At 60.6% G+C, this 115343-nt stretch carries 100 protein-coding genes, 1 tRNA gene and 2 other RNA genes (1 of these 103 running past the window's edge); 44 read left to right on the forward strand and 59 right to left on the reverse strand.

Annotated features, from left to right (window positions below; translation table 11 throughout):
* Positions 1-215: 215 nt before the first annotated feature.
* Positions 216-851, reverse strand: coding sequence for a molybdenum cofactor guanylyltransferase MobA (mobA, locus tag Q0106_RS02940; protein WP_297608601.1), 636 nt, complete (start codon positions 849-851; stop codon positions 216-218).
* Between the two features lie 87 nt (positions 852-938).
* On the opposite strand from mobA, the gene glp reads away from it, so the two are divergent.
* Positions 939-2183 (forward strand): gephyrin-like molybdotransferase Glp, encoded by a 1245-nt coding sequence (gene glp, locus Q0106_RS02945; RefSeq protein WP_297608604.1) that lies wholly within the window; start codon positions 939-941, stop codon positions 2181-2183.
* Positions 2184-2187: 4 nt separating this feature from the next.
* Here the strand turns inward: glp and Q0106_RS02950 are convergent, their stop codons facing one another.
* Positions 2188-3273, reverse strand: coding sequence for a metallophosphoesterase (locus tag Q0106_RS02950; protein WP_297608607.1), 1086 nt, complete (start codon positions 3271-3273; stop codon positions 2188-2190).
* The gene (locus tag Q0106_RS02955) at positions 3273-4364 is read right to left on the reverse strand and encodes a WYL domain-containing protein (protein WP_297608610.1); all 1092 of its coding nucleotides are present in this window, start codon (positions 4362-4364) and stop codon (positions 3273-3275) included. The genes Q0106_RS02950 and Q0106_RS02955 overlap by 1 nt, the downstream gene beginning before the upstream one ends.
* A 76-nt stretch (positions 4365-4440) precedes the next feature.
* Between Q0106_RS02955 and Q0106_RS02960 the strand changes: the two genes are divergently transcribed.
* The gene (locus tag Q0106_RS02960; protein ID WP_297608613.1) at positions 4441-4572 is read left to right on the forward strand and encodes a hypothetical protein; all 132 of its coding nucleotides are present in this window, start codon (positions 4441-4443) and stop codon (positions 4570-4572) included.
* Positions 4573-4649: 77 nt separating this feature from the next.
* On the opposite strand, the gene lolA is transcribed toward Q0106_RS02960, so the two are convergent.
* The gene (gene lolA / locus Q0106_RS02965) at positions 4650-5276 is read right to left on the reverse strand and encodes an outer membrane lipoprotein chaperone LolA (protein WP_297608616.1); all 627 of its coding nucleotides are present in this window, start codon (positions 5274-5276) and stop codon (positions 4650-4652) included.
* Between the two features lie 20 nt (positions 5277-5296).
* Positions 5297-7753, reverse strand: a complete 2457-nt coding sequence (locus Q0106_RS02970; protein ID WP_297608619.1) for a DNA translocase FtsK — start codon at positions 7751-7753, stop codon at positions 5297-5299.
* Between the two features lie 150 nt (positions 7754-7903).
* Here Q0106_RS02970 and trxB point away from each other — a divergent pair, with 150 nt between their 5' ends.
* Genes trxB through Q0106_RS02985 form a run of 3 tightly spaced genes read left to right on the forward strand, consistent with a single transcriptional unit; the run spans position 7904 to position 10492 of the window.
* Positions 7904-8872, forward strand: coding sequence for a thioredoxin-disulfide reductase (trxB, locus tag Q0106_RS02975; RefSeq protein ID WP_297608622.1), 969 nt, complete (start codon positions 7904-7906; stop codon positions 8870-8872).
* A 28-nt stretch (positions 8873-8900) separates the two neighbouring features.
* Positions 8901-9563 (forward strand): Smr/MutS family protein, encoded by a 663-nt coding sequence (locus Q0106_RS02980; RefSeq protein WP_297608625.1) that lies wholly within the window; start codon positions 8901-8903, stop codon positions 9561-9563.
* Positions 9564-9586: 23 nt separating this feature from the next.
* Entirely contained in the window at positions 9587-10492 is a 906-nt protein-coding gene (locus Q0106_RS02985; protein WP_297608628.1) for a trimeric intracellular cation channel family protein, read from the forward strand.
* A 42-nt stretch (positions 10493-10534) separates the two neighbouring features.
* On the opposite strand, the gene Q0106_RS02990 is transcribed toward Q0106_RS02985, so the two are convergent.
* The 6 genes from Q0106_RS02990 to Q0106_RS03015 all read right to left on the reverse strand — a co-directional run bounded on the left by Q0106_RS02990 (position 10535) and on the right by Q0106_RS03015 (position 16834).
* A complete protein-coding gene (locus Q0106_RS02990) occupies positions 10535-10873 on the reverse strand; it encodes a P-II family nitrogen regulator (protein WP_139688019.1) in 339 nt (112 codons plus the stop codon).
* 119 nt (positions 10874-10992) lie between these two features.
* Complete coding sequence (locus tag Q0106_RS02995) at positions 10993-11343, reverse strand: hypothetical protein (protein WP_297608631.1); 351 nt, start codon at positions 11341-11343, stop codon at positions 10993-10995.
* Positions 11344-11493: 150 nt separating this feature from the next.
* The gene (glmM, locus tag Q0106_RS03000) at positions 11494-12828 is read right to left on the reverse strand and encodes a phosphoglucosamine mutase (RefSeq protein ID WP_297608634.1); all 1335 of its coding nucleotides are present in this window, start codon (positions 12826-12828) and stop codon (positions 11494-11496) included.
* Between the two features lie 64 nt (positions 12829-12892).
* A complete protein-coding gene (gene folP, locus Q0106_RS03005; RefSeq protein ID WP_297608637.1) occupies positions 12893-13741 on the reverse strand; it encodes a dihydropteroate synthase in 849 nt (282 codons plus the stop codon).
* Between the two features lie 102 nt (positions 13742-13843).
* Positions 13844-15883 carry an ATP-dependent zinc metalloprotease FtsH gene (gene ftsH, locus Q0106_RS03010; protein ID WP_297608640.1) on the reverse strand — a complete coding sequence of 680 codons (2040 nt, stop codon included), beginning with the start codon at positions 15881-15883 and terminating at the stop codon, positions 13844-13846.
* A 288-nt stretch (positions 15884-16171) separates the two neighbouring features.
* Positions 16172-16834: an RlmE family RNA methyltransferase gene (locus Q0106_RS03015; RefSeq protein WP_297608642.1), complete on the reverse strand. Its 663-nt coding sequence runs from the start codon at positions 16832-16834 to the stop codon at positions 16172-16174.
* Between the two features lie 74 nt (positions 16835-16908).
* On the opposite strand from Q0106_RS03015, the gene yhbY reads away from it, so the two are divergent.
* Positions 16909-17388: a ribosome assembly RNA-binding protein YhbY gene (yhbY, locus tag Q0106_RS03020; protein WP_297608644.1), complete on the forward strand. Its 480-nt coding sequence runs from the start codon at positions 16909-16911 to the stop codon at positions 17386-17388.
* A gap of 156 nt (positions 17389-17544) precedes the next feature.
* On the opposite strand, the gene greA is transcribed toward yhbY, so the two are convergent.
* The 8 genes from greA to ffs form a co-directional block, all read right to left on the reverse strand.
* On the reverse strand, positions 17545-18021 hold the full coding sequence (gene greA / locus Q0106_RS03025; protein ID WP_152157321.1) for a transcription elongation factor GreA: 477 nt from the start codon (positions 18019-18021) through the stop codon (positions 17545-17547).
* A 225-nt stretch (positions 18022-18246) separates the two neighbouring features.
* On the reverse strand, positions 18247-18843 hold the full coding sequence (gene gmhA, locus Q0106_RS03030; RefSeq protein WP_297608646.1) for a D-sedoheptulose 7-phosphate isomerase: 597 nt from the start codon (positions 18841-18843) through the stop codon (positions 18247-18249).
* Positions 18844-18894: 51 nt separating this feature from the next.
* On the reverse strand, positions 18895-19515 hold the full coding sequence (gene recR / locus Q0106_RS03035) for a recombination mediator RecR (RefSeq protein ID WP_152157323.1): 621 nt from the start codon (positions 19513-19515) through the stop codon (positions 18895-18897).
* Positions 19516-19545: 30 nt separating this feature from the next.
* Positions 19546-20382, reverse strand: a complete 837-nt coding sequence (gene modD, locus Q0106_RS03040) for a ModD protein (RefSeq protein WP_297608648.1) — start codon at positions 20380-20382, stop codon at positions 19546-19548.
* 105 nt (positions 20383-20487) lie between these two features.
* Complete coding sequence (locus tag Q0106_RS03045; RefSeq protein ID WP_297608651.1) at positions 20488-20820, reverse strand: YbaB/EbfC family nucleoid-associated protein; 333 nt, start codon at positions 20818-20820, stop codon at positions 20488-20490.
* A gap of 57 nt (positions 20821-20877) precedes the next feature.
* Positions 20878-21258 carry a DNA polymerase III subunit gamma/tau C-terminal domain-containing protein gene (locus Q0106_RS11865; protein ID WP_152157402.1) on the reverse strand — a complete coding sequence of 127 codons (381 nt, stop codon included), beginning with the start codon at positions 21256-21258 and terminating at the stop codon, positions 20878-20880.
* A 46-nt stretch (positions 21259-21304) separates the two neighbouring features.
* Entirely contained in the window at positions 21305-22669 is a 1365-nt protein-coding gene (gene dnaX, locus Q0106_RS03050; RefSeq protein WP_366139470.1) for a DNA polymerase III subunit gamma/tau, read from the reverse strand.
* A gap of 99 nt (positions 22670-22768) precedes the next feature.
* Positions 22769-22867, reverse strand: an RNA gene (ffs, locus tag Q0106_RS03055) — signal recognition particle sRNA small type.
* Between the two features lie 415 nt (positions 22868-23282).
* Between ffs and trxA the strand changes: the two genes are divergently transcribed.
* Both trxA and rho read left to right on the forward strand, forming a co-directional pair.
* Positions 23283-23603 (forward strand): thioredoxin, encoded by a 321-nt coding sequence (gene trxA, locus Q0106_RS03060; RefSeq protein ID WP_297608654.1) that lies wholly within the window; start codon positions 23283-23285, stop codon positions 23601-23603.
* Positions 23604-23914: 311 nt separating this feature from the next.
* On the forward strand, positions 23915-25171 hold the full coding sequence (gene rho, locus Q0106_RS03065; protein WP_152157327.1) for a transcription termination factor Rho: 1257 nt from the start codon (positions 23915-23917) through the stop codon (positions 25169-25171).
* Positions 25172-25306: 135 nt separating this feature from the next.
* Here rho and Q0106_RS03070 read toward each other — a convergent pair whose 3' ends face one another.
* Positions 25307-26104 (reverse strand): uroporphyrinogen-III synthase, encoded by a 798-nt coding sequence (locus Q0106_RS03070; protein WP_297608658.1) that lies wholly within the window; start codon positions 26102-26104, stop codon positions 25307-25309.
* On the reverse strand, positions 26101-27030 hold the full coding sequence (gene hemC, locus Q0106_RS03075) for a hydroxymethylbilane synthase (protein ID WP_297608660.1): 930 nt from the start codon (positions 27028-27030) through the stop codon (positions 26101-26103). The genes Q0106_RS03070 and hemC overlap by 4 nt, the downstream gene beginning before the upstream one ends.
* A gap of 363 nt (positions 27031-27393) precedes the next feature.
* Here hemC and Q0106_RS03080 point away from each other — a divergent pair, with 363 nt between their 5' ends.
* The 4 genes from Q0106_RS03080 to Q0106_RS03095 all read left to right on the forward strand — a co-directional run bounded on the left by Q0106_RS03080 (position 27394) and on the right by Q0106_RS03095 (position 32075).
* Entirely contained in the window at positions 27394-27681 is a 288-nt protein-coding gene (locus Q0106_RS03080) for a type B 50S ribosomal protein L31 (RefSeq protein ID WP_139688035.1), read from the forward strand.
* Positions 27682-27958: 277 nt separating this feature from the next.
* Complete coding sequence (locus Q0106_RS03085) at positions 27959-29683, forward strand: hypothetical protein (RefSeq protein ID WP_297608663.1); 1725 nt, start codon at positions 27959-27961, stop codon at positions 29681-29683.
* A gap of 19 nt (positions 29684-29702) precedes the next feature.
* The gene (locus tag Q0106_RS03090) at positions 29703-31130 is read left to right on the forward strand and encodes an MATE family efflux transporter (protein ID WP_297608666.1); all 1428 of its coding nucleotides are present in this window, start codon (positions 29703-29705) and stop codon (positions 31128-31130) included.
* Positions 31131-31298: 168 nt separating this feature from the next.
* Positions 31299-32075: a radical SAM protein gene (locus tag Q0106_RS03095; RefSeq protein ID WP_297608669.1), complete on the forward strand. Its 777-nt coding sequence runs from the start codon at positions 31299-31301 to the stop codon at positions 32073-32075.
* Positions 32076-32201: 126 nt separating this feature from the next.
* On the opposite strand, the gene htpX is transcribed toward Q0106_RS03095, so the two are convergent.
* From htpX to gyrA, 8 genes are all read right to left on the reverse strand, one after another.
* Positions 32202-33107: a protease HtpX gene (gene htpX, locus Q0106_RS03100; RefSeq protein WP_139688039.1), complete on the reverse strand. Its 906-nt coding sequence runs from the start codon at positions 33105-33107 to the stop codon at positions 32202-32204.
* A gap of 216 nt (positions 33108-33323) precedes the next feature.
* Positions 33324-34493, reverse strand: coding sequence for a lipopolysaccharide assembly protein LapB (locus tag Q0106_RS03105; protein ID WP_297608674.1), 1170 nt, complete (start codon positions 34491-34493; stop codon positions 33324-33326).
* A gap of 256 nt (positions 34494-34749) precedes the next feature.
* A complete protein-coding gene (locus tag Q0106_RS03110; RefSeq protein ID WP_297608676.1) occupies positions 34750-35943 on the reverse strand; it encodes a porin in 1194 nt (397 codons plus the stop codon).
* 392 nt (positions 35944-36335) lie between these two features.
* Positions 36336-36644 carry an HU family DNA-binding protein gene (locus Q0106_RS03115; RefSeq protein ID WP_297608679.1) on the reverse strand — a complete coding sequence of 103 codons (309 nt, stop codon included), beginning with the start codon at positions 36642-36644 and terminating at the stop codon, positions 36336-36338.
* Between the two features lie 21 nt (positions 36645-36665).
* A complete protein-coding gene (rpsA, locus tag Q0106_RS03120; RefSeq protein ID WP_139689151.1) occupies positions 36666-38360 on the reverse strand; it encodes a 30S ribosomal protein S1 in 1695 nt (564 codons plus the stop codon).
* Between the two features lie 138 nt (positions 38361-38498).
* Positions 38499-39155: a (d)CMP kinase gene (cmk, locus tag Q0106_RS03125; RefSeq protein ID WP_297608682.1), complete on the reverse strand. Its 657-nt coding sequence runs from the start codon at positions 39153-39155 to the stop codon at positions 38499-38501.
* A gap of 38 nt (positions 39156-39193) precedes the next feature.
* Positions 39194-40306, reverse strand: a complete 1113-nt coding sequence (gene serC, locus Q0106_RS03130; RefSeq protein WP_297608685.1) for a 3-phosphoserine/phosphohydroxythreonine transaminase — start codon at positions 40304-40306, stop codon at positions 39194-39196.
* Positions 40307-40370: 64 nt separating this feature from the next.
* Complete coding sequence (gene gyrA / locus Q0106_RS03135) at positions 40371-43163, reverse strand: DNA gyrase subunit A (protein WP_297608688.1); 2793 nt, start codon at positions 43161-43163, stop codon at positions 40371-40373.
* 260 nt (positions 43164-43423) lie between these two features.
* Here gyrA and Q0106_RS03140 point away from each other — a divergent pair, with 260 nt between their 5' ends.
* From Q0106_RS03140 to Q0106_RS03160, 5 genes are all read left to right on the forward strand, one after another.
* Positions 43424-44743 carry a TRZ/ATZ family hydrolase gene (locus Q0106_RS03140; protein ID WP_297608691.1) on the forward strand — a complete coding sequence of 440 codons (1320 nt, stop codon included), beginning with the start codon at positions 43424-43426 and terminating at the stop codon, positions 44741-44743.
* Between the two features lie 288 nt (positions 44744-45031).
* Positions 45032-45703 carry an OmpA family protein gene (locus Q0106_RS03145; RefSeq protein ID WP_139688047.1) on the forward strand — a complete coding sequence of 224 codons (672 nt, stop codon included), beginning with the start codon at positions 45032-45034 and terminating at the stop codon, positions 45701-45703.
* 74 nt (positions 45704-45777) lie between these two features.
* Positions 45778-46452 carry an HAD-IA family hydrolase gene (locus Q0106_RS03150; RefSeq protein WP_297608696.1) on the forward strand — a complete coding sequence of 225 codons (675 nt, stop codon included), beginning with the start codon at positions 45778-45780 and terminating at the stop codon, positions 46450-46452.
* 113 nt (positions 46453-46565) lie between these two features.
* Positions 46566-46928: a transfer-messenger RNA gene (gene ssrA / locus Q0106_RS03155) on the forward strand.
* A gap of 224 nt (positions 46929-47152) precedes the next feature.
* Positions 47153-47731 (forward strand): molecular chaperone TorD family protein, encoded by a 579-nt coding sequence (locus Q0106_RS03160; protein ID WP_297608699.1) that lies wholly within the window; start codon positions 47153-47155, stop codon positions 47729-47731.
* 89 nt (positions 47732-47820) lie between these two features.
* On the opposite strand, the gene Q0106_RS03165 is transcribed toward Q0106_RS03160, so the two are convergent.
* Positions 47821-48456, reverse strand: coding sequence for a 4Fe-4S dicluster domain-containing protein (locus Q0106_RS03165; RefSeq protein WP_297608702.1), 636 nt, complete (start codon positions 48454-48456; stop codon positions 47821-47823).
* Positions 48457-48467: 11 nt separating this feature from the next.
* Positions 48468-50696, reverse strand: coding sequence for a molybdopterin-dependent oxidoreductase (locus Q0106_RS03170; RefSeq protein ID WP_297608705.1), 2229 nt, complete (start codon positions 50694-50696; stop codon positions 48468-48470).
* Between the two features lie 273 nt (positions 50697-50969).
* On the opposite strand from Q0106_RS03170, the gene Q0106_RS03175 reads away from it, so the two are divergent.
* Positions 50970-53498, forward strand: coding sequence for a DUF748 domain-containing protein (locus Q0106_RS03175; RefSeq protein ID WP_297608708.1), 2529 nt, complete (start codon positions 50970-50972; stop codon positions 53496-53498).
* A 233-nt stretch (positions 53499-53731) separates the two neighbouring features.
* On the opposite strand, the gene Q0106_RS03180 is transcribed toward Q0106_RS03175, so the two are convergent.
* A tRNA-Thr gene (locus Q0106_RS03180) sits at positions 53732-53807 on the reverse strand.
* 257 nt (positions 53808-54064) lie between these two features.
* On the opposite strand from Q0106_RS03180, the gene tsaE reads away from it, so the two are divergent.
* The 11 genes from tsaE to murI all read left to right on the forward strand — a co-directional run bounded on the left by tsaE (position 54065) and on the right by murI (position 63762).
* Entirely contained in the window at positions 54065-54577 is a 513-nt protein-coding gene (tsaE, locus tag Q0106_RS03185; protein ID WP_297608711.1) for a tRNA (adenosine(37)-N6)-threonylcarbamoyltransferase complex ATPase subunit type 1 TsaE, read from the forward strand.
* Positions 54553-55938 carry an N-acetylmuramoyl-L-alanine amidase gene (locus tag Q0106_RS03190; RefSeq protein ID WP_297608714.1) on the forward strand — a complete coding sequence of 462 codons (1386 nt, stop codon included), beginning with the start codon at positions 54553-54555 and terminating at the stop codon, positions 55936-55938. The genes tsaE and Q0106_RS03190 overlap by 25 nt, the downstream gene beginning before the upstream one ends.
* 198 nt (positions 55939-56136) lie before the next feature.
* The gene (gene fba, locus Q0106_RS03195) at positions 56137-57201 is read left to right on the forward strand and encodes a class II fructose-bisphosphate aldolase (RefSeq protein WP_297608717.1); all 1065 of its coding nucleotides are present in this window, start codon (positions 56137-56139) and stop codon (positions 57199-57201) included.
* Between the two features lie 84 nt (positions 57202-57285).
* Positions 57286-57693 carry a diacylglycerol kinase gene (locus Q0106_RS03200; protein WP_297608720.1) on the forward strand — a complete coding sequence of 136 codons (408 nt, stop codon included), beginning with the start codon at positions 57286-57288 and terminating at the stop codon, positions 57691-57693.
* 126 nt (positions 57694-57819) lie between these two features.
* Entirely contained in the window at positions 57820-58713 is an 894-nt protein-coding gene (locus tag Q0106_RS03205) for a phosphoribosylaminoimidazolesuccinocarboxamide synthase (RefSeq protein WP_295488493.1), read from the forward strand.
* A gap of 185 nt (positions 58714-58898) precedes the next feature.
* Positions 58899-59411 carry a 5-(carboxyamino)imidazole ribonucleotide mutase gene (gene purE, locus Q0106_RS03210; protein ID WP_297608723.1) on the forward strand — a complete coding sequence of 171 codons (513 nt, stop codon included), beginning with the start codon at positions 58899-58901 and terminating at the stop codon, positions 59409-59411.
* Positions 59412-59422: 11 nt separating this feature from the next.
* Positions 59423-60604: a 5-(carboxyamino)imidazole ribonucleotide synthase gene (locus Q0106_RS03215; RefSeq protein ID WP_297608726.1), complete on the forward strand. Its 1182-nt coding sequence runs from the start codon at positions 59423-59425 to the stop codon at positions 60602-60604.
* Complete coding sequence (locus Q0106_RS03220) at positions 60601-61593, forward strand: L-threonylcarbamoyladenylate synthase (protein ID WP_297608729.1); 993 nt, start codon at positions 60601-60603, stop codon at positions 61591-61593. The genes Q0106_RS03215 and Q0106_RS03220 overlap by 4 nt, the downstream gene beginning before the upstream one ends.
* A gap of 44 nt (positions 61594-61637) precedes the next feature.
* Positions 61638-61991 carry an ArsC/Spx/MgsR family protein gene (locus tag Q0106_RS03225; protein WP_297608732.1) on the forward strand — a complete coding sequence of 118 codons (354 nt, stop codon included), beginning with the start codon at positions 61638-61640 and terminating at the stop codon, positions 61989-61991.
* A 34-nt stretch (positions 61992-62025) separates the two neighbouring features.
* Positions 62026-62934, forward strand: a complete 909-nt coding sequence (locus tag Q0106_RS03230) for a DMT family transporter (RefSeq protein WP_297608734.1) — start codon at positions 62026-62028, stop codon at positions 62932-62934.
* Between the two features lie 3 nt (positions 62935-62937).
* On the forward strand, positions 62938-63762 hold the full coding sequence (gene murI, locus Q0106_RS03235) for a glutamate racemase (protein WP_297608737.1): 825 nt from the start codon (positions 62938-62940) through the stop codon (positions 63760-63762).
* A 1-nt stretch (position 63763) separates the two neighbouring features.
* Here murI and Q0106_RS03240 read toward each other — a convergent pair whose 3' ends face one another.
* The gene (locus Q0106_RS03240) at positions 63764-64219 is read right to left on the reverse strand and encodes a thioesterase family protein (RefSeq protein ID WP_297608740.1); all 456 of its coding nucleotides are present in this window, start codon (positions 64217-64219) and stop codon (positions 63764-63766) included.
* A gap of 39 nt (positions 64220-64258) precedes the next feature.
* Positions 64259-64900, reverse strand: a complete 642-nt coding sequence (locus Q0106_RS03245) for a cyclase family protein (RefSeq protein WP_297608744.1) — start codon at positions 64898-64900, stop codon at positions 64259-64261.
* Between the two features lie 181 nt (positions 64901-65081).
* Here Q0106_RS03245 and Q0106_RS03250 point away from each other — a divergent pair, with 181 nt between their 5' ends.
* Entirely contained in the window at positions 65082-65627 is a 546-nt protein-coding gene (locus Q0106_RS03250) for a nitroreductase family protein (RefSeq protein ID WP_297608747.1), read from the forward strand.
* Here Q0106_RS03250 and Q0106_RS03255 read toward each other — a convergent pair.
* Positions 65608-66675, reverse strand: coding sequence for a DUF72 domain-containing protein (locus Q0106_RS03255; protein WP_297608751.1), 1068 nt, complete (start codon positions 66673-66675; stop codon positions 65608-65610). The genes Q0106_RS03250 and Q0106_RS03255 overlap by 20 nt on opposite strands.
* A gap of 158 nt (positions 66676-66833) precedes the next feature.
* Between Q0106_RS03255 and Q0106_RS03260 the strand changes: the two genes are divergently transcribed.
* A complete protein-coding gene (locus Q0106_RS03260; protein WP_297608754.1) occupies positions 66834-67553 on the forward strand; it encodes a LuxR C-terminal-related transcriptional regulator in 720 nt (239 codons plus the stop codon).
* Positions 67554-67680: 127 nt separating this feature from the next.
* Here Q0106_RS03260 and Q0106_RS03265 read toward each other — a convergent pair whose 3' ends face one another.
* Together Q0106_RS03265 and Q0106_RS03270 are read right to left on the reverse strand one after the other, a co-directional pair.
* On the reverse strand, positions 67681-68256 hold the full coding sequence (locus Q0106_RS03265) for a Spy/CpxP family protein refolding chaperone (RefSeq protein ID WP_297608757.1): 576 nt from the start codon (positions 68254-68256) through the stop codon (positions 67681-67683).
* A gap of 298 nt (positions 68257-68554) precedes the next feature.
* Positions 68555-70363: an aryl-sulfate sulfotransferase gene (locus tag Q0106_RS03270; protein WP_297608760.1), complete on the reverse strand. Its 1809-nt coding sequence runs from the start codon at positions 70361-70363 to the stop codon at positions 68555-68557.
* A gap of 360 nt (positions 70364-70723) precedes the next feature.
* Between Q0106_RS03270 and purB the strand changes: the two genes are divergently transcribed.
* Positions 70724-72091 carry an adenylosuccinate lyase gene (purB, locus tag Q0106_RS03275; protein ID WP_297608763.1) on the forward strand — a complete coding sequence of 456 codons (1368 nt, stop codon included), beginning with the start codon at positions 70724-70726 and terminating at the stop codon, positions 72089-72091.
* Positions 72092-72213: 122 nt separating this feature from the next.
* Here the strand turns inward: purB and modC are convergent, their stop codons facing one another.
* The 3 genes from modC to modA all read right to left on the reverse strand — a co-directional run bounded on the left by modC (position 72214) and on the right by modA (position 74960).
* Complete coding sequence (modC, locus tag Q0106_RS03280; protein ID WP_297608766.1) at positions 72214-73314, reverse strand: molybdenum ABC transporter ATP-binding protein; 1101 nt, start codon at positions 73312-73314, stop codon at positions 72214-72216.
* Between the two features lie 17 nt (positions 73315-73331).
* Entirely contained in the window at positions 73332-74027 is a 696-nt protein-coding gene (gene modB, locus Q0106_RS03285; RefSeq protein WP_297609142.1) for a molybdate ABC transporter permease subunit, read from the reverse strand.
* 168 nt (positions 74028-74195) lie between these two features.
* Complete coding sequence (modA, locus tag Q0106_RS03290) at positions 74196-74960, reverse strand: molybdate ABC transporter substrate-binding protein (RefSeq protein WP_297608771.1); 765 nt, start codon at positions 74958-74960, stop codon at positions 74196-74198.
* Between the two features lie 211 nt (positions 74961-75171).
* On the opposite strand from modA, the gene Q0106_RS03295 reads away from it, so the two are divergent.
* From Q0106_RS03295 to Q0106_RS03310, 4 genes are all read left to right on the forward strand, one after another.
* Positions 75172-75975 (forward strand): TOBE domain-containing protein, encoded by an 804-nt coding sequence (locus Q0106_RS03295; RefSeq protein ID WP_297608774.1) that lies wholly within the window; start codon positions 75172-75174, stop codon positions 75973-75975.
* A gap of 247 nt (positions 75976-76222) precedes the next feature.
* Positions 76223-76810, forward strand: a complete 588-nt coding sequence (locus Q0106_RS03300) for a NapC/NirT family cytochrome c (protein WP_139688084.1) — start codon at positions 76223-76225, stop codon at positions 76808-76810.
* A 166-nt stretch (positions 76811-76976) separates the two neighbouring features.
* A complete protein-coding gene (pepN, locus tag Q0106_RS03305) occupies positions 76977-79649 on the forward strand; it encodes an aminopeptidase N (RefSeq protein ID WP_297608781.1) in 2673 nt (890 codons plus the stop codon).
* 38 nt (positions 79650-79687) lie between these two features.
* A complete protein-coding gene (locus Q0106_RS03310) occupies positions 79688-80686 on the forward strand; it encodes a class 1 fructose-bisphosphatase (protein ID WP_297608784.1) in 999 nt (332 codons plus the stop codon).
* 102 nt (positions 80687-80788) lie between these two features.
* Here Q0106_RS03310 and Q0106_RS03315 read toward each other — a convergent pair whose 3' ends face one another.
* On the reverse strand, positions 80789-81358 hold the full coding sequence (locus Q0106_RS03315; protein WP_297608787.1) for a LapA family protein: 570 nt from the start codon (positions 81356-81358) through the stop codon (positions 80789-80791).
* Positions 81359-81485: 127 nt separating this feature from the next.
* Here Q0106_RS03315 and upp point away from each other — a divergent pair, with 127 nt between their 5' ends.
* Together upp and Q0106_RS03325 are read left to right on the forward strand one after the other, a co-directional pair.
* Positions 81486-82136, forward strand: coding sequence for a uracil phosphoribosyltransferase (gene upp / locus Q0106_RS03320; RefSeq protein WP_297608790.1), 651 nt, complete (start codon positions 81486-81488; stop codon positions 82134-82136).
* Between the two features lie 341 nt (positions 82137-82477).
* Positions 82478-83314: a fumarate reductase subunit C gene (locus Q0106_RS03325; RefSeq protein ID WP_152157374.1), complete on the forward strand. Its 837-nt coding sequence runs from the start codon at positions 82478-82480 to the stop codon at positions 83312-83314.
* 131 nt (positions 83315-83445) lie between these two features.
* On the opposite strand, the gene Q0106_RS03330 is transcribed toward Q0106_RS03325, so the two are convergent.
* The 3 genes from Q0106_RS03330 to Q0106_RS03340 are packed head-to-tail and all read right to left on the reverse strand — an operon-like array spanning position 83446 to position 88904.
* On the reverse strand, positions 83446-85230 hold the full coding sequence (locus tag Q0106_RS03330) for a M24B family metallopeptidase (protein ID WP_297608793.1): 1785 nt from the start codon (positions 85228-85230) through the stop codon (positions 83446-83448).
* A gap of 31 nt (positions 85231-85261) precedes the next feature.
* Positions 85262-85633: a hypothetical protein gene (locus Q0106_RS03335; RefSeq protein WP_297608796.1), complete on the reverse strand. Its 372-nt coding sequence runs from the start codon at positions 85631-85633 to the stop codon at positions 85262-85264.
* Between the two features lie 46 nt (positions 85634-85679).
* On the reverse strand, positions 85680-88904 hold the full coding sequence (locus Q0106_RS03340; RefSeq protein WP_297608799.1) for a DEAD/DEAH box helicase family protein: 3225 nt from the start codon (positions 88902-88904) through the stop codon (positions 85680-85682).
* A 556-nt stretch (positions 88905-89460) separates the two neighbouring features.
* Here Q0106_RS03340 and Q0106_RS03345 point away from each other — a divergent pair.
* Complete coding sequence (locus Q0106_RS03345) at positions 89461-89790, forward strand: FKBP-type peptidyl-prolyl cis-trans isomerase (protein WP_297608801.1); 330 nt, start codon at positions 89461-89463, stop codon at positions 89788-89790.
* Here the strand turns inward: Q0106_RS03345 and Q0106_RS03350 are convergent.
* The 7 genes from Q0106_RS03350 to Q0106_RS03380 form a co-directional block, all read right to left on the reverse strand.
* A complete protein-coding gene (locus Q0106_RS03350; protein ID WP_297608806.1) occupies positions 89757-90416 on the reverse strand; it encodes a Maf family protein in 660 nt (219 codons plus the stop codon). The two genes, Q0106_RS03345 and Q0106_RS03350, sit on opposite strands and share 34 nt — an antisense overlap.
* A gap of 22 nt (positions 90417-90438) precedes the next feature.
* Complete coding sequence (rlmH, locus tag Q0106_RS03355) at positions 90439-90906, reverse strand: 23S rRNA (pseudouridine(1915)-N(3))-methyltransferase RlmH (protein WP_297608809.1); 468 nt, start codon at positions 90904-90906, stop codon at positions 90439-90441.
* A 6-nt stretch (positions 90907-90912) separates the two neighbouring features.
* Entirely contained in the window at positions 90913-91308 is a 396-nt protein-coding gene (gene rsfS / locus Q0106_RS03360; RefSeq protein WP_297608812.1) for a ribosome silencing factor, read from the reverse strand.
* Positions 91309-91375: 67 nt separating this feature from the next.
* Positions 91376-92035: a nicotinate (nicotinamide) nucleotide adenylyltransferase gene (gene nadD, locus Q0106_RS03365; RefSeq protein ID WP_297608814.1), complete on the reverse strand. Its 660-nt coding sequence runs from the start codon at positions 92033-92035 to the stop codon at positions 91376-91378.
* 14 nt (positions 92036-92049) lie between these two features.
* Positions 92050-92682 (reverse strand): hypothetical protein, encoded by a 633-nt coding sequence (locus tag Q0106_RS03370; protein ID WP_297608817.1) that lies wholly within the window; start codon positions 92680-92682, stop codon positions 92050-92052.
* Between the two features lie 76 nt (positions 92683-92758).
* Positions 92759-94042 carry a phosphoribosylamine--glycine ligase gene (purD, locus tag Q0106_RS03375; protein ID WP_297608820.1) on the reverse strand — a complete coding sequence of 428 codons (1284 nt, stop codon included), beginning with the start codon at positions 94040-94042 and terminating at the stop codon, positions 92759-92761.
* A 222-nt stretch (positions 94043-94264) separates the two neighbouring features.
* Positions 94265-95008 carry a YebC/PmpR family DNA-binding transcriptional regulator gene (locus tag Q0106_RS03380; protein ID WP_152157385.1) on the reverse strand — a complete coding sequence of 248 codons (744 nt, stop codon included), beginning with the start codon at positions 95006-95008 and terminating at the stop codon, positions 94265-94267.
* A 588-nt stretch (positions 95009-95596) separates the two neighbouring features.
* Here Q0106_RS03380 and Q0106_RS03385 point away from each other — a divergent pair.
* Positions 95597-96868 (forward strand): Zn-dependent hydrolase, encoded by a 1272-nt coding sequence (locus Q0106_RS03385; RefSeq protein WP_297608823.1) that lies wholly within the window; start codon positions 95597-95599, stop codon positions 96866-96868.
* A gap of 62 nt (positions 96869-96930) precedes the next feature.
* A complete protein-coding gene (locus Q0106_RS03390) occupies positions 96931-97647 on the forward strand; it encodes a LuxR C-terminal-related transcriptional regulator (RefSeq protein ID WP_152157386.1) in 717 nt (238 codons plus the stop codon).
* Between the two features lie 221 nt (positions 97648-97868).
* On the opposite strand, the gene Q0106_RS03395 is transcribed toward Q0106_RS03390, so the two are convergent.
* Positions 97869-99218: an anaerobic C4-dicarboxylate transporter gene (locus Q0106_RS03395; RefSeq protein WP_295488542.1), complete on the reverse strand. Its 1350-nt coding sequence runs from the start codon at positions 99216-99218 to the stop codon at positions 97869-97871.
* 454 nt (positions 99219-99672) lie between these two features.
* Here Q0106_RS03395 and Q0106_RS03400 point away from each other — a divergent pair, with 454 nt between their 5' ends.
* Complete coding sequence (locus Q0106_RS03400) at positions 99673-100779, forward strand: efflux RND transporter periplasmic adaptor subunit (protein ID WP_297608827.1); 1107 nt, start codon at positions 99673-99675, stop codon at positions 100777-100779.
* A gap of 9 nt (positions 100780-100788) precedes the next feature.
* The gene (locus tag Q0106_RS03405; protein WP_297608829.1) at positions 100789-103899 is read left to right on the forward strand and encodes a multidrug efflux RND transporter permease subunit; all 3111 of its coding nucleotides are present in this window, start codon (positions 100789-100791) and stop codon (positions 103897-103899) included.
* Positions 103900-103973: 74 nt separating this feature from the next.
* Here Q0106_RS03405 and dnaJ read toward each other — a convergent pair whose 3' ends face one another.
* From dnaJ to glnE, 7 genes are all read right to left on the reverse strand, one after another.
* Complete coding sequence (dnaJ, locus tag Q0106_RS03410; RefSeq protein WP_297608832.1) at positions 103974-105149, reverse strand: molecular chaperone DnaJ; 1176 nt, start codon at positions 105147-105149, stop codon at positions 103974-103976.
* Between the two features lie 155 nt (positions 105150-105304).
* The gene (dnaK, locus tag Q0106_RS03415) at positions 105305-107227 is read right to left on the reverse strand and encodes a molecular chaperone DnaK (RefSeq protein WP_297608835.1); all 1923 of its coding nucleotides are present in this window, start codon (positions 107225-107227) and stop codon (positions 105305-105307) included.
* Positions 107228-107519: 292 nt separating this feature from the next.
* Complete coding sequence (gene grpE / locus Q0106_RS03420; RefSeq protein WP_297608836.1) at positions 107520-108137, reverse strand: nucleotide exchange factor GrpE; 618 nt, start codon at positions 108135-108137, stop codon at positions 107520-107522.
* Positions 108138-108311: 174 nt separating this feature from the next.
* Positions 108312-109328 carry a ferrochelatase gene (gene hemH, locus Q0106_RS03425; protein ID WP_297608838.1) on the reverse strand — a complete coding sequence of 339 codons (1017 nt, stop codon included), beginning with the start codon at positions 109326-109328 and terminating at the stop codon, positions 108312-108314.
* A gap of 171 nt (positions 109329-109499) precedes the next feature.
* Positions 109500-110084 (reverse strand): VUT family protein, encoded by a 585-nt coding sequence (locus tag Q0106_RS03430; RefSeq protein ID WP_297608840.1) that lies wholly within the window; start codon positions 110082-110084, stop codon positions 109500-109502.
* Between the two features lie 88 nt (positions 110085-110172).
* Positions 110173-111153, reverse strand: a complete 981-nt coding sequence (locus Q0106_RS03435) for an alpha/beta fold hydrolase (RefSeq protein WP_297608842.1) — start codon at positions 111151-111153, stop codon at positions 110173-110175.
* A gap of 122 nt (positions 111154-111275) precedes the next feature.
* On the reverse strand, positions 111276-114116 hold the full coding sequence (gene glnE / locus Q0106_RS03440) for a bifunctional [glutamate--ammonia ligase]-adenylyl-L-tyrosine phosphorylase/[glutamate--ammonia-ligase] adenylyltransferase (RefSeq protein WP_297608845.1): 2841 nt from the start codon (positions 114114-114116) through the stop codon (positions 111276-111278).
* A 128-nt stretch (positions 114117-114244) separates the two neighbouring features.
* Here glnE and Q0106_RS03445 point away from each other — a divergent pair, with 128 nt between their 5' ends.
* Positions 114245-115343, forward strand: the 5' end (the start) of a protein-coding gene (locus Q0106_RS03445) for a YhdP family protein (RefSeq protein ID WP_297608848.1). It continues 2996 nt past the right edge of the window; 1099 of the gene's 4095 nt are visible here — the first part of the coding sequence; it begins with the start codon at positions 114245-114247; its stop codon lies off the right edge, out of view.

Below are 115343 nucleotides of genomic sequence, written 5' to 3' on the forward strand. Positions count from 1 at the left end.
CAAGCTTTCCGATGTTCACACTTATCGGTTCGTTGAATCTGATTTTTAAAGAACTGCGCTGCGTTTGAGCAGCGAAGGATTTGAATCATATAGAAGTCAGATCCTTTTGTCAAGAGCTCAGGAAGAAAATTTTTAAATTCACTTCAGAGCTGCTTGTTCTTTGCTGCCTCGTTTCCGAAGCAGGATGCGAATTATGAGGATGAAGAATCGATTTGTCAAGAGTGCGCGAAAAATATTTTTCCGTTCCTCGATGCCGCCTCGAGCTCCTCATGGGTATTGAGGTTGGCGAACGCCGAATCGTCCGGGAAGGAAACAACTTCAGCGCCGAGGGTTTTGTACCAGAAGCGGAGCCGTCGTTCATCAGCCTCAATCGAGGCTTTTGCAAGTCCCAGGCACTCCGTCCTCACGCAGGCAACCGCACTCTGATAGCGCCCTGATGTCTGCGCGACGAAGGCTTTCGGATTTCTGCCGTCGCGAAGAGCAAGCTCCTCGGCTTCGGAAAAGCGCTCTACGAGATTCCCCGGAAGCCAGGGCGCATCGCAGGGAGCGGTAAGCACCCACTCAGTCTGAATGAAGCCGGAGGCGTATGCGGCATCAAGCGCTGCGAGCGGCCCGGGGAAATTCTCCGTCCGGTCATGAACAACATAGGGCGAAAAAGCCCTGAAGGATTCCGGATCGCGGTTCGCGGAAATAACGATGCGGGAAGTCTGCGGTCCGAGGCAGTCGACCACCCAGGCAATGAGCGGGCGGCCATTCATCTGAAGGAGTGCCTTATTGGCGCCTCCCATCCGCGTGGCTCTTCCGCCCGCAAAGATGAGTCCGGTCACATTCTCCTTACGTATTGCACCCATTTCGATCCTTTTCGATGATTTCCTCAGTGCCGGTTCACAGGCTATCCTTCGCAAAAGCCAAAAGCCTTTTGATTAATGAGGCAGCGAATGACCGATTTCATCAGCATCGAGAAAGTCTACGGCATCCTTGAGGATGCAATCGCACCGGAAGCTTCGGTTGAAAGCTTTCCGCTTGAGAAGGCGCTCGGCCGCGTTCTGGCCGAAACGCTCACCTCTCCGGGCGACGTTCCGCCCTTCAATAATTCCGCCATGGACGGGTTCGCGTTTAACCGTGCAGAACTCGAAAAAGGCGCATCGGTTCGTCTTCTCGTAAAGGGCACTTCCTATGCAGGAACTCCCTGGATGGGAACGCTTGCTTCGGGTGAAGCCGTCCGCATCATGACGGGTGCGGCGACGCCTGAAGGCGCCGACACCGTCATTCCTTTCGAACGCACGGAAACAGTTGAAGAAAACGGGAATGCCTACGTCGTCTTTGAGACCAGCCGCGTGCGGCCTGCTGAAAATGTCCGCCTTCGCGGCGAAGAACTCCGCGCGGGAGACGCCGTCATGGAGCCAGGCATTGTGCTCACGCCCGCTTATCTGGGTCTCGCCGCATCACTCGGCCGCGCAGAATTAAGCTGCCGGAAGCTCCGCGTTGCCGTCTTCTCAACGGGCGACGAATTGGTGGAACCCGGCACGGACGGAACACTGCCTCCGGGAAAAATCTGGAATTCGAATTCTTCCGTCATCACGTCGCTCGTGCGCACCTGGGGAGCTGAAGCCGAAGACCTCGGCATTCTTCCCGATGACCCGGTGGTCATCAGGAAGGCGCTTTCAGAAGCCGCGGCCCGTTCGGACTTTCTGATTGCGAGCGGCGGCGTCGGCGAAGGCGAACACGACTACACCTCGCGGGTGCTCGCGGACATGGGGAGCGGAATCACTCACTATCACGTCAGCATGCGCCCGGGGAAGCCTTTCTCCTTCGGCCGCGTTGCCGGCGAACATGCCTGCTGGTTCATGGCGCTCCCGGGGAACCCCGTGGCGGCAGCCGTTTCGGCGCAGCTCTTCCTGAGGCGAGCGCTCCGGCTCGCCGCCGGCTCCACGGAACCCCTCGGACTGCCGGAGTTTCCGGCGATCGCCGCCAGGGACATCAAGGGACGCACCGGACGAACGGATCTTGTAAGAGGACGCGCAGACTTTGTTGACGGGGAAATGCGCTTCACGCCCGCGCATTCCCAGAGCTCCGGCATGCTGACGACGCTTGCCGGCATGAACGCCATGGCAGTCCTTGATGTGAATACGGACCGCATTCACGAAGGCGATGCGGTCCGCTGTCTCAGGCTTCTTTCCTGACCGGTCAGTTTTTCTGACTCTTTTTGCGCTGGAGGCTCATGCGCTTCCAGCGCCCGCCCGGAGCCCGCGCGGCAACTGCCTCGCCGAGCTCCCGGTCGCGGCGGCGTTCGTGCCTCGCTGCTTCAGCGAGCGCGAGGTTCCTGCGTTCCGCCGCTTCGGCAATCCTCACCTCCTGCGCATCCTGAGGATCCATGAGAGGCACCTGAAGCACCGCTTTTTCCGTCGGCGACGTCTCAGGCTCCTCCTTCGGTTCCTGTGGGCATGAAGGCGCCTTCATCGCCGATCCGTGTCCCTCCGCCCAGCTGATCGCATTTTCGAGCGCGGCGGCCTCCCGGGGATCAAGCTGCGCGGGAACAATCACTTCACCCGTCAGGCTTGTAATTCCGCGGTATCCCACGCCCATCATGAAAATGCCGTGATGGCGCCCGTAGGTGCGGTCTTCATGCTGATGGCCGTGAAAGGCCCAGCGCACGCCCAATGCTTCCGCAAGCCGGTCGATCGCGGCGAAGCCCTTCCTGTGGCAGGAAGGCGCCTCGTGCGTAACGAGAATATCCGCGCTCTGGCGCATCAGGTTCTGGTAGACCGACGGAAAAATCGTCGTTCGGTGACGACGCGGCAGGCCGCCCCGCCACATATTGCCGAGACCCACGCGCCGGATGAAGCTCGCCGGGCAGAAATAATTGGGCGCATCGTCCGGCATCCAGACCTGACCGCGAAAAACGCCGCCGAGTCCGGCAATTCTCAGGCCCGCCACATTGGCCACGCGCCCGTGGAGATTGTGAGCGGCAAGCGAGCTGCGCCAGATGTTGTCGTAGATCGCGTCCGTATCCGAATCGTGATTTCCCGGAATCCACCAGACGGGACAAACGCTCAGAGCCCCTGCGAGGACGACCTCGAGGGGTGCCGGCGGCTGCATGTCGCCCAGAATGACGATCGCATCAGGCTTATGCTGAAGCGCAGCTTCGTTGATGTGGTCAAAGGAACCGTGCGGATCGCCGCAGAAGAAAATCTTCGGCAGCGTTTTCGGAATGCCGGCTCTGCGATGACGACGGGGACGACGCCTTTTTCTTCTGATTTCTTCTGTTGCCATTAATCCCGCGAGCCTGCTTTCGTACTCTCCTTATAGAGAGCGGCGATGCGTTCGGCCTCGCTGCTGACCTGATCGCGCAGTTCCTGAGGTTCAAGAACCTCAACGCGCGACCCCCAGCGAAGGATTTCGCCGACGATTTCCGTCGGATCAGAATAGGGGACCAAAAGCATCAGAGAACCGTCATCGAGCTGCTGCACGCGCTGCTTCGGATGCCAGGCTTCGCGGAGAACGTAATGCGCGGCTCTGCCGTCAAAGTGCAGCCGTGCAGTCTTGATCTCCTTGCCGTGGAAGATACCGTAGCCCGCGTCGAGCTCTCTCGCTACGTCGTCAAGCACCATGCGCTTAACGCTCGTAGTCAGAATTTCGGCGCTTTCGATGTTTTCGATCTGGAAGGTTTTGAGCTGCTGCGTGAGATGGCAGAAGGCGTCGACATACCAGCGGTTGCGGTAGTGAACAAGCCTCATGGGCGAGATTTCACGCGTTGAATGTTCATCCGTACGCCACGAATAGTAGGAAATCCGCACGCGGCGCTTTTCGCAGAGCGCGCACCCGATCGTTTCGAAAGTGGCGGGCTCCTGGAAAACCACGCGGCGCTCAACAACGCGCACGCGGCGCATGAGCTCCCTCGGGGTCGTTCCGCCGAGCGTGAAGAGCCCGAGCACGCGCGACCTCAGGGGCGGCAGCTCCGTTGCGAGCGCAGAGGAGCGGTCCACCTCGAGCGCTCCGAGAAGGTCGTAGGTCGAGGTGAGAACGAAGAGCTCCTCGGACGAATACCACTGCTTTTTCGCAAGGCGCGAGGCAATGATGTTGGGCCGGGTGGTGTCGTTGCCCTTGGCGGGCATGGCCTTGCCGCCCTTCCCGATGCGGAGCTTTCTTTCCTCAGAGGTCTGCAGAGCGCCCGAGGCGTAGTAGTAGCCGTTGTGGGCGCGCGAATAGCGGATCGGAGCATGGAGCTCGTCGCGCATGTACTGCAGATCGCGCTTGATCGTGGGAGCGCTCACCTTGAGAAGAAGCTCGAATTCCTCGAAGGCAACATAACCCTTCTCGGTCAGCAACTTGTCGATGATCAAGCGGCGCATATTGCTCTTCATGAACGTAAGCTCCCTTTAGGTAGGCGTCAGATGAACTGTGCAGGGAAACATATCCTGCATTTTGAGAGGGCTTCCGATGGCGCTTCTTTCAAAGCGCCGCCCGGAAGGGATCTCCCGCAGGGAATTCCTCAAAGCCGGGGAGAACCCGGCCGAGAACATTCCGGTCGAAAACATGATGAAGCCGGATAAATCCGGCCTCAGGTGCTGATCATTCTACCGTATGACGAGAAGCTCCCGAGATCTGAAGGCTCCTCAAATGATCCTGAAAAACACCACATTGAAGCGTCAGGGGGTCTCGAGCACCTCAACGCCCTGAGGAACCCTGAACTGAAAGCGCGAGCTCTCCGGGTGCGCGCTCGCAAACCGCGTGAAGACGATCGTCGTCGTCTGGCCGAAGCTGTCGTAGAGGCTCAGAACCTCGGGGAATCCGGAACTGCCGAACTTCACCTCCACGCGCTCAAAGCCTCCCTGAGGCTCCTCGGGCGTCAGCGTGATCTGATCCCCGGAACTTTTTTCCGTCCAGCCGGCCGGGAGCTTTCCCGATCCGAAAAGGAGCGCCGCCGGCGTCTGAGCGAGCGCATCACCCGCAGGCTTCACGGTCACCTGCATCAGATCCTCGTCGTAGACCCAGATGGTTTTCCCGTCGCTCACGATTCTCTGGCGCCAGGGCTTTTCGTAAAGCCAGTCGAAAGCGCCCGGGCGCAGGAAGGCAAAGGTGCCTTCCGCGGCATTCGCAACCTTCCCTGTTCGATCCCGGGTTTCCTGGCGAAAGGCGCCTTCGGCTCCGGATACCTCGGCGAGGAACTTTTCGAGCACGGCGCTCCCCTCAGCCGCAAGGGAGACACCGGGGAGAAGCGACCCGAGCGCGGCGAGAAGAAGCGTGCGGCGCGGGAGAAAGAAGTGGTTCGTCATCAGAAGACGCCTCGAAGAAATCAATTGCGGTCGGGCACAAGAATCGTGCGCTTGCCCATGGATGAAGGCTTGCTCACAAGGCCAGCCGATTCCATGGCTTCAAGAAGATTAGCGGCTCTGTTGTAGCCGATCCCGAGGTGGCGCTGCACAAAGGAAATGGAGGCGCGCTTTTCCTCGAGGACGAGCGCCACCGCCTTGTCGTAAAGCGGATCGCTTTCGCCCGAACGCCGTCCGCCCGCATCTCCGGCATCTGCGCCTCCTGCGTCCTCTTCCGTTTCGGTAACGCCCGACACATAGGAGGGAGAACCCTGTTTTTTGAGTTCCTCAGCAACGCGCGCGACTTCGCCGTCCGCCACGAAGCACCCCTGGATGCGGGTGGCGCCTGGCGTGCCGGGGCGATGGAGCAGCATGTCGCCGTTGCCGAGAAGCTGCTCTGCGCCCGATTCGCCGAGAATCACGCGGCTGTCGGTCGCGGAAGCCACCTGGAAGGAAATGCGTGTGGGAACGTTCGCCTTGATGAGAGACGTCACCACATCAACCGACGGACGCTGCGTGGCGAGAATCAGGTGAATGCCCGCAGCGCGCGCCTTCTGCGTGAGGCGCGTGATCTCACCCTCGACTTCCTTCCGGTTCGTGAGCATCAGGTCGGCGAGTTCGTCGACCACGCAGACGATGTAGGGCCAGGGCTCGAGATTCTCCGCTAGCGGATCGTCCTTCGCCGCCATCGGGTCGCGAATGGGTTCGCCCCGGCGGTTCGCGTCCGACACCTTTTCATTGAAGCTCGAGAACTGCCTCACGCCCACGCGGCTCATGACGGCGTAGCGCCGGTCCATTTCGCCCGTGAGCCACTTGAGCGCGGCGCTCGCCTTATTCATGTCGGTGACGACAGGCGTCAAGAGATGCGGAATGCCGTTATAGAGCGAGAATTCGAGCATCTTCGGGTCGATCAGAACAAGGCGGAGCTGCGTGGGGTCGTTCCTGAAGAGCATCGAGAGGATCATCGCGTTGATGCCGACCGACTTGCCCGAGCCCGTCGTGCCGGCAACGAGGAGATGCGGCGTCTTCGCGAGATCCATGACGAAGGGCTTCCCGGCGATGTCCTTGCCGATTGCCAGGGTGAGCGCTGAACGGCTCTTTTCAAAGGCTTCGCTCTTGATGATTTCCTTGAGGCGCACCATTTCGCGCACGGGGTTCGGCACCTCCAGTCCCACGTAGCTCGTACCGGGAACGGAGAGCACGATGCGCACCGCCTGCACGCCGAGCGCGCGGCGCAGGTCGTCGCGAACGTTTTCGATCTGAGAGCCCTTCACGCCGGCGCCGGGCTCGAGCCAGTACTGCGTGATGACGGGCCCGGGCTGAGCGCCCATCACTTCCGAATCGATCCCGTAGCTCTTCAGCTTCGCGACGATGAGGCGGCTCGTCATCTGGATCGTTTCCTCATCGGTGCCGCGCCGCGCGGGATCAGCGTCGTCAAGAAGCATGAGGCTCGGCCGCTCGGAAGACGAGGAAGTCTCCTTCGGGCTTCTCGTCGTCAGCACTTCCTCGGGGAAGAGCGATGCCCCGGAATTCAACGCTTCGGACGTGGGCTTCACAATCTCGATTTCCTGGGAAAGCGCTGAAGGTTCATAAACCGGAATGTCGACCCGGGGACTTTCCGGCGCATTCTCTCCGGTCTCAAGGGTCATCTCTTCCCCGGGCTTCTTGCGGCTCAGACGGGAAAGAATCCGCTCATCAATAAAGCGTCCTATTTTCTCCGCCGCATCGGTCCAGGAAAAATCCATCAGGAGCGAAATGCCGATGGCGGAAAGAAGGAGAAAGACGACGAGCGCGACCCCCGCGCCGACATAGTGCATGACGGCGTATGCGAGGGTATTGCCGAGAATGCCGCCCGGATCTCCGGGAAGCGTCACGGGGGATCGGGCTATCCGCATGGCTTCGAATGCCGTCGACCCGATCATGAGGGCGCAGAGGCCGAAAAAAGCCGTGAATTTAGGGGGATTGATGCGCTCCGGGTTGGTCTCCCCGCGCTCGGCTCTCAATTTTGAGCGGAAGGCGAAGAAGGCAACCATCACAAGACCCAGCACGAACCACCAGGCGGAAAGCCCGAAAAGCCCCAGCAGAAAATCCGCGCACCAGGCGCCCCAGACGCCGCAGAAATTTGCAGGCGTCCGTGCGGTCGCAACCGAAAAGGCCGGATCGTCGGGAGAATACGTGCCGAGCGCGAGTGCGAGGAGAAGCGCCGCGGGTACGGAGAATGCCCAGCTTCTCTCCCAGAGAAAGCGCGCGAGTCCGATGAAGGCTTCTGCAAAGCGCTCTCTCATTTCGCGGCGCGCCTGCGCCCTGCGGGCCTTTCTTTCCGCATCGGCCTCAGCGCGCTCAAGCGCCTCCACGGCCCTCGCGGAATCGAATTTTTCTTCCTCCGCCACGCCGGACTTCGAATTTTTCGTGCCCTTTGCGCGGGCGTTCTTCTTCGCCATCGGTAAAAAGATCCTTTCTCAATCCGATCTTTGATTGTACTTTGGGCAACCGCAATTTCCCGCAACACCCGCGATAATGGGAGTACAACTATTTCATTTCCCGGACGGCTGAGAAGCGATGCCGTCCGAAGATCCCAGAAGGAAAAGAACATGTCGAACATTCAACACGCCCGCGTCATCATTCTCGGCTCCGGTCCGGCTGGCTGGACGGCTGCCGTCTACGCCGCCCGCGCCAATCTCGAACCGGTCCTCATCACCGGCATGGAAGCGGGCGGCCAGCTCATGACGACGACGGAGGTCGACAACTGGCCGGGCGCCGCCGAAGGCATTCAGGGGCCGGAGCTCATGGAGCGCCTCCAGAAGCAGGCCGAGCGCTTCGGCACCCGGGTGGTCTACGACCTCGTGAAGACGGCGGATCTTTCGAAGCGCCCCTTTACGCTCACGACCGATATGGGCGAAACGTGGACCGCGGACGCCCTCATTCTCGCGACGGGCGCCTCCGCCATGTACCTTGGTCTCCCGAGCGAAGAGGCTTATAAGGGCAAGGGCGTCTCCGCCTGCGCCACCTGCGACGGCTTCTTCTACCGCGGCAAGCCCGTGGCTGTTGTGGGCGGCGGCAATGCCGCCGTCGAGGAAGCGCTCTACCTCGCCAACATCGCGAGCCACGTGACGCTCGTTCACCGCAGAAAGACTTTCCGCGCCGAACCGATTCTCGTCGACCAGCTCATGAAGATGGTCGGGGACGGGAAAATCACGCTTGAACTCGATCGCGAGGTGGCTGAAGTGCTCGGAAACGGCAAGGCCGTCACGGGTCTGTCGCTTAAGAGCACTGCCGGCGAAGCGCCGAAGGAAGTCGCCGTTGAGGGCGTCTTCATCGCGATCGGCCACCGCCCCAATACGGACGTCTTTGCCGGGCAGCTGAAGCTCATGAACGGCTACATCGTGACGGCCGGAACCGGCAACTCCGCCGCCACCGCAACGAGCGTTACGGGGGTCTTTGCCGCCGGCGACGTACAGGATCCCTTCTACCGTCAGGCAGTAACCTCCGCCGCTGCGGGCTGCATGGCGGCGCTTGACGTTCAGCGCTTCCTTGAAGCCGAAGACGCCATGAAGCGCTGATCAATTCATTTTTCAGATCCATCAGAAAATGGCTCAGTATCACGATCTCTCTGATCTCAAGAAGCTCTCGCGCGACCTCAAGGCTCAGGCCAAGGCCGCCGAAGAGGCTAAAAAGAAGGCGCTTGCCGAATCAAGGAAACTGAATGAAGCGGGCGACGCCTTCCGCGCAGCGATGAAGGAACTCGGGGTGAGCCCGAAGGACGTCACGCGCGGACGCGTGGTGAAGCCCGTTCTGAAGCCCCAGCCCGTTGCCCGGCAGCACGAAGCCGAAAAGCAGGAAGTGCTCGAGGCTTCTCTTTCGGACGAATGCGATCCGGTGGTGTTTCTCGAGAGCGAGGACGGCCTCATGTTCCGCCGTCCCGACGTGCCGCCTGAAATTCCAAGAAGGCTCTACCGAGGCGAATGGACGGTACAGGCCCACATCGACCTTCACGGTCTCTTTGTCGACGAGGCGCGCGAAGCGGTCGCGAGGTTCCTGCGGAACGCGCAGATCCGCGGCGACCGGTGCCTGAGGATCGTCCACGGCAAGGGCTACAACTCCGAGGGCGGCCACAGCGTCCTGAAGGAAATGGTCCGCCGCTGGCTCAAGCAGCGCTCCGAGGTGATGGCATTCGTCCAGGCGCCGCCGCACGACGGCGATGCGGGCGCGGTCATCGTGCTTCTTGACCAGAAGCGGCGCTTCACGCCCTGATCAGCACTCAGAAGGAGATCCGCATGATTGGTGAACCCGTCTTTGCCGCACTCGCCCAGAACACGGCGCTTGTCGATGCGATCGGCATGCTCGGGTTCGCCCTTGCGGGCATCCTGGCCGCCCAGGGCCGCGGCGTCGACCCGGTGGGCGTCTTCATCCTCGCCTTCACGAGCGCCTTCGGCGGCCTCACGATCCGGGACCTGCTCCTTGATCTGAGACCCTTCTACTGGGTCGAGCACGAAGCGATCACGTGGCTCATTCTCGTCTTCACGATCTTTGCGCCGGCAATCGTGAAGCGCTTCTCGCGCTCCTTTGCGCACGAGCTCTTTATCTGGGCCGATGCTGTGGGCCTCGGAGTCTTTTGCGCCTCGGGGACCCTCCTTGCCTGGGAAAAAGGCATTCCGCCCTTGTCCTGCACCCTTGTAGGCGTGGGTACGGGCATTCTGGGCGGCGTCATGAGAGACGTCCTCCTCAACCGCATGCCGGCTGCGCTTTCCGACAGAAAGCCCTACGGGCTCGCCGGGTTCGTGGGCTGCTGGCTCTGCGTGATTCTTCTTTCCGACGGCGTGCGGCCCGAGGCGACGGTCTACGTGACCGCAGCCACGATCGTTCTCTTCAGGATGTTCACGCTCAAGGTGAACTGGGAAATCCGCTACCGGTCGGAACTCGCTAAAAAGATCTTCCCCGGGAACGGCCCGGTGTCGCTTGCGCGGATGCTGAAAGGGCGCAGGCGCACGGGAGAGAACGGAAATTCAGCCGCGTCCCGACCGAAGGAAGCCCGGCGCGAAAAGACCGTTCGACGCGAGGACGCTCCGCGCGAGACCCCGCCCCGCTATTCCGCCAATGTGCTCCCGCAGCGGCGCGACTACCCAAAGGAAAAGCCCGCCAACAAACCGTCGGCAGGCTCTTCGGAGAAGCCCCGCAAATAGAGCTCGCAGGCGCCCGGACCAACCGGGCGCTTTTTATTGGGATCAGACCGCGGCTTCGCCGGTTTCGCCCGTACGAATGCGGATCACCTGCTCCACGTCGAAGACGAAGATCTTGCCGTCGCCGATCTTGCCGGTATGCGCGGCGCGGCGAATGGCTTCAACCGCCGTTTCCGCGATATCGTCCGCCACAACCGTCTCAACCTTGAGCTTCGGCAGGAAGTCGACGATGTACTCCGCACCGCGGTAGAGCTCGGTATGACCTTTCTGGCGGCCGAACCCCTTCACTTCGGTGACGGTGAGGCCATGCACGCCGGCCTCGCCGAGCGCTTCCCGGACGTCGTCAAGCTTGAAGGGCTTGATTACGGCGACGATCTGCTTCATTTCTGATTTCTCCTTTCGCGAAACAAGCAAAGGCCGGGCTTTTTCGGTTTGCGAAAAAGATTCCGGCCTTTCCTGGTCCAATGAGCGCCTTTTAAAGACGGGTGCTCGTCATGGGACGATTACTTGTCAGCCTTCTTCGAGGCAGCCTTCTTCGTCGTGGTTTCGCCCTTGGCAGCCTTGGGAGCCTCGGCAGCAGCCTGCGGCTTCACTTCAGCGGGACGACCGACGCGGTACTCGTAGAGCGACACGTCCTTCACGCGCACGCCGAACTTCGGATCGTTGTTCGGGGAGTGCCACACGTCGCGCTTCTGGCGCCACGCATTGATGAAGGCGATGACGTTCTGCGGCATCTTGGGCGAGTCCGAGAGTTCATTGATCGTGAACTGCTGACCGCCAACAAGGAAAAGCTGCAGCTGATGGATGAACGGTCCTTTTTCTTCAACCTTTGCGGGTTCCTGATTCTCTGCCATTTGTCTGGATTCCTAATTCGGTCGTGCGATGGGTCAGGGAAAATTAGCCCGAACCAGAGGTCCGGAATGCGAACCGGCGCACGTGTGGGCGTGAACTTTATCACGCCTGATGCCCGCGCAAAGTCGCGCGCGGGCTAGAAACATAGAACTTTACAACGAAAGTGCCTCTGCTGTCTCGTTGGCGAGCCGTTCTGCTAACGCACTGTCGGAAGCTTCGACCATGATGCGAAGGAGCGGTTCGGTGCCCGAGGGGCGGATGAGCACGCGCCCGCGGCCTTCAAGCGTCTTTTCGGCATGCTCAACCGCAGCCATGAAAGCGTGATTCGACTTCCAGTCGTAGCCTTTTTCAATTCTTTTGTTTACGAGGCACTGCGGCAACAATTCAAGGTCTTCGGTCAATTCGGCAAGTGTTTTCCCGGTCCTTCGCATGGCGGCAAGAATCTGGAGCGCGCTCACAATGCCGTCGCCCGTAGTCTGTCTGTCGAGTGCAAGAATGTGGCCGGAGGTTTCGCCGCCGAAGCGCCAGCCGCGCTTCAGGAGCTCCTCGAGCACGTAGCGGTCGCCCACCTTGGCGCGCACGAATTCAAGGCCGAGCTCCTTCACGCGCTTCTCAAGACCATAGTTCGACATGAGGGTGCCCACGACGCCGAAGACTTTCCCGCGGCTCATGCGGTCCCTCACGAGAACGTAAAGGAGCTGATCTCCGTTATAAACATTCCCCTCAGCGTCGGCCATGATCAGTCGATCGGCATCGCCGTCGAGACTTACTGCAATCTGACACGAGGTTTTTTTACACCTAATGGATAGGTCTTCAGTATGTGTTGCGCCAACGCCACGATTGATGTTGAAGCCGTCCGGTGAAGCGCCTTCGGCGACGACATCTGCGCCAAGTTCATGGAAAACATCAGGCGCGACGTGGTAGGCCGCACCGTTGGCGCAGTCGACATAGATCCTCATGCCCTTGAGATCGATCTCCTCGCCGATCGTCGACTTGCAGAATTCGATGTAGCGGCCTGACGCGTCGTCAAGACGCCGGGCTTTGCCGAGGTCCTTCGATTCCACGCAGGAGAAGCCTTCGTCGATCTCCTTCTCGATCTCAAGTTCCCACTCGTCGGGAAGTTTCTGACCGGCGCCTGAAAAGAATTTGATGCCGTTGTCGTCGTACGGGTTGTGGCTCGCGGAAATGACGACGCCGGCCTCCAGCCTCAGAGCGCGCGTGAGGTAGGCGACGGCCGGGGTCGGAATCGGGCCGCAGAGGACGACGTCCGTCCCTGCAGCGGAGAAGCCCGCCTGAAGCGCGGCTTCAAGCATGTAGCCCGAAACGCGCGTGTCCTTGCCGATGAGAACTGTGGCTCGCCCTGTGGGGCTGTGGCGCTTCAACACTCTGCCCGCCGCCTGGCCGAGCTTCATCACAAAGTCGGGCGTGATGGGAAGCTTTCCCACCTTGCCGCGAACGCCGTCCGTACCGAAATAACGCCGGTTCATAACGAATCCTTTACTGACAAAAAAGTTGCCGGAATATTGAAGCCTGAAGTTGGAGAGAAGTCTCTCAGGAGCGTCCTCGCGCGTCAATGCGGATATCCGCTTGCCCGAAGGCTTTGAGAAGGGCCAGTGCATCCGCGGTCTCCCTCACGTCGTGAACGCGCAGGATCCGGGCGCCGCGCTCTGCGGCAAGAAGCGCTCCGGCAACGCTCGCCGCGGCGCGCTCATGCGGATTCCTTCTTCCGGTAATGCGCCCGAGGCTCCCCTTGCGCGAAAGCGCGGCAAGGAGCGGCCGTCCGGCAGAGAGAAACCGCCCGGATGCGGCGAGCACCTCGAAATTCTGCTCGAGCGTCTTTCCGAACCCGAAGCCCGGATCCCAGGCGATGCGCCCGGGTTCGACTCCCTGAGCCATCAGTGCCTCCTCGCGGCGCCCGAGGTATCGGAATGCGTCCTCAACCACGTCCTTCTCCGGATCAAACGGCCCCTGATGCATGATGACGAGCCCGAGCTTCGTGGAGGCAGCAGCCTCAAGAGCCCCCGGCATTTCAAACGAGCGCACGTCGTTGAGAATTGCCGCGCCGGCTTCTGCCGCCTCGAGCATGATTTCTGGCCTCGAGGTATCCACCGACACGCAGAAGCCTTCCTTAGCAAGTGCCTGCACCACGGGAATCACCCGGGCGCGCTCCTCTTCGAGCGGCACCTCCGCCGCGCCCGGACGGGTGGATTCGCCGCCCACGTCGATGATCCGGGCGCCGTCGCTGCGCATCTTTTCCGCCCAGGCGAGAGCGTCAGGGAGGGTATTGTGTTCGCCGCCGTCAGAGAAGGAATCCGGGGTGACGTTGAGAATCCCCATGATGACGGGCTCATCCCTCAGATCAAAATCAAAGGGGCCGCAGCGCCAGAGCTCTTCAGTCATTGCTCATCTCCGAAAAAGGAACAAAAAAAGACCGCGTCCGCCCGAAATCTGGGTTTTCGGTTCGGATGCGGTCTCGCTTTAAGGCTTGATTTTCACTCCGGATCAGCCGGCCTTGCCGGAGTCGTCCTTTCCGGCATCCTGAGGCTTCTCGGATTCGTCAGTTTTCCCCGGAGCATCGGTTTGAGGCGTCTCCGCCTTGGGAGCTTCAGGCGCCTCCCTCGCTTCAGGAGCGTCACTCGACTGAGGGGCTTCAGGCTTTTCAGCCGCAGCCGGCTCGTCATCCTTCGACTCGGTCTTGAAGGGCGGCAGTTCCACGCCCGAAGAATCCTTCGGCGGCGTCGGGAGCTTCCCTTCCATGATCTCGTCGATCTGCTCCTTATTAATCGTTTCCCACTGCAGAAGCGCCTGCGCCATGACTTCCATCTTGTCGCGGTTTTCCTCAATGAGACGACGGGCAACGGCGTACTGCTCGTCGATGATGCGGCGGACTTCCTCGTCAACAGCCTGCATGGTGCGCTCAGAGACATGCGTCGTCTTCGTCACCGAACGGCCGAGGAACACTTCGCCCTCGTTTTCCGCATAGACCATCGGGCCCATGCGCTCGCTCATGCCGTAGCGGGTCACCATGTCGCGCGCGAGCTGCGTGGCGCGCTCGAAATCGTTCGAAGCGCCGGTCGTCATCTGGTGCATGAAGATTTCCTCGGCGATGCGGCCGCCGAAGAGAATCGCAATGCGCGTGAGGAGATACTGGCGGTTGTAGGCGTAGCGGTCCTGCTCAGGGAGCTGCATGGTGAGGCCGAGCGCGCGTCCGCGCGGCACGATCGTCACCTTGTGCACCGGATCGGATTCAGGCAGAAGCCTTGCCACAACAGCGTGGCCCGATTCGTGATAGGCCGTGTTCCTCTTTTCGTCCTCGGTCATCACCATGGCGCGGCGCTCAGCGCCCATCATGATCTTGTCCTTGGCGTTCTCGAAGTCCTGCATGGAGACGACGAGGCCGTTCCTGCGGGCGGCGAAGAGCGCCGCCTCGTTCACGAGGTTGCCGAGATCGGCGCCGGAGAAGCCCGGCGTGCCGCGCGCGATGACCGCCACGTCGACGTCCTTGCCGACGGGGATCTTCTTCATGTGCACGTTGAGAATCTGCTCGCGGCCGCGAATGTCGGGCATCGGCACCACGACCTGACGGTCGAAGCGCCCCGGGCGCAGCAGCGCCGGGTCGAGCACGTCGGGACGGTTCGTGGCGGCGATCACGATGACGTTCGCACCGGTATCAAAGCCGTCCATTTCGACGAGCATCTGGTTAAGGGTCTGCTCGCGTTCGTCGTTGCCGCCGCCCAAGCCGGCGCCGCGCTGGCGGCCGACCGCATCGATTTCGTCGATGAAGATGATGCAGGGAGCGTTCTTCTTCGCGGTTTCAAACATGTCGCGAACGCGCGCAGCGCCCACGCCAACGAACATTTCAACGAAGTCCGAACCCGAAATCGTGAAGAAGGGAACGCCCGCTTCGCCGGCGATCGCCTTCGCAAGGAGCGTCTTGCCGGTACCCGGGGAGCCGACGAGGAGAACGCCGCGCGGAATGCGGCCGCCGAGGCGCTGGTACTTCTCGGGGTCCTTCAGGAAGTCAACGATTTCCTGGACGTCTTCCTTCGCCTCGTCGCAGCCCGCCACGTCGCGGAAGCGCACGTGGTTTTCCTGCTCTGTGATCATGCGCGCCTTCGACTTGCCGAAGCTGAAGGCCCCGCCGCCGCCGGCACCGCCCTGCATGCGGCGCATGAAGAAGATCCAGACGCCGATCAGAAGGAGCATCGGGAACCAGGAGACGAAAATGGTCGTGAGGAACGAGGGCTCCTCTTCGGCCTTGCCGTAGACCTGCACGCCCGACTTTCTCAGGTCGTCGACCATCCAGAGGTCGCCCGGGCTCGTGAGCGTGTACTCAGCGCCCTGCTGCGGCGTAACGATGATGCGGCGGCCCTGAATGTCCACGCGGCGGATCTTGCCGGCCTTGGCGTCATCCATGAACTGGGTGTAGCTCGTCGTGTCGAGCGACTGCGTCGAATTCGTCTCGAACTGGCGGAAGACCGTAAAGAGCACCACCGCGACGAGAATCCATACGGCAATGCGGGCAAAAGACTTGTTGTCCAACTTTGAACTCCGGTCGCAATTAGCAACGACGGGACGGAGAGGTCCCCCCGCCTGAGGTCCGGAACGTCCTTCCGGGCGGAAGTTCGCCGGAACTCAGAAAATTGCGCTTGTTTCTTATCTTTGTTTCCATGGGCTCCGTCCGGATTTTTGTGCGGCGCCGCCTTCCATTTAGAGAAGCAGTACCGTCCGAAGGAGCAGAAAGGTTCAGCAATTGTAGCCGCGGGACTATTTCCCTACCCGTGGTTCCCCCGATTTTTGGCGAATGGACGCCCGGGAAAAGGAAAGCAGTTATTGCGGATTCTTCGGCGTCTTGAGCTCGCGGGACACAAGATAGACCTCTGCCGAAGTGTCGCGCGAGGCGGCAGGCTTCTTGGCGGCGACCTTTTTGAAGACCTTCTTCAGAGCCTCGACATACTGCGAATAGCCCGATCCCTGGAAAGCCTTCGTCACAAAGACGCCGTGGGGCGCGAGGTGCTCGACGCAGAATTCAAGCGCGAGCTCGTTGAGAAGCAACGACCTCGCCGCATCCGCCGCGGCGATGCCTGAAAGATTCGGCGCCATGTCCGAAAGGACCACGTCGACCTTGTCTCCGTTTAGAATCGCGGCAAGCTGATCGGCCACCGACTGTTCGCGGAAGTCGCCCTGCAGAAAATAGACGTCCTCAATGGGATCCATCGGCAGGATGTCCATGGCGATGATGCGCCCGCGGACCTGACCGTTCTTGTCGATGAGCTTTTCGCGCACCACCTGCGTCCAGCTTCCCGGAGCCGACCCGAGGTCGACCACCGTGAGGCCCGGCCTGAGGAGATGCTCCTTTTCATTGAGCTCAAGGAGCTTGTAGACGGAGCGTGCGCGATAGCCTTCCGCTTTGGAGCGCTTCACGTACGGATCATTGATGTGCCGTTCGATCCATGCGCGGTTGGATCTGAGTTTTTTATTCGAAACGGGCATTCTTGCCCTCCAAAAAGTTTTCTTTCTCGGATGCCGCCTTTTTACACGGCATCCGGCATTAGTGCTGAAATTTTATGAGTGAAATTACCCTTTCGCGCGACGCGCGCCTCACGCTGCGCTCGCAGGCGCATCATCTCGACCCCGTCGTTCTTCTCGGCGCCAACGGTCTTACCGAAGCCGTCATGAAGGAAATCGACCGTGCTTTGAAGTCCCACGAGCTCATCAAGGTGAAGGTCCCGACCGACGACCGCGAGGAACGCGAGGCGATCTTCGCGAAGGTTGCCGACGAACTCGGCGCCGCCCGCGTGCAGATGATCGGCAAGCTTCTCATCCTCTGGCGTCCTGCCGTAGATGAGGACGATGCCCCCTCGGCCGAAGAGTGGATCGCCCGCGCGGCCGCTGCCGCCCGCGGCGAGGACGCTCCGGCGCCGAAGGCGAAGAAGGTTGCCTCGAAGAAGCCCGGCGAAAAGAAGAAGAAGGCTGAGCCCCAGCCCCGCCGCCGCGCCCGTCCGAAGACGAAGCGCACGACGAAGAAGGCTGCGCTCTCGAATTAATGCCTTCCCAGTGAAGTCCTGATCCAGGGGGCGCTTGCGCCCCCCACTGGCTCAAAACGGGAGATTCCCCTCGAAGGAATCTCCCGTTTTTGCGTTCGAGAGATCGCTTCCCTCTGAAAAGTCTTCAGCAGAAACCCTTCAGGGAGAAAGCGCGCATTATTTGTACTCGACCTCTTCGACCTCGAAGGTGACCTGGCCCTTCGGGGCCATGAACTTCACCGTGTCGCCCTCGCTCTTGCCGATCAGCGCGCGGGCGATCGGGGAGGAAACGGAAATGAGGTTCTTCTTGATGTCGGCTTCGTCGTCGCCCACGATCTGGTAGGTCACGCTCGAATCCTCGTCTTCGTTGTAGAGCGTCACCGTGGCGCCGAAGACGATGCGGTCGCTCGCAACGGTCTTGGGATCAATCACCTGGAGCGCCGGGATCTTGCCTTCAAGCTCGGCAATGCGGCCCTCGATGTGACCCTGCTCCTCGCGGGCGGCATCGTATTCCGCATTTTCCGAAAGGTCGCCCTTTTCGCGGGCTTCGGCAATGGCGGCCACGACGTTCGGACGAGCGGTCTTCTTCAGATATTCGAGTTCAGCCTTGAGCTTTTCAGCGCCCTTGGCAGTGATGGGGATACGGTTGAGCATGGTTCTTCCAGGTTCAAAAAAGCGTTCGGGATCTGCACCGGATCTTCCTTCCCCGAAAAAGGCGTACGTGAAGGAGATGCCCCGTGCAGACAAAAGTGAAGGGCGGCACCGCAAAGAAGCACCGCCCTTGGAATTGAATTCGTTCGAGGGAGGATTTTAGCAAATGGCGCTCAGGCCGGCTCAAACGGAGCGTCATTCTCCGCCTGAACCTTCTGCCCGAGTCTCTTATTCGTCCGTGTAGTTTTCCGGGTTGAGGCGGCGCTCCACGAGTTCAATAAAGATGTGAATGCACTTGATGTGAAGCTCCTGCACGCGGTCGGCGTAGCGTCCGCCCGGCGTGACAATCGCCACGTCGGATAGTGCCGCCATCGGATTCCCGGGCCTGCCGGTGAGCGAAATCACCTTCATGCCCTTCGCGCGCGCAGCCTCCGCGGCGCGGATCACATTAGGGCTCGTCCCCGACGTGGTGATCCCGAGGAGGACGTCCCCGGGCTGGCCCACGCCTTCGACATAGCGAGAAAAGACTTCTTCGTAGCCGAAATCGTTCGCGACGCAGGCGAGGTGCGAGGCGTCGGCAATCGCAGTCGCGGCGTACGGCCGCCGGTTCCTGCGGTAGCGCCCCGTCATCTCCTCGGCAAAATGCATGGCGTCGCAGAGGCTTCCGCCGTTGCCGCAGGAATAAATCCGATGACCCGCGCGGATCGCCTCAGCCATCATTTCCCCGGCGCGGTCGATTTCCGCGAGCATTGCCTCATCGGCAAGCAGATTGTCGAGCGCTTCGCGCGCTTCTGTAAGCGCTGCCTTCACGTGCACGGAACTCATGCAGATAACCTCTGAAAGGAGTTGAAAACTTCTGTTGAACCGGAAAGAAGATCAAAGCCGGCGCCTGTCCTCCACGGCGCCCGCGATCGAGGCGAGATCGGTGTACTCGATCTCAAGCCCTGAGGGAAGCCCGCGGGAGAGCCGCGTGATGCGAAGGTCCGGCCAGCGCTTCTTCACGGCGCCCATCAGATAGTACGCTGTCGCGTCGCCTTCGGGCGTGTAGGACGTGGCAACCACCACCTCGCGCAGACCGTCCTCTCGAAGCCCGAGCTCAATGCGCTCGAGAAGCTGCGGAAGCCCGATTTCAGCGGGCCCTGCGTTGTCAAGCGGCGAAAGCCTCCCCGAAAGCACGAAATAGAGCCCGGGCCAGGAGAGCGACGCATCGAGCGCCATCTGGTCCTGCACGCTTTCGACCACGCAGATGAGCGAGCGGTCGCGCTTTTCATCCGCGCACACGGGGCAGAGCTCCGCCTCGCACCAGGTGCGGCAGAGCCGGCAGCGGCGAATAGCCGCCGTGCCTTCGAGCGCCTTTTTGAGGGCCTCGAGCTTCTCCCTGCGCTCGGGCGCAAGAAGAAAGAAGGCCGCGCGCTGCGCGCTTCTCGGTCCGTACCCGGGCAATTCCTCAAGCGCCTTAATGAGTGCGGATATCGCGGGAGAGGTTTCGATCGCCATCCTTATCCTTCCTTCGGAATCTTCCGGGCGTCAGAGCCGCTCAAAGCGCATCTTGACGTCCTGCGGCGCGCCCCAGTAGGGAGCGCTCGTGACGAGAATATCCGCGCCCGCTTCCGCGTAGAGCGCCGCATTCCTGGCATTGACGCCGCCCGCGGCGGAAAGCCGGACATTCGGGGATTCCGCACGCGCGGCATCGGCAAAGGACGCAAAGTCCTCGGGCGAAAAGCGCTCGCACTGAATAATGTCGGCGCCGAGCCGCACGAAAGTCATGGCTTCTTCGGGACTTCCTGCCTCAACGGCAATCTTTCTTTCCGGACTTCTCGCCTGCAGCGCCCTGAAGGCGGCTTCGAAGTCGTCGCAGAAAACGCGGTGCTGATCAAAGACGAGAATCGAATCCGAAAGGCCGAAGCGGTGCACGATGCCGCCACCTGCGAGGAGACCGGCAAGCGCAATCCGCTTTCCGCCGGGCCAGTGCTTTCTCGTGCCGGCCACCTGAACCCTCGGGCTGACGGCGCGGGCGGCATCCACCATTTCACGCGTGCGGGACGCTATTCCCGAGGCGTATTCCATCACGCACTGCGCGACCTTGTACCCCGCGTGAAGGCTCTCTGCCGGTCCCTCGGCCGTGAGAATCGTCTCTCCCGCCGGGAGCAGGTCGCCCTCGCAGGCGCTGAGGCAGACGGAAGCGCCGGCACGCGAAAGCACCGCCGCCGCAATCTCCGCACCGGCAACGATGCCCGGCGTTTTGAATTGAGCCCGAATGCGTCCCGGCACGCTGCCGATGCCGAGGCCGACGGTTGTCAGGTCTTCGTGCGGACAGTCGTCAAAAAGCAGGGCGTCAGCAAAATTCTCTGGAAAAAGCGTCATAAGGACTCCGGAGCAGAAAGAGAAGAGGAAAAAAGAAAAGCCCCGCAGCGCTTCAGCAATCCGTCGGGGCTTTTTCTCTTCTTAAAGGGACTCTTTTTCCCCTGATCAGAAGGGAAGCTTCATGCCGGGAGGAAGCGGCACGGCCTGGCGCATGGCCGCCTCGCTCTTTTCGCGGCAGACGGCTTCGGCGTTGTTGATGGCGAGAACAATCAGGTCCTCGAGCATTTCGATGTCTTCGGGATCAACCACCTTCGGGTCGATCTCAATCTTGCGGCATTCATGCCCGCCCGTGATCGTGGCCTTCACGGCGCCGCTCGCAGCTTCGCCCGTGAATTCCATCGCCTTCAGATCTTCCTGAACCTTGGCGAGCTTCTGCTGCATCTTCTGGGCCTGGGCCATCAGACCGCCCATTCCGCCCATGCCACCCATGTTGCGCATTGTGTTTTCTCCAGAGTAGAAATTTTGGTGCCGGGAAAGACTGAAAGCACTTCCGCTTCAGTCCTTTTCCGCCATCTCCTCCGGCGTGAGCGGCCGGATGGAATCTTCATCAATTTTGCCGTTGAAGAGCCGGACGATTTCCTGCACGACCGGATCGCTCTTGAATTTTTCAATGAGCTCCCGCCGCTCGGCTTCCTTTTTCCGGCGCTCGGCATCCGCCACGGTTGAACCGGCCTCCACCGTTCCGGCGAGGAATTCCACCCGGAAGGGGCGGCCGAGCCACCCGCTGATTCTCTCCTCAAGGAGCTTTTTATTGTGCTCGGTGAGAAGCGACTGCACGCCGAGGCGCAATTGTACGCGAGCGTCCGTGAGCGAAATCACCTGCGACTGCGAAGCAAGCGACTTTAATGGACCCGTCAGGCCCGCTCCCTCGATGATGTCCCGCCAGCTGAGAGAGGCAGAAGGCTGCCTCCCGGGGAGCCGCTCAGCTGGCGCCGGGCTCTCCCCGTGCGCTCTCCGGCACCTCCATCCAGGGCGGGAGGTTGTCCGGAACCGGACCTGCCGCCGGTTTCGGGGGCGGTGCTGGCGTCGGCGCAGGCGCGGGTTCCGGCATCGGGGCCGGGCTCGGTGCTGGCGCGGCGGGAGCCGCAGGCGCTGCCTCCCGTGCCTGAGAAGCTTCAGTGGCGCCCTGCAGGGCCTGAAGGGGCTTCGCGCCGCCGTCGCGCGCAGCGGGCTTCATCCGCGACCCCGCGGGCCGGAAGGCGAGCATGCGCAGAAGCGTCATCGTGAAGCCCGCATATTCGTCGGGCGCGAGCGCGAGGTCGTTTCTGCCGTGAAGCGAAATCTGGTAGCAGAGCTGAATTTCCTCGGGGGTGAGCAGGCCCGCAATCTCCGCCATTTCAGCGTAGCCCGGGTCGTCTGCCGCAACGGCGCTCGGCACGCGCTGCAGGAGCGCAATCTTGTGGAGCATGCCGGCGAGCCCGCGGAGCGCCTCGCCAAAGGAGACGCTTTCGCGCTGCATGTCGTCGGCATAGCTCATCATCTTCGGGGCGTCGCCCGCAGCGAGCGCGCGGAGAATTCCGGCGAGCGCATTTTCCGACGTCATCCCGAGCATTGAGCGCACGGATTCGGCCGTGACGGAGCCGCCCGAAAAGGCGATCGCCTGGTCGAGAAGCGAAAGGGCATCGCGCATCGAGCCCCGTGCGCCCTCGGCAATGATGCGAAGCCCCGGGCGTTCGGCGGCGATTCCTTCTTCCTTCAGGATATGTTCGAGATGCTCGACGATCCCGGAGGGCGTCATGTTGCGCAGGCTGAACTGCAGGCACCGCGAAAGCACCGTGACCGGAACCTTCTGCGGATCCGTCGTCGCGAGAATGAACTTCACATACTCGGGCGGCTCCTCAAGGGTCTTCAGCATCGCATTGAAGGCCGTGTTTGAGAGCATGTGCACTTCGTCGATCATGTAGACCTTGTAGCGGCCTTCGGTCGGCGCATACATGGCGCGCTCAAGAAGCTGCGTCATGTCTTCGACGGAGCGGTTCGAGGCCGCATCCATCTCGATATAGTCGACGAACCGGCCCTCATCAATCGCGCGGCATGCCTCGCAGACGCCGCAGGGGTGCGCGGTGACGCCGCCCTTGCCGTCGGCGCCGCGGCAGTTGAGCGCCTTGGCGAAAATGCGCGAGATCGTCGTTTTGCCGACGCCGCGGGTGCCGGTGAAGAGGTAGGCGTGGTGCAGGCGCCCCTCAGTGAGGGCGCGCGTCAGCGCCGTGACCACGTGGTCCTGGCCGACGATCGACTCAAAGTCATGGGGGCGCCACTTGCGCGCAAGTACCTGGTAGCTGCTCATGGGATGAGGCTCATTCTTATTGCTTCTCAGGCGCACATTCTAGCGAATGGGCCCGGGCGGTCCGCTCCGGGACGCTATGGCGGATTTACCAGATACGAAAATGGCGAGCCTTATCCTCGGCACTGCACGCACACCAGTATGGCTGCTTCGTTCCCGACCTGACCAGGTTTCCGGGGCGCGCATGCGAGGGGACCCGCCAAGGCGCGAGTATAGGGAAGATGAGCGGGATTTGCAAAAAATTACTTCTCGGGACCCATGAAACAGTCCTCCCGCTAGAGAGGCATCTTCCCGAGGTGATAGTATTCACGGCATCACTTCATAGGGGCCTGCCGGCGCTTTTCCAGAAGGCGTTTTCCGTCGAGAGTTCTCCCTCTCCATACGCCATTTTTCTGCTGCCGGCCCTGAATGGCCTGTCAATTCTCTGCCTGACTGAACCTCCCCCGAAAGGGAATCCCTGCCGAATCCCTCACGGAATCGCGGTTCTGACGGCAAAGCGACTTTTCACGAGCCCGGCCTCCCTTCTGCCGGTCCGTTCTTCCTCGCGAGGAAGACGGAGCGTCATTCATTAAAACGGGAAGCATCAGGCGAATTTATTTTTTCCCTGGAGACATCCATGAGCGAAATTCTTCACATCACCGACGCCGACTTCGACCAGACCGTCAACAGCGACACCACCGTGTTCGTCGACTTCTGGGCCACCTGGTGCGGTCCCTGCCGCATGCTTGCTCCCCGCCTTGAGCAGGCTGCCCAGACCTTTGACGGCCGCGCCGTCATCGCCAAGTACGACTGCGACCAGTCGTCGGGCAAGGCTGCCCAATACGGCGTCCGCGGCATTCCGACCATCATCGCCTTCAAGAATGGCGAAGTGATTGACCAGCGCACCGGCGCCTGCGACCAGGCGACGCTCGACGCCTTCATCGAAAAGAATCTCTAAGATTCTCTTCCCTGCCCGCCTCAGTTTGAAAGGGACGCCCTTCAGTCCGGCGTCCCCCGGCGGGCATCTTCTCCCCGCCGGGCCGATTCCCGCGGGAGAAGCATCAGAGCGCCGCGAAGCCCGGGGTCCCCGAAGCCTTGTCGGGGAAGCACGCAAAGAAGCTTCCGGCGCTTCGGACCTCTCATTCCTATTACTCAACACTCATCCGCTGATGATTTTCTGAGTCCCGGCGCTTCACGTCCGGCATGCCTGCCGGCGCTGCAAAAGCGCCTCATGAATTCATAAACAGCGGCGGAACATCCACCAACCCCATGCATCTTTCCGACCTCAAAGCGCTTCACGTTACGCAGCTTCTCGACATGGCTGCCGCCCTCGAAGTCGACAATGCCCAGCGCATGCGCAAGCAGGAGCTGATGTACGCCATTCTGAAGAAGAAGGCGAAGCTCGGCGAAACCATCTACGGCGACGGCACGCTTGAAATCCTCCCCGACGGGTACGGGTTCCTGCGCTGCCCCGACACGAGCTATCTCGCGAGTGCGGACGACATCTACATCTCTCCCTCGCAGATCCGCCGCTTCAACCTTCATACGGGCGACTCGATTGAAGGCGAAGTCCGCATCCCGAAAGAGGGCGAGCGCTACTTTGCGCTCGTGCGCGTCGACACGGTGAATGACCTGCCGCCCGAGGCGCTCAAGCACCGCATGCTCTTTGAGAACCTGACGCCGATCTTCCCGAATGAGCCTCTGATCCTCGAGCGCGACATGCGGGGCGACGAAAACCTCACGGGCCGCATCATCGACATGATTGCGCCGATCGGGAAGGGCCAGCGCTCCCTCATCGTCGCGCCCCCGAAGTCGGGCAAAACGGTGCTCCTGCAGCACATCGCCCACGCGATTGCCGCCAACTACCCCGACGTCGTCCTCATGGTGCTTCTCGTCAACGAGCGCCCTGAGGAAGTGACGGAAATGCAGCGCACGATCCGCGGCGAAGTCGTTGCCGCCACCTTCGACGAACCGGCCGTGCGCCACGTTCAGGTGGCCGAAATGGTGATCGAGAAGGCGAAGCGCCTCGCGGAATCAAAGCGCGACGTCGTGGTGCTCCTCGACTCCATCACGCGTCTCGCGCGCGCCTACAACCAGGTGATTCCGTCCTCGGGCAAGGTCCTCACGGGCGGCGTCGACGCCAATGCGCTCGAGCGCCCGAAGAGAATCTTCGGCGCCGCGCGCAAGATCGAAGAGGGCGGCTCCCTCACGATCATCGGCACGGCCCTCATCGACACGGGTTCGCGCATGGACGACGTGATCTATGAGGAATTCAAGGGCACGGGCAACAACGAAATCCACCTCGAGCGCCGCATGGCCGAAAAGCGCGTCTACCCGGCCATCAACCTCAACCGCTCGGGTACGCGCCGCGAGGAGCTGCTTCTCAAGCCCGACGTTCTCCAGAAGGTCTGGGTCCTGAGAAAGTTCCTCTACGACATGGACGAACTCGAGGCGATGGAGTTCCTTCTCGACAAGCTGAAGGCCACGAAGACCAACGCCGAATTCTTCGACGCCATGAAGAAATAAAGCACTTCCCGCCCGGTGGCGAGGCTTCCCGCCGCGCCCCCCGAAGAAGAGCGCCCGAAAGCAAAAACGCCGCTTCTCTTCCGGTTTTTACCGGGAAAAGCGGCGTTTTCCTTTGCTTCGGGCGCGGCCCCGGAATCAATGTCCGAGGTGCTTCAGAATATGCGCCTTCACTGTTTCGTCATCGGTTGAGGTGAGCTCAATCTGAGAGAAGCCCGCCTCTCTCAGGCGATTCTCGATTCTCGGATGAATCGCCACCGCAACGCCCGACGTGATCCAGTCGCGCGCGCCCGCAACAGGGCGCACGGCATGCATGAGAACGTCGACCGCGTCGGTGCTCGTGATGTAGACCACGGGCGAAGGTCCCGCTACGGCGAGCTGCAGACGACGGAATTCCTGCGCATCGAGTTCGAGCGGCATGCGCACATAGGCGCAGAGGACGACGACGTCGCTCCCGATGCTTCTGAACTGCTCGGGGAGCCACTCGCGTCCCGTCTGGCCGCGAAGGAACAGGACGCGCGACGGAGCGCCGTGCGCCTGCACGATGGGCCAGAGCGCTTCGGACCCCGAATGCTCCGCATCGCCCTCGGGGTAGATGAGCTTCACCTTGTCGCCCCAGGCGGCGCGGATGACGCGGGCCGTTCCTTCGCCCACGGTTGCGAGCGTGATGTGCTCGGGCCACTCCCGCACCCAGTGCGCGACTGCCGTCACCGCTGCCGGACTCGGAAGAACCACCATCTCAACATCGTCGAGGTTCGAGAGCCGCTCCGTGATGAGATCGGTTTCCTGCGGGAGCTCAATCCTGAAGGCAGGCCAGCGCCATACGTTGTCCGACAGGGCTTCGAGCTGATCAGCCAGGCGATTGTTGGCTTCGCCAGGCCGCATCAGAATGACGGGACGGCTCTGAGCCGCATCATGCGCATTCGAAAGAATCATTGCAGGCAGGCCTTGAGATATTCCTCGGCGCCCTGGCGGCGGAGGTCGGCGACGACCTTCGCGGCAAGCGCTTCCGGATCAGAAAGAGGACCGCGGGCTTCGGAGAAGACCGCTTCGCCGATGTGATGGTTGCCGACGAGCGCGCGCAGCCACAGCTCTCCGTTTTCAACAACGGCGTAGGCGGCGAGCGGAACCTGGCAGGAGCCGCCGAGGGCGCGCGACACGGCGCGTTCGGCAAAGCAGCAGGCGCGGGTTTCGGGGCTGTTGATGAAGGAAAGCGCTTCTTCCATCTTCTTGTCGCCCGCACGGATTTCAAGCCCGAGCGCGCCCTGACCGGGCGAGGGAAGGCTCACTTCGGCCGGGATGATCTGACGGATGCGCTCAGAGAGCCCGAGGCGCTTCAGGCCGGCGCTCGCCATCACGAGGGCGTCGTATTCGCCTTCATCGAGCTTGCGAAGGCGCGTGCCCACGTTGCCGCGCACCGGCAGAACCTTGAGGTGCGGATAGCGCATGCGCAGCATCAGCTCGCGGCGCAGGCTTGCCGTGCCGACGCGCGCGCCTTCGGGCATTTCGTCGAGCGAAGCGTATTTCGGGGAGACGAAGGCATCCCTCGGGTCCTCGCGTTCGGAGACGGCGACGAGCTCAAAGCCTTCGGGGAGCTCCATCGGCACGTCCTTCAGGGAATGCACCGCGAGGTCGGCTTCGCCATTCTGCATGGCAACCTCAAGCTCCTTCACGAAGAGACCCTTGCCGCCCACCTTGGAGAGCGTGCGGTCGAGAATCTGGTCGCCGCGGGTCGTCATGCCGAGGAGCTCCACCGACGCACCCGGATAGCGGTCGCGCAGAAGCGCCTGAACATGAAGAGCCTGCCACATGGCAAGGGGACTTTCGCGGGTGGCGATGACGCAGCGGTCAAACTGGGACATGATGCTTTCGTGAACTCTTAAAGAAGTGTGCGGGAAGCGGTTCCTCCGGGAAGCCATGATTGCTGATCATCTCCGGAGAAAGCGCTCTGAAAATCTTTCAAACGAAGTTCCATTCTAGTTTGCGCCCTTTTTTTCGTCCTTAAGGATATCCGCGCTCGCCGGGCTTTCAGGAGAGGTTCGGCCGCTTTCCAAAGAATCCTCGACTTCTTCGCTTGCACTCTTTCGGCGCTTTAGGGATAATTGCCGGTCTTCCCAGTTGGCACGTGGGCCGGCATGCCCGTTGTAAGACCTCCCCAGGATTGGAGGCGGACGCGCAAGGCCGCCAGGGCGACCGACAACAAAAAACTAGGAAAATTCTTCAAAATGAAGCCGAATATTCATCCCGAGTACCGTCCCGTCGCTTTCATCGACCTCTCGATCAACAAGACGTTCATCATCCCGTCGTCCGTTCAGACGCGTGAAACCACGGTGATCGACGGCGTGACCTACCCGCTCTTCAAGCTCGATACGTCGTCCGCCTCGCACCCGTTCTACACGGGCGCCCAGACCCGCATCGTCGAAGCGGGCCGCGTCGAGAAGTTCCGCGCGAAGTTCGCCGCCAAGAAGCAGGCGCTCAACACCGCTGCCGAAGCCGCCAAGTCCGCCAAGTAATTCGGCCGACGCCCCCTGGCAGGAGCCTTCCTTCGAAAAGGCTCCGCCTCAGGCGCTTCCCGCAGGATGAATCCGCAGAAGGCTTTCTCAGAAAAGCCTTACTGCGGACGCAAAGAAAAGGAGAGATCCACATTGTTGGGCTCTCCTTTTCTTTGCGTTAACAGAAGCCTGCCATCCGCAAAGTTCGGCTTCGCTGCCGCAGCTCTGCAGTCGAGGATACCCGGAGAAGGGAAGCATTCCCTGCCGCCGGGGAACTCCTGAAAAAGGAACTTTCCGCATGCTCACTCAGCGTCCAACACCCGCCTTTCTATCGCAGGAGGCCGCCCGCAGACTGCCGCGCTTCGCGCTCTTTCTGCTCCTCGGCGCATTCATTCTTTCGGGCCTCTGGTCGCAGGATCTCTGGACGCTGCGCGATGCGGAAACTTTCGGCATCTCCCGGTCGATGCTTTCCGAGGGGCTCCCAGCCTGGCTTCTCCCGGAAGTTTCCGGGATGCCGGTATCGGAGGGCCCCGTGAGCGGCTGGGTTGCCGCTCTCTTTACCGCACTCTTTTCCAGCCTCGCGGGCGAAATCGGGGCCTACCGGCTCGCGAGCCTCTTCTGGTTTGCGCTCACGACCGCTTCTCTCTGGTACGGCGCCTACCGGCTCGCAAGACGCAATGAAGCTCAGCCCGTCGCCTTCGCGTTCGGCGGACAGGCGGAGCCGAGAAACTACGGGCGCGCGGTTGCGGACTGCGCCGTTCTTCTTTTCGTTGCAACCTTCGGCATCGTTGCCCGCCAGCATGAACCCATTGCGGGAACGGCGCTTCTTTCCTTCGCAGCGCTCAACTTCTTCGGCATTGCGATGACGCTGAAGCGCCCCTTTGCGGGCGCCTTCCTTTCGGGACTCGCCTGCGGCTTCGCCGCCATCACCTCGGCCGTTACTGCCGGCTTGTGGCTTCTCTGCGCAACAATCATCGTTCATGCATTCGCCCGCACGTTCCCGGGAAGCCGCGACCGGCGCATTCTCTCTGCGCTTGCCGGCACAGCGCTTCCCGTCGTCCTCTGGGCGGGTGCGGCTTTTCTCCTCTATCCGGAAGCGGCCGCGGTCTGGTTTGAAAAGTGGGCAACCCATCAGGCGGAATTCTTTGATCTCGCGTCCTCGCACACCGTGCTATGGCTCCTCAGGACAAGCGTCTGGTTCCTCTGCCCCGCATGGCCTCTCGCGCTCTGGGCGCTCTACAGCTGGCGCCGGCAGCTCGACCGCTCGCAGATTCTGATTCCTGCCGCACTGGTTCTGACCGCTGCGGGCGCGGGGCTCTTCACGGAAGAAGGCGCGGCGGAACTCCTTCTCCTCATTTCCGTGCCGGGCCTCATGACGCTCGCCGCCTTCGGGCTCATTACCCTCAGGCAGTCGAGGGAAAATCTCCTCGACTGGTTTGCCATTTCGGTCTTCTCGGTAACGCTCATCGCGCTCTGGCTCTACTGGCTTGCCTCGATGCTCGGGTTCCCTCCCAAGATGGCGCATTCCATTGAAATGCTCTCACCCGGGTTTGAACCGACCTTCGGCTGGGGCGCGCTCACGGGCTTTGCCGCCTGCGTGATCTGGGTGGTCTTTGTCGCCTGGCGCCTCACGCACCGTCCGATCGTCGTCTGGCGCGGTCCCTGGCTCTCCGCTGCCGGCATGACCGCTACCGCCATCACCTTCCTCGGACTCTGGCACCCGGCAATCGACATTGCCCGCTCCTACAGGGCTCCGGCGCTTCAGATTGCTTCTGAAGCGAAGCGCCTCACGGGCGATGCGGGCGAGGAGTCTCCCCTCATTGAAGGGAGTCTTCTCTCTCCCGGCATCCGCACGGTTTTCACGCTCCATGGCGGCATCCGCTTTGCCCCGGCGGGCGAAGGCGCAAGGCTGAGACTCGTGCGATACCGCGGAAGCGACGTCCCCAGGGAAGCGCTCACGGCTCCCATTTCGCGCCCCCATACCGATGAAGCCTTCACTCTCGTCCCCGGACGCAACCGCTAATTCTCGTTTTTAAAGCGTCATGCCGCAGAATCTTCTTCCTCCCGACATTTCGTTCAAAGCGCTCCTGCGTCTCGCCGGACCGATCTTCGTCGCCAACGTCGCCATCATCGGCAGCGGCACGATCGACACGATCATGGGCGGGCAGCTCGGTGCCGAGCACCTTGCCGCCATTGCGCTCGGCATCGCTGCGACCATTTCCGTTCTCATGGGCCTTGTGGGCATTCTCCAGGGTCTTTCGCCCGTTGCCGGCCACCACTACGGCGCCCGCAAGATGACCGAAATCGGCATCGACCTCGGTCAGGCTATGTGGCTCGTGCTCGGCTTCTCTCTCGTCGGCGTCCCCATTCTGATGGCGACCGACTTCTGGATGGAGCTCGGCGGCGCCAAGGGCGAGGTCGCCCGGATGGCAACCCAGTACATGTTCTGGACAGCGCTTGCGCTTCCCGGTTCCATGGCGGCGCGAACCTTCATTGCGGTCAATGCCGCCGTTTCGCGCCCGCGCGTCACGATGTGGGTGTCGCTAGCCATGCTCGCCCTCAAGGCCCCCCTCAACGCGGTCTTCATGTACGGGCTCTTCGGCCTCCCCGCGCTCGGGGGCGGCGGCGCCGGCATCTCGTTCTTCATCCTTACTTATCTCTCCCTCATCGCCTACTGGGTGATCTGGAATAAGGACAAGTTTTATAAGAAGATGCACGCCCCGGGCTTCGTGCGTCCCGAGTGGAAGCGCCTCTGGAACCTCCTCAAGATCGGCGTCCCGATGGGGCTCTGCACCTTCTTTGAGGTTTCGAGCTTCACCCTGATGGCGATCTTCGTCTCGCGCCTTGGTCCCGACATCATGTCTGCGCACCAGATCGTCGCGAACCTCACTTCCATGTGCTACATGGTGCCGCTCTCGCTCGGCATCGCCACCTCGGTCCTCATCGCCCAGTCGCTCGGCGCCCGGTGGCCTTCAGTTGCCTATGAGTGCCTGAAGCGCACCCTGAAGCTCATGGTAACGATTGCCGTTGTGATGTCCGTGCTTCTCTTTCTCTTCAGGAGCGTCATCCTCTGGCTCTATACCAGTGAAGCGGAGGTGCACGGGCTCGCAATGTCGCTCATTCTTTTCGGGTGCTTCTACTACGTCTTCGACGCGATGCAGTCCGTTTCCGCTTTTGCCCTTCGCGGCTACCGCGTGACGGTGGCGCCCATGATCATTTACGGCGTCATGCTCTGGGGCGTGGGTCTGGGACTCGGCTACCAGTTCGCCTTCCATGGCGAATGGGCAGGCGGCCCCTACGGCGTCTTCGGCTTCTGGGGAGCAACGGCGACCGGGCTCTTCCTCACCGGCATCAGCCTCACCATCATGGCGCTCTGGGTGGGCCGTCAGTTTGCGAAGGACGACTCCCACAGTCCCGATGAAGTGAAGGCTGCCATTCTTCAAGCAGAATCCCATAAGCCTCAGCCCTGAGGCTTCATCACCTTCAGAATTCTCTTTCAAACGGATCTTCCCTTGCCGGGGAGATCCGTTTCCTTTTGTCTCAGGATCAAGCACCCGTCATCCGGAAGGATCCCCTTGTGTTATGTTGGGGCATCCTCTTTTTGGCAGCAGCACTGCCTGAAACTTCAAGGGCAATTCATGTCCACGATTCTTTTCCCCAGCCCCATCTTCGGCCCCGTGCATTCCCGGCGCCTCGGCATTTCGCTCGGCATCAATCTTCTTCCTGCGGACGGCAAGATCTGTTCCTTCGACTGCATTTACTGCGAATGCGGCCTCAACGGCTCACACCGGCCGCATCTCAAGATGCCTTCGCGTGCGCTCGTGCGCTCGGAACTCGAGGGAAAGCTTGCTGAAATGGCCGCGGCCGGCCAGAAGCCCGATGCAATTACCTTTGCCGGAAACGGAGAGCCCACGGGTCACCCGGAATTCGCGCAGATCGTGGACGACGTGATCAAGCTTCGCGACCGCTTTGCGCCCAAGGCCAAAATCAGCGTTCTCACGAACGCCTTCCATATCCTCAAGCCCGAAGTCTTTGCCGCCCTCCAGAGGGTCGACAATGCGCTCCTCAAGCTCGACACCGTGAACCTCGAATACATCGAGTTCGTCAACCGCCCGCAGGGCCGCTACGATCTTGAGCGCCTCGTTGAAAAGATGAAGGCCTTTAAGGGCGACTGCATGATCCAAACCATGTTCATGAAGGGGTCCTGGGAAGGGAAGTCCGTCGACAATACGTCGGAGCGCTTCGTGGGACCGTGGCTCGCTGCCGTGAAGGCGATCCGTCCGAAGCTCGTCACCATCTACACGATCGACCGCGAGACGCCGGACAAGAGCCTCGAGAAGGCAACCCATGAAGAGCTCGACCGCATTGCCGCAAGGCTTCGCGAAGCCGGGCTCGAGTGCACGGTGAGCTACTGACCGCTCGCGCATTCCCCGAAAAATTCAAAAGTCCGAATGCAAAAAAAGGCTTCCCCGGAATCTGATCCGCAGGAAGCCTTTTTGTTGGCCCTGACGCGTTATCGAAGCGTCAGGAAGAGCAGCGCATTACTGCGCGTTCGTATAGCGGTGCTCACGAAGCGCCGCAACGCGGTCTTCGATCGAGGGGTGGCTCGCGAAGAGCGAACCGATGCCGCCCGAGATGCCGAAGCCCTTGACGTTGCCCGGAAGCTCATTGGGGGCAATGCCGCCCAAGCGCTGGAGCGCATTGATCATCGGCGTGGTGGAGCCCATGATGTCCGCGGCGCCCGCATCCGCGTGGAATTCGCGGTAGCGGCTGAAGGCGGCGACAACCATCGAGGCGAGGAAGCCGAGGCAGATGTCGAGCACAAGCGAGGTGACGTAGTAGCCGACGCCCGGCGCATCGTCTTCGTTGCGAAGGATCTGGCGGTCGACGACCCATCCGATGATGCGCGAGAGGAAGACGACGAAGGTGTTCATCACGCCCTGAAGGAGCGTCATCGTGACCATGTCGCCGTTCTTCACGTGCGAAAGTTCATGCGCGAGCACAGCCTCAACCTCTTCACGGTTCATGAGGTTGAGAAGGCCCGTCGAAACGGCGACCAACGAGCTCGAGCGCGAGGCGCCCGTGGCAAAAGCGTTGGGTTCGCCGTCGTAGATGCCGACTTCAGGCATGGGGAGCCCTGCCTTCTGGGCTTCGCTGCGGACAACGTCGACGAGATAGCGCTCAACCGGGGTCTGAGGGTTGTTCACGTCGATCATCTGCAGGCCCATCGACATCTTCGCCATCGTCTTGGACATCAGGAGCGAGATGATCGAGCCCGAGAAGCCCACCACCATCGCAAAGACGAAGAGCGTTCCGAGATTGAGCGACTTCCCGCTCATCGTCCCGAAATTGATGCCGAACACCATCTGGATCACCGTGAGAATCACGGAGAGCATGATGAAGATGGCGAGATTAGCGAGTATTAAAAGGCCGATGCGTTTGAACATGGCTTTCTATTCCTTTCCTTAGCGTCCTCTGGAGACACAAATGCTTTTGTGAGAGATGACGAGCGCCGCTTCTTAGCATTCTTGGGGTCGGCGCCGCAGGCATCCAGTATTTGGCGTGCGGATGCGTTAATGGTGATTTTACGGATGGGGAGAAGGAATTCCCTTAACCGGCTTTCTCCCCTTTTGTAACAAATGCGCGGGAGATTCTTCGAGTTTTTAGACCGCGCGCTTCTTGTCCTCAATGCGCCGCGGGGAGAAACTGTCCCAGGCGCCGCAGCCGAGGCAATGCCAGGAGAAGCTCGAAGCCAGGAACCCGCACTTTCTGCACTGGTAGCGCGACCACCGGCGGGCGTTTTGTTCGAGAAGCCCGGCGATCATCTTCGTCATCTCGTCGTCGGGATTCCCCTTGAGCTTCATCTGCATCATGGCGTTGAAGGCTGAAAGGCTCGGGTGCTCTTCGAGGAAGCGCCTCGCGATCTTTTCGGCCGAAGACACGCCCTGCCAGGCGGCGATGCGCGTGAGCGTTGCTTCCATGACGTCGGCAGTGCCGAGCTTCTCCGTCACGTCAAGGAGAAGCGCGAGGGCGCCCGCCTGATCGCCTTCCGCAGAAAGCGCGTCCGCGAGGTGACCGATGACGAGAGGCGCATAGTCGGGGCTCTTCTCAACCACATCCTTCCAGTAGCGGATCGCTTCCGGGGTCGACCCTTCCGCCATTGCCACCTTAGCGACCGTAATGTCGACGCGGGGCGTTGCATCCTGGTAGCGCAGAAGGGGCGTCACAAGGAGACGCGCTTCCTCGAGGTTCTTATGCTTCAGCGCGAGATCGATGCGCTCGCAGTAGAAGTGGGCAATTTCCTCGGCGTGATTTTCACCGGCCTGGGTTTCCAGGAGCCTGGCCGTTTCCGTGGCAGCCGCCCATTCGTGTTCCGTCACGTAGATCTTCAGGAGTTCGCGAAGCGCATGAAGGTGCTCGGACGGTACGCTAGCGAGCTTCCTGTACGCCGCTTCAGCACGATCGAAGAACCCGGCGCAGAGAAAGTCGCGGGCAAGCTCCTTCAAAGCGAGCGCACGCTCTTCGTCCGGAAGATCCGCGCGGTTGTAGAGATGCCGGTGAAGCCGCACAGCACGCTCGAATTCGCCGCGGCTTCTGAGGAGGTTCCCGAGCACGCGCTCGAGTTCGGTCAGTTCCGGGTCCACGCGCACGACTTCAATGAAGGCGTCGATGGCTTTGTCGGGAGCCCCGTCCAGAAGGAGCGCCAGACCCCGCGAGCAGACTTCCGGGACCTTCGCCGCTTCGCCGCGCTGCCGCTGATCCCAGCCGCGGCACCACCAGCCGGCAAAGAAGAGAACCGGAACAAAGATCAGATACCAGTAGTCGAATTCCATCGCGCGGTGCTTCCCCGAAATTAATCAGCGTACGGCACTGAATATCGCCGCACGAAGTCAAAGAGAGAAATTTTACTGCGCTCCGGAGTTTCCGGACTTTTTGAGAATCGTTCTTCTCTGCGTGGATGTCATTTTTCAAACGCCGGATGGGAAAACGGCGCACTTCCCTTCATAGGAAATGCGCCGTTGGCGTTCTTTTGATCCTGACCCCGGGGAACCCGAGGCTTCAGATCAGGTCAATCTCAAAAGCGTGAGATTAGAACGTATGCACAAGGCCGAGGTAAACATTACCGACCTTAGCTTTGTAATCGCTGACAGTCTTCGCGCCTTCACGCGTTTCAAGTTCGTCAGCCGTAGCTTCGGCATAGCCGCCGCCAACGTAGATCTTGGTGCGGGTGCTGAGCGGATAGCCATAACGGGCAGCAAGGCCATAGTACTGACCGTCAAGATCCTTGCATGCAACGCCCTCAACCGAGTAGTCCTTCAGAGTAGCGTCAACATAATACAGACCAACCGTCAGTTCACCTTCGCCAACCGGGGCCACCGTGCCGAGGTGCAGGCCATAGCCTTCAAAACCCTTTTCCGTACGAACAACCTTGACGTAATCTTCATCGTTCAGATCAATGCCGAGATCACCGAAAACGTCACGTGCACCCGAGAAATACTGGGCTTCAGCAAACACCTTCGCAACGCCGAAATCATAGTTACCACCAACAAACACGAGATTCTTATCATCAGGCTCGTACTTATCGGCAGCAACGCGGTTGGTCGTCGAATACTTCGTCAGTTCGTAGCCGACAGCAAACTGGGCGGGACCATATTCGCCGCTGACGCCAACGGAGAGATAACGATCAGCCGTGGATTCGCCTTCAATGTGCGTCGTCTTATCCTCGTTCACGTTATCCATCTTGAAGGAATACTGCACGACACCCTGAAGGCCAGCAACGCGCGGCGTGGCATAGGTGATCATGTTGTCATAACGGTCGCTGGAAGAAAAGCCCCAAACAGCATTGTCGCCGCCGTCGAAAGATTCGACGTAGCTGAGCATGTCATAGGTGCCGGCCGACGAACCAATGCCGCCCATGCGGCCAAAAGCGAGTTCACCGAAGGGGCCGTAAACCGTCAGAGCAGCTTCACGACCGAAGAGGCGATCATCCTGACCCATCGTGCCGTCATCGGTGTTGATGCCGCCTTCGAGCTTGAAGCCAACCTTGTAGCCGTTGCCGAGGTCTTCAACCCCCTTGATGCCCCAGCGGCTCGGCGTATCAATGCCGGAAGCCATCTCGAGCTTGTTGTCGCCGTCAACAGTCTTCGATCCATCGAAGTTCTTGACATCGCTGTAGGTATAGGAAAGAGCCTGGTCGATGGCGCCGTAAAGCGTCACATCAGCAGCCATGGCGGAGCCGGCAAACGCGCCGAGGACGGCGAGCGCAGCAAGAGTCTTTTTCATTTTCAGAAATCCCATTTGAAAGCCCGCCGGCATAGTGCTCTGATGGCGAAATGCTTCGGCGGACGTGAAACGAATGCTCTCAGGCATTCGCAGCACTGGCGTAGCGGACTTCTTGCACAAGACCGGAACGCCGATTGAACCGAGGTTCATCATAGGTAGAACGGAGGAGCTATTCGATGGGCAATTTCGGTAAATGAGAATTTTTCTCGATTTTTCAACTACCTCCTAGTTGTGATTTTTGTCGGATAGAAGCAACAGACGTAACAGTCCGTCATCGCCCGGACGCGTAAGAGAAAAGCCGCACTCCCTCGAAAAGGAATGCGGCTTTCAGGATGTTTTTCCGAAGAGATCCTTATTCAGTGAATGAAGGATCTCCCGAAAATCATCTTTGGTCAGACATCAGATTCGCGGCTCTTGTCCACGCGCTCCCTCAGGCCCTTGCCGGCCTTGAAGAAGACGGTGTAGCGGGCGCGCACAGCAACTGCCGAACCATCCTGAGGATTGCGGCCGACGCGCTCCGGACGATATTTCAGTCCGAAGGAGCCGAAACCGCGAATCTCGATGCGGCTGCCTTCAACCAGCGTGTCGGCCATCGTATTGATGATCACGGCAGCGGAATCCATGCAGTCGCGCTCGCGAAACGTCGGAAGACGTCCGTAGAGCTCAGCAAGAAGTTCGGATTTGGTCATGGAATTACCCATGGTTGCCTCCTCTGACTCTGATTACTTCTGCTCGAGCTTGGCCTTGAGCAGAGCGCCAAGGTTCGTCGTGCCCGTGGCGGAGCCGGCGTCAGCGTTGACGCGATCGAGCGCAACGCGGGCTTCAGCGGCGTCCTTAGCCTTGATGGAGAGCTGGATGCTGCGGTTCTTGCGATCAAGGCTGATCACGGCAGCTTCAACTTCCTGGCCGACGGAGAGAACGGTCGTGGCGTCTTCAACGCGATCCGTGGAGATCTCGGAAGCGCGGAGGTAGCCTTCGACGTCGTTGCCGAGGTCGATCACGGCGCCCTTGGCGTCAACCGACTTGACGGTGCCCTTGACGACAGCGCCCTTCTCGTGTGTGGAAGCGAACGTGCCGAACGGATCGCCGCCGAGCTGCTTGATGCCGAGGCTGATGCGTTCACGATCGGTGTCGATGGCGAGAACCATGGCTTCGACTTCGTCGCCCTTCTTGTACTGGCGGACAGCTTCTTCACCGGACTCGTTCCAGGAGAGGTCGGAGAGGTGAACGAGGCCGTCGATGCCGCCCGGGAGGCCGATGAAGACGCCGAAGTCCGTGATCGACTTGATCTGGCCCTTGACGCGATCGCCCTTCTTGTGGGACTGAGCGAACTCATCCCAGGGATTCGGCTTGCACTGCTTCATGCCGAGGCTGATGCGGCGGCGGTCTTCGTCGATGTCGAGAACCATGACTTCGACTTCATCGCCGAGCTGAACAACCTTGCGCGGATCGACGTTCTTGTTCGTCCAATCCATTTCGGAGACGTGCACGAGGCCTTCGATGCCGGCTTCGACTTCAACGAACGCACCGTAGTCGGTGATGTTCGTGACCTTGCCGAAGAGGCGGGTGCCCTTCGGATAGCGGCGGCTGATGCCGATCCACGGATCTTCGCCGAGCTGCTTGAGGCCGAGGGAGACGCGGCTCTTTTCCTTGTCGAACTTGAGAACCTTGGCGGTGATTTCCTGACCAACCTGAACGACTTCGCTCGGGTGGCGGACGCGGCGCCAGGCGAGGTCGGTGATGTGGAGGAGGCCGTCGATGCCGCCGAGGTCAACGAACGCACCGTAGTCGGTGATGTTCTTGACGATGCCCTTGACGATGGCGCCTTCCTGGAGCGTCTCGAGGAGCTTGGCGCGTTCTTCGCCCATGTTGGCTTCGACGACGGCGCGGCGGGAGACGACAACGTTGTTGCGCTTGCGGTCAAGCTTGATGACCTTGAACTCGAAGGTCTTGCCTTCGTACGGCGTCGTGTCCTTGACCGGACGGGTGTCGACGAGCGAACCCGGGAGGAAGGCGCGGATGCCGTTGGTCATGACGGTGAGGCCGCCCTTGACCTTGCCCGTGACCGTACCGGTGACGAGTTCGCCGGATTCGAGAGCCTGCTCGAGGTTCATCCAGGCGGCGAGGCGCTTGGCCTTGTCACGCGAGAGGATCGTATCGCCGTAGCCGTTTTCGACGGACTCAATGGCGACGGAGACGAAGTCGCCCGGCTTGACGGTCACTTCGCCATGGTCATCCTTGAACTCATCGATAGGCACGTAGGCTTCGCTCTTCAGGCCGGCGTTGACGACGACGAAGTTGTAGTCGACGCGGACGACTTCAGCGGTGATGACTTCACCCTGACGCATTTCCTGGCTGGCAAGGCTCTGCTCAAAGAGCTCAGCGAAGGATTCGGGCTTGTTGGTTTCGTTGGACATTGTGGAAAAAATAATGTTTGGAAGCACGCCGCATCCCTGAATCTCTGGATGCAGGAACGGGCGGAGTTGATGGAAAAATACGGGCGGCAGTCCGCTAATCCGGACACCACCCGAAGGAAACGTTTATGTTACAGCAACTTAGCGAGCGAGTTGCCACCAGTCGAGCACTTTTTTAACGACCTCGTCAATCGTCATGTCGGAAGTGTCGAGAAGCCTGGCATCCTCTGCGGGCTTCAGGGGCGCCGCGGCGCGTTCCCGGTCGCGCCGGTCGCGCTCCTCGAGGTCGCGCGTAAGCGCTGCCCGGTCGGCCTTGAGCCCTCTTGCCTCAAGCTGCCTCGCGCGCCGCTCGGCCCGCACGGCAGCGGATGCCGTCATGAAAATCTTGAGGGGCGCCTCAGGGAAAACCACCGTCCCCATGTCGCGTCCGTCAGCAACAAGCCCGGGCGCTTCCGCAGCATTCCTCTGGAGATCAAAAAGCGCCTTCCTCACGCCCGGAATGGCGGCTACCTGAGAAGCGGCAACCCCCACCTTTTCCGTACGGATCGCCTCCGTCACATCGCGGCCTTCAAGCCAGATCCTCGAATCGCGGAAAAGGGGCCTGAGGTTCCTCGCAACCGCCTCTGCCGCGGGACCGTCGGCGAGATCAATGCCGGCTTCCAGGGAAGCCAGTGCGGCAAGACGGTAAAGCGCTCCGCTGTCGAGATAGTGGAAGCCAAGCGCCCTCGCAGCGCGTTCGGCAATCGTTCCCTTGCCGCTCGCGGCCGGTCCGTCAATGGTGATCACTGGTACGGTCATTCTTTCCCTCTCGCTAAGAAATCTGCTGCTCTCCGGCCTCATGCCGGAACGACGATCTTCGTTTTGGCCGGATGCCGGACGGCAAAGTTCCTCATGAAGTCGGCGAGCTTCACCGCCCCTTCAATCGGCATGGCGTTGTACATGGAAGCCCGGATGCCGCCCACGGACCGGTGGCCCGCCAGATTAATGAACCCCTCTGCCGCGGCTTCCTTCACGAATACGCTCGTCAGCGCCTCATCGCGAAGGCGAAAGACCACGTTGACGCGGCTTCTCGAACCTTCGGCGACGTGCGACACATAGGTGTCGGGAAGTTCGCTGATGACGCTGTAGAGCTGCGACGCGCGAACGAGCGCGCGGGCATTGAGCTTCTCGAGTCCGCCTTCGTTCTCGATCCACTCGGCCATGAGGTTCGCGACGTAGAGCTGAAAAACGGGCGGCGTATTGGGAACGCTCTCCGTACGGCTGTAGACGCCGTAATTGAGGAGCGTCGGCACCTCGGCAGTCGCCAGTCCGAGAAGATCGCGTCTGAGGATGACGACCGAAAGCCCGGCGATGCCGAAATTCTTCTGCGCGGCGGCCCAGATGAGGCCGAATCTGTTGACGTCAACAGGCCTCGTCATGAAGTTGCTCGACATGTCCGCCACGAGCGGCACGTCGGGCGCGTCCGTGAGCATCGGAGGCGCCGGAAATTCCACGCCGTGGATGGTTTCGTTGTCGCAATAGGCGCAGTAGCTCGATTCCGGAAGGACTTCGAGCTCTTCATTGGCGGGCGCTCTCGTGCCCGACCCGGAATAAGCGGTCTGCACGCGCCCGAACCGGAGCGCTTCCTTTGCGGCCGCCTTGCTCCAGGCGCCCGTGATGATATAGGTCGAAAGCGTCCCGGCGCCCAAAAGATTCATGGGCACCATCGAAAACTGCATGCGCCCGCCGCCCTGACAGAAAAGGATGTCGTAATTGTCGGGCACCTTCAAGAGCGAACGGATCCGGGCCTTCAGGTTCCGCATGATCTCCGCAACCTGCGGTCCCCGGTGGCCGGCCTCGAGAATCGAAAAGCCGAGCCCCTGATAGTCGAGAAGCTCCGACTGGATCCGCGAGAGCACCGGCTCAGGCAGCATCGCCGGACCGGGAGCGAAATTGAAAGGTCGTTTCATGTAGACCCCCATCAGACTCAAGCCCGGCAGAAAGACCGGGCTTGATCGTTGAGTGCTTGGTGAATTAAGGCTTCAGCTTGCCGGCTTCGTCGCCTGCATCGGACTTCTCGTCCTCTTCGGCGTCGCCGGAATCTTCGGCATCATCGGCCTCGAGATCCTCGGACTCCTCTTCCTCAGAAGCATCGTCCTCGGGGACATTCTCGATATCGAGATGCGTCACCTCGTCCTCATCCTCTTCGCCCGTGCGGTCGATGCGCTCAATGGTTGCGAGCGTGTCTTCGCCCATGCGGATGAGAATCACGCCCTTCGTTATGCGGCCCCGCACCGGAATTTCGCCGGCACGGGTGCGGACAACCTTGCCGCCCGTCGAGAGCAGCATGATGTCGTCCTCAGGCGTCACGATGAGCGCCGCAACGAGAGAACCATTCTCCTCAGAGGTGCGGATGGCAATGCGTCCCTTGCCGCCGCGCCTCCTGATCGGGAAGTCCGAAATTGCCGTGAGCTTGCCGAATCCCTTCGAGGTCGCCGTCAGCACGAATTTGTCGGAATCCGCACAGGTCGCGAGCGCAATCACGCTCTGGCCTTCGGCAAGGCGGATGCCGCGCACGCCGTGGGCGCCGCGGCCCATGATGCGGATGTCCGTTTCCTTGAACCGCGCGCAGAAGCCGTCCGTATTGAAGAGGAAAACGTCGTCTTCGCCCGACGTGAGCGAAACGCCGATCAGATGTTCGCCTTCATCAAGGATCGTGGCGCGCACGCCCTGCTGCAGACGAACGGCGCTCGCGAATTCTGAGAGCCTCGAGCGCTTCACGGTGCCTGTATTGGTCGCGAAGAGCACAAACTTCTCGTCGTCAAAGCCCTGGATCGGCAGAATGAAGCTGATCTTCTCGCCTTCATCGAGCGGAAGAAGATTCACGATCGGACGGCCCCTCGAGCTCGCCTTCCCTTCGGGAAGATCAAAGACGTCGATGCCGTAGACCTGGCCCAGGGTCGAGAAGCAGAGAATGATGTCGTGCGTATTGGCGATGAAGAGCTTTTCAATCGCGTCGTCGGCAACAGTCGCCTGAACGTTTCTGCCGCTGCCGCCGCGCTTCTGGGCGTTGTAGTCGGAGAGTTCCTGACTCTTCACGTAGCCGCCGCGGGTGATCGACACCACCATGTCGCGGCGCGGGATCAGATCGCGCTTATTGAAGTTGGGGTCGCCCTCGAGATCCACGGTCGAGCGGCGTTCGTCGCCGTAAGTTTCTCGAATCGCAAGAAGCTCCTCGCGGATGATCGCCGTCACGCGTTCGGGCTTTCTCAGAATGTCGATGAGATCAAAGATGCGCTCCATCATGGCCGAATAGTCGGCAATGATCTTTTCGCGCTCAAGTCCCGTAAGGCGGCGCAGGTTCATCGACAGAATGTTGTCAACCTGCGTCTTCGTGAGATAGTAGAGCCCGTCAGGCTGGAGACCCCGCGAGGCTTCGAGTCCTTCGGGATCGGCGTCGCGTCCGTAGCTCCTCGCCCGCTCCGTAATGTCCTTTGCAAACCCGAGCGGCCAGCCGCGGCTCATGAGCGACGTCTGCGCTTCCTCGACGGTCTTCGCCGCGCGGATGAGGCGGATGAATTCGTCGATGTTGGCAAGCGCGATCGCCTGGCCGGCAAGAATGTGGCCGGCTTCCCGGCTCTTTCTCAGACGGAAGACCGTACGGCGCGTCACTACCTCGCGGCGGTGCGCGAGGAAGTAGGTGATCATCTGCTTCAGATTGAGGAGCATCGGCTGGCCGTCAACGAGCGCGACCATGTTCATGCCGAAGCTTTCCTGCATCTGGGTGTTCTTGAAGAGGTTGTTGAGCACAACCTCCGGCATGGTTCCCATCTTGAGGTCAATCGCAATGCGGATCTGGCGCGTCGATTCGTCGCGCATTTCCGAAATGCCCTCGAGCTTCTTCTCGCGCCAGAGTTCATGCATGCGTTCGTAGAGAACGCGCTTATTGACCATGTACGGGATCTCGTCGACCACAATGCGGGTGCGGCCGTTGCCGAATTCCTCAAGGTGCGTTCTCGCGCGCATGAGGACGCGTCCGCGGCCGGTGCGGTAGCCCTCATGGACGCCGCTGATGCCGAAGACGATGCCGCCCGTCGGGAAGTCGGGAGCAGGCATGCGTCGGATGAGGTCGTCGATCGTGCAGTCAGGGTGCTCGAGCGCATGCACGCAGGCGTCGATGGTTTCCTTCAGGTTGTGGGGCGGAATGTTGGTCGCCATGCCGACCGCGATGCCCGAAGAGCCGTTGACGAGAAGTTCCGGGAGGCGCGTAGGCAGAACCACGGGCTCCATTTCGGAATTGTCGAAGTTCGGGATGTAGTCGACCGTATCTTCATGAAGGTCGGCGAGCATCTCCTCGGCAATCTTCATGAGGCGGACTTCCGTATAGCGCATGGCCGCCGCGCTGTCGCCGTCGATCGAGCCGAAGTTGCCCTGACCGTAGATGAGCGGGTAGCGCATGGAGAAGTCCTGCGCCATGCGCACGATCGTCTGGTACGCGGCGCTGTCGCCGTGCGGGTGGAATTTGCCGAGCACCTCGCCCACCACGCGGGCGGCCTTCTTCGTTGGCGAATTCCAGACATTCCCGATTTCCTTCATCGCGTAGAGCACGCGGCGGTGAACGGGCTTCAGGCCATCGCGCACATCAGGAAGCGCACGCCCGACGATGACGCTCATTGCGTAGTCGAGATACGACTGGCGCATCTCATTCTCAATGGCTACCGGGAGAAGCTCCTGGGCAATGGCATCGCCCGAGGTCGGGGAGGACCCTTCGGGCTGACCTTCCTCTTCGTTGATCGCCTCACCCTCGTTCTTCTTGTCTTCGTCCATCAGCTCACCTGTTAGCGATGCGCCGCTTCGATGTCAGCGCACAAAAGGCCGCGGGCGCCTCGAGGGCTCAACCGCATGCGCAACATTTGAGAGCATGCATGCGGGAGCCGGCCGCCTGCGGCAATATGAGAAACGAGTTATTTTATCAGCTTCCATCCATTTTCCATCCCGCACGGACGGGCGTTGAGAGAGCCTCTCCGGAGTCTCTCCGGCGCCTTCGCTCCCGCCGCAGTTTTCCTTTCCACTCGAAGAGAAAAGAAGTGCTCAACGCAGATACGATCATTGAGGCCCGCTGGGTCATTCCTGTCGCCCCGAAGGGCGTCATTCTTGAGAACACCTCCGTCGTGATTGCCGACGGCCGGATCATCGATCTGCTTCCGATTTCCGAAGCGCGCACGAAGTACAGCGCCCCGGAAGTCGTTGCCCTTCCGGAGAGCGCGCTCCTCCCGGGGTTCGTCAATCTGCATTCCCATGCCGCCATGAATCTTGTGCGCGGCCTCGGCGCCGACCTTCCCCTCATGGACTGGCTCACGAAGAAGATCTGGCCCGCCGAAGGAAAGCTCATGAGCCCGGAATTCGTGCGCGAGGGCTCGTGGCTCGCGGGGCTCGAAATGGCCGCAGGGGGCGTCACGACGACTTCCGACCACTACTTCTTCCCGAAGGCTGCTGCTGAAGGGATCCGTTCGGCGGGTCTTCGCTGCGCGGTCTCCGGAATCGTGATCGGCTTCCCCTCGGCCTGGGCGAAAAACGACGCCGAATACCTTGAAAAATCCGAGGCGCTCATCCGCGAATTCGAAGGCGACCGCTTCATTCACGCCACCATTGCGCCCCATGCGCCCTATACGGTGTCGGATGAGTCCCTCAAGGCCTGCGCGGCGATTTCAGACCGCTACGGCGTGCCGATTCACATGCATGTGAACGAAACCGCGGGAGAAGTAGCCGACAGCCTGCGCGATCACGGCGAACGCCCGATCGAGCGCCTTCGCCGCTGCGGCCTCCTGAACGACCGCCTCATTGCCGTGCACAGCGTGCACGCCAATGACGACGACATCCGCGCGATGGCGGCTGCCCGTTCAAGCGCCTGCCACTGCCCGTGCTCCAACCTGAAGCTTGCCTCGGGCTTCGCCCCCGTCGCGAAGTTCCTCGCCGCAGGCATCAATCTCGGCATCGGCACCGACGGCGCAGCGAGCAACGACAAGCTCGACATGCTCGGCGAAACGCGTTTGGCGGCCATGCTTGCCAAAACCGTTGCGGGCGACCCCACCGCCGCCCCCGTCTTCGACATGCTCGAGGCGGCGACCCTCGCGGGCGCTCGCGCGCTCAGGTGGGACAGTGAAATCGGCTCTCTTGAAAAGGGCAAGGCAGCCGACATGTTTGCAATTTGTCTCAGCACTCCGGAGTCGCTTCCGGTTCAGGACCCGGCCGCACAAATTCTTTATTCGGCCGGACGCGAATGCATTACGCATACCTGGGTGGACGGAAGCCTCATCATGGAGAAGTCCCAGAAGACCGTTTATCCCGATTCCCAGGCGCTCGAAAGAGCCCGGTCGCTCGCCGCCAAGTGGCAGAGTCGAATTTGATATTCCGATTCAGCTTGTCTGCCGCCGGGCATCCGACGATGCGCCGCGGCACGACAAAACATCCGGGATTAAAACACGCTTCATTGATCTCAGTGCAAAGCTCCTCAAGGTGCTTTGTCTATAATGAGAGATACTCAAAACTATTCCCATGCTGATCCTTCCCGCCTCTCTGAAATGCAGCAAGCGGTTCAGGATCAGCTTGATTTCCCACTGCGGGATGACCAGTCAGTGCCGTCTAAAGAAAGGACAGGCATTCTTCCTCGTCCTGTTTCCTAAAAGGATCCTCAAATGAAGACTTCCGCGAAGCTTTGCGGCATTGCCGCCGCTCTTCTTCTCGCTGCTTCCTTCAATGCTTCTGCCGCCGAAACCGTGAACCCCTACGTTCATTCCTCCTCCGGCCAGATCGTGAAGAACAGCACCGATCTTTGCTGGCGCACCGGCTTCTGGACCCCGGCTCTCGCCGAGGCGATGGGTGTTGACGGCGCCGGCTGCGCTTGCGATGCCGACATCCTCGACAAGCAGGCCTGCACCGCTGTTGAAGCCCCTGTTGCCACGAAGTCCGCTGAAAAGGTGACCTTCTCGGCCGACATGCTCTTCAACTTCGACCGCGCCACGCTCAAGCCCGAAGGCCAGGCCGTCCTTGACGACCTCGTCTCCCGCATCGCCGGCGTTGACATCGAAGTCATCCTCTCGACCGGCTATGCCGACCGTCTCGGCAAGGCCGCCTACAACGAGAAGCTCTCGCAGCGTCGTGCCGACGCCGTCAAGGCCTACCTCGTTCAGAAGGGCGTTGATGCCGCTCTGATCAAGACCGAAGGCAAGGGCTCCGCTGACCCGGTCGTCAACTGCCCGAACCCCTCCAAGGCCGGTCAGATCAAGAACTTCCGCGCGCTCGTTGACTGCCTGCAGCCCAACCGCCGCGCCGTCGTTGAAGTCGTCGGCTCCCGTCCGGCGATGTAATCTTCCTCAGATGCCCCATGCATCTGTAGGCTGATCGCAACAAAGCCCCTGTCTACCGGCAGGGGCTTTCCTTTATGGGAAAAAAGAAAATCATGATCCCCGGCCTCTTTCTTTTCGACCTCGACGGAACGCTCGTCGATACCGCGCCCGATCTCGGCGGCGCCGTGAACGACATGCGCACTGCCCGCGGGCTTGAGCCGCTGCCGCTCGACCTCCTTCGCGAGCCTGCCGGCCACGGTGCGCCGAAGCTCCTCAAAGCGGCCTTCAATATGGAAACGACGGATCCGCAGTACCCGGCGATGCGTGCAGAGTTTCTGAGGAACTACGCCGCGCGCGGCGTATCCCATTCGCCGCTCTTTGCCGGCATCCGGGAGCTTCTTGAGGCGCTCCGTGAAATGCATGTTCCCATGGGCGTCGTCACGAATAAGCCGCAGGAACTTGCCGACAAGGTCTGCCGGGAACTTGATCTCAGGGACTTTATGGAAGTCGTGATCGGTCTCGGCCCCGAAGGCACGAAACTGAAGCCTGCGCCGGATTCGCTTCTTCTGGCGCTCAGGCAGACCGGGATTCCCGCGGAAAAAACGCTTTATGCGGGCGACAACACCAAGGATGCGCTCGCCGCTCAGGCGGCAGGAATTCCTTTTGCCTTTGTCGCCTGGGTCTGTCAGCAGGAACTTCCTGATGAAGCGCTTTATGAATGCGCTGCCCGGACACCTGCAGACCTCCTCACCTGGATGCTTCGTCGGTGAGCTCCGCCGGGGGAGCGTTGATTTGTTGTGTAAACACCCCTCGGTTACGTTGCGTTTCAGACCATTCCTGCACCAGCAGGCGTCTTCAGGGTATGATTCGCGTCACCACATCCGGGGGCGCCTTGGTTTCGACGAGGATACTGACGCTGTCCGGTGCATGCCGAGGTGCAGTCACCTCGTAAATCCGCTGCAATCAATTAAACGCCAACAACAAGCGTTTCGCTCTCGCGGCTTAATCCCGCGGGATGCTGCACTGATTTGACTTTGGGTCAGGCAGGGCAACCTGCAGCAGCATCAAATTACAAAGCCTAGGTTCGCCGGCTGTCGTCGACGGCGTTCCGAAACTTAGATGACTGGGCAGCCGCTGGCCCGCCGATTGGCAAAACGGTTGTCGAGATCCAAATCATTCGGCTACGCATGTAGATCCGCCAGAAAACGATTTTCGGACGCGGGTTCAACTCCCGCCGCCTCCACCAATTTTTAAAACCGCGACGCGCTTGAAGCACGCCGCGGTTTTTGCATATTGGAAAACCCGGGAGACCTATCGAATACCCGGCTTTTAGCCTTCCGGAGCGCCGCATCGGCGCCGCGCCTCCCCTTAACCGCCCTGCGGATTGCTAGGATTAAGAAGCGTCTCAACATTCTTCTGAGACGCTTTCCCTTGAGTACCCGATTCTTGACTTCTGAGCGAAGACCCCCGATGCCCACAGAAAATACCTTTTCCGCGCTTCAGCCTGCCTTTGACGCACTTGCGCTTATCTTCCTCCAGCCCGAAACGCTCGGCGCCGCCGCACAGCTCCCTCAGGCAGCCGAAGTTGTTCTCGAAGCAGGAGGCAATCTTCCCCAGACGCTCAGCAGCCGGCTCGACGAAATTGCCGCCCGCACGCCGGTTAGCGACCTCGCGCTCGCTCAGGCCTATGCAAAGCTTTTCCTCGGCGTGGGCGAGAAAACCATTCCGCTTTGCGAAAGCGCATGGACGAGCGCTCAGCACCTGCTCTGCCAGGGAGCGGAGCTTGAATGCCGCCGGGTCTATGAGGATGCCGGCCTCGAGCTCGCGGGCGGCTCCGTCGTCCCCGAGGATCATCTGGGCCTCATGCTCGGGTTCCTCGCGGTATCCGCGCTTCGCGGCGATGCCCGGACGGGGCTCGATTTCTATAAGACGCACGCCGCTCCGCTGATTCCGGCGATTGCCGACGCCATCCGTCAGCGCGGCGAGGATGCCGGCCCCTATCTCGATGCCGCAGACCTCCTTGAAGGCATTCATCAGGCGCTCGCGTGAAGAACGCCTCTCGAGGACCAGAACTAAAAAGGCCGCCCTGAAGGATTCTCTCCCGGGCGGCCTTTCTGTTATGCCTTGAGAAGAAGTGCTCAGAGCTTCAGCTCATAGGACTCCACATCCATATGGGTCGCAATGTAGCGGATCTTGGGCTTTGTGCCCGCCTTCACGTTCATCGCCCTCGCCTGAGCAATGAGCTTTTCCATTTCGGGCGTGGGCGACTCGTAGTCGACGAGCGTCATCGCGCCGATGCCGCAGGCTTCAACGCAGGCGGGCTTCAGGCCCTTCGACGTGCGGTGCGTGCAGAGCGTGCAGTGTTCCGCGCGCCCGGCCTTGTGCTTCTGCCAGGGCTCGAGGTCGCGGACCGCCAGCGGCACCTTGTCGCCGTAGTAGCTCGTGACGCCGGAGGTATTGAACTGCGGGACGCCGTAGGGGCAGACCCTCGCGCACATCTGGCAGCCGATGCATTTTTCCTCGTCGACGAGCACCTCTCCCGCCGGCCCCTTGTGGATCGCCTTTGCAGGACAAACCTTCATGCAGGCGGGGTTGTCGCAGTGCTGGCAGGAAGCGCGGAAGTAGTTGATGACGTTCGCCTTCGCGTCTTCAAGACGCTGGATCTTTTCATAGAAGATCCCGGGCGCCACCTGATTTTCTTCCTTGCAGGCAATGGCGCAGGCATGGCAGCCCACGCACTTGTCGATATTAACAATGATTCCGTAGCTCGACATGTCTTTCTCCTTTAGGCGTTCTTCGCCGCATCAGCCTTGACGACTTCGACGCAGACGTCGTTGCAGCAGGGGTAGCCCGAAATCGGGTCCCAGCCCTTTCTCGGAATAAGACCCTGGGTTTCCTGATCGCCGCGCCAGCCGTACTGGGCGTCGACCATGCCTTTCCTCGCAAGGATCGTGACGCGCACGCGGGCGCGCACCTTGTCCTTCGAGTAGGGAGAAATAATCCAGACCTTGTCGCCTTCCACGAGATTGCGGGCGGCGGCATCGGCCGGATGCATGTTGATGTAGGACTCGGGCTCGAGCTCGAGAAGATACGGCTGATCGCTTCTCGTCTTCGAGTGCGTGATGTAGGGACGACGCGTGCCGTTCAAGAGCTTCAACGGATACTTTTCGGTCGGCTGCGGGGCCTTCTCGTAGACGGGGAGTCCGGGGAAGCCGTGCTTCGCCTGAACGGACGAAACGAATTCGATCTTGCCAGAAGGCGTTCTGAAGCCGGGCTTGCCGTCAAAGCGCAGGATGCCCTTCGCATACTTTTCCGTCGCAGGCTTCGGGAACCATTCGCAGACCTTCACCGCCGGAAGCATCGCCTGACGTTCGGCATAGCTCGTGCCCCAGCCGTTCAGGATCGAATCGCAGGCCTTAACCGGGTCGCCGCCGAAGAAGAGGTCGCTGTCGCCCGTCACGGCCGCACCGATCGTGAGCGCAATCTTCCAGTCTTCCCAGGCTTCGCCGAGAGGCTTCACGGGCTTTCTTGCGCTCACGGCGCGCCCATGGACGCCGAAGGGCGCATAGCGCTCGAAGTTCATTGCGGCCGGAAGCACCAGGTCCATATCGTGGTGCGTCTCGTCGCGGTAGAAGTAGTCGGTCGCGAACGAGAAGTCGAGCTTTCTGATCGCTTCCTGATACTCGGCCGGGCTCGGCCAGATGAGAAGGTTCGTGCCGAAGCCGGCAAACGCCTTGATGCGGCCTTCCTCCACCATTTCGGGGAGCTTGTTCGGGCTGCAGAGCACCTGCATTTCGTTCCAGACGGGAGCGAATTCGCGGTCGATGCGGCGCGCCTTCTGTTCGGGCTGATTGAACCAGGCCTGATCAATGAAGGTCTTCGTATAGCCTTCGTCCCAGCGGATGTAGTCCTCGGGCCAGTTGTTGAAGGTCGAGCCGCCGGCATTGTCGACGTTCCCCGTGAGGGCCATGAGGAGCGAATACGCGCGCACGTTGTTGCAGCCGTTCCCCTGATGCGGGATCGACTGACCCGGGAGCATCATCGAGGAGGGGCCGTCGGCGAACATGCGCGCCGCCTTCACCACGTCCTCAGCAGGGACGCCGGTTTCCTTTTCAACATACTCAGGCGTAAAGGCTTCGCAGTACTTGACGAGCTCTTCATAGCCCGTGCACCACTTGTCGACGAACTCGCGCTTCACGAGTCCTTCCTTCACGAGGACGCGGATCATGCCCCAGGCAAGCGCGCCGTCGGTGCCGGGCTTCACCTGCAGGTGAATGTCGGCCTGTTCGGCAACCTTCGTGCGGCGCGGATCGGAGACGATGAGCTTCAGACCGCGCGCCTTCTGCGCGAGGAGATTCCTGAAGAAACCGTGGGGCGAGGCCCAGGAGCCGTTCTTGCCGACGATCATGCAGCACTTCGTCTTCGGGCTCGGACCGCCTGCGATTTCTGCGCCGTAGGAGAGCTCAAGCGCATGCACGTATGCGAGGTTGCAGGCCACCGAGCTTTCGCAGCAGTAGTTGGGGCTGCCGAAATAGCGCGCGAGACGCATGACGGGAGGACGGGGCTCCTTCGGGTCGCCGCAGTAAAAGAGCACGCGGTCGGCGCCGTTCTTTTCCTTCACGGCATTGAGCTTCTCGGCGATCGTTTTGATCGCCTCGTCCCAGCTGATGCGCACCCAGCCCGGATCAGCCGCACCCTTGGGCGCCGTACGCTTCATCGGGTAAAGGAGTCGATTGGGGTTGTAGAGCCTCTGGAGCGTCGAAATGCCCTTCGAGCAGAGGAAGTGATTCGGATGTTCGTTCCAGTTTTCAATGCGGATCACGGTATTGCCGCGCGCCTTGAAATGGATGCCGCACATCGGCATATGGTTGCAGGAATCGCAGATGGTCCAGCCGGACCAGTCGGTCTGAGATTCCTGAGAGGCAGCTGCACGAACGGCAGGCTGGAAAAGCGCGGCAGCAAAGCCCGCGCCCGCACCCTTCATCAGGGCGCGGCGTGAGACGGACAGGGTCATGTTGTTCTCCTTGCGCTTTCTATTTTTGTTTTGAAAATGCGCAATTTTTGAAATGGGTCCTTTTTTATCCTAGGAGAACTTAAGGGGCACTTCTATTCGTAAATATCCTAGAGCCGCTAGCGATTTAAACGTGCTATGGATCCGGCCGGGTAAACAGTTCAGCCGCGTGAAGGCGCCAATGCAAATTGCGAGCAAATGTTTGAATTTCGCCTCTTTCTCTCGCCAGACCGATAATGTTCTACACACATATCCCTACCGAAACAGGAATTCTCTATGGCGAAAGTCCTCAAATTCACCGCATGCGCCGCTGCGGTTGCCGTAGCGCTTTACGCCGGCGCCGGCTACGTTGGCGTCCCCTATGCGACGCGCACCGTTCTTGAAAAAGTGGTGTCCCAGGAGCTCGGCCGCGAAGTAACGCTCTCCGACGTTTCCTTCAATCCCTGGACGCTCGTTTATGAGCTCAGGGGACTCTCGATCCCGGAAGCGGGGAGCGACCCGCTCCTCAGGCTCGACCTCCTGCGAGTAGACGCCTCGATTCAAACGCTCTTCAAGCTTGCTCCCGTCATTGAGGAAGTCACCATCGACGGCCTTCGCATCAATGCCGTCATGAATGAAAAGAACCGCCGGGATGTCGAGCGGCTGATGGGCAAATCAGGAACATCTGAAAAATCAGGCAGCGCTGAAAAGAAGAGCGAGGCCTCCTCCGGGCTTCCTCAGTTTGCGGTCTACAACATTTCCGTCACGAACAGCTCGCTCAGCTACCGCGACGACGCGCAGAAAATCAACCAGGCGCTCACCGACCTGACGCTGAAGCTCCCCTTCGTCTCCACGATGGAGAGCGCTTCGGAGAGCCTCGTGACGCCTGAGCTCGCGTTTAAGCTCAACGGTTCCCAGATTGAGGCGACAGGCTCAACGAAGCCCTTCGGCACAACGCTCGAAGCGCGCCTCAACTTCAAGGTTTCCGCCCTCGACGTGGCCGAGCTTGCGCGCATTGTTCCCGCACTCAATTCCGACAACCTGCGCGTCGCCGATGCGAAGCTTTCTTCCGACCTCACCTTCGTCTTCCGCAATCCGACAGGCGGGAATCCGGCAAAGATGCTTCTTTCGGGCACAACCTCTCTCGCGAACGTTTCCGTCACCCAGAAGGAGAGTCCGATCGTCACGCTCCCCAAGGCCGAACTCAACCTCAACGAACTTGACCTCGTGGACCAGCGCGCCGTCGTGGAAAACCTGACGCTGACGGGGCTCAGGCTAGACGTGAGAAATTCCAAAGCGGGCATCAACCTCCTTACGGCCGCTCAAAGCGCTGCCGGCGGAACGGCGGAAGCCAAGCCTGAGGAAAAGAAGGAGGCTGCCCAAGCAGCGTCTTCTTCCTCTCCCTGGACCTGGAAGGTAGTGGCCGCCTCGCTTCGCGACGCCAATATTTCCTGGACCGACTCCACGCTTTCGCCGGCCGCCAAAATTACCGTTGCGAATCTTGATGCCTCTGTAAAGAACCTCTCTTCGGACGTTGAGAAGCCGGGCAGCTTCTCCGTTTCGGCTGAACTTCTGGGCGGCAGGATCGAAGGCTCCGGCACCGCTCAGATTTCGCCGCTTGCCGTCTCGGCTGCGGCCAAAGGCACGAGGCTTTCCCTTAATGCAGCCGCTCCCTACATTACGAAAGCGCTCGGCGCAGACGTAAGAGCAGGCATTGCCTTTGACGTCAAGGCGGATCTGAAGGGTTCGGACGTTGCCGCCTCAGGCACTGCTACCCTGAACGACTTCACGCTGAAGGAAGGGAAATCAACGCTCGCGTCCTTCAAGACGGCAACGCTCAAGCTCAATTCCGTCGACACCGCCAGGCGCTCCGCCGATGTCGCGCTCGTCTCGCTCGCGAGCCCCGTCGTCAATGCCGTCATGACGAAGTCGGGCATCAATTTCGCGAAGCTTGCGGGCTCCGGATCGGAGTCGAAGACTCAGACTGAGGCAAAGCCAAGCAGCAAGGCTGAAGCGAACTCGCCCGCCTGGTCGTGGAAGGTCGCCCAGGCCTCCGTCACCAACGGCACGCTCAACTATCGCGACGAAAGCATCAGCCCCGTCGGCACGGCATCCATTCCGAAGCTCAATCTGACGGTCAAAAATCTTTCCTCCGCCAAGGGAAACCTCGGTACGGTCGACTTCTCGAGCGGCCTGGGAGGCGGCAGCCTCAACGCTGCGGGCAAATTCGGCATCTCCCCGGTTGCAGCTGATATTGAAGTCAAGGGCAGCAAGATCGGCCTCAAGCCTTTCTCTGCCCTCATGACGGGCTACGCCGGCATTGGCGCCAAGTCCGGCACCTTCGATGCGTCCGGACGCATGAAGCTTGCCTCCCAGAAGGAAAAGACCATTGCCGGCTGGAAGGGCGACCTTTCCCTCTCGACGCTTGATCTGACGAACAGCAAGGGCACCGGGCTCATGAGCTGGAAGAAAGCCTCTCTTACGGGGCTCGAGGTTGAAACCACGGAACCCATCCACCTCGTCGTCGCCAAGGCTGAAATCGATCAGCCCGCGCAGAAGCAGGTCGCGGCCGTGAAGGAAATCGCCGGCATTGCCTCCCTGATTTCCTCCCTCACCGGAAAGGACAAGACTGCTCAGAAGATCGAGAAGTACAGCGAGAAGATTCCCGACAAGATCACGCTTGAAAACGTCCGCTATGAGAACGGCAAATTCTCTGCCGAGGGCGTGAGCGCAGCTTCCGTCGGCGGCATTCTTCTCAACAAGCTCTCCGAAGCCATGAGCGAAAAACTCGGCGGAAGCTCTTCCGCGACCAGTACGACAAAGTAGCTTGTGAAGCCAGCCTGCAAGCCAGGCAAACTTACCGCGGGGGAGTCCTGCTTCAGGATTCCTCTGCGGGAGTTCAGCATGAAGACGGGCTTTAGCGCCGTACCATCATTCATACCATCAATAAAACGCCGCCGAAGGAAATCTGAGGCAAACGACGACGAAAGGCATCGTGCTGAAAATGCCTGAATAACAGAAAGCCCAGACTGCTGAGAAAGCAATCTGGGCTTAGGAATTGGTGCCGGAGAAGAGATTCGAACTCCCGACCTTCGCATTACGAATGCGCTGCTCTACCAGCTGAGCTACACCGGCAACTCTCAATCATCGGCCGTTTCGAACCGGCCTTGTGATCGGAGGAGACGAATTATGCAGAAGTGAATAGCTTGCGGCAAGAATGTTTTACATATTTTTACATTTAGCGCTTTTGCCGTGTACATCTGCATTCGGGATAGCGCAGACGTCTCCTATGTGTTCGAAATGTATCCGCAGGCCTCGGACGCCATATGGCGCCGACTAAAATCTCAGAACTTTCCCCGCCTCTCATTACCTTTCTCTCTTCGGAGACACCGTTGACCGATCGATTCTCTGCGTCTCTTCCCGCGCCGGCAGACACCGACCATCTCGGCGCCCTCCTCGCCGATGCCCTGCGCCGCGCGAGTGCCGGCATTCTTGCCAGGGGCCTCGCCCTGCGCCTCGAAGGCAATCTGGGGGCCGGAAAGACGAGCCTCATCCGTGCGGCGCTTCGCCGCCTCGGCTGGGAAGGCGCTGTGAAGAGTCCTACCTTCACGCTGCTCGAGACGTATCCCTGCGGCGGACTCACGATCAATCATTTCGACTTCTATCGCTTCGAGGAGCCTGAGGAATTCGAGGACGCCGGCTTCCAGGATGAATTCCGTCCCGGCGCTGTATGCGCTACGGAATGGAGTGAAAAAGCCTTCCCGTATCTTCCGCCCGCTGACATCACAGTTGCGCTCTCAATTGAGGGTCTGGGCAGACAGGTCGAGATCACGGCTCAGTCGCCCCTCGGCCGGGAAATTCTTGCTTCGCTTTCGGAATCATGGAATTCGACCGCCGCCGCCTGATATCCGCCGCTGGCGGAACGCTTCTCCTCTCGCTTGCTCCCTGGCAGATCGCGAGCGGCGCCAAGCTTGTCAACGTCCGCATGTGGCCGGCGGAGGAGTACACGCGCGTCACGATCGAAACGGACGAACCTCTGAAATTCAAGCACTTTTTCGTGCGCTCGGCTTCGCCCCTGAGGCTCGTGATCGACATTGAAGGGCTTGCGCTCACCGAGCGCATCAAGCGCCTCATCGCCGACGTAAAGCCGGACGACCCCTACATCAGCGCCATGCGAATCGGGCAGTTCAAGCCCGGCGTCGTGCGGCTCGTGATGGACCTCAAGACGGACGTGAAGCCCGAAGTCTTTCTTCTGAAGCCCTTCGCCAACTATCAGTACCGTCTCGTCTTCGACATCTACCCGGTGCACCCGAAGGACGAAATCGGCGCAATCCTCGCGGGCGCGCAGGATGGGAATCTCCTCACGGATTCTCCGCTTTCGTCCGCCGATTCCGAGGATCCGCTCGCCGACGTGCTCGCGGGGCTCGCGAATCCGGATGCCCCGAAAACCCGGCCGGCGCTCTCTGCCTCCAAGGGCAAGGATGGGAAGGAGACGAAGAAGCCCGCCGCAAAGGAAACGCAAACGCCCTCAAAGACAGCCCCAGTCAAGAAGAACCAGAACGATGATCAGATCATCATCGTGGTCGACCCGGGGCACGGAGGTGAAGACCCCGGCGCCATCGGACGTCGAAAGACGCAGGAAAAGGTCGTCGTGCTTCAGATCGCAAGGCGCCTCGCAAAGCTCATTTCCGCCGAACCCGGCATGAAGGCCGTGCTCACGCGCAATTCCGACCACTTCGTGAGCCTCGGCGGACGCGTGGCGATTGCCCGCCGCGTCAAGGCCCACCTTCTGGTGAGCATTCATGCCGACGCCTGGGTGAAGAGCAACGTGAGGGGATCCTCCGTCTTTGCGCTTTCCCAAAAGGGCGCCACCTCGGCGGCTGCGCGCTGGCTCGCGAAGAATCAGAACGAATCCGACCTGATCGGCGGCGTCAACATCTCCACCGTCAACAAGCAGGTGGCGAGCGTGCTCGTCGACATGACCTCGGCCTGGACGATCGGCTACAGCCTGGGGCTCGGCACTGCCGTGCTTCAGGAGCTGCGCGCCATCAACAGGCTTCATAAAACGGCCGTGGAGCAGGCAGGCTTTGCAGTGCTGAAGGGTCAGGGCATCCCGTCGATTCTCGTCGAGACGGCATTCATTTCGAACCCTTCGGAAGAGCAGCTTCTCAAGAACGCGGATCACCAGCAGAAGCTCGCCCGCGCAATTCTTACGGGCATCAAGAAGCAGCTTGCCGCCGATACGACGCTCACGCGCCAAGGCTGATGCATTCCGGATCCTGCGGAGCTTCCTCAGCTCCCCGGAGATGCTCGACCGAAATCCTCCGCACCATTACAATGCGGGGGAAGCACAATCCGACGCGGCGCCCCCGTGCCGAAACGCCGTAGAGGCCCCTTCTGCAAGGAAGGACAGGCCTCCGGTTTTTGCGGGCGCGCCCCTCATCCACCTTGGAGTGAAAACGCAATGGCTCTTGTTTCCATGCGACAGCTGCTTGATCATGCGGCTGAAAACGGTTACGGCATTCCCGCCTTCAACGTCAACAACCTCGAACAGGTTCAGGCCATCATGGAGGCGGCGAGCGAAGTCGGCGCTCCCGTGATCATGCAGGCCTCGGCAGGCGCCCGCAAGTATGCCGGCGAATCGTTCCTGCGCCACCTCATCGAAGCCGCGGTCGAAGCTTATCCTGACGTTCCCGTCTGCATGCACCAGGACCACGGCCAGAGCCCTGCAGTCTGCCAGGGCGCCATCCGCTCGGGCTTCACGTCCGTCATGATGGACGGCTCCCTCATGAGCGACGGCAAGACCATCTCCACCTACGAATACAACGTCGACGTCACCCGCCGCGTGGTTGAAATGGCCCACTGCATCGGCGTGTCCGTCGAAGGCGAAATCGGCTGCCTCGGCTCGCTCGAAACGATGCGCGGCGACAAGGAAGACGGCCACGGCACCGATGCCAAGATGACCCGCGACCAGCTCCTTACGGATCCGGACCAGGCTGCGGAATTCGCCCGCATCACCCAGATCGACGCGCTCGCCATTGCGATCGGCACCTCGCACGGCGCCTACAAGTTCACGCGCCGCCCCACCGGCGAAATCCTCTCGATTGACCGCGTGAAGGAAATCCACGCGCGCCTGCCGAACACGCACCTCGTGATGCACGGCTCCTCCTCGGTCCCGCAGGAATACCTCGCGGAAATCCGCGAATTCGGCGGCGAAATGCGCGAAACCTACGGCGTCCCGGTCGAGGAAATCCAGAAGGCGATCCAGCACGGCGTCCGCAAGGTCAACATCGACACCGACATTCGTCTCGCGATGACGGCCGCCATCCGCCGCTACCTCGTTGAGAATCCCTCGGGCTTCGACCCGCGCGGCTACCTGAAGGCCGCCCGCGCCGCCGCCAAGGCCCTCTGCCGCTCGCGCTACCTCGAGTTCGGCTGCGAAGGCCAGGGCGCGAAGATCAAGCCCGTTGCGCTCGACAGGATCGCGGCCAAGTACGCTGACGGCACGCTTCGTCAGAATGTGCTCTAACGCCTGAGCGAAGCCACTGATTCATGACGGCGCACAGTTCTCCCATTTGAGACTGTGCGCCTTTTTTCATTCCGAATTCATCCCATGACAGAACCCAAAGCAGAATCCGCCGAAAGCCTCAAGGGAAAGCGCGGCTTCAGAAGACTCATCAACGCCACGCGCTACTCCTGGCAGGGAATCCGCGCGGGGCTCAAGAATGAGGCTGCCTTTCGCGAGGAATGCCTTCTCGCCGTCATTCTGATTCCGATCGCGCTTCTTCTCCCGGTAACGCTCCTCGAGAAGGTGATCCTCATTAATTCCGTGCTCTTTCTTCTCCTCACGGAAATCCTTAATTCGGCAATTGAAGCGGTTGTCGACCGGATCGGCATGGAAGTGCATCCGCTCGCCGGCCGGGCAAAGGACATGGGGAGCGCAGCAGTGCTTTTTGCGCTCATCATGGGTCTCGTTGCCTGGGGCTTCATCGCGCTCCCGGCGGTCCTCAGACTCTTTTGAGTTTTCTGCGTCCGCGCAAATTCTTCTAAGCAGTTTTCACGGTGGTTTCGGGCCTGAAAGCGCGCCTGCGCCATTAAAATTCCCGCCATCAGGATTTTTCTTTTCTTCCTTAGGGAGGCAACACTAATGCCCGGTCTTTCCAAGACGAACATCCCGTCCCTCAAGCAGATATACAGCGGCAAGGTCCGCGACTGCTACGCCGTGGGCGACGACAAGCTGCTGCTTGTCGCCACGGACCGCATTTCCGCCTTTGACGTGATCCTCGGCGATCCGATTCCCGGCAAGGGCAAGGTCCTTACGGCGCTCACGAACTTCTGGTTCGAAAAGCTGAAGGACGTGATCCCCAATCACCTCACGGGCATCGCCCCTGAAACGGTCGTGAAGCCTGAGGAAATTCCGCAGGTTGCCGGCCGCGCCGTGGTCTCGAAGCGCTTGAAGCCGATTCTGATCGAGTGCGTTGCGCGCGGCTACATCATCGGCGGCGGCTGGAAGGACTACCAGGCGACGGGCGAAGTCTGCGGCATCAAGCTCCCCGCCGGCCTGCGTCAGGCCGAAAAGCTCCCGGAACCCATCTTCACGCCGGCTGCGAAGGCTGAACTCGGCACGCACGACGAAAACATCTCCTACGAACGCGTCGTTGAGATGTACGGCGAAAAGATCGCCTCGACCATCCGCAACGCCACGCTCGAGCTCTACAAGCGCGCGAGCGAATATGCGCTCACCCGCGGCATCATCATTGCCGACACGAAGTTTGAATTCGGCCTCGACGAGAACGGCAACGTTCTCCTCATGGACGAAGTTCTCACGCCGGATTCGAGCCGCTTCTGGCCTGCCGACGACTATCAGATCGGCACCTCGCCCAAGAGCTTCGACAAGCAGTTCATCCGCGACTGGCTTGAATCCCAGCCCTGGGACAAGCGTCCGCCCGCTCCGAAGGTTCCCGAAGACATCATCGAGAAGACGGCCGACAAGTACCGTGAGGCGCTGCGCCGCCTTACCGGCACGGATATTGAGCCGTAAATCTCCCGGGCGGAACATTTTTCCGCCTCAGTTCATGGGGAGCGTTTTCTAAAACCGCTCCCCAGCAGCCGGCAGAAGCGTCGGCCCATTTCAAGTTTTCTCCTGTGAAGAGGCAGGGAACTTCAGCGGGCGGGCCTTCGGTCGGCTTTTCGATTTTTATTCTTCTCTAGAGATTCTGAATAATCATGGCAGAGTGCACCAAGACCCCGCTCGTCGGCATCCTGATGGGCAGCAATTCCGACTGGGACGTGATGAAGAACGCCGCCCAGATGCTCAAGGACTTCGGCGTCCCCTTTGAAGCCCGCGTCGTGAGCGCGCACCGCATGCCTGACGAAATGTTCGAGTACGCTGAAAAAGCAGCCGAACGCGGCATCCGCGTCATCATTGCAGGCGCGGGCGGCGCAGCGCACCTTCCCGGCATGCTTGCCGCCAAATGCACGCTCCCCGTCTGCGGCGTGCCGGTGCCGTCGAAGTACCTCCGCGGCGTCGACAGCCTCCATTCGATCGTGCAGATGCCTAAGGGCGTGCCCGTCGCCACCTTCGCCATCGGCGAAGCCGGCGCCGCCAATGCCGCGCTCTATGCCTGCCAGATCCTTGCGCTCAACGACACGGAGCTTTCGCGCCGCCTCGCGGACTTCCGCATCGCGCAGAACGCCAAGGCCCGCGCGATGACGCTCCCCCTTGAAACGCTCGACTGAGGACCCTGTCGATGACTGAGATCCGCACACTTCTTCCGGGCGCTCAGCTCGGCCTCCTCGGAGGCGGCCAGCTCGGCCGGATGTTCTCGGAAGCGGCTGCCCGCATGGGCTACCACGTCGTGGTGCTCGAACCCCATGCGCCTTCGCCTGCGGGCGAAGTCTCCTCGGCTCAGATTGCCGAGGGCTACAGCTCCGAAAAAGGCCTGGACGAGCTTGCGCGCCGCGTTCTCGCCGTCACGACGGAATTCGAGAATGTGCCGGCAGAAAGCCTGAAGCGCCTCGCCGACGCCGGCGTCATCACGGCGCCGCACGCCGACGCCGTTGCCGCCACGCAGGACAGAAACGTCGAAAAGGCCTTCATCGAAAGCGCTGGCGTTCCGACCGCTCCCCACAAAGCCGTCCGCACTTTGGACGACGTGAATGCTCTTGAGGATTCCCTTTTCCCCGGCATTCTGAAGACCGCTCGCCTCGGCTACGACGGCAAGGGCCAGGCCCGCGTCGGCTCCCGCGAGGAAGCGCTCGCCGCCTGGGAAAAATTCGGCCGCACCGAATGCGTCCTTGAAAAGCGCCTTAATCTCAAAACGGAAGTCTCGGTCATCATCTGCCGCAACCCGCAGGGCGAAACCGTCGTCTTCCCCGTCTGCGAAAACCATCACAGAAACGGCATTCTCGCCTACACCGTGATGCCCGCCAGAATCGACGAAGCGCTCGCCCGGAAGGCGCAGCAGTTTGCGCGCCAGATTGCCGACGAACTGAAGTACGTGGGCGTTCTCTGCGTCGAACTTTTTGTTCTCGAGGACGGCACCGTCCTTGCCAATGAACTTGCCCCGCGTCCGCACAACTCAGGCCACGCGACGATTGAAGCCTGCGCCACCTCGCAGTACGAGGAGCAGGTGCGCGCCATGGCGGGACTCCCCTTGGGCGACACCACGCAGATTGCTCCCGCGGTGATGCTGAATCTTCTCGGCGACCTCTGGTTCGACGAAAAGGACAACAAGACGACGCCGCCCTGGGAAAAGCTTCTTGCGCTTCCCGGCGTCAAGCTTCACCTTTACGGCAAGGAAGAAGCCCGTCACGCCCGCAAGATGGGCCACGTCACGGTGCTCGGGCGCACGCTCGACGAAGCGCTCGCCCGCGCGCATGAGGCAGCCTCTCTCCTCGGGCTTCCTTTCTCCGAAGAGCTCGCGCAATGACCGTTCCCGCAATTGATCAGAAGGCAATTGCAGAAGCCGTCCGCATCCTTGATGCGGGCGGCCTCGTTGCGATGCCGACAGAAACCGTCTACGGACTTGCAGCCGACGCGGACAACGAAGAAGCGGTTCTTAATACCTACCGCGCGAAGGGCCGGCCCACCGACCACCCGCTCATCGTCCACGTTGCCTCGGCCGAGGATATCCCGTGGTGGGCCGAATCCACCCCGGAAGCAGAGGCGCTTGCGCGCCGCTACTGGCCCGGGCCCCTCACGCTCGTTCTCAAGAAGAAGCCCCGCTGCGGCCTCTGGGTAACGGGAGGCCAGGACACGGTGGCGCTCCGCTGCCCCTCGCACCCCTGGGCGCATGCGCTCCTCAAGGCCTTCGGCGGCCCGAAGCACCGCGGGCTCACCGCCCCCTCGGCCAATTCCTTCGGCCGCATCAGTCCTTCCTGCGCGCGCCACGTCGCCGACGACCTCGGCGTCAAGCCCGCAGGCAAGCTCGACATGATTCTTGACGGCGGCACCTGCGAATACGGCATTGAGTCGACAATGCTCAATCTGTCCTCCGGACGACCCGAGATCCTGCGTCACGGCGTCATCACGCGCGAGATGCTCGAGGAAGCGCTCGGCTGCGAAGTGCCCGACGCCGGAAAAGATGCACCCCGGGCATCCGGACGCCTCAAGAGCCACTATGCGCCGAAAACCAAGGCGGAGCTCCTTCCTGAAGAAGAACTCGTTCTCCGGGCGAAGTCGCTCTCTGCCGAGGGACTTCGTCTCGCCATCATGGCGCCCGAACGCCTGAAGACAAGGCTTCCCGAAGCCTCAACCTTCATCTCTGCACCCGACAGCGCCCTTGCCTACGGCGCATTCCTTTACGAAGCGCTCCACGAGCTCGATGCCGCGCACGCCGACCGGATCCTCATTGCGGCGCCTCCGTCGACTCCCGAATGGGCGGCCGTCGACGACCGGCTCGGGCGGGCAACAGCCTGAAGCGCGTCAATAAACTTGAACACATTTCTTTTTTCGAGACATCCATGATTCAGATCTACGGCATTCCAACCTGCGGTTCCGTAAAGAAGGCAATTGCCTGGGCCCGTGAATCGGGAGTGGAATTCACCTTCCACAACTTCCGTACGGAAGCGCCGACGGACGAACTCCTCTCGGGGTGGCTGAAGGACATTCCGGCAGCAAAGCTCGCCAATACAGCCGGCCCGACGTGGCGCAAGATTGATCCGGAAATCCGCGAAGCGGCCAAGGCCAATCCGGACATGCTCAAAACCCTCATGCTTTCGACGCCGCTTCTCATCAAGCGGCCCGTGATCGTCTGGGCGGACGGCTCGGCCACCTCGGGCGTTGATGAAGCGCTCTGGAAGACGAAGGCCGTCTGACAGGCACCCGGACATCCAAAGGGAAGCGCCCTCCGTGCTGAAGGAACTCAAGTTGTCGCTCGCGAACCCGGGACCTGTGCTCCCGTTTCTCGCCCTGGTCGCCGCTACCGGCTTCTGGGGGAGCTCATTTCTCACGGTTGCCGAGGCGCTTTCCGAAACGGATCCCTTCACGCTCGTCTTCATGCGCTTCTTCCTTGGGACGCTCGTCCTCGCGGCGATCCTTCGGAAAACGCTGCGCGCAATCCCTTTACGCACCTGGAAAATGGGAGCTGTGAGCGGCCTCGTCATTTACGGCTCCTATCTTTTCAACTGCGCCGGGCTCATGACGACGATGAGCTCGATGGCGGGATTCCTCACGGCGCTTTACGTGCCGATCACGCCGTTTCTTTTCTGGCTGATTGTCGGGAAGCGCCCCGACGTTTTTGCCTTTCTCGGTTCTGGAACGGCATTTCTCGGTCTGGTGCTCCTTGCCGACCCTTTTTCACTTTCGCCTGAAACCGGCCTGGGCGAATGGATGATCATCCTGTCGGCATTTCTTTCCGCGCTTGAAATCATCCTGATGGGTCGCTTCGCGCCCTTCTGCAAAGCCGCGGAAATCTGCTTCACGCAGCTTTTCTTTGTTGCCCTCTATTCCGGCATCGGGTCGCTCGCCGCGCACGCGACAATCCCGTCCCTTACGCCCACGGTGTTTTCCACCGGACTCATTCTCGCCGTACTCTGGCTCGCGACAATTCTTTCCTGCGCGCAGTTTCTCCTCGCCTGGGGACAGAAATTCGTTCCGCCCGCTCAGGCCGCCGTTATTTTTTCTCTTGAAAGCGTCTTTGCCGCCATCATCGGATGGCTTGCAGGCGAGCGCCTCGGGTTCTGGGGCTTTGCGGGGGGCGGTCTGATCGTCGCAGGCATCCTGCTCACGGAATGGAAGCGCCTTCTTGCATCGAAATAACAAATGACGAGCGAACTTCCCATCGGCATTCTGGACTCGGGATTCGGCGGCCTTTCCGTCGCGCGGGCGGTGAGAGCCCGGTTCCCGGGAGAGCGCATCCTTTTTGCCGCCGACTGCGCCTATGCGCCTTACGGCGACCGGGATGAAAGCTACATCATGGAGCGCCTAGAACGGATCATCGGCTACCTGACGGGGAGAGGCGTCAAGGCAATCGTGTTTGCCTGCAATACGGCAACCGCGGTCGGCGTGAAGACCTTTCGCGAGCGGCTCTCCATTCCCATCATCGGGATCGAACCCGCCGTTTTCCCTGCCGTCCGCCATACGCGGCGCGGCGTCGTCGGGGTTCTCGCGACCACGACGACCATCCGGAGCCGCAAATACGCCGAAGTGCGCGAACGCGCACTCGAATGGGCGGCCGTCAGCCGCCCGATGAAGGTGGAGGTGCTCGACATGCCCTGCCCCGGGCTCATGGAGTGCGTCGAGCGCGGGGACTTCTCTTCAGAAAAGCTCGAGGCGCTTCTCGAGAAGTATGTCGATCCGCTCGCGCGTGCAGGCGCCGATGAAATCGTCCTCGGCTGCACGCACTATCCCTTTCTCGCGAACGCGATCAGCAGGCACGCAAAGGGCGCGCACCTCATTGATCCCGCACCGGCCGTGGCCGAACAGCTCGGCAGGCGCCTTGCCGACCTTGACCTTCTCGCGAAGGAAGATCCCGATCGGAAAAAAGATCTGAACGAATTCCGGGCAACCGGAGCCGATCCCGCCCGCGAAGGCGTTTTGAGGAGCCTCTGGGGAAAGGATGCGAGGCTCCTCGCTCTCTCCGCCTGAATCAGGAGCGGAAGGCGAGGCGCTCGTCGTCGTCCCCGCAGACGTAAGGCATCATGCGCTCGCGAATCTCGTCGGGGATGGGAGAGGAAACAAAGTTTCCTTCCGTATCGAGACGGACGCAGACCATCGTTTCCACGCAGCGCAGCCGCAGCTCCTCGCCCTTTGTAATCGTGAAGGCGAATTTGACCGAGCTTGTGCCGAGCTTCTCGATCCAGAGACGCGCCGTCACGTCCTCTCCGGGGCGAGAAGGCGACACGAAGTCGGTGTGCACGCCCACAACCGGGAACCCGACGCCGAAGCGGCGGATTTCAATGAAGCCCACCTTCAGGACTTCATGAAGGTAATCCTCGTGAAATTTGTTGAGAAGCACGTAGTAGGTCGGGTGATAGACGATGCCGGCAGGATCGCAGTCGCCGAAATGGATGCGGATGGTCTTTTCAAAAACCTGATGAGCCATGATTGAATCGAAGCGTTTGTAAAGGAAAGAAGAAGGGAATCAGATGCGCGAGGAGAGCGAACGGAGAATGGCGCGGACGGGACTCGCCTCAACGCCCTTGAGCGGGAGCGGGAGCGCAATCAGCTCGTATTCGCCTCCCGGTACCTCGGTAAGGTCAAGGTTCTCAAGAATCGTCATTCGGTTCGCGAGCGCAATTCTGTGAGAAACGAGAAGTTCGCTTTCAGCCGGATCAACGCTCGGGGCGTCGGTGCCGACGAGCGCTGCGCCTTCCTCAGCAAGCCGCCGGATGAGCGCAGGGGAAAGCGCTCTGAAGTCGGGCGTCCAGGCAGCAGGGCGCTTAGCGCGCGTCTTGAAAAGAATGCGTGCCGGGAAGGTGTTCGCCGTGAGCGCCTCCGGTCCGATCGCGTCGGAAGATGCCTCATGCGAGAGATCAATGACGAGCGCGCGGCCGATGAATGTCTCGAGCCTCAGGGAGGCGACGTCGTCCGCGGCGCTGTCGAGGTGGAGCGGCGCATCCGCGTGGGCGCCGTCATGGGGCGTCAGGGTGATTTCCGAGACATTCGCGCCGGCGCCATCCTCAAGCCTTGAGATCCAGCGCACGGCAAAAGGCGTATCGCCCGGAAATACCGGAGTACCGGCATCAAGCGGCGGCGTGATGTCCCAGATTCTTCGCTTCTGCATGGTGCTTTGCGACCTCTCACAAAAGAAAAGGGAAAACAAAAAACGCTTACAAGAAGCGTGCCGACGATTTTAGGTCAGAGGACTGAAAGGCTTCCTATACTGCCATGCACGTTTTTTCGGGGGCCCCTGGGCGCACGCACTGCGCTCGGGACCGTTCTCCCGACTTTAGAGGACTTGACTCATGAAGAACTCTGATTTTCTAAATATCCTGCAGTCCCGGCGCTCTCAGGGCCCGAAGATGCAGAAGGCTCCGGCTCCTTCCGAGGAGGTTCTTGAGGCCGCCGCGCTTGCCGCTCGAGCCGCGCCTTCGCACAATCCTGCATTTCCTGTGCACTTTGTCGTCGCCGATTCCCGTGAAAAGCTCGCCGACATCTTTGAAGCCGCCCTCGGACCGGATGCCGATCAGGCCATGCGCGAGCGCGCGAGAAGCAAGGCGCTCAAGGGCGAATGCGCAATCCTCGTGATCGGCCCGAAGCCCTCGCACGACACGCCCGCCTGGATGGACCGCGAAAATCTGATGACGGCGGGCGGCGCGCTCACGAATTTCCTCAACGTCCTCTGGGCGGAGGGGTTTGCCGCCAAGACTGTGACCTCGCGCGAAATCACGGATCCGCAGGGACTTTTCGACCCTGAGACCGAAAGACTTCTCTGCTTCATTCTCTGCGGCACGCAGGCCGCTCCCGCAGAGCCGCGCCCCGCTGCCCCCTCTATCCTTTCGCGCTGGTAGAGATCGGCCGATCCTCCTCAAGGATGTGGTCCGCGATCTCGGCGATTTTCCGCACCGTCACGGGCGCACAGCCTTCGGCCTTGTTGTTGACGGCAAGGTAGCTCTCCTGTCCGCTCCTTGCCGCCCGAACGATGAGGGATGCAATCAGCGCCCGGGTCGCCGGGTCGGCCGCATGAATGGCGTCAAAGGGCGTCCATGCGGCCTTCGCCGTATCGTAAAAGCGATGCGCCGCAAGCGACCAGCGGACGATGAGAGGCCCCTTCAGCTTCCAGTCGCCCGCATCCTCGCCCTCGGCATCCATGAAGCGGAGCGCCTCTGTCTGGCGCCGGATGCCCGGCATCGCGGGATGGAGCCCGATCACAGGGCGCACGCCCGCCTCTCTCAGACGCTTCATCATGCGGGGCGTCAGAAGTTCATAGTTGCGGAATTCCGCCGCAAGAAGAAGCCCCGCACCCGGCGCCTGAAGCGCATTGAGAAATGCCCCGATTTTTTCAATGAGCGCCACTCTTGACCCGGTGGTTCTTAATTCCGGATGAGGGAGCGGAGAAAACTGGAAGACGAGCGGCCCGCATTTTTTGCCGAGCCCCATGCGCACGGGGCCGAGAAAGCGCTCCGCCGCCGCATGCACATCGAGAAAGAGCGGATTGGGGCCCGTGGGGATCCCCCGGTCGTTGCGCAGGTACGGGTCCGTGACATCCCTCGGCGCCTTCACGAGAAAGCGGAAGTCTTCGGGCACCTGCCTCGCGAAGGCGGCAAAAGCTGAGGCCGAAAGCGGCCGGTAGAAATTCCTGTCGAGCCCCACGGTTCTGAATAAAGGCGAAGCGCTGTAGGCGGCAAGGCCTTCATTCGCAAGATGCTCGAGGCCGCTGCCGCGGCTCCAGACGATTCCGCGCCAGCCGGGGAAATTCCAGCTCGAGGTGCCGAGACGGATGGATGAAGGTAGCCTTTGCATCATTTCCCGGAGCGCAGCGTCTGCCGGCTGCGGGAATACCGGGGCGCTCTCTGGCGGCGCATCATCAAAGAGCCCGGAGGAATTCTCGGTCATCATGCTCGAAGCCCTCAGAAAAAAGTTGGGCGACAGCGCCTCAGCCCGGGGAAAGCCGGGTTTTCGATCAGAAAAGCGCGCTTTCAACTATATCCGCACGGCGCCTGAAATGGCCTAAAATCAACAGATTATTCCTTCACTTTGTTTCTCTTTGGTTTTGAATGACTTCTATTGCTGAATCGCTTCTTTCACTCGACCCCGCAATGAGCGGCGCCGCCGACGAGCGCCTCGTCTGGGTCGTGGACGATGACGACGTGAGAGAGTCGCTCTCATTTGCGCTTCAGCTGCGCTACAAGACCGCCTCCTTTCCGTCGGCGCTTGCATTCCTTTCGCGCGCGGATCTTGACCGCCCGGGATGCCTCGTCATTGCCGACGACATGGCTCAGACGGCTTCCGGAAGCATTCAGGACGAACTTGCCAGACTGAGAAGTCCCGTATCCGTCATTTTTCTCACAAAGGAAACAGACCTGCGAACCGCAGTGAAGTACCTTCAGATGGGCGCCGTCAGCGTGCTCGAGAAGCCCGTCGACCCTGAGGAGCTCGACCATGCGGTCGACCTTGGTCTCGAGCGCTCCATTCTCCGCGACCGGCGCTACCGCCTCGAGCGGCTCTTTGAAACGCTCTCCCGCCGCGAGCGCCAGATCTTCGTTCTCGTCTGTCAGGGTCTCCGGAACGGCGACATTGCCGAACTCCTCAACCTCTCGCAGCGCACGGTCGAAGTTCATCGCGCGCACATCAGCAGGAAGCTCGGCAACGCCTCACCCATCCGGCTTCTCTACGAACTCACCCAGACGCTGGGCGGGAACATCATCAGCGCCGAATTTGACGGCCTCGATCCGCAGAAGCTCGCGAACGCCATTTCAGCGGGCGAAGCGAACTGACTTTCGGGCGGAATACCGGCGCGCATAAAAGAAGGCCGCCCGGAAGACTAGATCCAGAGCGGCCAATCCCACTATATCGGGCGCCCATCCTTTGACCCGGGCGCCCGTTGGAGTCAACTCAAATCGGTTAGTAGCCCATCATGCCGCGATGATGCATGCGCGGACCATTCATGGGGCAGTCGGGGTTCCCCGGAACGCCGTCCATGCCGGGGCAGCCGGGACCAAAGCCCTGGAAGCCCTGCGGACCGCGATAGCCGCGGTGCATGCCGTGGCCGGCGTGCTGCTGCTCAAAGCTCTCGAGCACGTACTTCTGCTCGGGAGAGAGCACCTTGAAGAGTTCCGTACGGGCGGCCGCAGCCTTCTCAAGCAGATCCGCACGGACCTTGGCTACCTGGGCGCGGCGCTCGAGGCGGCTCTGTTCATCAACCGCGGGCTTGTCGAACTGCACGCCCGGCATCATGTCAAGCGCCGTACGGGCGTCGACATAGGCCTTCCAGGCGCCCTGCTGTTCGGGCGTAATCGTTACGAGGCGAGCCACGGCTTCCCAGCCTGCTGCCTGATAGTCCTGCGAAGCATAGCCCGCGCAGGGCATGCCGTCGCGGAACTGACCATCATGGTGCCAGGGACCGGCGATGGCGGCGGTGCCGACGCAAAGCGCTCCGACTGCGGCAAGCGATGCGATGATCTTGTGACTCTTTTTCATGTTTTCTACTCCTCATGGTGCCTGACCCGGACAATCCCGGATAAGCGCGTTCTCAAGCGCGCCGTATCAGGGAAGCGCCTCTTGATGAGATGATTGTGCCCGAGCTTCTAGGAGAAACCTCTTACCAACCTTGACGGTCTGTAAGGAGCTATTTCGCCGCCAAACCGGCAAGACGCCTGTTTTCACTCAGTTGCGGGATCCGCATTCACCGCGAATCCCGCTTCGGACAGGGCTTCAGGAAGAGAATCCCGTCGCGCCGTGCTCCGGGATTCCGGCCTCTCCGAGCCGCCAATAGTTTTTACTCTTTAAAGGCCTTCCCAAGATCAATGGCAAGCGCGCGGTAGCCCATCGACCCGCGGATCTGCATTTCAAACACAGGATCCTTTCCGCCGCGGCGGAATTCCGTTAGAACAGGGTTCACGCCCGTCTTGTCCTGAACGCCGATCGATGCCCAGTAGACGAGGAGCGAATCCTTGTCGGCCTCATATTCGACCGAGGACGTAATGGCGCTGTAGAGCGCGTGACCGCGGTTCTTGCCGTACTCCCAGATCTGCTCGACCGTTCCCTTCTTTTCGTCGATGCGGTACATCACCGCGCGGCTGTATTTTTCCTTCGGATTTTCCGGCTGCTTGAAGGCGCGGCCGTCGCCGTTGTCGAAGACCGTCACGATGGAAACGCCCGGTTCGGAGAGTTCATCCACCTTCCAGCCCGTATGCTGCGTCCAGGTCCAGTCGAAGTCGCCCTCGCACTTGCCGATGCGGCAGGGGATGGGCTTTCCGTCCTTGTCGACCGGCGTCAGCACCTTCTCGCGCAGCTTCCCGTTCCAGCCGTTGGGTGCGCCCAGGATCCACTTCACTTCCTTGTCTCGTCCGATCTTGATCACCGCGGACTGGTGGCGCGAGGAAATGATGATGGAGTCGTCGGCCTTGTCGTAGTCGACGGAATTCACGTGCGCCCAGTTGCGCCCGGCCCCCGTGCCGGCAATGTCGCCGAAGGCGTGCTTGGCCTCGAGCCTTGCGAGCTGCTCGGCCGAAAGGGTCTTCCCCGACTGCTCGAGGTCGACATTGAGGCAGACCGCGCCCTGGTCGATCGACTTGATGACGATGCTGCGGTTGGGATCGAGAATTTCAAAGAGCCTCCAGTCGTCGACGACGCGGCCCGAGGCATCCACTTCCGCGATCACGTCGCGCACCGTGTGCACGTGCGTGCCGTCGGCGCGCTTCAGATCCGCCGACGAAACGCGAAGGAAGTAGTGCCCGTCAGGCGCCGGAGCCATGGCATGGCTGAAGTCCGCATAGCCGTCCGGAAGAACGCGGTTGAAGATTTCGCGCCCCATCAGGTCGTACTTCACGTAGCGCTGACCGTACCCCCAGGTGAGCGCGCCGTCCTCATTCTGATGGAAGCCCATCATGATGCCGGCCTTATTGAGGCTTCTCGGGTCGTAGATGGCCGAGGGCTGCATGTACCAGCGCACCTCGCCCTTCGTATCGACGATGGCGTTCTGCGGGTAGTTGTTCCACTGAAGCGCGCCGCCCGTCGGATTGTTCCAGACCGCGCGGCTGCCCTTGGGCGACTCAGGAAGCAGATTGTTGATGAGGTAGAGACGGTCGCCGAAGCCCTTTGCGGCCGGGGTCACGATCTTCGTATCAAAGGTCTTGACGGGGCGGCCGTGCGTCCAGGAGGGGTCGAGATACACGGGCGGCGTCCAGATGCGGTAGGTCTCCGTCTTTTCAACCGGACCCCCGGTCGTCTTCTTCGTCCACTTCACCTCGATTTCATTCAGATATTCCGGATAAAGGCCGAAGACGGGAATGCCGCCGTAAGTGCGAAGCGCAGTCGGGCCCACATCGTAGGCGATTTCCGCGCCGCCCTTTTTGGGAACGATGCGCACGTGAGCCTTGAGGAGCACTTCGCCGCCGTTGCGGATGACTGCCGTAAGAGGCGCGATGTCATAGGGATTCACGACGACTTCGCCGAGCTCGCCCTGCCGCTGAAAATTAACCTGGGTTCCGCTCGGGCCGCCCACAGCGAGCACGGCCGAAGGCGCTGCGATCAAAAATGCGGCGCTCACGGCGCAGGCAATGCGGCAAAGTTCATTTCGAGTCATGACTAGGCTCCTCTTTCTGAGAATGAAGTCCGGCGCGCAGCGAATGCATTCATGCATGAATGCAATGCGCATTCAACCGGATGTTTCCATTATCGGGGGCGAGCCTTCCCGGAATCTGAAGAACCCGAATGCACGAAGGCTTCTTCTCTCAAGACTTTCACCAAGCGGGTTTCTCCGCCTGAACCGTCCATCGGGGGAATACGCTGGAAAAAACGCCCTTCCGGGAAACCTCTCAGAGGATTGAACGCACTAAAATTGCGGGATTTTCTCGAACCCTGACTTTTGCCGGATGAGTTCCCTCAACCCCGGCGTACGTCATCGAACCCAAGATTTTTCTTTCTTCATCGAGACTTATCCGCCATGGCGCTTAATCCTCTTACCGCTCTTTCCCCGCTCGACGGCCGCTATTCCCGCCAGTGCGACTCCCTGCGCGGCATCTTCTCCGAATATGCCTTCATGAACGCGCGCGTTCGCGTTGAAGTCGAATGGCTGATTGCGCTTTCCGAAGCCGGCTTTGCGGAACTCCCGCACCTTTCGGACCACGGGAAGGCGTTCCTGCGCGGCCTTGCCGACAACTTCTCTCTCGAAGACTGCGAAGCCGTCAAGACGATTGAAAAGACCACCAATCACGACGTGAAGGCGGTCGAATACTGGATCAAGGGCCAGGTCGAGCATGACGACGAGCTGAGAAGCGCCGCTGAATTCGTGCACTTTGCCTGCACCTCGGAGGACATCAACAACACGAGCCATGCGCTGATGCTCATCAGGGGCCGTGCCGAACTCGTGGCCTTCCTCAGGCGCATCCACGGCATCATCGCGAACTACGCGCACGCCTGGGCCGATATTTCGATGCTCTCGCGCACCCACGGCCAGACGGCTTCCCCGACGACCGTCGGCAAGGAATTCGCGAACGTTGCCGTCCGTCTCGCCCGCGTGATTGAAGCGATCGAAAACGTGAAGATCTACGCCAAGATGAACGGCGCCGTCGGCAACTACAACGCGCACCTCATCGCCTACCCGGACTTCGACTGGGAATCCTTCTCGAGGAAGGTTGTCGAGGAACGCCTCGGCGCCACCTTCAATACGCACACGATCCAGATCGAGCCCCATGACTACATGGCCGAGCTCTTCATGCAGATCGAGCGCGCCAACACGATTCTCATCGACTTCGACCGCGACGTCTGGGGCTACATCTCCATGCACTTCTTCCGCCAGAAGCTGAAGGAAGGCGAAGTCGGCTCCTCGACGATGCCCCACAAGGTGAACCCGATCGACTTCGAGAATTCCGAAGGGAACCTCGGTCTTGCCAACGCCGTTCTCGGCCACCTCGCCGGGAAGCTCCCGATCTCCCGCTGGCAGCGCGACCTGACGGACTCGACGGTGCTTCGCAACCTCGGCGTTGCCTTCGGCTATTCCTTCGTGGGCTACAGCGCCCTCGAGCGCGGCCTCGGGAAGCTCCAGGTGAATGAAGCCATGATCGCCCGCGATCTCGACGCCGCCTGGGAAGTCCTCGCCGAAGCCGTTCAGACCGTGATGCGCCGCTACGGCGTTCCGCATCCGTATGAACAGCTGAAGGCCCTCACGCGCGGCAAGGACGGCATCAACGAAACCACCATCCGCACCTTCATCGAAGGCCTCGAGATTCCGGCCGACGCCAAGGCGCGCCTCATGGAGCTCACGCCCGCCACCTATATCGGCAAGGCCCGCGAACTCGCCCGCCGCTGCTGATCACTCTAGAGGGCTTCTCTCCGGAGCGTCATTCGAAAGGCGCTCCGGGCAAGACGCCTGAGCGAAAAAGGCAGGTCATCCTTCCCGGGTGCCTGCCTTTTCTCTTTCTGCTTTTCTCAAACTCAGGCGATGACGGCCGTTGCCTTCACGAGCGCCCAGACCGGAAGCCCCGGCCGCAGCCCGAGCGCAGCGGTCGACTCTCTCAGAATCCGCGCGAGAAGCACGTCCCTGCCGCCGCGGCTCCTGAGCTTCACGATCTGATAGGCGTTCTCGGGCCCGCAGGGCTCGCCGATTTCCTCAACTGCTGCAGGAAGCGCATTGCGGATGGAAAGGTTCTCGGGCTTTTCGAGCGCAATGCTCACGTCCCTCGCGAGAACCCGGAGGCGAAGCTTTGCGTCTTTGGGGACATTCCCGGCGACAGCGTCCAGAACCCAGCCGTCGGTACGGATCATGGCGGAGCGCCATTCGGACGAAATGCTTTCGACCGTGCCCTCGAGCACCACGGCCGCACCTTCCTCCATGTCCACGGGAAGCCTGACGTTGCCGAGCACTTCAGCGAGGGGACCGGATGCCCGCACATGGCCCTCGGCCATCAGAACGAGATTGTCGGCAAGCCGAGCCATCTCGTCGGACGAATGCGTCACGTAGAGGATCGGGACCTGGAGTTCATTCTTGAGCTTTTCAAGCCAGGGAAGAATTTCACGCTTTCTCGCAAAATCGAGCGCCGCGAGAGGTTCGTCCATGAGAAGGATGTCGGGCCGCAGGCAGAGCGCCCTGGCAATAGCGCAACGCTGACGCTCGCCCCCGGAGAGTTCGGAAACGCGGCGCTTCAGAAGATGACCGATGCCGAGAAGCTCAACGGCTTCATCAAGGCGCTTTCTGCCGTCAGGAACCTTCGTGCGCTCGAGCCCGAAGGTAAGGTTCTTTTCAACATTCAGGTGCGCGAAGAGGCTCGCCTCCTGAAACACATAGCCGAGACTGCGTTCATAGGTCGGGCGGAAGATGCGCTTCGCGTCGTCCTGCCAGACTTCATTGCCGATCCGCACGAGTCCCTCTGCGCGCTCAAGACCCGCGACGCACCGCAGAACCGTTGTCTTCCCGCAGCCCGAGGGTCCGAAAAGCACCGTAATCCCTTCGCCCGGAACCTTGATGTCCGCTTCCAGCGTGAAGCCCGTGCTGCGGGCAAGATGAAGGCGCACTTCGCCGAAATGTTCCTGAGTCATGCTGACCATCCCTCCCGTCAGGCCTCTGCCGTTCTCTTGTTGAGAAGATTGAGCGTCATGAGAACAATGAAGCTGAAGATGAGCATGCCGCCCGCAAGCACATGCGCCTTCGAGTATTCCATCGCCTCAACGTAGGTGTAGATCTCAGTCGAAACCACCTGGGTTTTCCCCGGAATATTGCCGCCGATCATCAGCACGACGCCGAATTCGCCGATGGTGTGCGCGAACGTCATGAGAACGCCCGTGATGATTCCGGGACGCGCAAGAGGCATCACCACATGGAGGAAGGCGTCGAACGGCCGGCAGCGGAGCGTCGCCGCCACTTCCATGGGACGCTCGCCGATGCCTTCAAAAGCTGTGACGAGGGGCTGCACCATGAAGGGAAGCGAATAAACGACTGAACCGATGACGAGGCCGGAGAAGCTGAAGTTGAGAACGCCGAGACCGAGGGACTCCGTGAGCGCTCCCAGAGGACCGTGAGGTCCGAGCGCTACGAGTATGTAGAAGCCCAGAACGGAAGGAGGCAGCACGAGCGGAAGCGTCACGACGGCATTCACCGCCGAACACCAGCGGCTTCTTGCACGCGCGAGCCACCAGGCAAGCGGGAGACCCAGCACGAGAAGTATGCAGGTCGTAACAAAGGCAAGCTCGAGAGAGAGCGCGACAGGCTCGAGAGAAATGCCGTCAACGAGGTCCAGAAACCATTCCACGATTTGAGCCCCTCAGTGATCCGGGCAGAAAATAAGCCTAAAGCGGCTTCCCGGAATAATGAAAAGCCGGAGAGAGCCTGGGAAGGCCCCCTCCGGGTAAAGTAGGCGTCCGTCTCAAGAACGCTGAAAACTGTACCTCCGGCAAAGCAGCTTGCCGGAGAAATCAAACGGTTACTTAGCCGTGCCGTAACCGTAGGCGGTACGAACGTCGGTCGCTTCCTTGCTTTCCTTCAGGAACTTGAGGAAGCGCTTGGCGCCTTCATTCTTTTCACCGGCCTTGAGGAGCACCGCATCCTGCTTGATTTCGCTGTAGAGCTCCTGCGGGATCACGTAGCCCGAACCCGAGGTGAACTTGCCGCCCTTGAAGCACTGCGAGAGAGCGATGAAGCCCGCTTCGGCATTGCCCGTCTTCACGAACTGGAAGGTCTTGCCGATGTTGTCGCCGAGAACGGTCTTCGGCTCGGCAGCCTTTTCGAGGCCGAGAGACTTGAGCGTCTGGTAGGCGGCTTCGCCGTAGGGCGCGAGCTTCGGATTCGCGATGGCAACATGCTTCACGGCGGCGGAATTGATCACGGAAGCAACGTCGTTCTTCACGAGGTTCGCGTCGGACGACCAGAGAACGAGCTTGCCCACCGCATAGGTGTAGGAAGTGCCGGCCACGCCGTAGCCTTCCTTGATGGCCTTGGCCGGCGTCTTCGCGTCGGCGGCAAGGAGAACATCAAAGGGAGCGCCGTTCTTGATCTGCGCATAGAAAGCGCCCGTAGCGCCGAAGGAAAGCACAAGCTTGTCGCCCGTCGCCTTTTCGTAGATCGGCTGAAGATCCTTCGCCGGGGCGGTGAAGTTGGCGGCAACCGCCACATGAACTTCCTCCGCGCTCACGGCAAAAGCAGCGGAGGCAGCGATGGCGGCAGCGGCCGCAAAAACAAACTTCTTCATTGGATTCTCTTTTTCAGAAATCGGGGCTCTCCCGGGCAAAGCCGGTCGAGAAATTCATGACCGCAGGCGCACGGAAAGCGCCCGATGCCGGGGGACTGAAGGTGACGAAGCGCTATTCATTTTTGAAACAGCGTTCGTTATTCCTTTGCAGAATAGCGATGTTGTGACAGATAATCAAGTTCTTCCTCAACCTGTTTTTCTGGATCCCGATATGTCTGAAGAACCCGCTGACCCGTCCGTTCTCGCCGGCATTCTTTCCGAGCAGACCGACAAGCGCATCGACATCCTTCGACGCATTGCAGATGTGGGATCCATTTCGGAAGCCGCGCGAAGTGCAGGCGTAAGCTACAAGGCCGCCTGGCAGGCGATTGATACGCTCACGAACCTCGCGGGAACCCCCCTCGTGGAGAAAGCCGTCGGTGGCGCCCACGGCGGCGGCACGAAGCTCACGAAAACCGGCCGCATGGTGCTCGATCTCGCCGACGAACTCTCCCGGGCGCGCCGCAGCGTGCTCGACCGCTTTGCGCATATTCAGGATTCGCCCGAGAAGAATGACGGGAGCCGCCTCGCGCGCGTCACAGCCGCGAGCCTTCAGACTTCCATGCGCAATCAGTTCCCGGCAACGATTGAAACGCTCAAGATCGGCTCCGCCCTCGTGAAGCTCATTCTTCGCATCGACGACACGCACCTCATCCGCGCCTCCGTCACGAAGGAATCCGCTCAGCTCCTCGGCCTGCGCCCCGGCATGGAGGTCCTTGCGCTCGCCAAGGCCACATCGATCGAAATTTCCGCGGATTTCCCGGATGAAAATAATGACGCCCGCTCGCACGCCAACCTTATCGTGGGCGAAGTCATCCGCAGCGAGCGCGCCAATAAAGGCGGCGAATGCTCGATCCGCCTTCCTTCCGGGCTCGTCATCGTCGGGTTTGCGCGCTCCGGGCACGGCCTCAAGCTTCATCAGAAGGCTGTGGCGTCGCTCCCGCCCTCCGTCATCGTGATCGGCCTCGCCTCCTGAACGCAGCAAACGCGACGAGCAGCCAAAAGAGTTCAGAAAAATCGAACAAATCGGCCGGATTATTTGGCTGATTGATGATTATCAAATTCTTAAGCCCCGCTCTTACACTTGGTTGCATATCATTGCAGGCTAGTAAAAATGAAGGCTTTATTGCTTCATTTTTTCTGCAGCTTCCTTTACAGGCGCACGCCAGACCCGAATCGTTTCAGGAAGCTGACCGATCCCCTAATAAAGACAGGTTTACAAAATGAAAAAAGATAGCCCCTGGTACCTTGCTCTCTGGTGCGTTGTCGGCGTTGCTATCGGCATCGTGTTCGTCGGCGTGCTCACGTCTGTTGTTCACTGGGCCGGCACTGAAAAGTTCTGCGGCGAATTCTGCCACTCGATGGACGCCACCTACGTTGCCTATCAGAAGGGCGACCACTTCCGTACGGCTTCCGGCGCCACTGCCGGCTGCTCGGACTGCCACCTCAAGAATGAATCGAACCACTTCGCCGGTCCGATCGACTACACGGCTCTGCTGATCGACAAGGCCATCGCCGGCTCGAAGTCGCTCTTCGGCGAAATCGCCGGCCACCTCAACACCCCGGAAAAGCAGATTGAAATGCGCCAGGAAATGGCTGAAGCCGTCCACGCTCAGATGATGGACCGCAACTGGGCCTCCTGCCGCGGCTGCCATGACGTGGCCCGCATGTACGATCCGAAGCGTCCGATGCTCGGCGAAATCCATCGCCACATGGGCCCCGAGGCTAAGAATGTCGACTGCCTCGCCTGCCATCCGACCGCCGGCCACAACTACGGCTACATCCTCAAGTTCGACACCGCCAAGAAGTAATCGCTTCAAGGCTCGTGCCTGAAACCCCAAAAGCCCGGATCCTCACTGAGAGGCGCCGGGCTTTTTGTTTGCCCGGCGATCTTGGCCCGTGCGGCCCGGCGCGCCTTAAAATCTGCTCCATCATTCCTTCGCGGGGATTGTCCCCCGCTTTTTTTGCATGAAGCACATGGCCAAGACCATTTATCGCGGCGACTATCGCGCGCCGACGCATCTCATCGACACCATCCGGCTCGAATTCGACCTCAACGCCGAGGAAACGCTTGTCAAAAGCACGCTTGAGGTTCGGCCCAATCCCGAATGCACTGAAAAGGATCCGCCGCTCTTTCTGAACGGCGAAGACATCTCGCTCGGATCCGTTTCGCTCGACGGCCGTGAACTCAAGGACGGCGAATACAAGATCGAAAGCGGCGGCCTTGCCATTCCCGGCATCAAGAGCGCTCAGAAGCTCGAAATCGTGAATACCTTCAGCCCCAGAGCCAATACCGCGCTTTCGGGCATCTACGCTTCGGGCGTCAACCTGATGAGCCAGTGCGAAGCCCAGGGCTTCCGCCGCATCACCTTCTTCGAGGATCGTCCGGACGTTCTCGCCCGCTACACAACCGTCATCCGCGGCTCCACGGAGGACTATCCCGTCATGCTCTCGAACGGCAACCTGACCGACGACCGCATGCTTGAGGACGGCCGCCGCGAAGTCACCTACGTCGACCCGTTCCCGAAGCCCTGCTACCTCTTTGCGCTCGTCGCCGGCAAGCTCGTCTCGCGCGCCTCGAAGTTCAGCCTCAAGGACGGCCGTACGGTGGATCTTTCCGTCTGGGTTGATCCGCAGGATCTCGACAAGACTGAACACACGCTTGAAAGCCTCAAGCGCGCCATCCGCTGGGACGAGGAACGCTGGGGGCTTGAGCTCGACCTCAACGACTTCAAGATCGTCGCGACGAACGACTTCAACTTCGGCGCGATGGAGAATAAGGGCCTCAACATCTTCAATTCGCGCTGCGCGCTTGCGAACCCCAAGGTCGCGACCGACAGCGACTACCTGCGCATTGAGGGCGTCGTCGGCCACGAATACTTCCACAACTGGACGGGCGACCGCGTCACGCTTCGCGACTGGTTCCAGCTCACGCTGAAGGAAGGCCTCACGGTCTTCCGCGATCAGGAATTCTCGGCCGACATGCTGGGAGAACCTTCTGCCCGCGCCGTGCAGCGCATCCGCGACGTTTCCGTCCTGCGCGCGGCGCAGTTCATGGAGGACGCGGGCCCGATGGCGCACCCGATCCGTCCCGAGAGCTACCAGAACATCAACAACTTCTACACGAGCACCGTCTACGAAAAGGGCGCGGAAGTGATCCGCATGCTCCAGACGCTCCTCGGCCGCGAAACCTTCAGAAAGGGTTTCGACCTCTACATCGCCAAGAACGATGGCCATGCCGTCACGTGCGAAGCCTTCATCAACGCCATGGCCGAGGCTTCCGGGCGCGACCTCTCGGAATTCACCAACTGGTATTCGCAGGCAGGCACGCCGCGCGTTACCGTCCGCAGACACTGGGATGAGGTGAATCACAGACTCACGCTGAGCGTTCGCCAGTCGACGCCCCCGACGCCCGGTCAGTCCGTAAAGAAGCCTTTCCTCATTCCCTTCCCCGTGGCCTTCCTCAACAGCCGCGGCGAGGAAATGCCCGTGCAGCTCGCTGATGAGGACGAAGCCCCCGCAGCCGGCACCCGCATGTTCGAACTCACGGACGAAACGACCGAATTCGTCTTCGGCGGCCTTGAGGAGCAGCCCGTCGTTTCGCTCAACCGCGGCTTTGCGGCCCCCATCATTCTCGATGCCGGCCTCTCGCAGGAAGAGCTCGCCTTCCTCGCCGCCAATGATCCGGATCCCTTCAACCGCTGGGATGCCATGAACCGGCTTCTCATCGACGCCGTTCACGCCCAGACCCGCGCGCGCCTTCTGAAGACGCCGGAAGACGTTTCGCCTCTCGTCATCAGCGCCGCCTCGAAGATCCTGCGCGACGAGAATCTCTCCCCCGCCTTCAAGGCCGTGGCGCTCACGATGCCGGGCGAAAAGCTCGTTGCCGAAGAGGATCCGCTCATTGACCCGCATGCCGTTCATGCCGGCTGGATTGCCGTACGTCAGGCGATCGGCGAAAAGAACATTTCCGCCTTCCTTGAAACGGCGCAGGCAAACATCGTTGAAGGCCCCTACGAGCCGACCCCCGAAAAGGCCGGAAAGAGGGCGCTGCGCAACCTCGCCCTCGGCTATGCGCATGCAGCCGGCTCTCCGCGCGCCGCCATCATGATCAAGGATCAGTTCATGACGGCCAACAACCTCACGGACAAGCTCGCGGCGCTTCACATGATGGCGAACTCCCAGACGCCCGCCAAGCAGGATATGGAGGTCGACGCCCTCAAGGCCTGGTATCACGAGCCGCTTCTCATCAACAAGTGGCTCACGATTCAGGCGACCGCTCCCTCGTTCCCGGGCGAAGCACGCGTGCTCGAGCGCGTGCGCGAGCTGACGCGCTGCCCGTTCTTCTCGCTCAAGAACCCGAACAACGTCTATGCGCTTCTTCTCGGGTACTTCCAGCAGAATCCGTCCGAATTCCATCTCGCCGACGGATCGGGCTACGCTTTCTGGGCCGAAATGGTGCTCGAACTCAACCGCATCAATCCGCAGGTTGCCGCCCGCGTGGCGCGCTCGCTCGACAACTGGCGCCGCTACACCCCCGCACTTGCCGAAAAGATGCATGCCGCCCTCGAGTCGGTTGAAGCCAAGCGCAGCGAACTCTCGCCCAATGTGGCCGAAATCATCGAGAAGGCGCTCGGCAACCCGCTCTGACCTTTCTTCCCTTCATTCTTCCTAAAGGAAACATTGTTGTGACTCCCCTTTCACTTCAGGAATTCCTCTCGCGCGAGGAAGCGCTCGCCGGTTCCGACCCGGTTCTCACCCGTCTTCTCATCGGCATCTCCGAGGCCTGCAAGGAAATTTCCGCCAAGGTCCGCGAAGGCGCCCTCGCGGGAGTGCTCGGCCTTGCCGGCAGCGAAAACGTGCAGGGTGAAGAGCAAAAGAAGCTCGACATCATTTCGAACGACATCTTTGTTGAAGCCGTCGCCCGCACCGGCGCCGTCTGCGGCATGGTGAGCGAGGAGGTTCCCGAACCCATCGCCGTCCCCGAGGAACTCCCTCTCGGGCCCTATCTCGCCTGCTTCGACCCGCTTGACGGCTCGAGCAACATCGACATCAACGTCTCGATCGGCTCGATCTTCGCGATCCTGCCGGCCGAACGCCCGAAGCGCGTCCCTGCGCCTCAGGACTTCCTGCAGCCCGGCAGAAACCTTACGGCGGCCGGCTACTGCATGTACGGCCCGCAGACGATTCTTGCCCTTACGCTCGGCCGCGGCGTCTTCCTCTTCACGCTCGACGACGTGACGGGCACCTTCCGCCTCACGAAGGAAAACGTGCGCGTTCCGCGCGAAGCCAAGGAATTTGCGATCAACATGTCGAACCAGCGCTTCTGGGAAGCGCCGGTCGCGCGCTACATCTCCGAACTCCTTCAGGGCAAGGACGGTCCGCGCGGCAAGAACTACAACATGCGCTGGGTCGCGGCCATGGTTGCCGAAGTGCACCGCATCCTGATGCGCGGCGGCATCTTCATGTATCCGCGCGACTCGAGAAACCCCGAGCGCGCCGGCAAGCTCCGTCTCCTCTATGAAGCCAATCCCATGTCGATGCTCATGGAGAATGCGGGCGGCGCCTCCACGAACGGCCATGAACGCATCCGCGACATCGTCCCGACGAGCATCCACGAACGCGTGGCGGTGTTCCTCGGCGCTGCCGAAGAGGTCGAAACCGTGACGGGCTACCACAAGGCCTAACCCAACCAGCCCTTGAGCCAAATTGAAATGCCCCGCTGAGATTCACTCAGGCGGGGCACTTTTTTTGCTTCAGCGTTCAAGCATCCGTTTTACGGCAGGCAGTCAGAAGAGTTCGCCGAAAAGTTCCTTCTTCTTCTTTTCGTCCTTCACTTCGCCTTCGGTGGCGGGAAGCACGTTCGAAACCTTCTTGTCGATGTCGAGAAGCCTTTCAGAAACGGCATTGCGCTGCGCGGCCTGCTCTTCCTTCAGCTGGTCGCGCAGGAGCGCAAGCTCGCGGTCCTGCTGGTCGCCGCGCTCCTTCATGAATTTATTGAGCTCCTCGGTCTTGGCAACCATCAGGGCTTCGAGCTGATCCATGCGCGCGCGCATGTCCTTGCCGAGCTCCGTAATGCGGCTCTTGTCGGCATCCTCCGCCGCCTGGCGGGCGATGCGGGCTTCCTTATGCGCCTGTCGGATTTCCATCACGACGCTCGCCTGCTGCCAGATCGTGTAGATCATGAGGAGCGCAATGATGGCGGCAAAAGCTACCACGACAATGATGCCGAGCGGCGCGGTGATTTCGGTATAGACGAGATTGACCGTCGTTTCCTGCGAAAGCGCCGACCAATTGATGATCAGAAACACGGCAAGAAGCACGAGGATGAGCATCATGCCGAGAGTGCGAAGCTTCACGTTGAACTCCATTGAATTTGGGCAAAAAACGGGCGTCATACGGCAGAGCCCGGCGCCTTCCTATAATAACTCGCAAGGCATTCTGCCCGATTCCCGCCAATTCTGAAATTTGTGTGAGCCCTAAGCCATGAAGACCGATCCTCGTTTCCCGCGCCTGCATATCGTCGACCATCCGCTCGTCCAGCACAAGCTCTCTCTCATGCGCGACAAGCGCACGAGCACGCGCGACTTCCGCGAGCTCCTCTCCGAACTCGCGCTCCTCATGGGTTATGAGCTCACGCGCGATTTCCCCGTTGCGCTCGAAGAGGTTGAAACGCCCGTCGCCCACTGCTGGTCCCCGATGCTTACCGGCAAGAAGTGCGTGATCGTTCCGGTTCTGCGTGCCGGCCTCGGCATGTCGGACGCGCTTCTCACGCTGATGCCCTCCGCGCGCGTGGGGCACATCGGTCTCTACCGCGACGAGAACCATCGTCCGGTGGAATATCTCGTGAAGCTACCCGCACAGCTCGACGGGCGCACCTTCATCGTGGTCGACCCGATGGTGGCTACCGGCTACTCCGCCGCTCATGCCGTGGACGTGCTTAAGAAGCGCGGCGTGCCGGGCGAAAGCATCCGCTTCATGGCGCTTGTCGCTGCACCTGAAGGCGTCGAGGTCTTCTCGAAGCTCCATCCGGATGTGGATCTCTATGTGGCGGCCCTCGACGAGCGCCTCAACGAGAACGCCTACATCGTTCCGGGTCTGGGCGACGCCGGCGACCGCATTTTCGGCACGAAGTAATCCAGAGGCCTGAAATTTGCCCGAACGCCTCCCTTCGCAGGGAGGCTTTTTTTATGCTTCTTCACCATCCGGCGAGCTTAATTTTTTGAACATCAAAATTCAGTACTAACCCTGATTACGGCGTTACTATAAGGTTTAAATAAGCAATTTCATACGTATATACGCTTATTTTTTAGCTAAGAAGCAAGATACATGCCGTTTCGTTCTGCTATATCTATTGACGAAAATCAAATAGCATGAGGCTCCGACAGCTCATCATTCGCTCAAAGAGATCCGAATCCCATGTCCGGACAATGCTCCAGGACATTTCCCCTTTTTCCAACTTCTAGGACCATTCGAAAATGGCGACTGATAAAGAAAAATATTCCCATACGCCGACCGCTACGGACAATGTCTGGGGCGTGGGCCTCAAGGATGCCAAGCGCCAGAGCAAGTGCACTGCCCGCCTTGACGTGGCGCAGTCCGTTACCGGCCTCATCCTCGGCATCTTCCTCTTCTGCCACATGGCCTTCACGGGTTCCGTGAACTTCGGCAAGGACCTCTTCGCCAACCTGATCGCCACCTCCGGCGGCGTCTGGCTCGACGGCGCCGACCATGCCTGGATGCACGTCGTCTTCGTCGGCTTCATCTTCCTCTGCGTGATCGTTCACATGTTCTGCGCGCTGCGTCGCTTCCCGACCTCCTACAAGCAGCTCCACGACATCCGCTCGCACGTCAAGCTCGTTCATCACGAAGACACGACCCTCTGGTGGGTTCAGCTCATCACGGCCTTCTGCCTCTTCTTCCTCGTGTTCCCGCACCTGATGAGCATGCTCGTCAATCCGCACGGCTTTGACCCCAACCTCATCGGCGTCCACACCTATCACAACGGCCTCCTCTACACGTTCATCTTCCTCGTCTGCACGGAACTGCACGGCATGATCGGCCTCTATCGTCTTGCTGTTAAGTGGGACATCTTCGCGAAGAACCCCGAAACGAAGATCATGGACCAGCGCGCCGGCAGCGACCGCACCGGTCTTCGCAAGGGCATGCTGATCGTTGCTCTCCTCATGATCGTCGGCGGCTCCATCACGATGTGGACCAACTACTCGATCGGTGCTGAACAGATCGCCAACAACGCTGAAACGCAGCGTTATGAGTTCTCCGAAGGCGCCAGCTGGTACAACCACGCCAAGTAATCCTTCGTAAAGAACAGCTCGTCGTTCTCCTTTCGTCTCCTCTCAGAAGGAGGGGACGAGACGATGCAGAAACAAAAGCTCCCGTAAGTCGTTCCGGCTTGACGGGAGCTTTTTTATGGGCTTTCAGTGCCTCAGGCCGCTTTAACAGGCTTCACCGCCCGCTCAAGCCACCGGCGGCAGCGGTCGGAAACGCGGGGCTTCAGGAAGGCAAGCCGCGCCTCATTGAAGCGGTTGAGATCGTCGGCAAGGTCGCCGAAGGGCTCGGGGAGCGTTCTCGTATCAATCGGCATCATCGTGAGCGCATCGAACCTGAGGAATCTGCCGAATTCCGTTTCAATGTCCTTTTGGCAGACCATCAGATTCTCGACGCGGATCCCCCAGCGTCCGGCCCGGTAGAGCCCGGGCTCGTCCGAGAGCACATTTCCGGGTGCGAGCGGAATCGCCCGGGCGCGCGGCGAGATGGTGACCGGTCCTTCGTGGACATTGAGCACATAGCCGACGCCGTGTCCCGTACCGTGCCCAAAGTCGAGCCCCTCCGACCAGAGGTCGATTCTCGCCGCCAGGTCAATGCCGGCGCCTGTCGACCCTTCGGGGAAGCGGAGCTTCAGAAGCCTCAGCATTGCGCGGGTCACAAGACCGCAGTCGTGCTTCATTTCCGCCGTCGGCGCGCCGACGGGCGTCATGCGCGTAATGTCGGTCGTGCCGCATTCATACTGGCCGCCCGAGTCAATGAGGAGAAGCCCGTCGCCTTCGAGGCGCGCCCCGCCTTCAGCAGGCGTCGCATAGTGCGGAAAGGCTGCATTCGGCCCAAAGGCTGCGATGGTGGGGAAGCTCTCATCAAAGAATTCATCATCCCTGGCGCGCCATGCATGAAGCATACGGGCGCAATCCGCTTCCGTTAACCGCTCGCCCTTCGTCAGGCGCTCATCGAGCTCGGCGTAGAACTCTGCAAGCGCCACCGCATCGCGTTCATGCGCTTCGCGAATGGCTGCGATTTCTTCCGGACTCTTCATGCATTTGAGCATCATCACGGGAGAGGGGCCTGAGACGCGCCGTTCCTCCGGAATCAGCCCGAAAAGCGCTGCATTCGTGTGTTCCGGATCCGCCAGGATCCTCAGTTCCTTCGCCCAGCGCCCGAGCACTTCGGGGAGCTTCTCAGGCGAAGCGAGAGAGATGCCGTCGTCCATGAGCCGCTCCTCGGCGCCGGGAAGAAGTCTCTCAGGATTGAGGAAAAGCACGGCATCTTCTTCGCTGACGAGCAGGTTTGCGAGGAAGACCGGATTGCAGGGCACGTCGCCGCCCCTCAGATTCGTGGTCCAGGCGACGTCATCAAGGAGCGTGAAAAGCGCCGCAGAAGCGCCTGCCTCACGGATGCGCGCTCTCACGGCAGCAAGCTTTTCCGCTCTCGACCTTCCCGGGCGCTTCATTTCCCTCACGGAAGAAAGACGCGGGAGCGGCCGCTCAGGCCAGAGCACCTTCCAGTCGGGGAAACTCCCTCTAAGCTCCAATCCTTCCTGCGCGAGCTTGTGAGATAGCTTCTGCGCAAAGTCTGCCGGGAGGAGCTCCATATCTGCGCCGACGGCATTTCCGGGAACAACGTGTTCTGCGAACCACCCGGCAATCATCTCAACCGGTTCGCGGGTGAGCCTGAGAAGAGATATCTCTCCGGGGAGCTGAACCCCGGCCTGCTCCCAATAACGGCTGTCGGCAAGGAGCGCCGCCGCGCCTTCGGCAACGAGAAGCGTGCCGGCGCTACCGGTGAAGCCTGAGAGCGCCTGACGGAGCTTCCAGTCATCCGGAACATACTCGGAAAGATGAGGATCCGCCGTCGGAACAATAACGCCTGCGAGACCAAGACGGCTCATCTCTTCTCGGCAGCGCTGCAGGCGCTCGAGCGCCTCCTTCTTCGAATTCATAGGCACTCCAAAATTAAAAGGTTCCGGGCAATCAGAAAAGCTTGCGGATCATGACGGTGACGGGGAATCCCACGTGCTGCTCGCTCTCGCTGTCTTCCCCGATATCAAGCGTCACCACGCGCCAGCCGGCATCGCGCAATTCGTCAAGCGTGGCGGAGACGCCCAGATCCGCACACGCAAGAGGCGTTTCCTTCATGCGGGAAAGCACCGTCACCGGGCGTTCCGTTACGCAGGTCGCCTCTGAATGATAGGGCGCATCAAGAAGGGGATCCCGCGAGACGGCACTGCCGTGCCCGCCGCGCGCAGTCATTCCTCCTCCCGTTCCCCCGGGCGCGGCGCAGCCGGAAAGAAGGGCTGCGCCCGAAAGGGCGAGAAGAAGCGCATTCACTTTAAGTTTCGTCATGGCGTCACGCGGGAGAAGCTGAATTTTGTCGATTCTAAGCGAACCGTTATTCGCTGCGCGGCTTGCGCGGCGGACGGGCCCCGAACTTTTTCTTAAAGTTTCCGGATTTACGGAATTTGCCAAACTTCTTTTTCCCGCCGTCATGCTTCATGCCTTCGAGGGGCGGCGTACTCCCGTAAACCGTCCGCATGCCGGTACGGTCGAAGTCTTCAGCAGGCGTCGTCTGCGCAAAGGAAAGCGTCGTCGGCTGATCATTTCCCCAGGCGCCCGAGCTCTGCCAGGAAAGCCCGGAGGGCTTCTTAGGCTGACGCGGACGATAGTGGATGGAGTTGCCGAAATTGTCGTCATCCTCAAACCCATCGTCTGCCGGGAATCCCTGAGCGGGCTTCGGCTTCGCAAGACGCGGCGTCTTCTTCTTTTTAAAGAAGTCCCTGCGGCGTCGATTCCCGCCGTCCTCCTTTTTCTCCACGACTGCAGGAACCGGAGATTCTCCGGCTGGAGCAGCATCGGTGAAGGGTTCCTGCGGACAAGCTTCGGAAGGAAGCGCCTCCATGGGGAGATCCTCCCTTTCCGAGGGGCCGCGGCGCTTCTTGAAGGGCGTGCGGAGATTCGGTCCGCCCGCCTTTCTGAACTTCTCGCGGCGCTTCCTCGGCGCTCTTTCGCCTTCTTCCTGAGGGGGCGGGAAATTGTCAGCGGCGAGGGGCACCGTCAGCGCCTCATCCCGGAATTCATCCCGCTCGGGCTGTGCCGGCACGTCCTTCACGAGGCGCGTCCTGCGCTTTTGGTTCTGGTTCTGAGGCTTTCTCAACCGGGTTGCGTTCGGGTTCCGGCGGCTGTCCTTAAAGTCCTTCGTTCCGCGGCCGAACTTCTTCTGCCCCGGACGCTTTGCGCCGGGCTGAACGGGAAGAATGCCTTCCATCTCAGGCATAGGCTCTTCCCGGCGGCGCTTCGACTGTCGAATGGTGCCGCGCTTGCCGACCATCTGATGAGTGAGCTTTTCGCCGCCCTTCATGGCCCGGCGCATGCGGTCCTGCGCGGCGCGCAGCTCCACCGTATTGGAAGAAAGCGGCTCGGTAATGGTCACCGTGGGCTCATGCGCTTCGCTCGGACGATAGTCGGAACGAATCGTGAGCGTGCGCCGATGAGGCTGAGGCGCTTCTTCCGAGACGTCCTCGGCCTCAGAGTCGGCCTCATCGTCATCTTCGTCATCCTCGTCGTACTCATCGTCCGCGTCGTCTTCATCGTCGAAGTCCGAATCGAGCGATTCATCGGCCTCGTCTTCGAAGAAGCCGTCATCCTCGCCTTCGCCGTCCTCAGACTCTTCAGAGTCATCGTCCTCATCCAGATCCGAGTACTCACCGGATTCGTCTTCCTCCTCAGGGAGATCATCCTCTTCCCAGTCGGCAGAATCCTCATCCTCGGCCTCTTCCCATTCGAAGTCGTCATCTTCTTCAGCGGCTTCAGGCTCTTCGGGCTCTTCAGCTTCCTCAGTTTCTACCGGACTTGCAGATTCTCCGGGCTCTTCGGGCGTCTCGTCTTCCTGCGGCTCCGCCACGGAAAGCGCCTCAACCGAGGCCGGCTCCTCTGAAGCTGCGGACGGTTCTTCCTGCTCATCAGCCGATGCCGGTTCTTCAGAAAGAGCCGTCTCTTCCGTCTCTTCCTGCTGGGCTCCAGACTCACCTGCGGAAACTTCCGGCGCCGCCTGAGCCTCCGCCCGCAGCTTATTGCCGGAGCCGATGTCAGAGAGCGCAAGAATTTGCCTGATCGTTACCCCGGGTGCGATTTCATAAGAACCCGGAGATTCCGGAAGTTCGGGGGCTGCCGGAGCTGAGGCAGCAGCTGCGGCTTCCTTCTTCCGGGGAGTCTTTCCGACCTTGGCAAGCGCCTCTCCGAAGGCCGAGAGGAAGGCTTCCCCGGGATGCGACTCCCGCGGCCGGCAAACTTCATAAGCGGCGTCGGGAATTTCAGGAAGCACGATATCGGCTTCAGGCGCCTCCGCCGTTGCTTCTGCAGGATCCGCGTTGAGGCGCTCCCAGACAATGCCGAGGCGCTCCTCGCTGCTTATGCTCATAACAGCGTCCCGCCGCTCGGCGCAGTCTTCCTCCGTTTCCATCAGACCATCAGGGAAGCCGGAACCCTTCTTCTGTCGCAGGACAAAGCGCAGGTCTCTGGCAAGCTGAGCGCGAAGCGAGACAAAGGTGTTGAAATCCTCGCGGTGGATGTAGGTGCGGACTTCGCCGGGATGATCCCGCAGCACGGCAAACGCCGCAATGCGTTCATAAACCGCAGGAGACCCCTGCAGATTCATGACAAAGACGTATTCGAAGGTTCCCGGAGGAATGTGTCTGAGATCCTCGGGCGTAGCAACCAGGACGCGGCTCTTTGTTCCCCGGGATACCGATCTCGAGACGCCGGTCCAGCCTTCCGAGAGGAGCTTGTTGTTGATGATGCGCAGATTCAGCTGACCAAGCGCCTCTTCGAATTCAGTAGCTCTGGCGCGATGCGGAACGACGACCAGAATCCGGGAGCCCTCCGGCAGCTTCGAGATGTCGGTCCAGAAAATACAGTATTTGGTCGCTCTCGGAACCAGGTCGAAGCGTTCGAAAATTTCGGGCGGCTGATACCGCGCGCCTTCATGGAAAATCCGGCAGCCGGGAACGATGTCCTCTGCAGCCTTGACGATTCCGGCGCTCCAGAAGTTGGAGAGAAGGCAAAGCGATTTAAGCGCCCCGGGGGGAAGTTTTCCGAGAAGCGCCTTCAGCCGTTCGAACTCATCCGCGTTGACGGCAAAGTACTCGAAATACGCCACGATGACGCGCTCGACGCTGTCGAGCCGAAGGCCGAAATCATCTCCGACGCGCTCAAGGAATCTCGGGGGACCGGCGACGAAATCAACGCCCACCAGCGCACGACGCCTGCGGTTGAAGTCCTCCCCCGGACGCGCGGGAAAGGTATTGACGCGCGACGGATAGACCATTGCATCCATGCGCCAGCAAAGGCGCGCGGCAATGTCGAGTCCCGGCGTAATGATGAGGGTGCGCGGAGCGCGTCCGCGCTCGAGGCCGGAATCATTCTCGGGATTGAGATACTCGGCCATCGCCAGAAGGGCAGCCGTCGTTTTGCCGCTTCCGCCATGAGCGCAGATCAGATGCGGATGACCAGCGCGGAATTCGCGCAGAAGCAGAGCCTGAGCCGGCAAAAGCGCAGACCAGTTCCATTTCTTAAGCTTCTGCTGAAAAAAATCAGCCAGATGGAATTTCGAGAGGTTCACGATGGTTCCAACCTTGAGCCCTCACCGGCTGAAAACCCCCTTCGCTCACTCAATGGAAGTGAATCGGGCGAGGGCCGTCCGGGAGGCATGCAGTCCGAAGACACCCGGAATATCCGCTGCGCCGGAAACTGCATGAAGTCAATGAATTCTTTAAAAAGCCCTCCGGCAGAGCGGCTTATCGCTCTCGCAGGCATTCCGCCCTTCAGGCAAGCGGAAGGAGAAGCGCTCATGGCCTCCCGGGCAATGTATTTTTTTGGGCGCGCAGGGGAGATGCTTCGCGCGCTTAAGGGATGAATGAGGCAATCGGGGAGGATTTCTCGATGCTCATGGAGACCCTCTTTGTTGTCCCTGCCCGCTGCAAAGCGCCTGACAAAGTCAGAGCGTCCGAATCCGGGGCTGCCGCATCAATCCTCTGGTGAAGATGCCGTTCGGGATTCTAGCAAATCCGCATTCCTTTCCCTCGCTCTCTTCAGGCCATCCTGCGAGCAGGCAAAATGGAGGCTGGAGCGGCGAATTTCTCTCCGCTCGTTTTTCCCTCAGCCAAGGAGCCTCAGAAATGCCTCTCAAGGATCTCATCATCGAAGACGTCGTCGTCGGCACCGGTCCCGCAGTCAAGGCGGGCGACCCCGTAAGCGTGCACTATACGGGCCGCCTCGAGGACGGCACGGTTTTTGACTCAAGCGAAGGCAGAGGCCCGCTTGACTTCACCTGCGGCATCGGTCTTGTAATCCCGGGCTGGGATCAGGGCCTCATCGGCCTCAAAAAAGGCGGCAAGCGCCGCCTTTCCATCCCGGCGCATCTTGCCTACGGCGAAATGGGTTATCCGGGCGTCATTCCGCCCAACGCCGACCTTTATTTCGACGTCGAGCTGGTCGGCATCGGGTGATTGAGCGCCGGCGCCGGAACGCCGTATCCAGCGAGGAGTTCCGCCGCCTCGCAGACGGGGAGTCCCATGATGCCGGTGTAGCTTCCCGCGACGGACCGGACGAAAAGGCCGGCAAGTCCCTGAATGCCGTAGCCGCCTGCCTTGTCGTAGGGTTCGTCCGTCATCACGTAGCGCCCGATTTCCTCTTCCGATATCGGGCGCATCGCGACGCTTGAAAGCACCACAAGCGCCCTGTAGTCCTCGCGCGAGCGGCCGACGGCAACGGCCGTTCGCACTTCATGGGTCCGCCCGGAAAGCGCCCGCATGAAGCGGGCCGCTTCCTCGCGGTCCCTCGGCTTGCCGAGAATTCTTCCGTCAAGGCTCACCACCGTATCGGCCGCGAGCACCGGTGCATCCATGCGGGGATCTGCGAGCTCATTTCTCGCCGCAATCCCGTCCATCAGCTTCGTAACTGCGGTTCGAAGCACGTAGTCTGCGGGAGTTTCGCCGGGAAGCTCTTCTTCATCGCCGGCAAACCAGCCTCTCGGCTCGGATGGGTCTGAAAGCACCTGAGGCTCCCAGCCGTAAGCGCGGAGAAGCTCCCGCCTGCGCGGGCTCTTGCTGGCAAGGTAGATGAAGTTCTGCATGGCTCTGTCTCTTCCGGAAGTTTCAGGCCCGGTGGTAAGGATGGCCCGCGCCGATCGACCAGACGCGGTAAAGCTGTTCCGCAAGGAATACCCGGGCAAGCGCATGGGGCATCGTCATGGCGGAAAGCCGCATGAGGCGCTTCGCCTTTTCCTTCACTTCGGGCGCAAGTCCGTCTGGACCGCCGATGACGAAGACAACGCGCGAAGATTCGCTCATCCAATCATTGAGCGCCCGCGCGAACTCCGTCGTTGTGAAGTCCTTTCCGTGTTCGTCGAGCACGACGACATAGTCGTCCTCCTCGAGCGCCTCGAGAATGCGCCCCCCTTCAAGCTGCATGAGCTTTGCGGGCGTCTGACCCGCACGCGGCTCCGTACGGATTTCCTTTAATTCCACACGCCACGAACGCGGAAAGCGCCCGAGGTAGCCGCGCACAGCATCCTGCGCCCAGTCGGAAATATGCTGCCCGACAGCAAGAATCAGAACGCGCATGCCTTATTAAGCCTGCTTTTCAGCGCGGTGCGGCATCAGATGCGGAGCGCACTCCGACTTCTGCGCTTCAATGAAGACTTCCTTGCCGCCCCAGATTTCCTCGAGGTTGTAGTAGTCGCGCACATTGGGCTGGAGCACGTGAACAACCACCGTTCCAAGGTCGACGAGGACCCATTCGCCGGTATCCCCGCCCTCAATGCCGAGGACTTCGCCGCCGGCTTCCTTCACGGCGCCAGAGACAGCGTAGGCAAGCGCGCGGGTCTGACGGTTCGAGGAGCCTGACGCAATGATGACGCGCTCAAACTGGTCGGTCAGCTTTTCGGTATTAAAAATCTTGATGTCGCGCGCCTTGACGTCTTCGAGCGCCTCAATGGCGGTGGCGACAAGCTGATTGAGTTCCATAGGTTCTGCTTAAAAAATAAGGGAAAAGCGGCATGCCGGAAGCCGGCGCACCGGTATAAAAAAATCTTCAGCGCGCGCCGTAGAGCGACGCCGAGCGAATGTAGGCGGCGACCTCAAGCGGAAGCCACCCGTCGACCTTCTTCATTGCCTCGGCAAAGGGATACGCACGAATGACGCGGCGGATTTCCGTCGCGCTCGCCTCATGCGGCGCCATGTCGAAAAAAGCGATCCTGCCAGCAGGCGCTTCGGTGAGTTCTTCCGCACTGGTCATCCGGTCTTTCGCCCATGCGGCGACCTGAGGGGAAGCCTCAAGCGCCTCGCCTCCGCGCCGGCAGACGGCAAGATCGGCATATTGAGCCAGTTCCTGCCAGTTCTTCCAGGTGTGAAGGTTCTTCCACTGATCGCCGCCGAGAATGAGCACGAGCGGAATTGAGGGGCCGAGCCGTTTTCTCAGCGTCCTCAGCGTCACCCGTGTATAGGTGGGACCGAGCCGCATGAGTTCGAGCGTTTCAATTCGAAAGCCCGCCATTTTATCCAAAGCGAGCTCGAGCATGGCGAGACGCACCTCAGCCGGAGAAACGAGATCCTTCTGCCAGGGATTCCCGGCAGGCAGGAAATCCACCCGCACCAGCTGGAGCGCATCCTTCGCCGCTCTTGCCAGAGCGAGATGTCCCTCATGAACCGGGTCGAAAGTGCCGCCGAGAAGTCCGATGCCGCGGGGTATCACAATCCAATGCTCCCTTAAGGGTTGCGCGTGAATGAGGCGAACCCGCGATCGACGCGGCCGTCCTTGAATTTGAGCCCCACCCAGTTGAGTTCAAGCTCCTCGAGGCCCCTAGCATTTTTGAGGAAGCGCTGGCTGAACCAGAATTTCCATCCGAAGCCGTCTTCATGGGAAGGCTTTCCGATATGTTCGGCAACTTCCTTTTCCGTCATGCCGAGCCCGGTGAGGCCAAGTCGAACCGGAAGATTGCGGGCTTCAAGCCTGCCGCAGGTGCGCGGGACTTCACGCTCGTCCTTTACCCATTCAATCTGCGCCTCGGTGATGTCGCTCGACGCTGTCGCGATCAGCCAGACGATCATCGGCCGGCCGCCTTCGGTGCCGGTAAAGCAGGCGAGGTCGCGCTCGAAATAGCCCGCGCCTTCGCGCAGTCTTGCTGCGCGAAAGCGCTCTGCCACATCCCTGAGGCCGGTGCTTCCCAGAAAGAAGGGCTCCCGGCCGAACTGCACAAATTCGCCGACGGGTTCCGTGAGCGTTGCCGGCGCATCAAGCGTGGTCGACGGATAGCCGAAGGGCGACGCCACTTCAGCTCCGGCGGGGGCCGCAGCAAAAAACGCAGCAATAAGAGCGGACGTGAAGAATGGCTTGATCATTTCTCAGTAAGCAGGTATGAGAGACACCTACCATATCATTTCCCGCCCGCTCTGAGGCGTATGGAGTTGTTAACGGTTAGCGGCCGATCGCGCGCCAGCCGATGTCGGAACGCATCTGCATGCCGTCAAAGTGCACGCCGCGGGCGAGTTCGTAGGCGGTCTTCTGCGCTTCGGCAAGGGGAGAGCCGAGACCGACGGCGCAAAGAACGCGGCCGCCGGAAACGATCGTGCGCCCTTCCGGATCCGTCTTCGTGCCGGCGTGGAAGACGCGGGCATCGGGACCGTTTGCCGGAAGGCGATCGATGACGGCGCCTTTTTCCGGATGCTGCGGATAGCCGCGGGCGGCGATCACCACGCCGAGCGCGCTTCTCGGATCCCATTCGATCGAGGCTTCATTGAGCTTGCCGGCAATGGCGGCTTCAACCACCTTCGCGAAGTCGCTCTTGATGCGCATCATGATGGGCTGCGTTTCCGGGTCGCCCATGCGGCAATTGAATTCGAGCGTGCGCACGTCAGCCGTGCCGTCGGCGCGGCGCTTGATCATGAGGCCGGCATAGAGGAAGCCCGTGTATCGCACGCCTTCCTTCGCCATTCCTTCCACCGTCGGGCGGATGATCTCGCGCATCACCTGATCATGAATGTCGGGCGTCACGACGGGAGCCGGAGAATAAGCGCCCATGCCGCCGGTGTTGGGACCCTGGTCGGCGTCGAGAAGGCGCTTGTGGTCCTGGCTCGTCGCAAGGGGGAGAATATGTTCGCCGTCAACCATGACGATGAAGGAAGCTTCCTCGCCGTCGAGGAAGTCCTCAATGACGACGCGCGCGCCGGCGGAGCCGAACGCATGGCCTTCGAGCATGGAATCGATCGCAGCGTAGGCTTCGTCGAGCGTCATGGCGACGACGACGCCCTTGCCGGCAGCAAGACCGTCGGCCTTGATGACGATCGGAGCGCCTTTCTTTTCCACATAAGCGCGGGCCGCCTTCGGGTCCGTGAAGGTCTCATAGTCCGCTGTCGGAATGCCGTGGCGCTTCATGAAGGCCTTGGCAAAATCCTTCGAGCTTTCGAGCTGCGCGGCCGCTTTTTCCGGCCCGAAAATGCCCAGACCGGCAGCTCGGAAGGCGTCGACGACGCCGGCGGCGAGAGGCGCCTCGGGTCCGACAACCGTAAAGGCAACGCCTTCCTTCTTCACGAATTCAATGAGTTCCTCGTTGCCGGAAAGGGCAACGTTTTCGAGCTTGTCGGTAAGTGCAGTGCCGGCGTTGCCGGGCGCCACAAAAACCTTTTCCACGCCGGCGCCCTGAGAAAGACGCCAGGCCAGAGCATGTTCGCGGCCGCCGCTGCCGATGACGAGAAGCTTCATTGCAAAATTCTCCAGAATTTCAATTGGGAAGAACCGGCAAAGGAAAACGCCGGCCTCAGAGGATATTTTCCCCGCTATCCGGGCTTAAAGCACCGGCAGGGGACGATCTTTTTATTAGAAAAAGGCCGGAATGCTTAACTTCATTCCGGCCTTTTTTTAAAGGCGTTCAGAAAGTCTTCCGGGCTACAACGGTCCCGGGAGTTTTCCGTCCCCAGGCGGGCATTACGCTTCCTCAGGGAGCTCGAAATCAGCCGAGGTGTAGACCTGCTGAACGTCGTCGAGCTCTTCGAGGGCATCGATCAGACGCTGCATGCGGGCAGCTTCCTCGCCTTCGAGATGTGTTTCGTTGAGGGGCTTCCAGGTGATTTCAGCGACTTCAGGCTGCATGCCGGCCGCTTCAAAGGCCTTCTGCACGGCATCAAACTGTTCCGGAGCGCAGGTGACTTCGATCGAGCCGTCATCCGGATCCGTGAGGACGTCGTCGGCGCCGGCTTCAAGCGCAACTTCCATCGCCTGATCTTCGGTCACGGAGCCCGGAGCGAAGAAGAAGTCGCCCACGTGCTTGAACTGGAAGGAAACCGAACCTTCGGTGCCGAGATTGCCGCCGTTCTTCGAAAGGATGTGACGGACATCGGCAACCGTACGGACGCGGTTGTCGGTCGTGCAGTCGATGATGAGCGCAGCGCCGCCGACGCCGTAGCCTTCGTAGCGGACGTCTTCGTAGGAGACGCCCTCGAGCTGGCCCGTGCCCTTCAGAATGGCGTTCTGGATCGTGTCCTTAGGCACATTGCCCGCACGCGCCTTGATGAGCGCAAGACGCAGACGGGAGTTCGACTCCGGTTCGCCGCCGCCCATGCGGGCAGCAACGATGATTTCACGGACGAGCTTCGTCCAAAGATTGGAGCGCTTGGCGTCCTGACGGCCTTTGCGGTGCTGAATATTGGCCCACTTGGAATGACCCGACATTTTGTATCAACCTCTTTACAGGGAATGGGTAGAGCGCTGGGCCTCGGCTGCGGTCGCGCGAGGAGAGGCCTTGCCGCCCGCTGGCATTGCTTTCTGGAAGAGCCCGGGCGGTGCAAAACTTGGACTTCCGGATGAGCAGACAAAACGCGCGTCAAATCCGGAGAGAGGCGTATTTTAGAGCATCCGAATGCTTCATACCCGAGTTTTCACCGAGAGATATGCGTTAGGGACCAGCCGGGATCCCGCCTGGATCTCCCGAAGGCCGCTGCGCTCACTGACGAAGGCAATCTCCCGGGCTTTGCGGCGCAAAACATTGTCGTTGATTCCTCATTTCTTGGTAGAACTCATCTTCAGACTCTACCTCCAGCGGCTTTGCTTCTTTCCGGGAATAGCACGCCGAAATTCCTGAGAAACAAAGTATTCAGGCATCCAAAGCCACAATGCATCCTTTACCGAGGATCAATTTTTCAGAGCGGCTTTGCACGGAATACCTTCTATAGGGGTATTTAATTGGTAGTATTTTTGGCAGAATCAGACCGACCACTGAAGTATCGGTTTGAATCCCTTAATTTCTCCAGAAATATCAATATGACGCAGTTCTCTCAATTGAGCGACGCTGATTTCTGCGCTGCGATCTTTGATCATGTCCGCAGCATGAGCAAGGATCATGAAGGCGTGACCCGTCAGGGTTACGGCCCCCTTGAAACCCAGGTGCTGGATTATCTCGAAGGCATCGGCCGCGAACTTGATCTTGAAATTGCCAAGGATGCCGCGGGAAACGTCTGGATGACGCTCCCCGGCCGAGACCGCACGCTTCCGGCTGTGGTCTCGGGCAGTCATGCCGACTCCGTTCCCCAGGGCGGGAACTATGACGGGCTCGCCGGCATCGTGGCGGCGCTCTCAGTTGCGCGCCGCATGCGCCGCGAGGGCGTCACGCCGCTTCGCGACTACCGCGTTCTCATGATGCGCTGCGAGGAAAGCTCCTTCTTCGGGAAGGCCTATGTCGGCTCTCTCGGCATGATGGGGCGCCTCAAGGAATCCGACCTTGCGCTCAAGCACCGCACTTCAGGCCAGACGCTCGGCGAATGCATCGCCTCCTGCGGGCTCGATCCGAAGGCGCTCACCACGGGCAAGCCCGTCATCGATCCGAGCCGGATCGCCGCCTTCTTTGAGCTCCATATTGAACAGGGACCGACCCTTACCAGTCAGAAGGATGCCCGTACGGGCATTGTTACCGGCATCCGCGGCAACATCCGTCATAAGGAAGTAAAGGTTGTCGGCGAAACGGCGCACTCGGGCGCCGTCGACAAGCAGTACCGCCACGATGCGGTGATGGCTGCGGCGCGCCTCATTTCACGCATGGACGACAAGTGGGACGAATATCTGAAGCGCGGCGAGGATCTCGTCTTCACGGTGGGCGTCATCAAGACGGCGCCGACCGCCGCCATTTCCGTCATCCCGGGCCTCGTCACCTTCACGATCGACATGAGAAGCCTCTCGGAGGCCACGTGCCGAGCCTTCCACGACGACCTCGTTCATGAAGCTCAGAAGCTCGCAGCGGAACGCGGCGTACGCTTTGAATTTGATGCGCCGCTCTTTACGGCCCCTGCACATGTGAACGAAGCGCTTGCCAACCGTCTCTGGGAGAGCGCCCAACGCGCTCATCTCCCCGTCATGCGGCTTCCCTCGGGCGCCGGCCACGACTCAGCCATGCTCGGCAATTGCGGCATTCCGGTCGCCATGATCTTCGTTGCCAATCAGAACGGCTCGCACAATCCCCATGAAGCTATGGAGCTTTCCGACTTCATGAAGGGCGCGGATCTTCTCTGGCACACCGTAATGGACTTCGACGCCGCCTGATTCATTTGGACGCCCGGATGCAGCTGTCTCCCAAAAGCCGCATCCGGACAAGGACTCTAACCATGGAACATCGGAAACCCAGCGTAGTTGTCGTGGACGACTATCCGCTCTTCCGCAAGGGCATTGCTGATGCGCTCACCACCAATGCCAACTTCCAGATTCTCGGTCTCACCGGGGATGAGAAGACGGCGCTCTCGCTCATCGGCCTCAAGCCCGACATCGTCATCATCGACCTGGACGCCAAGGGCTTTCAGCCCCTCAATCTGCTGCGCCTCATCAAGTACCGGCAGCCATCCTGCCGCGCTGTAATGCTGATGAGCTCGCCCAACAGCTCCTCAAACCTCATGCAGGCCATTCGCCTCGATGCCAACGGCTACCTCCTGCGCAACATCCCGATCGACGAGTTTGTCGATCAGATGAAGATTGTTGCCCAGGGCGGCATGGCGGCTTCGGAAAAAATCACCTCAGCCCTTGCCGAGCACCTTCGTTCCGGCACGATTGAGGAGTCGGAAACCAACGTCACGCAGCTCCTAACCAAGCGAGAATTCGAAGTGCTCTGCTGCGTCGCCTCGGGCCTCTCCAACCGCGAGATCGCTCAGTACCTCGAAATCACGGACGGCACGGTCAAGGTGCATGTAAAGCATCTCCTCAAGAAGCTTCACTTCCGCTCCCGCGTTGAAGCCGCCGTCTGGGCGTCGGAACGCGACTATCGCATTCCGGAAGAGAAGCTCGCGAAGATCGGACTCAGCGGTTCGCCTAAAACCTTCCGCCGCATGTAGCGTCACCCAGGGGTGATTTGCAAATCCAAATGCCCGGGCGTCTGTCGTCAGACGCCCGGGCATTTTTTTAGCGCCGTCTTTGGAGAACGGCATTCCCCAAACAGCGAACGGGGACCCTTCCCTAAAGAAGGATCCCCGTTTTATTGCTTCAGTGCCGATCCGGGAAAAGCTCCCGGATCAGTCGGCTTGCATCAAAGCGTCCTCACAGTAGTTATGTGTCTTTAGATGTAGCCGTAGAGCTTGCCGAGCACCCAGCCCATACCCGTGGCGGTGAGAACACCGATCAGGCCCGGGAGGATGAAGGAGTGGTTGATCACGAAGCGGCCGATGTGGGTGGTACCCGAGCGGTCAAACTGGAGAGCAGCCAGGTCGGACGGATAGGTCGGCAGGATGTAGTAGCCGTAGCAGGCGGACGAGAAGGCAACCACGAGTCCCGGAGGCGTACCAACCTGAAGGGCGACCGGCACGATCGTCGCAACAGCAGCAGCCTGAGAGTTCACGAGCTTCGACACAAGGAGAAGCACGAGAGCGTAGGTCCACGGAGCTTCCTTAACCCAGTCAACCAGGATCACCTTAAGGTCAGCAAGGTGAGCCATGAACATCGTATCGGCCATCCAGGCAACGCCGTACACAGCAACGATCGCGACGCAGCCGGCATGGAACACCGAACCCTTCGAGATCATGGAGGCGCGGACGCCGCAGAACATGACCATCAGAGCGCCGGCGGTCAGCATGCACATCTGAATCAGCTGGGTCATGCCGAGGGCCTTCTTGCCGACCATCGGACGGAGGCTGGGCTCAGAACCGAGGAGAGCAACGAAAGCGATCGTGAGGAGGAAGATCCAGAGGGAAGCCCAGGCAGTCTTCGGGAAAACCTTGCCGACGAGGGTCGTGTTTTCGCCGTAGACGTACTTCTTCTGTTCCGGATCGGAAATGAGCTTCTGGAAAGCTTCATCCTTGTCGAGGTCCTTGCCGCGGAAGGACGAATAGGTCGCTTCAGCGAAGAGGCCGACGATGGCGGCCGGGATCACGATCGAGAAGAGCTGAACGAAGCCGAAGGGCTTGCCGCCGACTTCATAGCCGTCGAGCAGAGCGATCATCGAGACCGCAGCCACAGCGGCCGGCGAGCAGATCACGCCCATCTGAGCAGCAATCGTCGAAGCAGCCATCGGGCGTTCCGGACGAATGTTGTTCTTAATGGCAACGTCGTAAATAATCGGGAGCATCGTGTAAACGACGTGACCGGTACCGCAGAGGATCGTCAGGAACCAGCAGAGGTACGGGGCGACGTACACGACGGCGCGGGGGTGACGGCGCAGAACGCGTTCAGCGATCTGAAGGAGGCAGTCAAGGCCGCCGGCAGCCTGAAGGCTGGCGGAGCCGCAGACCACGGCCAGAATCGTAAGAATCACGTCGACCGGCGGCTTGCCCATAGGAATGTGGAAGCCGAAAATCAGCACCATCAGGCCGATACCGCCGATGAGGCCGAGGGCCATACCTCCCTTTCGGGCGCCGTAGAACAAGCAGATCAAAACTATGATCAGCTGTAGCCAAAAGTCATATCCGAGCATGTCTTTTCTCTCTTTAGAGTGAGGACGAGGGCATTATCGGCCCCGAATCTCAAAAAAGGGGTAGAAAACTGCTCTACTTTTGACTAAGTACAAAAATTTACAAATAGGCGGATCAGGGTTTACATTTCATTCTGCTTCATCCTCCGCTGATTGTTTTTTATCTCAGACATCCGCTCCCAGTAAGGCTTCGGCTCATTGCACCGGCATGCCGAATTGTTTCAGAAGCCTCTTTTTCCGCCCCATTTCTCTTTACAAAACTCCATCGGGAGCGCACCGCCTTCCTGCTCTCAGTAGTACCTCCAAAAAAATACGAGTTTTCACGGAACCCGCAATTTCAGCGGACTTGCGAAGATCCATGCAAGCGCTAAGTCTCTGCGCTTAGCATTCAAAAATTCGGCATGCGTGCATACCAATCTCCTGCGCGCTCCCTCCGGTACCTATTTCTCCCTCTGCCATGCAACGAACTCTCTCCTGCTGCGCCCTTCTCCTTGCTGCCGTCCTGACCCTTTCCGGCTGCGGAGAGGAGAAGAAAGCCGCGGCCCCCAGGCAGCCGCTCCCCGTAACCACCGTTACGGTGCAATCGAAAGATGAGGTGCACTGGCTTGAAACCATCGGCCAGGCAGAGGCCGGCGCCGCCATCAATGTAACGCCTCAGGCAGGCGGCCGGATTCTTCATGTGAACTACAGGGAAGGCGACTTCGTCAAAGCCGGACAGGTTCTTTTCGAGATTGACCCGTCAAGCCTCAGCGCGCAGCTTGCTTCCGCGGAAGCCTCCCGGCGTCAGCTCGAGGATGAACTGAAGCAGGCCGATCGCGAATACCGCCGCAATGCCGAGCTCCTCAAGAGCGGTGCGGGAAGCCAGAAGGACTTTGACGATGCCAAGAGTCTAAGAAGCCAGAAGCAGGCCGCGCTCGCGCAGGCGAAGGCCAATGAGGAAGACGCCCGCATCAGCCTCTCCTGGACCCAGGTGCGCGCTCCCGTTCAGGGTTATGTCTCGAAGGCGCTCTTCAACCCCGGCGCCGTCGTCATCAAGGACAGTTCCGTACTCGCCTCCATTACGCAGAAGGACGACATCCGGGTTCTCTTTGCACCGTCGGACCGCGATCTTGCGGGCGCCGACATCACGAAGGAAACGCGCGTGAGGGTCTTCCGCACGGACGGGAAGGAAATTCCCGCAGCGCTCGACTACATCGCGCAGACCTACGGCGCCGATACCGGCACGCGCACGCTGCGCGTCAGGGTGCCTTCGGACGCAGGGATCCTGCCCGGCGAATTTGTCCGCATCCGCTATCAGACAACGATCGACCGCAATGCATGGCGCGTGCCGCAGCGCGCCGTCAAGCAGCTTCCTGACGGTACGTATGCACTCTTTGTCCTGAAGGACGGCAAGGCCCTCCAGACCGCAGTAGAGGTAGGTCTCTGGGAAGGGAAGGACTGGATCATCCGCAAGGGACTTGCGGACGGCGACAAGGTGATCACTGATCAGCTCATCAAGCTCCAGAACGGCACTCCCGTGACCGAGAGGGCTCCGGCCGCTCAGCCCGAGAAAGCTAAGAATTAAGGCGCTCACATGCTCAGTCAGTTCTGCATCCGGCGCCCGATCTTCGCCACCGTCCTCTCGCTCTTCATCGTCCTCGCGGGTCTTGTTGCATTAAGAGTCCTTCCGCTCTCTCAGTACCCCAACATCACGCCGCCCTCGGTTCGTATTTCGGCCACTTACGACGGCGCCGATGCCGAAACGATCGCCCGTACGGTAGCCGCCCCGATTGAGGACCAGCTTTCCGGCATCGAAGGGCTTCTCTACTACACGACAAGCATCCGCTCGAACGGCGACATGTCGATCATGTGCGTCTTTGAGGTCGGCACCGACCCCAACGACGCGATGCTCGAAATCAACAACCGCGTCCGCACGGCTGAAAGGCGTCTGCCCTCGAGCGTGCGCGACCAGGGCGTTTCCGTGCGAAAGCGCTCCGACGACGAGCTCCTCATGATGGCACTCTATTCGCCCGACAAGTCCATGTCGGCGTCGGAAATGGCGGACTACGCAACCCTCAACATTGTCGACGAGCTCAAGCGCCTGCCGGGCATCGGCGACGTGAACGTTTTCGGCAACGTCCAGTCCGCCATGCGCATCTGGCTTGATCCGGAACGCATGACTGAGCTCGGCGTCACGACAAAGGACGTCGACGACGCGGTTTCCGCTCAGAACGCCCAGCGCGCAGTCGGCCGCATCGGCACGTCGCCGACGCTGCCGGATCAGCAGCTTTACTACAAGATTTCGACGCCGGGGCAGCTTCTCACGCCTGAGGAATTCGGCGAAATCGTCATTAAGAGCGATTCCGCTCACGGGCTCGTGCGCCTGCGAGACATCGCCACTACTGAAACCGGCAAGCGAAGCTATGAATTCCGAGTCGACATGAACGGGCAGCCCGGCGTCAATGTCGGCGTCTATCTCCAGACGGGCGCCAACGCCATGTCGGCAGCAGCAGAAGTGAAGGCGCGGATCACCGAACTCGCTCAGGAATTCCCGCAGGGCAAACTCGCCTACGTCATCACGAACGACACCACCGTCTTCGTCGGCGCCTCTCTCAATGAGGTCTACCACACGCTCGCCGAAGCCGGTCTCCTTGTTCTCGTCGTCGTCTTCCTCTTCCTTCAAAGCTGGCGCGCCACGCTCATTCCCATGCTCGCCGTGCCGGTGTCGCTCATCGGCACCATGGCAGGTCTCTGGCTTTTCGGCTTTTCGCTCAATACGCTCACGCTCTTTGCGATGACGCTCTCCATCGGCATCGTGGTCGACGACGCCATCGTGGTGCTCGAGAACGTCGAACGCCTGATGCGTACCGAAAAGCTTTCGCCCTTCGACGCCTCCATCAAGGCAATGCAGGAGGTTTCCGGCGCGCTCGTCGCCATCGTGCTCGTTCTGTCCGCGGTCTTCATCCCGGTGGCATTCCTGGGCGGCATTGCAGGCGAACTCTATCGACAGTTTGCGGTGACGGTTTCCGTTTCCGTCGTGATTTCGGGCTTCGTCGCGCTGACGCTCACTCCCGCACTCTGCGCCATTCTGCTCAAAGACACGAACGAGAAGCCTCTTGCCTTCTTCGTCTGGTTCAATAAGGCGCTCGCCCGCTTCACCGTCCGCTTTCTGCAGCTTGTCCGCCTTGCCCTCAAGCATCGCATTCTTTCCGCGATTCTTCTCGTCCTCACCTGCCTGGGCGCCTGGCAGCTTCTCGAGCGCACCCCGACATCGTTTGTGCCGCGCGAGGACCAGGGCATCGTGCGCATGGCGATTCAGCTGCCTGAGGGTTCTGCCTTCCCGCGGACTGAAGAAGTCGCTGAAGGGTTCCTTGCGAAGATTCAGAAGCTTCCGGGCGTAAGCAACGTCGTCACGATGATGGGCTTTGACACCCTCGGCAGCGACATCCGCGCGAATGCCGCGACCTTCATTCTCCAGCTCAAGAACTGGAGCGAACGGACGATGACGGCGGAAGACTACCAGCAGGAGCTCTCCAAATGGCTCCGCGAAAGCCCCGATGCCCGCGGCGTGGCAGTGCTCCCTGCGGCAATTCCCGGACTTGGTTCCTCGAACGGCTTCTCGGGCTATGTGACGGCCCACGGTTCAGACAATCCGCTCCTTCTTCAGGAAGTTACGGACGGCTTCATTGAAGAGCTCTCCAGGCGTCCGGAACTGACCGGCCTCAGAAGCTCCCTCGTTGCCGACAGCCCGCAGCTCATGCTTCATGTCGACCGCGACCGCGCCTATGCGCTCGGCGTGGACGTCGACGACGTCTACAGCACGATCTCGGCGCTCCTTGCCTCCGACTACATCAACGACTTTACGCGCAACGGCAAAACGTACCGCGTGGTCATGCAGGCCGATACCAAATTCCGGTCGCTCCCCTCCGACATCGGCCGCGCAAGCGTGCGCTCCTCCTCCGGAAAGATGGTGCCGATCTCGACCATGATCTCGCTCGAGCGTGTTTCTGCTGCGGAGTCGCTTGCCCGCATGAACGGCTACCTCGGCGCCCCGATTATGGGGGCGGCCGTGCAGGGCCTGAGTTCGGGCGACGCCATCCGGATCGTTGAGGAAACTGCCCGCGAGTACCTTCCCCCGGGGTACCAGGTCGAATGGACCGGACAGGCCTTCCACGAAAAGCGCATCGGAGCCTCTTCCGCGACGGCCTTCGGCTTCGGTCTTCTCGTGATGTTCCTCATTCTTGCGGCGCTCTACGAAAGGTGGTCGCTCCCGATTGCCGTCGTGCTTGCGGTTCCCTACGCGTTCCTCGGCGCCATGACGGCCATCTGGCTGAGAGGCACGGCGAACGACATTTATTTCCAGATCGGTCTTCTCGTCCTCATCGGCCTTACGGCAAAGAACGCCATTCTGATCGTCGAATTCGCCGCCCAGAAGATGGAAGAGGAAGGCAAGGGTCCCTTTGAAGCGGCAATTGAAGCCGCAGGCCTCCGTCTGCGCCCCATCCTGATGACCTCGCTCGCCTTCATTCTGGGCGTTCTGCCCATGGTCACCGCCACTGGAGCGGGCGCGGCCGCGCGTCACTCCATGGGCACCGGTGTCTGCGGCGGCATGCTTGCCGCAACCTTTATTTCAACCATCTTCGTGCCGGTCTTCTTTACCTGGTTCGCGAGGAAGAGAAAGAAGGCCGTCAATCCGAAAAACTGATTGACCGCAGGCCGAAAAAAAGCCCGGGCATCCATTGCGGAGCGTCCGGGCTTTCTTTTGGAGAACTCAGGGCTTTATTTCTTCTGGAAGAAGTTCTTCACTTTATCGAAGAACCCCTGAGACTTCGGATTGTGCTTGTCGCCGCCTTCCTTCAGGGAGGCGTCGAAGTCGCGCAGCATCTTCTTCTGCTTGTCGGAAAGATTGACCGGCGTCTCGATCTCGATGTGGAGATAAAGGTCGCCCGGCTGATGCGTGCGCAGATTCGAAATGCCCTTGCCGCGCAGACGGAAGGTCTTGCCGCTCTGCGTGCCTTCAGGAAGCGTGATGCGGCTTTCGCCGTCAAGCGTCGGCACCGTCACTTCGCCGCCCAAGGCAGCCGTCACGAACGAAATCGGGAGCTGCATGTGCAGGTCGTCGCCGTCGCGCTCGAAGATGTCGCTCGGACGCACGCGGATCTCAATGAAGAGGTCGCCCGCAGGGCCGCCGTTGACGCCGGGCTCGCCCTTGCCGCTCATGCGGATGCGCTGACCGTCATTGATGCCGGCGGGGATGTTGACCTCGACCACCTTGGCGGAGCGCTTGAAGCCCGTGCCGCTGCAGTCGGGGCAGGGATCAGCGATCACCTCGCCCGTGCCGTGGCACTGCGGGCAGGTCTGCTGAACCTGGAAGAGGCCGTTGCTCATGCGGACGACGCCTGCGCCGTGGCAGGTCGGGCAGGTCTTCTTAGACGTGCCCGGACGGCATCCGGTGCCGTGGCAGCTCGTGCATTCATCCCAGGCAGGAACGCGGATATCCATCTTGCGCCCGTGCGCAGCATCCTCAAAGCTCACCTCCAGGGTGTAGCTCACGTCGTTGCCGCGCATCGGCTGCGGTCCCTGAGGACCGGCGCCGCGACCGCGTCCGCCTCCGAAGAGGTCGGAGAAGATGTCGCCGAAGGCGCTCTGGAAGTCGCCGGAATTCATTCCGCTGAAGCCACCGAACCCGCCCTGACCGAAACCGCCGGCGCCGGCGCCTGCTGCGCTCGGATCAACCCCGGCCTTGCCGAAGCGGTCGTAGGCAGCACGCTTTTGCTCGTCGGACAGAATCGCATAGGCTTCGCCGATCTGCTTGAACTTTTCCTCAGCCGCCTTGTCGCCCGGATTGCGGTCCGGATGATATTTCATGGCAAGACGCCGATAGGCCTTCTTGATGTCGTCCTGGGAGGCTCCGCGATCTACGCCGAGCACCTCGTAATAGTTCTCTTCCGCCATGTCGATGTCGTTGATTTCAAAAAGCTGAGAAAGGGCCGGCTGGTAAAACTAGCCGACCCTTCTCGTAATGGAAGCGCCTTTGCTGCGCCTGGAGTTCCGTTTACGCCCCCGGAGGCATCTCCGGGGACCTGGCGGAACGGGCCGAACCTGAAGGATTACTTCTTCACGTCCGTGAAGTCGGCGTCAACGACATCGTCGTCCTTCTTGCCGGCTTCAGCGCCCTGCTGCTGTTGCGGCTGAGCCTGAGAGGCAGCCTGAGCAGCCTTGTTCATCTTTTCGCCGATCTTCTGCGCGGCGGTCATCAGACGTTCAACAGCCTGATCAATGGCGGCCTTGTCCTCGCCCTTGACCTTCTCTTCAACGTCCTTGATGGCGCTCTCGCAGGCAGCGCGGTCAGCGCTTTCGACCTTGTCGCCGAAATCCTTCAGGGTCTTCTGAACCTGAGCAACGGCGGCGTCGGCCGTGTTGCGGGACTGAGCGAGCTCGAAGCGGCGGTGATCCTCTTCCTTGTTCGCTTCAGCATCAGACACCATGCGCTTGATCTCTTCCTCAGAGAGGCCGGAGCTCGCCTTGATGGTGATGTTGTTTTCCTTGCCCGTAGCCTTGTCCTTGGCGGACACGTGCAGGATGCCGTTGGCATCGATATCGAAGGTCACTTCGATCTGCGGGAGTCCGCGCGGAGACGGCGGAATGCCTTCGAGGTTGAACTCGCCGAGGAGCTTGTTCGATGCGGCCATTTCATGCTCGCCCTGATAGACCTTAATGGTCACGGCAGGCTGATTGTCTTCCGCGGTCGAGAAGACCTGCGAATGCTTCGTCGGAATCGTCGTGTTGCGCTTGATCATCGCGGTCATCACGCCGCCCAGGGTTTCAATGCCGAGGGTAAGCGGAGTCACGTCGAGAAGGAGCACGTCGCGGCGTTCGCCCGTCAGAACCGAACCCTGAATGGCTGCACCGATGGCGACCGCTTCATCGGGGTTCACGTCCTTGCGGGGTTCCTTGCCGAAGAATTCGCGGACGACTTCCTGAACGCGCGGCATGCGGCTCATGCCGCCCACGAGGATGACGTCGGTGATGTCGGACTTGGAGGCCTTCGCATCATTGAGCGCCTTCGAAACCGGAGCGATCGTGCGCTGGACGAGGTCCTCAACGAGGCTCTCGAACTTCGCGCGGGTGATGCTCATATTGAGGTGCTTCGGACCCGTGGCATCGGCCGTGATGTAGGGGAGGTTGATCTCCGTTTCCTGACGGCTCGAGAGTTCGATCTTCGCCTTTTCAGCAGCATCCTTCAGGCGCTGCAGGGCGAGGACGTCCTTGCTCAGATCGGCGCCGGTGTCCTTGCGGAACTCATTGATGATGTAGTCGACGAGGCGCTGGTCGAAGTCTTCGCCGCCCAGGAACGTATCGCCGTTCGTCGAGAGCACTTCGAACTGCTTGTCGCCGTCGATGTTCGCGATATCAATGATCGAAATATCGAACGTGCCGCCGCCGAGGTCATACACGGCGATCTTGCGATCGGCCGTGCCGCCCTTGTCCATGCCGAAGGCAAGCGCCGCGGCAGTCGGTTCATTGATGATGCGCTTGACGTCGAGGCCCGCAATGCGGCCGGCATCCTTCGTCGCCTGACGCTGGCTGTCGTTGAAGTAGGCAGGCACCGTAATGACGGCTTCCGTGACCGGCTCGCCGAGGTAATCCTCAGCGGTCTTCTTCATCTTGCGAAGCACTTCAGCAGAAACCTGCTGCGGAGCGAGCTTCTTGCCGGCAACTTCAACCCACGCATCGCCATTGTCCGCACGGACAATGCTGAACGGCGCAAGCTTCAGATCCTTCTGGACTTCCGCATCGTCGAAACGACGACCAATCAGGCGCTTCACGGCGAAGAGCGTGTTCTTCGGATTCGTGACGGCCTGACGCTTTGCGGGAGCGCCGACGAGAATCTCACCGTTTTCCATGTACGCAACGATCGAAGGCGTTGTGCGGGCGCCTTCACTGTTCTCGATGACCTTGACGTGATCGCCTTCCATGATGGCGACCGCGGAGTTCGTCGTACCAAGGTCAATACCGATGATCTTTGCCATGTTTAGTGGTTCCTTATGGATTGCTCGATTCCCGACGCGCCCGACTATGAAGCACGCTCAGGAACCAAGCGCTTGTGAAATCTTTCCGGAAGGCCTTCCTCCTCGCGGGAGAACTGCCTTCGTTCATTCGCTCTTTAATGCCTATATGGGGCCGGTCCATTCTTTTTCAAGGGCCGGTTTGCAAAAAATCTTTTCATAGCTTCCGGGACGCTCCGGGAGGCGTGCTCAAGAAAGAAAATGCCCTGCAGGGATTGCTTCCCGACAGGGCATTCTCAAAGCGATTGCCTCTCCGTTACTGGGCGACGCTCACCATGGCCGGACGCAGCACGCGGTCGCCGATGCACCAGCCGCGCTGGAAGACCTGGACAACGTCGCCCGACTTCATGCCTTCAGGAGCCGGCACCATCGTGATCGCCTGATGATGATGCGGATCGAAGGGAACGCCCTTCGGGTCGATCGGCTTCATATCGGAAACGTCAAGCGCATGAAGGAACTGGCGGTAGGTCGCTTCCATCCCCTCGCGATAGGGGCTGTCGGGCTGACCGTCCGTAGCTTCGAGCGCCTTTTCAAGGCTGTCGACGACAGGAAGCAGGTTCTTTGCAAACTTCTCAATCGCGAACTTGCGCGTCTTGATGAGTTCCTCGTTTGAGCGGCGGCGGGTGTTTTCAAGCTCCGCCATCGCACGCACGTAAAGGTCGTAGTGCTCAAGAACCTTGGCTTCGGAGAGCTTGAGCGCGGCCTGAAGCTCCTCGACCGTAGGCTTTTTCGCTTCGGCAGGCTTCGCTTCAGCCTCTGCGCCGCAGGCGCATTTCGTCTGAGGCTCCGCATCATGGCAGCCGCAGCCGCCCTGACCGCACGAGCAGCCGGCTTCGTTCTCTTTCTTGGCAGATTCGTTCTGAGCTTCAGTCATTTCAGTTTTCCTGTAGAAAGCGTCCGGATGGGGGCGCCCCGGCGCTCCTTCAGTTCAGGAAGCGCGGACATTGCCGCCCGTCCGGCAGATCTGGTTTTCCTCATATATGGGGACGGCGCGACCCTTTTTCAAGACCGCGGAACCCTGAGGAAAACGCCGAGATGAGGTGCTCTCTTAAATCCAGCCCGAGAGCTCGCGCCGGGCAATGGCCGCATAAGCGTCGACGGCCTCGTCGCTCTCATTGAGGGCGGGAATGTAGTGGAAGACCCCGTTCGGGTTCGCTCTGAGGTAGGCGCCGCGAAGCTCGTCTCCGATTTCCTCGATGGTTTCAAGGCAGTCGGCGGCAAATCCGGGGCAAACCACGTCGATGCGGGGGAGTCCCTCGCGGGCAAGCTTTTCCACAAAGGGGAGCGTATAGGGCTGAAGCCACTCGTCGCGGCCGAAGCGGCTCTGAAAGCTCACCGCCCATTCGTTCCCGCGCAGATTGAGCCGTGCGGCGAGCGCCGCTGCCGTTTCATGGCACTGCGCTTCGTAGACGTCGCCGAGCGCCGTGCTCTTCGCGGGTATCCCATGAAAGCTCATGAGGAGGCGCCCGCCCGCATCCATCGGACGCCCGGCCTTTTCCCAGAAGCGCTCGATGTGAAGCGCAAGGGCCTCAATGTAGTCGGGCTCGAGGTGATATTCGCGCACCGTCCGAAGTGCGGGAACATTTCTCATGGAGAGCACCGTTTCGAAGACTTCGTCGAGACAGGCCGCTGAAGTCTGCGCTGCATACTGAGCGAAGAGCGGCATCACGAGGATGCGCTCAATCCCTTCCTTTTCGACGAGACGGCGTACGCAGTCCTCCACCGCAGGCTTCCCGTAGCGCATTGCCCAGACAACGCGCACGCCGTCGCCGAGCCTCTGCTGGAGCTTCCGGGCAGTCTTCTTCGTATGGACGATGAGCGGAGAACCTTCCTCCGTCCAGACGCCCTGATAACGCTTTGCGGACTTCGCCGGCCGAACGCGAAGGATGATGCCGTGAAGAATCGGCCACCACTTCCACTTCGGAAGCTCGATCACGCGGCTGTCAGACAAAAATTCCGCCAGATACTCCCGCACGGCGCCAGCTTCGGGAGCCTCGGGCGAACCGGTATTGATGAGAAGAAGCGCGGTCTTCGGATGCTGAGAGGTAAGGGCGGAGTCTTCCATAGGATGCCTGAGGCGCTTGGGTCAGGCGGCTCCGGACAATTGCGTCCGGCTCTGCCGCCCTGAAATTAAAACTTCAGAATGCTTTTTAACCGCAGACCCGTGCGGGCCCCGCAGCAAAAGCGAATGCGTCTCGAATTTTCCGCTATCGACCTTAAGGTCGCCTTGTGGGCTTCAGAGCGCACGCGCGAGCGATTCCTGACGCACGCGGCGGTGACGCCACATCCAGAGAATGGCGCCGCCCAGAAGGCTCATCCAGAATTTCCCGAGCACCTGCCCGAAGAGATAATCAAGCGACCCGAAGGCGAGCGTGAGGAAGATCATGCTGTCAACCACGGAACCCACGAGACCGGAGACAATCACGGCCGTCGAGGGGAGCTTCTTTCTCATGGGCGTATAGACCGCAAAGTCGGCGAGCTCAGAGAAAAGGAAGGCGGCGGTGGAGCCGAGCACGACGGAGGGTTCGGCCAGGAAGGCCGAAAGGAAGGCGCCCGCAACGATCGCGGCAATGGTCCAGCGGTTGCCGAGGAGATTCTGCACGGCATCGCGAAGCACCAGAGCAAGACCGGCGAGCATCACGGCCGAAGGCGACCAGACGCCGGGCCAGACAGGTATCAGGCAGGGTCCGTTCGGATCGCAGACAAGACCCACATTCATCACCACCCAGTTGCCGAGCGGAATGGTGAGAATAAAGAGAATCAGGGTGATGAGGCCGTACTGGAAGTGCCGGCTGGAAAACGCCCGGGGGCTCATAGCCATAGCTTTGCTCCTTGAGGACGCACCCTCCGGCAGATATCCGGCGCACGTCCAAAAAGAATTAAGGGCGGCACCCGAAAGACTGCAGGCTTTAGCAGCCGGTGCCGAAGAACTTCATCACGCGGCGCGGGAGGTATTCGAGATCGCCCGGGAATCTTCCGCCTTCGGGGAAGCCCACGTGGCCGCCCTCCTTCGGAAATTCACCCAATACGGACGAACTCATCTCTGCGGCCGTGGGGAGCGCCCAGGCAGGCAGAAACGGGTCATTTTGCGCGTTGAGAAGAAGGAGCGGAACTCTCACCCCCGGCAGATACTGCTTTGCGGAGCATTTCTGCCAGTAGTCCATGGCCGATTTGAAGCCGTGAACCGGAGCCGTGTAGATGTCATCGAAATCATACAGAGTTCGGCAGCGTCTGATGACCTCAATGTCAAAGAGATCCGGGTAGAGACGCGCTTTTTCCTCAAGCTTGAGCTTCAAGGTCTTGAGGAACATGTCCGCATAGAGCGTGTTGACGCCCTTGCTGATGCGCTCGCTTCCGGCCACCAGATCAATCGGAGCGCAGATCGATACGGCCCCCTCAACGAGACCGATTGCATCTTTCCCAAGGTCTCCCAGGCACTTTGAGAGCTGATTGCCGCCGAGGGAGACGCCCACGGCGTACATCTTCGCCCGGGGGAAGCGCCCGTGAACGGTTTTAAGCACCCAGCTGTTGTCTGCCGTATCGCCAGCGAAATACGCGCGGGGAAGCCTGTTCATGAGACCGCCGCAGGTGCGGAAGTGCGCGACCACGCCGCGCCAGCCGATCCGCACGCATTCGTGCATGAGGGCTTCAGCGTAGTGGCTGTCGCTCCCGCCCTCAAGTCCGTGAAAGTGCACGAGGACGGGCGCAGCCGGATCAATCGGCTCGGGCTCCGCCCAGTCCCAGGCGACGATGTCGTTGTCGGGCGTGGTGACGATTTCCCGTCGATAGGTCACCTTCGGGCGCGCGGTGATGCGCGCCGGGATGACGGTCTGCAGGTGGCCTCCCGGGCACCAGGACGGAGCACTGTAATCAGACTCGGAAATAGGCATGACGAGGTAAGAAGCAAGAATCTTGAACGGGCGTTCAGAAAGAATTTTTGATTCTAGCCCGCTGCTGTCGGTTTGCTTCTCCCTGACACAATCTGTTGCGGTTGGCGCATCCCGCGGAATGCCTACTGCCGCTGCGGTCCGTCATTGCCGAAGACTTCCCGCCAGAGGGCCTTGACGGCTTCGCGCTCCGCTTCAACCATGTCGAGAGGAACCCTCGCAGGGACGCCTTCGCCGGCATTAAGCCGGATCTCGTGCTGCAGCGCCCGGTAGCGGCGATAGGCGAGAACTGCGCTCGCCGCGGACGCCTCATTGATGAGGCCGAGCCGCGCGCACATTTCGAGAAGCAGGATGTTGCCGAAGTTGTTGACGAGCTCCGGAAATTCAGCGCTCCAGCCGAGCACGAGGTACTGCACGATGAATTCAACGTCCACCATGCCGCCGCGGTCGTGCTTCAGGTCGAAAAGACCGCTTGAATTCGGATGGCCCTCGAGCATCTTCGCCCGCATGGCGCTCACCTCAACCTTGAGCGCGTCGCGGTTGCGCGGTTCCCTGAGAATTGCCACGCGCTCGGCCTCAAACTTGCGGCCGAGATCCGGGTCGCCCGCGACAAAGCGGGCGCGCGTCAGCGCCTGATGCTCCCAGAGCCAGGCGCCGTTGCCGTCCACGTTGCGCTGATAGCGCGAAAACATGTCGAAGGAAGAAACGGCGAGTCCGTTCTCCCCATTGGGCCTCAGTCTCAGGTCGACGTCGAAGAGTTTCCCGGACGAAGTCTGCACGGTGAGCGCGCTCATCATCCGGCGCACGAGGCGGCTGTAAAGCGCATCCGATTCCGGATCGGGATCGTCGCAGAGGAAGACGAGATCAAGGTCGCTCTGGTACCCGAGTTCCTTTCCGCCGAGCTTCCCGTAGCCGATCACGGCAAATTTCGGCGGCTCCTCCGGGTGCCTCGGCAAACTTGCCCACGCAAGATCAAGCACTTCCGCAATCACGGCATCAGCGAGCGCGGAAAGCTGGTCGGCAAGGCGCTCCACGGCGAACCGCCCGTCAAGATCCGCCACCAGCAGGCGGAAAACCGCCCCGTGGTGCGCGTCGCGCAGGTAATTCATCTGCCGCTCCTGGTCGCCTTCGGCAGACACGAGCTGCTCATGGAGGTTCTCCTGCCAGCCGCTCCAGTCGACCGGGGTGAAGTCGTCCATTTCCGAACTTCTCGAATCGACGAGCTCATCGAGCACAATGGGATGACGCACGACGTAGTCCGCGCTCCAGCGGCTCGCCGCGAGCACGCGGCCTACGCGGGCAGCCGCGGAAGGATACTGATAAAGGAGCGCCGCATAGGTCGAGCGCCCGGCAATCGCCTCAAGGAGACGCAGGTAGCGCGAAAGCTCCTCGGCGCTCGAAATCACGCGGGTGCCGGACCGTTCAATCCATTCGGGACACTTTTCGACAACGAACTGCACGAGGCGGCGCATGCGCGTGCGCGCCTCTTCGGAAAGGACGAGCGCGCGCCTGCCGCTCACGAGCGAAAGAATGCGCGAGGCGAGCTCGCCGCTTGAGTCGCCGTAGCCCAGATCGCCAAGCAATTTCTCGAGCATTTCGGGCGCTCTCGGCGACCCGTCCGCCCAGCCTGCCGGCCAGCGATCAGCATCCTTAGCTTCCGATTTTTCGGCATTCACCTGAAAAACGCCGTCGAAAGTCTTCGCCACATACTCGCGCACGCGCTCGATTTTCGACCAGAGCTCAGAGGGTTCCATGCCGAGGAGGCCGGCCGCGCGCTCGAGCGTCTCTCCCTCACGCGGCAGCCACTGCGTCTGCTGATCGTCGACGTACTGCAGCGCATGTTCGACATCGCGCAGGAATACGTAGTACCCGGAGAGCGTATCTGCGGCTTCCGCCGAGAGGGCGCCCGCACGGGCGAGCGCCTCAATCATCGGGAGCGTTGAGCGGCCGCGCAGCGTCGCATCGCGCCCCCCGCGGATCACCTGCAGCGTCTGAACAATAAATTCGATTTCCCGGATCCCGCCGCGCCCAAGCTTTACGTTGCAGCCTTCCCGCGAACGCGCAAGCTCCCTGCGGTCCGTTTCCGCGCGCACGAGTTCATGAAGCTTCGTAAGCGAGCTGATGGCGCTGAAGTCCAGATATTTGCGGAAAACGAAAGGCTGAACGAGGGAGCGGATGTAGCGCGATTCCGTCTCGAACTGCTCGGGCGTCGAGAATACCGGACCGCTCACGATCCGGCCCTTCAGCCAGGCAAAGCGCTCCCAGTCGCGTCCCTGCGTGTAGAGATATTCCTCGAGCATGTCGGCCGAACAGACAATCGGACCGGCGTCGCCGTTGGGCCTCAGGCGCATGTCGACGCGGAAGACGAATCCGGGGCCCTCCGGGTCATTCAGGGCCGGAATGATCCGGCGCGCGAGCCGCGCATAAAACTCGTCGACCGTCACGGAGCGGCGGGCATTGGGAAATTCCGCCGTCGGCCGCGTTTCGCCTTCGTCGCCGTAAAGAAAAATCAGGTCGATGTCGGAAGAGACGTTGAGCTCGCGTCCGCCGAGCTTGCCCATGCCGACGACGAGCAGATCCTGCGGGATGCCTTCGGCATTCATCGGCACGCCCCAGCGCTCGGCGAGCTCGCGCCCGTGAACGCGCACCACGGCCTGGATGGCTTCTTCCGCAAAGATGGTCATCGTATCGACCACTTCATGGAAGCCGCAGGCGCCCGTGGCATTGCGGCCGATGAGGGTCAGCATGATGTCGCGGCGAAGCTTTCTGAGCGCGAGCGAGAGCTGCGCGCTGTCTGCTGCCCGGAGGATCTCCCCGCGGATGCGTTCGCGCGACCAGGGCTCTGAAGCGAGCGACTCAAACCGGGCAAGCTTCTCCGCCTCATCGTCGCCCGGCACCATGGCCTTGAGCGAACGCGATGCAAAGAGCGAAAGTTCGGCAGCTTCCCTCAACGTCGGCCTCGTCATATTTTTTCTCCTTCTGGCAAGAAGCGCGTGTATCTGCAATTCTACGTTTCGATTTGTCAAACCTTGCGTGCGCGGCGCCGTGCTAACGTTTCAAGTGGCATTTCCCTCAACCCTGAAGCGATTCTGCAGTGCGCCCCGAATCCCCCTATCGCGAAGCTCAGAACGGGCATTCCTCCTCCCTGAGAAAATGGCTCGGGAGAGCGGGCTGGTTTTTGCTCGCGATTTGGTTCATAGCCGGTTCAGCAATCGTTTTCTCGCGCTGGTTCTTCACAACGCAGTTTCCGAAGCACCTCAGCCAATATGAGGCGATGCTCGGCGAAGCAACGGGCATTGACGTGAAGGCAGGCCGCCTGGAAACGGGCTTCACGCTGCTGCGTCCCGTCATCACGCTCGAGGATGTCGCGCTCTCGCGCAGAAACGGACCGGTGTCGCTCCATCTGCCGAAAGTTCAGGCCGAACTTGCCTGGAGCTCCATCTGGCATCTGGAGCCCCGTCTTCAGACGCTCATCATCTCCGCGCCGACATTCAATGTCAGGCGCCTCACGGAAAAAACCTTCGATATCGGCGGCTTTACGCTCGATATAAGCGGCGCGGCAGCTTCGGATCCTTCCGGCGAAGAATCCCATAAGACCGACATTCCTGCCCTCAAATGGCTGCTGAGCCAGGGGCGGATCCTGATCGAGAACGGAACTTTCCGCTACACGGACGAAACGTTGCCTGAGCCGCTGCCGGTTACCGTCAACCGCGCGAACATCGCTTTTGAACAGCGTCTTTTCGATTACCGGGCATCGCTTTCGGGCATTCTCCAGACGGACGGCGTTGCGAGACCCTTTGATCTGCGCGCACGGCTAGAAAAGAACATTTTCTCCGAGAAAGCGGATCCCTTCACCTGGAAGGGAGAGGCCTACGCGGACTTCGCACGCGTCGATTTTGCCCGCATCATGCAGCGCATAGGCTTCGCAAACGTCGTGCGCACAGGATCGGGCGCCGCACGCACGTGGATCAGCTTTGATTCCGGCCGCATCACGCGGCTCCTCTCCGACATCAACCTTTCCCGGGTTCGCGCTCAGATTGCGCCGGAGCTCGAAAAACTCAATCTCTCGAGTCTTTCGGGCCGCATCGAATTTTCTGAAGATGCCGGCGGAATGCACTTTCGCGCCGATCGTCTTGCCTTTCAGCATGGCCTCAACGGCTTGCGCTTCGGACCGGCCACGATTACCGCCGACT

The sequence above is a fragment of the uncultured Sutterella sp. genome, from assembly GCF_937923675.1.
In the GTDB taxonomy this organism is placed as follows: Bacteria; Pseudomonadota; Gammaproteobacteria; order Burkholderiales; family Burkholderiaceae_F; genus Sutterella.

Bases quoted from the DNA above. Each gene is read 5' to 3' on its own strand.
- mobA (WP_297608601.1), bottom strand. From the start codon at position 851: ATGGGTGCAATACGTAAGGAGAATGTGACCGGACTCATCTTTGCGGGC.
- glp (WP_297608604.1), top strand. From the start codon at position 939: ATGACCGATTTCATCAGCATCGAGAAAGTCTACGGCATCCTTGAGGAT.
- Q0106_RS02950 (WP_297608607.1), bottom strand. From the start codon at position 3,273: ATGGCAACAGAAGAAATCAGAAGAAAAAGGCGTCGTCCCCGTCGTCAT.
- Q0106_RS02955 (WP_297608610.1), bottom strand. From the start codon at position 4,364: ATGAAGAGCAATATGCGCCGCTTGATCATCGACAAGTTGCTGACCGAG.
- Q0106_RS02960 (WP_297608613.1), top strand. From the start codon at position 4,441: ATGGCGCTTCTTTCAAAGCGCCGCCCGGAAGGGATCTCCCGCAGGGAA.
- lolA (WP_297608616.1), bottom strand. From the start codon at position 5,276: ATGACGAACCACTTCTTTCTCCCGCGCCGCACGCTTCTTCTCGCCGCG.
- Q0106_RS02970 (WP_297608619.1), bottom strand. From the start codon at position 7,753: ATGGCGAAGAAGAACGCCCGCGCAAAGGGCACGAAAAATTCGAAGTCC.
- trxB (WP_297608622.1), top strand. From the start codon at position 7,904: ATGTCGAACATTCAACACGCCCGCGTCATCATTCTCGGCTCCGGTCCG.
- Q0106_RS02980 (WP_297608625.1), top strand. From the start codon at position 8,901: ATGGCTCAGTATCACGATCTCTCTGATCTCAAGAAGCTCTCGCGCGAC.
- Q0106_RS02985 (WP_297608628.1), top strand. From the start codon at position 9,587: ATGATTGGTGAACCCGTCTTTGCCGCACTCGCCCAGAACACGGCGCTT.
- Q0106_RS02990 (WP_139688019.1), bottom strand. From the start codon at position 10,873: ATGAAGCAGATCGTCGCCGTAATCAAGCCCTTCAAGCTTGACGACGTC.
- Q0106_RS02995 (WP_297608631.1), bottom strand. From the start codon at position 11,343: ATGGCAGAGAATCAGGAACCCGCAAAGGTTGAAGAAAAAGGACCGTTC.
- glmM (WP_297608634.1), bottom strand. From the start codon at position 12,828: ATGAACCGGCGTTATTTCGGTACGGACGGCGTTCGCGGCAAGGTGGGA.
- folP (WP_297608637.1), bottom strand. From the start codon at position 13,741: ATGACTGAAGAGCTCTGGCGCTGCGGCCCCTTTGATTTTGATCTGAGG.
- Q0106_RS03015 (WP_297608642.1), bottom strand. From the start codon at position 16,834: ATGCCCGTTTCGAATAAAAAACTCAGATCCAACCGCGCATGGATCGAA.
- yhbY (WP_297608644.1), top strand. From the start codon at position 16,909: ATGAGTGAAATTACCCTTTCGCGCGACGCGCGCCTCACGCTGCGCTCG.
- greA (WP_152157321.1), bottom strand. From the start codon at position 18,021: ATGCTCAACCGTATCCCCATCACTGCCAAGGGCGCTGAAAAGCTCAAG.
- gmhA (WP_297608646.1), bottom strand. From the start codon at position 18,843: ATGAGTTCCGTGCACGTGAAGGCAGCGCTTACAGAAGCGCGCGAAGCG.
- recR (WP_152157323.1), bottom strand. From the start codon at position 19,515: ATGGCGATCGAAACCTCTCCCGCGATATCCGCACTCATTAAGGCGCTT.
- modD (WP_297608648.1), bottom strand. From the start codon at position 20,382: ATGACGCTTTTTCCAGAGAATTTTGCTGACGCCCTGCTTTTTGACGAC.
- Q0106_RS03045 (WP_297608651.1), bottom strand. From the start codon at position 20,820: ATGCGCAACATGGGTGGCATGGGCGGAATGGGCGGTCTGATGGCCCAG.
- dnaX (WP_366139470.1), bottom strand. From the start codon at position 22,669: ATGAGCAGCTACCAGGTACTTGCGCGCAAGTGGCGCCCCCATGACTTT.
- trxA (WP_297608654.1), top strand. From the start codon at position 23,283: ATGAGCGAAATTCTTCACATCACCGACGCCGACTTCGACCAGACCGTC.
- rho (WP_152157327.1), top strand. From the start codon at position 23,915: ATGCATCTTTCCGACCTCAAAGCGCTTCACGTTACGCAGCTTCTCGAC.
- Q0106_RS03070 (WP_297608658.1), bottom strand. From the start codon at position 26,104: ATGATTCTTTCGAATGCGCATGATGCGGCTCAGAGCCGTCCCGTCATT.
- hemC (WP_297608660.1), bottom strand. From the start codon at position 27,030: ATGTCCCAGTTTGACCGCTGCGTCATCGCCACCCGCGAAAGTCCCCTT.
- Q0106_RS03080 (WP_139688035.1), top strand. From the start codon at position 27,394: ATGAAGCCGAATATTCATCCCGAGTACCGTCCCGTCGCTTTCATCGAC.
- Q0106_RS03085 (WP_297608663.1), top strand. From the start codon at position 27,959: ATGCTCACTCAGCGTCCAACACCCGCCTTTCTATCGCAGGAGGCCGCC.
- Q0106_RS03090 (WP_297608666.1), top strand. From the start codon at position 29,703: ATGCCGCAGAATCTTCTTCCTCCCGACATTTCGTTCAAAGCGCTCCTG.
- Q0106_RS03095 (WP_297608669.1), top strand. From the start codon at position 31,299: ATGTCCACGATTCTTTTCCCCAGCCCCATCTTCGGCCCCGTGCATTCC.
- htpX (WP_139688039.1), bottom strand. From the start codon at position 33,107: ATGTTCAAACGCATCGGCCTTTTAATACTCGCTAATCTCGCCATCTTC.
- Q0106_RS03105 (WP_297608674.1), bottom strand. From the start codon at position 34,493: ATGGAATTCGACTACTGGTATCTGATCTTTGTTCCGGTTCTCTTCTTT.
- Q0106_RS03110 (WP_297608676.1), bottom strand. From the start codon at position 35,943: ATGAAAAAGACTCTTGCTGCGCTCGCCGTCCTCGGCGCGTTTGCCGGC.
- Q0106_RS03115 (WP_297608679.1), bottom strand. From the start codon at position 36,644: ATGGGTAATTCCATGACCAAATCCGAACTTCTTGCTGAGCTCTACGGA.
- rpsA (WP_139689151.1), bottom strand. From the start codon at position 38,360: ATGTCCAACGAAACCAACAAGCCCGAATCCTTCGCTGAGCTCTTTGAG.
- cmk (WP_297608682.1), bottom strand. From the start codon at position 39,155: ATGACCGTACCAGTGATCACCATTGACGGACCGGCCGCGAGCGGCAAG.
- serC (WP_297608685.1), bottom strand. From the start codon at position 40,306: ATGAAACGACCTTTCAATTTCGCTCCCGGTCCGGCGATGCTGCCTGAG.
- gyrA (WP_297608688.1), bottom strand. From the start codon at position 43,163: ATGGACGAAGACAAGAAGAACGAGGGTGAGGCGATCAACGAAGAGGAA.
- Q0106_RS03145 (WP_139688047.1), top strand. From the start codon at position 45,032: ATGAAGACTTCCGCGAAGCTTTGCGGCATTGCCGCCGCTCTTCTTCTC.
- Q0106_RS03150 (WP_297608696.1), top strand. From the start codon at position 45,778: ATGGGAAAAAAGAAAATCATGATCCCCGGCCTCTTTCTTTTCGACCTC.
- Q0106_RS03160 (WP_297608699.1), top strand. From the start codon at position 47,153: ATGCCCACAGAAAATACCTTTTCCGCGCTTCAGCCTGCCTTTGACGCA.
- Q0106_RS03165 (WP_297608702.1), bottom strand. From the start codon at position 48,456: ATGTCGAGCTACGGAATCATTGTTAATATCGACAAGTGCGTGGGCTGC.
- Q0106_RS03170 (WP_297608705.1), bottom strand. From the start codon at position 50,696: ATGACCCTGTCCGTCTCACGCCGCGCCCTGATGAAGGGTGCGGGCGCG.
- Q0106_RS03175 (WP_297608708.1), top strand. From the start codon at position 50,970: ATGGCGAAAGTCCTCAAATTCACCGCATGCGCCGCTGCGGTTGCCGTA.
- Q0106_RS03190 (WP_297608714.1), top strand. From the start codon at position 54,553: ATGGAATTCGACCGCCGCCGCCTGATATCCGCCGCTGGCGGAACGCTT.
- fba (WP_297608717.1), top strand. From the start codon at position 56,137: ATGGCTCTTGTTTCCATGCGACAGCTGCTTGATCATGCGGCTGAAAAC.
- Q0106_RS03200 (WP_297608720.1), top strand. From the start codon at position 57,286: ATGACAGAACCCAAAGCAGAATCCGCCGAAAGCCTCAAGGGAAAGCGC.
- Q0106_RS03205 (WP_295488493.1), top strand. From the start codon at position 57,820: ATGCCCGGTCTTTCCAAGACGAACATCCCGTCCCTCAAGCAGATATAC.
- purE (WP_297608723.1), top strand. From the start codon at position 58,899: ATGGCAGAGTGCACCAAGACCCCGCTCGTCGGCATCCTGATGGGCAGC.
- Q0106_RS03215 (WP_297608726.1), top strand. From the start codon at position 59,423: ATGACTGAGATCCGCACACTTCTTCCGGGCGCTCAGCTCGGCCTCCTC.
- Q0106_RS03220 (WP_297608729.1), top strand. From the start codon at position 60,601: ATGACCGTTCCCGCAATTGATCAGAAGGCAATTGCAGAAGCCGTCCGC.
- Q0106_RS03225 (WP_297608732.1), top strand. From the start codon at position 61,638: ATGATTCAGATCTACGGCATTCCAACCTGCGGTTCCGTAAAGAAGGCA.
- murI (WP_297608737.1), top strand. From the start codon at position 62,938: ATGACGAGCGAACTTCCCATCGGCATTCTGGACTCGGGATTCGGCGGC.
- Q0106_RS03240 (WP_297608740.1), bottom strand. From the start codon at position 64,219: ATGGCTCATCAGGTTTTTGAAAAGACCATCCGCATCCATTTCGGCGAC.
- Q0106_RS03245 (WP_297608744.1), bottom strand. From the start codon at position 64,900: ATGCAGAAGCGAAGAATCTGGGACATCACGCCGCCGCTTGATGCCGGT.
- Q0106_RS03250 (WP_297608747.1), top strand. From the start codon at position 65,082: ATGAAGAACTCTGATTTTCTAAATATCCTGCAGTCCCGGCGCTCTCAG.
- Q0106_RS03255 (WP_297608751.1), bottom strand. From the start codon at position 66,675: ATGATGACCGAGAATTCCTCCGGGCTCTTTGATGATGCGCCGCCAGAG.
- Q0106_RS03260 (WP_297608754.1), top strand. From the start codon at position 66,834: ATGACTTCTATTGCTGAATCGCTTCTTTCACTCGACCCCGCAATGAGC.
- Q0106_RS03265 (WP_297608757.1), bottom strand. From the start codon at position 68,256: ATGAAAAAGAGTCACAAGATCATCGCATCGCTTGCCGCAGTCGGAGCG.
- Q0106_RS03270 (WP_297608760.1), bottom strand. From the start codon at position 70,363: ATGACTCGAAATGAACTTTGCCGCATTGCCTGCGCCGTGAGCGCCGCA.
- purB (WP_297608763.1), top strand. From the start codon at position 70,724: ATGGCGCTTAATCCTCTTACCGCTCTTTCCCCGCTCGACGGCCGCTAT.
- modC (WP_297608766.1), bottom strand. From the start codon at position 73,314: ATGACTCAGGAACATTTCGGCGAAGTGCGCCTTCATCTTGCCCGCAGC.
- modA (WP_297608771.1), bottom strand. From the start codon at position 74,960: ATGAAGAAGTTTGTTTTTGCGGCCGCTGCCGCCATCGCTGCCTCCGCT.
- Q0106_RS03295 (WP_297608774.1), top strand. From the start codon at position 75,172: ATGTCTGAAGAACCCGCTGACCCGTCCGTTCTCGCCGGCATTCTTTCC.
- Q0106_RS03300 (WP_139688084.1), top strand. From the start codon at position 76,223: ATGAAAAAAGATAGCCCCTGGTACCTTGCTCTCTGGTGCGTTGTCGGC.
- pepN (WP_297608781.1), top strand. From the start codon at position 76,977: ATGGCCAAGACCATTTATCGCGGCGACTATCGCGCGCCGACGCATCTC.
- upp (WP_297608790.1), top strand. From the start codon at position 81,486: ATGAAGACCGATCCTCGTTTCCCGCGCCTGCATATCGTCGACCATCCG.
- Q0106_RS03325 (WP_152157374.1), top strand. From the start codon at position 82,478: ATGGCGACTGATAAAGAAAAATATTCCCATACGCCGACCGCTACGGAC.
- Q0106_RS03330 (WP_297608793.1), bottom strand. From the start codon at position 85,230: ATGAATTCGAAGAAGGAGGCGCTCGAGCGCCTGCAGCGCTGCCGAGAA.
- Q0106_RS03335 (WP_297608796.1), bottom strand. From the start codon at position 85,633: ATGACGAAACTTAAAGTGAATGCGCTTCTTCTCGCCCTTTCGGGCGCA.
- Q0106_RS03345 (WP_297608801.1), top strand. From the start codon at position 89,461: ATGCCTCTCAAGGATCTCATCATCGAAGACGTCGTCGTCGGCACCGGT.
- Q0106_RS03350 (WP_297608806.1), bottom strand. From the start codon at position 90,416: ATGCAGAACTTCATCTACCTTGCCAGCAAGAGCCCGCGCAGGCGGGAG.
- rlmH (WP_297608809.1), bottom strand. From the start codon at position 90,906: ATGCGCGTTCTGATTCTTGCTGTCGGGCAGCATATTTCCGACTGGGCG.
- rsfS (WP_297608812.1), bottom strand. From the start codon at position 91,308: ATGGAACTCAATCAGCTTGTCGCCACCGCCATTGAGGCGCTCGAAGAC.
- Q0106_RS03370 (WP_297608817.1), bottom strand. From the start codon at position 92,682: ATGATCAAGCCATTCTTCACGTCCGCTCTTATTGCTGCGTTTTTTGCT.
- purD (WP_297608820.1), bottom strand. From the start codon at position 94,042: ATGAAGCTTCTCGTCATCGGCAGCGGCGGCCGCGAACATGCTCTGGCC.
- Q0106_RS03380 (WP_152157385.1), bottom strand. From the start codon at position 95,008: ATGTCGGGTCATTCCAAGTGGGCCAATATTCAGCACCGCAAAGGCCGT.
- Q0106_RS03385 (WP_297608823.1), top strand. From the start codon at position 95,597: ATGACGCAGTTCTCTCAATTGAGCGACGCTGATTTCTGCGCTGCGATC.
- Q0106_RS03390 (WP_152157386.1), top strand. From the start codon at position 96,931: ATGGAACATCGGAAACCCAGCGTAGTTGTCGTGGACGACTATCCGCTC.
- Q0106_RS03395 (WP_295488542.1), bottom strand. From the start codon at position 99,218: ATGCTCGGATATGACTTTTGGCTACAGCTGATCATAGTTTTGATCTGC.
- Q0106_RS03400 (WP_297608827.1), top strand. From the start codon at position 99,673: ATGCAACGAACTCTCTCCTGCTGCGCCCTTCTCCTTGCTGCCGTCCTG.
- Q0106_RS03405 (WP_297608829.1), top strand. From the start codon at position 100,789: ATGCTCAGTCAGTTCTGCATCCGGCGCCCGATCTTCGCCACCGTCCTC.
- dnaJ (WP_297608832.1), bottom strand. From the start codon at position 105,149: ATGGCGGAAGAGAACTATTACGAGGTGCTCGGCGTAGATCGCGGAGCC.
- dnaK (WP_297608835.1), bottom strand. From the start codon at position 107,227: ATGGCAAAGATCATCGGTATTGACCTTGGTACGACGAACTCCGCGGTC.
- grpE (WP_297608836.1), bottom strand. From the start codon at position 108,137: ATGACTGAAGCTCAGAACGAATCTGCCAAGAAAGAGAACGAAGCCGGC.
- hemH (WP_297608838.1), bottom strand. From the start codon at position 109,328: ATGGAAGACTCCGCCCTTACCTCTCAGCATCCGAAGACCGCGCTTCTT.
- Q0106_RS03430 (WP_297608840.1), bottom strand. From the start codon at position 110,084: ATGGCTATGAGCCCCCGGGCGTTTTCCAGCCGGCACTTCCAGTACGGC.
- Q0106_RS03435 (WP_297608842.1), bottom strand. From the start codon at position 111,153: ATGCCTATTTCCGAGTCTGATTACAGTGCTCCGTCCTGGTGCCCGGGA.
- glnE (WP_297608845.1), bottom strand. From the start codon at position 114,116: ATGACGAGGCCGACGTTGAGGGAAGCTGCCGAACTTTCGCTCTTTGCA.